Here is a 97,574-nt window from a genome sequence, read left to right as displayed (position 1 = left end):
CCCCGGGGCCCGGGCGGGGCGTCGGCGCGTCAGCGGCGCTTGCGCGGCGGCGTGCGCCGCGGAGCCGGGCGCGGCGTGCGCGGCTCGCGACGCGGCGCGGGTGCCGGGGCCTGCGCGCCGCTGCCGCGCGAGCTGCCCGCGGTGCGGCCCCGCACGATGCCGACGAGCTCCTGCGCGTGCGGGTGCTCGCGGTCCGTGCGCCAGACCAGCACGACCGGTGACCCGGGGGCGTCGGGGACGACGCGCACCGCGGTGCCCTTGCGGTCGTGCAGCCGGGCCAGCGAGTGCGGCACCAGCAGGACGCCCGCGTCGTTGGCGACGAGGTCCACGGCCGTCGGCACGTCGGGGACCTCGAGCAGGTCGACGCCGGGCGGCTGCCACCCGAGGACGTCGTCACCGGGGACGAGCAGCGTCTCGCCCGCGAGGTCGCTGACGTCGACCTCGACGACGACGGTCAGGACGTGGTCCTTGCGGACGACGGCGACCGTCTGCTCGGTCCACAGCGGCACGACGGCCCAGCCGTCCGACGTGCTCGGCAGCGTCGTGGGCAGGCCGGGCGGCGGGGCGTCGACGCCCGCGGGAGGCAGGCGCAGGACGGCCGCGTCCACGTCGCCGCGCAGCACCGCGTCGACCGCGTCGCCCGCTCCGGCGTGCACGACGTGCAGCGGGTCGTCCGGCAGGCGTTCGCGCCACACGCGCGCCCACCGGTCGGGGCTCGTGCCGGGCACCAGGAGCAGCCTCATCGCACGCGCCGCACGATCACGTCGGTGACCTCGTGGCCGAGGTCCAGGCCACGCTGCTCGAAGCGCGTGACGGGCCGGTGCGCGGGCCGCGGCACGACGCCGCCGTCGAGGTCCGGGTCGCCGGTCAGCACGTCCCGCATCTGCTCGGCGTAGTCCGCCCAGTCGGTGGCGACGTGCAGGGTGCCCCCGACGCGCAGCCGCGTGCGCAGCAGCTCGACGTGCTCGGGCTGGACCAGGCGACGCTTGTGGTGCTTGGTCTTGGGCCACGGGTCCGGGAAGAACGCGTGCACGGCGTCGAGGCTGCCCGGGGCGACGTCGGCGCGCAGCAGCCGCAGCGCGTCGCCGTGCGCCACCCGGACGTTCGTCAGGCCGTGGCGCTCGACGAGGAGCAGCAGGGCCGCGAGACCGGGCAGGTGCGCCTCGACGGCCAGCCAGTCGCGGTCGGGGTCGGCCGCGGCCATCGCGGCGGTCGCGTCCCCCATGCCGGAGCCGATCTCGACGACGAGCGGCGCCGCACGGCCGAACAGCGCGACCGTGTCGAGCAGACCCTCGGGCGTGCGCGGCGGCGGTGCGCTCGGGTCGTCGACCGAGAAGCCCCACCGGGGGAACAGGCGCTCGAGCGCGTCGACCCGGTCGACCCCGAGAGGCGACCGGCGGGACTGGAACGTGCGCACCGGCTCGTGCGCGCGCGGCGCGCGGTGGGTGAAGACGTCGATCGGGTACCGCACGGCGCCCACCCTACGCACCCGATCAGGCGACGACGTCGTCCTCGGGCACCTGGAGCAGGGCGAGCACCTCGCCGGCGGGGCCGCGGACCAGGAGCATCCGCCCGTAGGGGGTGTCCTCGGGGCCGCTGACGACCTCCCCGCCGAGCTCGCCGACGCGCGGCGCGATCGCGTCCGCGTCCTCGACCGCGATGTACCAGGTCCACGCCGCCGGGACGTCGCCCGCGCCCGGACCGTAGCCCCCGATGCCGGCCGCGGGCGTCCCGCCGACCGACAGTGACGTGTACGCGAAGTCGGGCGCGCTCATGTCCTGCTGCTCGTAGCCGAACAGCGCGGTGTAGAAGCGGCGCGCCGTGTCGGGGTCGTGCGACATCTGCTCGGCCCAGACGAAGGAGCCGGGTGCGTCGGTCAGCTCCCAGCCGGTGTGCTCGCCCGGCTCCCAGAGCCCCACGAGCGCGCCGGTCGGGTCCGTCAGCAGCGCCATGCGGCCCTGGCGCAGCACCGACAGCGGGCCCGCGACGACGCCCGCCCCCGCCTCGACCGCACGTGCCACGCTCGCGTCGACGTCGTCCGTCGCCAGGTAGACGCACCAGCCCGCGGGCTGCGGCACGTCCGACACGCGCAGGCCGGCGACGACCTTCCCGTCGAGGGTCGCGGTGACGTACCCGCCCGTCTCGGGCCCCCCGATGCTCAGCTGCCAGCCCAGCAGGCCGCCGTAGAACCGCTGCGTCGGCCCGAGGTCCGTGACCGTGATGTCCGCCCAGCTGGGTACGCCGGCGGGCCACGGGTCGGGGGTGAGCGTCATGGGTCCTCCGGAGGTCGCGGTGCGGACGTCGGTCCGCGGCAGGGCGAGCACAGCCAACCACCGCCGCCCGCATCGCGCACAACGAGCCCGCGTGCTACTCCGGTGACATGGCATCCGAGGCGCACGACGTGGTCGACCCGCTGGTCGACGCACCCGAGCAGGGCGCGGGCGGGGAGTCGACGCTCACCGTCGTCCTCGCGCTCACCGCGAACGTGCTGATCGCCGTGGCCAAGACGGTCGCGGCCGTGGTCACGGGTGCCGCGTCCATGCTGGCCGAGGCCGCGCACTCGTGGGCAGACACGGGCAACGAGGTGCTCCTGCTCGTCGCGCAGCGCCGCGGGTCGCGGCCCGCGGACGCCACGCACCCCTTCGGGTACGGGCGTGAGGTCTACGTGTGGTCGATGTTCGCGGCGATCGGGCTGTTCGCGGTCGGTGCGGGCGTGTCGGTCACGCACGGCATCCAGGAGCTCGTGCACCCCGAGCCCGCGTCGGACTTCGTCGTCGCGTACGTCGTGCTGGGCATCGCGCTCGTCCTCGAGGGCGTGTCGTTCCTGCAGGCGTGGCGGCAGAGCCGCGCCGAGGCGCGTCGGCGCGACCGCGGCGTCCTGGAGCAGGTGCTCGAGACGTCGGACCCGACCGTGCGCGCGGTGTTCGCCGAGGACGCGGCGGCGCTCGTCGGCATCGTCATCGCGGCCGCCGGCATCCTGGCGCACGAGGTCACCGGCTCGACGGTGCCCGACGCGGTCGGGTCGATCCTCGTCGGTCTGCTGCTGGGCGTCGTGGCGTTCGTGCTCATCCAGCGCAACCTGCAGCTCATCGTCGGGGAGGCCGTCGACCCCGCGCTGCAGGCGGCGGCCCTGCGCCGCCTGCTGGCGATGCCGCAGGTCGCACGCGTGACGAAGCTGCGTCTGGAGATCGCCGGCGCCCGGCGCGTGTTCCTCACGGGCGCCGTGGACCTGGCCGGCGAGCCGGACGAGGTCGAGGCGTCGCACCAGCTCGCCCTCGTCGAGGACCAGCTGCGGGCCGTCCCCGGTGTCGTGGGGGTGGTGCTGTCGCTCGCCGAGCCCGAGGAGCCGTCCCTCCTGCCGTCGGACGTCAGCCCGGCACGCGCGCGGCGAGGAAGTCGGTGACCTCGCGCAGGTAGCGCTCGCGCACCGGCGCGGCGGACAGCGCGAGGTCGTGCGCGCCGCCCGCGACCTCGACGTAGGTGACGTCGTGGCCCAGCAGCGGGGCGCGGCGTGCGATCTGCGCGGGGTCGAGGACGGAGTCCGTGCTCAGCAGCGCGTCGTGCGGCGTCTTGTGCGGGCCGGCGGCGTCGGACGCGAGCACGAGCACCGGGACGTCGAGGCCCAGGCCACGGGCCACGCGCGCCTGGGCCTGGCGCACGGCGCGGACGAACCCGGCGCGCACGGGGAACCCGGCGTGCGGCTTCCACGCGAGCTCGAAGTCCCACTCGCCGCCCGTGTCGCGGTGCAGCGCGCGGCCGTAGTGCGGCGCGATGGTGCGCACCGGGATCCGCGGCGCGGGCCGGCCGACCGCGTGGACCGCGCGCGCGAGCAGGTTCTGCTCGAACCACGAGCCGCGCACGTCGAGCCACGGCGAGTTCAGGACGAGGGCGTCGACGAGCCCCCGGTCCCGACGCGCGTCCGCCCACAGCGCGGCCGTCAGGCCGCCCGTCGAGTGACCCAGCAGGACGAGGACGTCGTGGTCGGCGCGCAGCAGCCGGACCGCGGCGTCGATCTCCTGCGTGTACGTCGCGAGGTCGGTGGTCTCGTTGGGCGGCCGGCCGGGGCGGATCGAGCGCCCGTGGTCCCGCAGGTCCAGGGCGTACGTGTCGTACCCGGCCGCGGCCAGCGCGTCACCGACGTGCGGGTGGAAGAAATAGTCCACGAACCCGTGCAGGTACAGGACCGCGCGGCGCGTGGGCGGGGCGTCCGGGTCCGGGACCCGCCGCACCAGCGTGGCCTGGGGGTCGACGCCCGTGCGGCGCGTGACCGCGTCGGGCCGCAGGTGCAGGGTGCGGGCCCGCCAGCGCTCGCCGAGCACGTCGGTGCGCTCGTCGTCCCACCGGTCGCGCACGGTGCTGGGAGCGTCGGTGCGGGCGTCGTCGTCGGCCACGCGCCGATCCTCGCACGCCGTCCCCGCCCGCGAAGCGCAGGCGGGTGAGCGGTGTCAGGCGGCGCCGGGCACGCCCGCGCGCGCGAACGCCAGGCTCTCCTCGACCACGGAGAGGACCTGGTCGACCTCGTGCGCGTCGCGCGGGCCGTAGACCATGACCTCGGTGCCGAAGTCGGCGTACTGGTGCGGCTCCGCCCAGCCGAGGCGGACGAGCTCGTCGCACCGCTCCGGCGGGAGCGTCAGGTGGATGCTCGTGTCCTCGACGCCGTGCAGGTGCACGGGCTCGAGGCGCTGCCCCGGTGCGAGCGAGGTCTGCGGGGCGAGCTCGTCGCGCAGGTCGGCGAGGAACACCGCGCGCGACGACGCGGGGGAGACCTGGCTGTGGCCCTCGACGACGCCCGGCAGCGCGAGCACGCGCGCCACGAGCTCGCCCCACACCGCGGCGGGTGCCCGCTGGTCGACCTGACGGTGCGGACCGTCGTCGGAGGTCGTCGGACGGGTCCCGGGGCGGGGTTCGCGCAGCACGGGGGAACCCTAGCGGCGGGTCAGCCGGACGTGTCGGTGCCCGTCGCGTGCCGCTCCCGCCACGCGACGACCTTGCGCGTCAGCTCGGGGCCGACCTCGGCGGTGAGGTCGCGCGCGCGGTACGGCGAGGCGGACCCGGCCGCGAGCGGCGCCGAGTCCTGCACCTGCGCGGCGAGGCGGTGGAGGTACGCGCGCCCCTCGGTGCGGTACGCCGTGCGCTCGGTGTCGTCGAGCGCGATGACGAGCGAGGAGCTGACGGGGCCGTGGCTCACGTGGACGTCGAGCAGGAGCCGGCCGTCGTCGACGAGCAGGGACCAGCCCCACGGCTCGTGGTCGAGGACCTCCATCGCGACCTCCCGCGTCCGACGACCCCGCCCATCCTGCCAGGCCGGGCCGTCGGACGCGGGGTGCCGCCTGCCGCGGGGCAGGCCGTCAGGCGACCGACGCCACCGGGGTCGGCGTGCGCATCGGACGCGCGGCGACGTGGCCCTGACCTGCGACGTCGACCGCGAGGCTCGTGATGCGGGCGGTCCCGTCCGCCCCGACCTCGACGGTCGAGACCGACGCGTTGGGCAGCGGGACGAGCCCGACCTCGTCGACCGTGGCCAGGTACGCGCCGAGCGCGAGCCCGTGGCCGACCACGAGGACGTGCCCGTCGGGGTGGGCCTGCGCGATGCGCGCGAAGACGTCGCGCGTGCGGTCCATGAAGTCGACGCCCGGCTCGCCGCCCGGCAGGCCGGGGTGGGTCCCGGCCAGGACGTCCGTGACGAGGTCCGGCCACGCGACGACCTCGTCGAGGACGCGCTCGGGCCGCTGCTCGTAGATGCCGAAGGCGTACTCGAGCAGCCCGGCGTCGGTGCGCAGCGGGACCTCCGCGTGGTGGCGCAGCAGCTCGACCGCGGTGGCGACGGCCCGCCCCGAGGGCGAGGCCCAGGCGGCGGTGAACGGGGTGCTCGCCAGGTGGCGGGCGGTGACGCGGACGCCGGCGCGCCCGTCCCGCGTCAGCGGTGAGTCGCAGCGTCCCTGCAGGATGCGTCGGGCGTTGAAGTGGGTGCGGCCGTGGCGGACGAGCGTCATGGTGAGGGTCATCGGTGCCCTGCTCTCTCTCGGTGGTCGCACCGACGCTAGGGGCGCCGCGTGTCCTGCAGGTGGCGCCGGTGTGACGGCCACGCGACGGTGCGCGGTCGCGCCGTGCCCGGCCTGCGCGCGCAGCAGACTTGAGCGGAATAGACTCAAGTTCGGAGCGCGTTGAGAACGACAGTCATCGACGCGCCACGCACGCACAGGAGGTCCCTTTTGGACGCGAAGTTCACCACCCGGTCGCAGGAGGCCCTGGGTGACGCCATCCAGTCGGCCACCGCGGCCGGCAACCCGCAGCTCGAGCCGGCGCACATCCTCGACGCCCTGCTCCGGCAGGACGGCGGGGTCGCCAACGGCCTGCTCGACGCGGTCGGTGCCGACCGCGGCACGCTGGGGCGCGCCGTCCGCGGCATCCTCGTGAGCCTGCCGTCGTCGTCCGGCGCGTCCGTCACGCAGCCGTCGGCATCACGCCAGACCGCCGCCGCGCTCGAGGCCGCCGACGCCGAGGCACGGACGCTGGGTGACGACTACGTGTCCACCGAGCACCTGCTCATCGGGCTCGCGTCCGGGCAGTCGGGCGTGGCCGACGCGCTGCGGTCCGCGGGGGCCTCGCGCGAGGCACTGCTCGCCGCGCTGCCCAACGTCCGCGGCAGCGCCCGCGTCACCAGCCCCAACCCCGAGGGCACCTACAAGGCGCTCGAGCAGTACGGCGTCGACCTCACGCAGCAGGCGCGCGACGGCAAGCTCGACCCCGTCATCGGCCGCGACGCCGAGATCCGGCGGGTCGTGCAGGTGCTCTCGCGCCGCACCAAGAACAACCCGGTGCTCATCGGCGAGCCCGGCGTCGGCAAGACGGCGGTCGTCGAGGGACTCGCCCAGCGCATCGTCGCGGGCGACGTCCCCGAGTCGCTGCGCGGCAAGACGCTCGTGTCGCTCGACCTCGCGTCGATGGTCGCGGGCGCGAAGTACCGCGGCGAGTTCGAGGAGCGCCTCAAGGCCGTGCTGGCCGAGATCACCGCGTCCGACGGCCAGGTCGTCACCTTCATCGACGAGCTGCACACGGTCGTCGGCGCCGGTGCGGGCGGCGAGGGCGCGATGGACGCGGGCAACATGCTCAAGCCCATGCTGGCGCGCGGTGAGCTGCGGCTCGTCGGCGCCACCACGCTCGACGAGTACCGCGAGCGCATCGAGAAGGACCCCGCGCTCGAGCGGCGGTTCCAGCAGGTGTTCGTCGGGGAGCCGTCGGTCGAGGACACCATCGCGATCCTGCGCGGCCTGCGCGAGCGGTACGCCGCCCACCACCGCGTCGAGATCTCCGACGGTGCGATCGTCGCGGCCGCGACGCTGTCCGACCGGTACATCAGCGGCCGTCAGCTGCCCGACAAGGCCATCGACCTCATCGACGAGGCGGCGTCGCGCCTGCGCATGGAGCTCGACTCCTCGCCGGTCGAGATCGACGAGCTCCAGCGCGCCGTGACGCGCCTGGAGATGGAGGAGCAGTTCCTCGCCACGGCCGACGACCCCGCGTCGCAGGACCGGCTCGCGCGGCTGCGCGCCGACCTCGCGGACCGCCGCGAGGAGCTCGCCGGGCTCAACGCGCGGTGGGAGAAGGAGAAGGGCGGCCGCAACCGGGTCGGTGACCTGCGCGTGCGCCTGGACCAGCTGCGCGCCGACGCGGACCGCGCCCAGCGCGAGGGCGACCTGGCCACGGCCGGTCGGCTCCTGTACGGCGAGATCCCCGCGGTCGAGAAGGAGATCGCCGCCGCGGAGGCGTCGGAGAGCTCGCAGGACGAGCCGGCCGAGGCGCCGATGATCGCCGAGAAGGTCGGCCCCGACGAGGTCGCCGAGGTCGTCGCCGCGTGGACGGGCATCCCGTCCGGGCGGCTGCTGGAGGGCGAGACCGCCAAGCTCCTGCGCATGGAGGAGGTGCTGGGTCAGCGCCTCATCGGGCAGCGCGCCGCGGTCGCGGCCGTGTCCGACGCCGTGCGTCGTGCCCGCGCCGGCATCTCGGACCCCGACCGGCCCACCGGGTCGTTCCTGTTCCTCGGCCCCACCGGCGTGGGCAAGACCGAGCTGGCCAAGGCGCTCGCCGACTTCCTCTTCGACGACGAGCGCGCGATGGTCCGCATCGACATGTCGGAGTACGCCGAGAAGCACTCGGTCGCGCGGCTCGTCGGTGCGCCCCCGGGGTACGTCGGCTACGAGGAGGGTGGTCAGCTCACCGAGGCGGTGCGCCGCCGCCCGTACTCGGTCGTGCTGCTCGACGAGGTCGAGAAGGCGCACCCCGAGGTCTTCGACGTCCTGCTGCAGGTGCTCGACGACGGCCGGCTCACGGACGGGCAGGGTCGCACGGTCGACTTCCGCAACGTGATCCTCGTGCTCACGTCGAACCTGGGCTCGCAGTTCCTCGTCGACCCGCTGCTCGACGACACCGCGAAGCGCGAGGCCGTCATGGGGGCGGTGCGGTCCGCGTTCAAGCCGGAGTTCCTCAACCGGCTCGACGACATCGTGCTGTTCGACGCGCTCACGCTCACCGAGCTCAGCCGCATCGTCGACCTGCAGATCGAGTCGCTCGGCCGCCGGCTGGCCGACCGCCGCCTCACGCTCGAGGTGTCGGACGGGGCGCGCGAGTGGCTCGCGCTCGAGGGCTACGACCCGGCGTACGGCGCGCGTCCGCTGCGCCGCCTGGTCCAGAAGGAGATCGGCGACCGCCTGGCGCGGTCCCTCCTCGCGGGCGAGATCCACGACGGCGACACCCTCGAGGTCGACCTCGCGGACGGCGGCCTCACGGTCCACCGAGCCGCCTGACCCCCACCCCCACCCCCACCCCCAACACCGCCGAGCGCGGTACTCCACCGCCGAGCGCGGTACCCAGGAGTACCGCGCTCGGCGCGTGAGTACCGCGCTCGGCGGTGGGGGGACGGGTAGGGGGGCGGGGGCTCGGGGGGCGGGGGTGGTGGGGGCGTGGCAGCATCCGAGGTCATGCTCCTGATGAACGTCGTCGTGGCCGCGCCCGGTTCCGGTACCGAGCTCACGGGGCTGGCCGGGTGGGTCGTGTCCGTCATCGAGACCCTCGGGCCGGTGGGTGTGGGGCTCCTCGTCGCGCTGGAGAACCTGTTCCCGCCCATCCCGTCCGAGGTCGTGCTGCCCGTCGCCGGGTACGTCGCGTCGCAGGGCGGCATGTCGCTGGCCTGGGCGATCGTCGCGGCGACGGTGGGTGCGGTCGTCGGCGCGTGGGCGCTCTACGGCCTCGGCGTGACGCTCGGGCGTGCCCGCATCCGTCGCTGGCTCGAGAAGATCCCGCTCATGGAGCCCGAGGACCTCGACCGGGCCGAGCAGTGGTTCGACCGGCACGGCGGCGCCGCCGTGCTCGTCGGCCGCTGCGTGCCCGTCGTCCGCAGCCTCATCTCGGTGCCGGCCGGGGTCGAGCGCATGAACCTCGGCCGCTTCACGCTCTACACGCTCGTCGGGTCGGCCGTGTGGAACGGCGGCCTCGTGTGGGCCGGGCACCTGCTGGGCTCGCAGTGGGACGACATCGGCCGGTACAGCGACTGGCTCAACGCCGTCGTGTACGCCGTCATCGGCGTGGTGCTCGTGCGGTTCGTGTGGACGCGGACGGGGAGCCGCGGCGAGCGACGCCGCGCGGCCCGGTCCGACGCCGGCGTCCGGGACGCCTGACGCAGCACGGCCCGTCCGGCAGCGCCCCGCCGCCGGCGCTCAGCCCGCCGGCGTCGCCGTGCCGTCGACGAACGAGCCGGTCACCGGCGCCGGCGGCACCGCGACGCACAGACCCGTGCGGTCACCGGCGGCCCAGCTGTCCGCCGTGGGTGCCCACGTCACCAGGCGCACCTCCGCCGCGACCTCCTCGTCGCTGAGCACGCAGGCCCGCTCCACCCGGGCGTGCGCACCCTCCTGCCCCGGCCAGACCGCGGCGCGGTCGAACGCGTACTGCGCGACGACCTGCGCGGCGTGCGGGTCCCGGCACGGCACGACCTCCACGCGGTCGACCTCGCCGTCGTCCGGCAGCGCGGCCAGGCAGGACCCGGTGACGAGCTGGACGGCGTACGCGTCGGTCGGCGTCGCCACGTCGGCCGGCAGGGCGCGGCTGCGGGCCGCCGTGACCGCGCGCGTCCCGACCGTCGTCCCCACCGCGAGCACCACGAGCGTCGCCACGGCGACCACGCCGACGACGACCCGCCGCCGGGCCCGCGCGCGCGTCGCGGCCGCCGCCTCCCAGCCCGGTGCGTAGTGGGTCGGCGGGTTGGGGTCCTCGGGGATGTCCACCGGCCCTGGGACGTCGGGACGAGGGACGTCGGGGCGAGGGGCGTCGGCGGCGCTCAGGACGACATCCCCGACGGCGCCGTGAGGGAGTCGCTGCTGCCGGACGTGTCGGTGTGCACGCAGTACCCGACGAGCTCGCCGGCAGCCACCTGGTCGGGGTGCGGGAGCCACACGTCGGTGACGGCCCAGGCGAGCAGACCGGGGTCGATCGCCGCGACGGCCGCGTCGCACGCCTCGTACGCCGCCGCGAGGACCGGGTCGTCGACCGTGAGGTCGGTCGCGGGTGCGCCCGTCGCCGTCAGCACCGCCACCACCTCGGCCTGGTGCTCCTGCGAGCACGGCACGGCGACGCCGTCCGACAGGTCGTACAGCTCCGGCACGCGCTCCCAGCAGGTGCCGACCGCGACGTCCTGCGGCAGCGCGTACGGGGGCAGCACGTCGAGCGTCCCCTCGTCGAGGCGGCCGAGCTGCTCGTCGAGCTCGCGCAGCAGCTCGTCGAGGTCGCCGGGCGTCGACCCGCTACCACTCCCGCTGCCCTCGAGGTCCTCGAGGAGCTGGTCCAGGTCCTGGCCGCCCAGCACGCCCGTCGCCTGCTCCGCCGTGCTGGCACCCCACTGCACGAGCGCGACGACGAGCCACACGAGCAGGCCGAGCACGACGGTCCCGACGGCGCCCACGACGATGCCCGCGATCGCCATGCCGCGCCCGCGCGCACCCGTGCGTCGGATGCGGGCGAGCCCGCCGATGCCCAGCCCGACGCCGATGGGCCCGGTCGCGCCCGCGAGCAGCACGAAGCCGGCGACCGACGTGACGAGCGAGGCCACCGCGAGCCCGTCGGTGGGCGGGAGCGGCGCGGCACCGTACGGCTGCCCGTACGCACCGGGGGCGGCGGGGCCGTAGGGCGGCTGGACGCCGTAGGACGGCTGCGCCCCGTACGAGGGCTGCGCACCGTAGGGCGGCTGCGCGCCGTACGAGGGCGGCGTCCCGTACGAGGGCGGCGTCCCGTGCGCGGGCGCGCCGTACCCCGGCGCCGGTGCGTCGACCGCGGGTGCACCGCCGTACGGGCCGGCTGCCACGGGCAGGGGCGCGGTGCGGCTCAGGGGCTGGGTGTCACCCAGGCCGGTGGTGATCGGCTGGGTGTCACCTGGCTCGGGTGCGCGCTCGTCGGGCGTCGACGTCATGGACGGCAACCTAGCCGAGCGCGGACGTCGCGGTGCCGTGCGGTGCCGATACCACCCGCCGGCCGGCGCACCCCCTCACGGTGCGTCGATCTCGAGGACGACGGGCACGTGGTCCGACGGCTGCTTGCCCTTGCGCTCGTCGCGCTCGATCCGCACGCCGGTGACGCGCGCCGCGAGGGCGGGGCTGGCGTACGTCAGGTCGATGCGCATGCCCTCGTTGCGGGGGAAGCGCAGCTGCTGGTAGTCCCAGTAGGTGTACGTGTGCTCGGCGGGCAGGTGCGTGCGCGACACCTCGGTGTAGCCCGCCCGCGCGATGGCCTCGAACGCGTCGCGCTCGGCGGGCGTCACGTGCGTGCGGCCCGCGAACCGGGCGACGTCCCACACGTCGGTGTCGAGGGGTGCGATGTTCCAGTCGCCGACGAGCGCGACCTGCGCCGCGGGGTCGGCCAGCCAGCCCTGCGCGGCGTCGCGCAGCGCGGCGAGCCAGTCGAGCTTGTAGGTGTAGTGCGGGTCGTCGATCTCGCGCCCGTTCGGCACGTACAGGCTCCACACGCGGACACCGCCGCAGGTCGCGCCCAGCGCACGGGCCTCGGCCACCGCGGGGTCGCCCCACGTCGGCTGGCCGGGGAAGCCGCGCTCGACGTCCGCCAGGCCGACGCGCGAGACGATCGCGACGCCGTTCCACTGCGAGTGCCCGTGCGTCGCGACCTCGTAGCCCAGCGCCTCGAACGGCGCGCGGGGGAACGCCTCGTCCTTCACCTTGGTCTCCTGCAGGGCGAGCACGTCGACGCCGGTGCGCTCCAGGAAGGCCACGGCACGGTCCAGCCGGGCGCGGATCGAGTTGATGTTCCAGGTCGCGAGGCGCATGGCGCCCGAGGCTACCGGCGCGGACCGACAGCGCAGGCCCTCGCCGGAGCGACGGCGCAGCCCCCGCGTGCCCACGTCGCCCGGTCCGGTGACCTCGGCGCAGGTCGCTGGTGGCCCGGGGCGCCACCCGCTACCGTGCCGTGTCCGGACGAATCGGACAGAACGGGCCCCCGCGCCCGTGCGCCGCGACACCTGGGAGGACCGATGACGCCGGACCTCGTCGGCCGTCGTGCCCTGGTCACGGGCGGGGCCGCCGGGATCGGCCGGGCCGTCGCCGTCGCGTTGGCCCGTGCCGGGGTCGACGTGGCCGTCACCCACCTGTCGCACGATGCGCGGCCCGTGGTGGCGGAGATCGAGGGGATGCGGCGCCACGCGTTCGCGGTGCAGCTCGACGCGCGCCGCAGCTGGGACGTGGACGCGGCGGTCACCGCCGCGGCGGACGCGCTCGGCGGGCTCGACATCCTCGTCAACAACGTCGGGGGTCTGGTCGACCGTCGCCCCCTGGCGAGCACGGACGACGCGCACTGGCACCAGGTCATGGACCTCAACCTGTCCTCCGCGTTCTACGCCACGCGGGCGGCGCTGCCGCTGCTCCCCGACGGCGGACGCATCGTCACCGTCGGCTCGCAGGCGGGCGTCGCCGGCGGCGGGACCGGCGGCGTGCCGTACGCGACGGCGAAGGCGGCGCTCGAAGGTTTCACCCGGGCCCTCGCGCGCGAGCTGGGGCCCCGCAGGATCACGGTGAACGCCGTGGCTCCGGGCTTCATCGGCGGTACGCCGTTCCACGCCACGCACACCCCCGAGCCGGCGCAGCGCGCGGCCGTCGCGGCGACGCCGCTGGGACGCGCGGGCACGCCCGAGGACGTGGCCGCGGCCGTGGTGCACCTGGCGTCGGACGGCGCGGCGTTCGTCACGGGGGCCGTCCTCGACGTGAACGGCGGCGCGTGGTTCCGTTGACCGGCGGCGTTCCGGAAGTTTCGTCGGCCCGTGCGCAACCTGGTGCGTCCGGCGGCCGGTAGGGTGCGGTCGCGTCACGTCCGACGGGGGCGTGGCAGCGGTGAGCAGATGGGCGGCACGTGGTGAGCGGAGCGGGGACGGGCGTCGAGGACGTCACGCGCACGGGGGAGGCGGCCGGCACGGCCGCCGCGGGGGCGCTGCTGGACGGCCCGCTCGTCGCGGACGTATGGACGGCGGACCCGTCGGGGCACGTCTGGGACGACGTGCTCTACGTGTTCACCTCGCACGACGAGGACACGGGCGCCTCGGACGACGACGACGGCGGCCACTACGACATGCGCGACTACCACGTCATCGAGCTGCGCGACCTGGGTGGTCCCGCGCTCGACCACGGCCCCGTGCTGCACGTCGACGACGTGCCCTGGGCGTCCCGCCAGATGTGGGCGCCGGACGCCGCGCGGCGCGGCGACACCTACTACCTGGTCTTCCCCGCCCGGGACCACGAGGGCGTCTTCCGCATCGGCGTCGCGACGTCGTCGTCGCCGACCGGCCCGTACGTCGCCGAGCCCGAGCCCCTCGCCGGTGTCGGCAGCATCGACCCCGCGGTCCTCGCGGACCACGACGGCAGCGTGTACCTGTACGTCGGCGGTCTGCAGGGCGGCCAGCTGCAGCGGTGGGACGGCGACACGTACACCGGCGTCGACGCGTACCCGGCGCCCGACGCACCGGCGCTCGGCCCCCGCGTGGCCCGGCTGACGGACGACCTGCTCGCGCTCGCCGAGCCGACGCGCGAGGTGGCCATCACCGACGAGGCCGGCGTCCCGCTGACGCAGGGCGACCCCCGCCGCTTCTTCGAGGGGCCCTGGGTCTCGCGCATCGACGGCGTCTACCACCTGCTCTACTCGACGGGCAGCAGCCACACGCTCGCGAACGCGACGTCGGACTCGCCGTACGGGCCCTTCACGTACCGCGGCACGGTCCTCGAGCCGGTCGCCGGCTGGACCACGCACGGTTCGTTCGCCCAGGTCGACGGCCGCTGGTACCTGCTCTACCACGACGCACAGGTCTCGGGCCGTGACCACCTGCGCAACGTGCGGATCGCACCGCTGGCCGTGCACGCCGACGGTCGCCTGACCGCCGACCCGCGCTGACCGCCTGACCGCCGGCCGGCGCCGACGGAGCGCCCGCGCCGGCCGGTGGTGGCGGTGTCAGCGGCGGCGGAGCGCCCGCACGACGCCCGCGGCCGCGAGCCCGCCGAGGATCCACGGCCCGGCGACGATCAGCGGGTCGAGCACCTGGTGCCGCACGTCCGGCCGTCCCCGGCGCGAGGCGACCGGGTGCCGGCGCACCTCGGACAGGATCCCCGTCTCGGTGATCGGGTTGTCGGGGCGCAGCGTCAGCATGGACCGCAGGTGCGCACCGCCGGCCTCGACGCGGTCCGCCGCGATGAGCAGCAGCCAGTGCGCCGCGCGCCCCTCGCTGAAGCGCTCGTAGGAGTAGCGGCGGATCCGGCCCGACAGCCCGTGCAGCGGCTGGGCCGTGCCGAAGACGGGCGGCAGCATCTCGTGCTCGATCGACCGCTCTCGCGGGTAGGTCTCGGGCTGGCGCTCGGGGAAGTCCCAGTGCGCGCCGTTCGGCAGGTCGGTCCGCTCGCGCGGGACCTGCGGCCGGTCCGCGGGGTCGAGGTCGGCGCCCCAGCCGGGGATGCGTGCGCGCAGCTGCTCGGGCGTCTCGGGCAGCGGGGGCTTGGCGGCGGTGTACGGCATCGTGGGGTCCTCTCAGTCCTGGGAGGGGATGATCAGCGGCTTGATGCAGCCGTCCAGCTTGGACGACATGACGTGGTAGCCCTCGGCGATGTGCTCCAGCGGGATCCGGTGCGTGACCACGTCGCTCGGCTTGAGGTAGCCCGCCTGGATGTGCTCGAGCAGCCGCGGCCACTGGCGCTTGGCCGGCGCCTGGTTCATGCGCAGGGTCAGGCCCTTGTTCATGGCGTCGCCGAACTTCACGGCCGAGAAGATCGGCCCGTACGCGCCCATGACCGACACCGTCCCGCCCTTGCGGACCCCGTCGATCGCCCAGTTCAGCGCGATCGGTGAGCCGCCCTGCAGCTTGAGCTTGGCGGCGGTGACGTGCTGCACCAGGTTGCCGTCGGCCTCCGCGCCGACGGCCTCGATGACGCGGTCCGCGCCCAGCCCGTCGGTCGCCTTCTTCAGCTCGACGACGATGTCGTCGTACTCGGCGTAGTTGCGGGTCTCGGCGTACGCGAACTCGCGGGCCTTCTCGAGCCGGTACTCGAGCTGGTCGACGACGATCACGCGCCCGGCGCCCATGAGCCACGCCGAGCGTGCGGCGAACAGCCCCACGGGCCCGGCGCCGAGCACCACGACGGTGTCGCCCTCGACGATGTCGGCGAGCTGGGCGCCGAAGTAGCCGGTCGCGAGCGCGTCGGTCATGAGCACGGCGTCGTCGTCGTCGAGCCAGTCGGGGATCTTCGAGGGTCCGACGTCCGCGAACGGCACGCGCACGTACTCCGCCTGCCCGCCGTCGTAGCCACCGGTGGTGTGCGAGTAGCCGTAGATGCCGCCCACGGCCGTCGCGTTGGGGTTCACGTTGTGGCAGTTCGAGTACAGGCCGCGCGCGCAGAAGAAGCACGTGCCGCAGTAGACGTTGAACGGGACCATGACGCGGTCGCCGACCTGCAGGTTCTGCACCGACGGTCCGACCTTCTCCACGACGCCGACGAACTCGTGCCCGAACGTGTGGCCGATCCGCGTGTCCGGCATCATGCCGTGGTAAAGGTGCAGGTCGGAGCCGCAGATGGCGGCCCTGACGACCCGGACGACGGCGTCGTTCGGGTGCTCGATGACGGGGACGTCCTTCTCCTCGACGCGGACCTTGTACGGCCCGCGGTAGACCATCGCTCGCATGTGGATCCTCCGGGTCGGGTGCCCTGCGGGGTGCTGTCGAGTGCCCTCCAGGGTGCGCACGGCGCGCGTCTCGCGCATCCGGAACGTCCCGGTCGTCACGACGCCCGACGAGGGGTCGAGGTGCTCGGCGGGCAGCAGGACGAGATCACCGTGGCCATGGAGGACGGGTTGCGACAGCGCCGTGAACCTCGCGTCGCCGGACGCGCTCGCGGCCACGGGCGCGCGCCGTCGGCACGGACTGGTCCGGGTGCACGACGGTCGCGATGCGGAGGACCGAATCCCGGTCGCCGCGCTGGGTCCCGTGAGACAGTGAGGTCGTACGAGGCGTCGGCGTGCGATCTGGTTCTCCGCCCTTGACGTGCACGGCCGTCCCAGCTCCTGGTGCGGCTCGCAGTACTCGCCTTGGGGGCGATCTCGTGCCCGGCTCCACCCCGTTCTCCGACCCCACGTCCGGCAGCATCACGACGCGTGTCACCACGGGTGCCGACGGCCGCACGCTCGTCGTGCGTCTGGTCGGTGAGATCGACGTCGCGCTGCAGCAGCAGGCCGATGCCGCGATGGCCCGCGTCGTCGAGCTCCGGCTGCCGGTCGCCCTCGACCTGGCGGACGTCTCACTGCTCGGTGCCACCGGGCTGACGTTCATCGCGCGCTGCGAGCACTCCTGTGCCGACGCCGGCGTGCGGTGCGTCGTGCAGCACGTCACGCCGAACGTCGCGCGCGTGCTGACGGCGCTCGGGCTCGACGCGGTCCTGCGTCGCGTCGAGCCCGGCCCCGTCGTCGCGTCGTGACCCCGCCGTGCGTCACCGCACGTCGTCGTCCACCCAGTCGAACGACTTGGTGACGGCCTTCTTCCACAACCGGTACTGGCGGTCGCGCTCGTCCCCGTCCATCGCGGGCTCCCAGCGCTTGTCCTCCGCCCAGTTGTCGATGACGTCCTGCTCGCCGGACCAGTAGCCGACGGCGATGCCGGCTGCGTACGCCGCACCGAGCGCGGTGGTCTCCGCGACCTTGGGCCGCACGACCGGCACCCCGAGGATGTCGGCCTGGAACTGCATGAGCGCCTCGTTGGCGACCATGCCACCGTCCACCTTGAGCTCGGTGAGGTCGACCCCCGAGTCGGCGTTCATGGCGTCGAGCACCTCGCGCGTCTGGAAGGCCGTGGCCTCCAGCGCGGCGCGTGCGATGTGCTCCTTCGTCACGTACCGCGTGAGGCCGACGATGGCTCCGCGCGCGTCGGACCGCCAGTACGGCGCGAAGAGCCCCGAGAAGGCGGGGACGAAGTACACGCCGCCGTTGTCCTCGACGGACGCCGCGAGCCGCTCCACCTCCGGCGCGGACGAGATGATCCCCAGGTTGTCGCGCAGCCACTGCACGAGCGAGCCCGTGACGGCGATCGAGCCCTCGAGCGCGTAGACGGTGTCCTGGTCGCCGATCTTGTAGCAGACGGTCGTCAGCAGCCCGTTCTCGGAGGCGACCGGCTCGGTGCCCGTGTTGATGAGCATGAAGTTGCCGGTGCCGTACGTGTTCTTGGCCTGCCCGACCTCGAAGCACGCCTGGCCGAACGTCGCGGCCTGCTGGTCGCCCAGGATGCCCGCGATCGGCACGCCGGGGAGCAGGCCGCCCTTGCGGCCCTCGCCGTACACCTCGGACGACGAGCGGATCTCCGGCAGCATCGACAGCGGGATGCCCATCTCGCCGGCGATCTCCTCGTTCCACGTGAGCGAGTCGATGTTCATCAGCATCGTGCGCGACGCGTTGGTCGGGTCGGTGACGTGCAGGCCGCCCTTGACGCCGCCGGTCATGTTCCACAGCACCCAGGAGTCGGTGTTGCCGAACGCGAGCCTGCCGGCCTCGGCCTTCTCGCGCGCACCCTCGACGTTGTCGAGGATCCAGCGGATCTTGGGGCCGGAGAAGTACGTGGCGAGCGGCAGTCCGACGCGGTCCTTGTACCGCTCGGCCCCGCCGCCGAGCGCCGCGAGCTCGTCGCAGATCTTCTGGGTGCGCGTGTCCTGCCAGACGATCGCGTTGTGCACGGGCTCGCCGGTCTCCCGGTCCCACACGACGGCGGTCTCGCGCTGGTTGGTGATGCCGACGGCGGCGATGTCCTCGTGCGTGAGGCTGGCGCGGCCCAGGGCCATGCCGACGACCTCGCGGGTGTTGACCCAGATCTCCTTCGCGTCGTGCTCGACCCACCCCGCCCTCGGGAAGATCTGCTCGTGCTCCTTCTGCCCCACGGACACGACCTGCCCGCCGTGGTCGAAGATCATGGCGCGGGTGGAGGTGGTGCCCTGGTCGATCGCCAGCACGTAGGTGTCGGTCATGCGTCTGCCTCTCCTCGGGAAGGGTGGGGGTGCGCGGGGGTCAGCCGATGTACACGCTGGCGGCGAGCCCGGCGAGGACGCCACCGAGCAGGGGTCCCACGATGGGGACCCAGGAGTACGCCCAGTCGGACGACCCCTTGCCGCGGATGGGCAGCAGGGCGTGGACGATGCGCGGGCCCAGGTCGCGCGCCGGGTTGATGGCGTAGCCCGTGGGGCCACCGAGGCTTGCGCCGATGCCGACGACGAGGAGGGCCACAGCCAGCGGTCCGACCTCCGCGGGCGTCTCGCCGAAGGCCAGCACGATGAACACCAGCACGAACGTGGCGACGACCTCGGTGAGGAGGTTCCAGCCGTAGGAGCGCAGCTCCGGGCCCGTCGAGAAGACGCCCAGCTTCACCGCCGGCTCGGCGTCCTGGTCGAAGTGCTTCTTGTAGACGAGGAACGCCAGCAGGGCACCGATCACGGCGCCGAGCATCTGCGCCACGACGTACAGGAACCCGTTGCTCGCCGTCACCGGGATGCCGGGGGCGAACTCCTCCGCGCCCGACGCCCAGATGCCGATGGTCACGGCGGGGTTGATGTGGGCGCCGGACTTGTAGGCCGCGTAGACGCCGGCGTAGACGCCGATGCCCCAGCCGAAGTTGATGAGCAGCCACCCGCCGGCGGACCCCTTGGTCCGCGGCAGGATCGCGTTGGCCACCACCCCGGCACCCAGCAGGATGAGGATCGCGGTGCCGATGGTCTCCGACCAGAACGCATCACCGATGGTGTAGTCCACTTCAGGCCTCTCTCGACGTCGTTGTCGCGGTCACCGCCGGGTCGTGCAGCCGCGGTGCGGCGCCCGGGGGTGCGGGTCGGCGGTGACCCGCACCCCGGTGCTCACGTGCCCGCCGGGCCCGAGGCGCCGCGCCCGGCGGGGGAGCCGGGCTTGGTCCCCGGGTCGGCGTCGTCGCCCAGCGGCAGCAGCGGGGCGACGTCGGGGGCCTGCAGGCGCACGCGCTCCGCCGCCGCGTCGTCCGGCTCGGCGGCCGCGGCGTCCTCGGCCGCCGCCCGCGCGCGGTACGCGTCGATCTCCCGGCGCCGCGTCGCGTCGTCCCAGCCGAGGACGGGCGCGACGAGGTCCGCGATCTCCTCGAGCGCGCCGGTGCCCTTGTCCGCCTGCTCGTAGTTGAGGCGCGTGCGGTGCATGAGGACGTCGTCGAGGTGCAGGGCGCCCTCGTGGCTCACGGCGTAGACGATCTCCGCGCCGATGTACGCGGGCGCGTTCGCGAGCGGGCGGGCGAGCTCGGGGCGCTCGTCGCACAGGTCGGTGAGCTCCTGCAGCAGCGAGCCGTAGCGGTGCAGCAGGTGGTCGAGGCGCGGCCGGTCCCAGCCGTAGCGCGCACCGATCGCCCGGGCCTGGCGCTGCACGACCTTGAGCCCCTCGGCACCGACGAGCGGCACCTCGTGCGTGATCGACGGCAGCGTCGTGGCCCGCGCACCGAGCGCGAAGTCGACGGCGTCCTTGGCCATCACCCGGTAGGTCGTGAGCTTGCCGCCGGCGACGACGGTCAGCCCCGGGGCGGGTGACGCCACGGTGTGCTCGCGCGAGACCTTGGCGGACGACGTCCCCTCCTTGGTCCCCGGCTGCAGCAGCGGGCGCAGGCCCGCCCACGTGCCGATGACGTCCTCGCGCGTCAGCGGGCGCGAGAGCACCTGGTTGGCGTGGTCGATGACGTAGTCGATGTCGGCGCTCGTGGCGACGGGGTGCGTCAGCTCCTGCTCCCACGGCGTGTCGGTCGTCCCGATCACCCAGTACCGGGACCACGGGATGATGAAGAGCACCGACTTCTCGGTCTGCAGGATCAGACCGGTGTTGCCCTCGATCCGGGCGCGCGGCACCACGATGTGGATGCCCTTGGACGCCAGGACCCGCAGCCCGCCCTCGCTGCCCGCGAGCGACTCCGTCTGCTCGGTCCACACGCCGGTCGCGTTGATGACGTGGCGCGCGCGGACGTCGATGCGCTCGCCGGACTCGAGGTCGACGACCTCGGCGCCGGTGATCGCCCCGCCCGTCGTCGTCTGCAGGTCGACGACCTGCGTGCGCGACGCCGCGTGCGCGCCGTAGCTCACGGCCGTGCGGACGAGGCTCTCGACGAGCCGCGCGTCGTCGACGCTCGCGTCCCAGTACCGGACGGCGCCGATCGCGGCGTCGTGCCGCAGGTCGGGGAACAGCCGCTCCATGCCCTTGCGGGTGAGGTGGCGGTGGATCGGCATGGCACGCCGCGTGCCGGACACCGACGCGAGCGTGTCGTACAGCGCGACGCCCGCCCCCACGTACGCCCGCTCCCACACGCGGTTCTCGAGCGGGTAGAGGAAGCTCACGGGCTTGACCAGGTGCGGCGCGAGGCGCGTGATGAGCAGGTCGCGCTCGGTCAGCGCCTCGCGCACGAGGTGGAAGTCGAGCATCTGCAGGTAGCGCAGCCCGCCGTGGACGAGCTTGCTCGAGCGGCTCGACGTCCCGGACGCCCAGTCCTGCCCCTCGACGATCGCGGTGGACAGGCCGCGCGTGACGCCGTCGAGCGCGATGCCCGCGCCCGTGACGCCACCCCCCACGACCAGGAGGTCGAGCTCGCGGCCCTGCTCGGAGCTGCGGCGCAGCGACTCCAGTGCGTCCTGTCGTGCCTGCGCCGTCAGCGGTGCGGTCCTCATGTGGCGGTCCCTCCCGTGGCGCCGTCCCTCGTGGTCACGGCCGGTGGCGCGTCAGCCCCTCGCCCGCCCGGCGCGTCGCCGCTATCGTCATCACGTCCAGAACGGACGCGCAACTCCGGTGCACGAACGTGCAACGGGTTGACGGTTCCATGGGGGGCCGAAGGGACGGTGCTGGGTGTTCGTGGAGCGGGAGCAGGACGTGCTGCGCGCGGCGTCCATGTACTACCTGCAGGACCTCAAGATGGAGGTCATCGCCCGGCACCTCGGGACGTCCCGGTCGACCGTCTCGCGCCTGCTGAGGCGCGCGCGGGACACCGGGCTCGTCGAGATCACGCTGCGACCCTCGAGCACCCGCGCGCCGGGCCTCGGCCGGTCGATCTCGTCGACGTTCGGCATCGACACGTACGTCGTCCCCGTGCCGGACTCCGCGGGGTCGGTCGAGCGACTTGACCAGGTCGCGATGACGGCTGCACGCCTGCTCGGCTCGTGGTTCGACTCCGACATGGTGATGGGCGTGGCCTGGGGCACCACGATCGCGGCCGTCTCCCGGTACCTGGCGCCCAAGCCGACGCGTGGCTCGGCGGTCGTCCAGCTCAACGGCGCGGCGAACATGCGCACGTCGGGCGTCGAGTACGCGTCCGACCTCATCTCGTCGTTCGGGTCGGCGTTCGGCGCCGCCGTCCACCACTTCTCCGTGCCCGCGTTCTTCGACTTCCCCGACACCAAGGACGCCATGTGGCGCGAGCGGTCCGTGCGCCGCGTGCTGGACATGCAGCGCCGCGCCGACATCGCCGTGTTCTCGGCCGGCGCCGTCGCCGGGGCGGTCCCGTCGCACGTGTACTCCGCGGGCTACCTCGACGAGTCGGACGTGCGCCGCCTGCACGACGAGTCGGTCGTCGGCGACGTGTGCACGGTGTTCCTGCGCGGCGACGGGTCCTGGGCGGACGTGTCGCTCAACAGCCGCGCCACCGGCCCGACGCCCGAGGAGCTGCAGCGCGTCCCGCGACGCGTGTGCGTCGTCGCCGGTGACAACAAGGTCGCGCCGCTGCTCGCGGCCCTGCGCGCCGAGGTGGTCACCGACCTCGTCGTCGACGAGGTGACCGCCACGGCGCTCGTCGAGGCGGTCGGCACCCGCACCACGTCGCGTCGTGCGTAGGTTGTGCGCGTGAGCTCTCCCGCCCAGGTCGCCGTCCGACCTGCCCGCCCCGCGGACGTCCGCGCCATCCGCCGCCTCGTGGAGCCCTACGCGCAGGAGCGGATCCTGCTGGCCAAGGAGTGGGTCGGCTACTACGAGGCCGTGCAGGAGTTCCTCGTCGCGCGCGCCGACGACGACGAGGTCGTCGGGTGCGGGGCGCTGCACGTGATGTGGGAGGACCTCGCCGAGATCCGCACGCTCGCGGTGGACCCCTCCTACCGCGGGCGGGCCGTCGGGCACGCGCTCGTCGACGCGCTGCTCGACCGCGCGCGCGACCTGGGGCTGCGGCGCGTGTTCTGCCTGACGTTCGAGGTGGACTTCTTCGCCCGCCACGGGTTCCGCGAGATCGAGGGGACGCCCGTGCCGTCGGCCGTCTACGCCGAGCTGCTGCGGTCGCACGACGACGGCGTCGCCGAGTTCCTCGACCTGGCCCGCGTGAAGCCCAACACGCTGGGCAACACGCGCATGCTCCTCGAGCTCTGACCCGGCCACGCACCTCGCGAGCGCGGTACACGTCGGCCGAGCGCGGCACACGTCGGTGCCGCGCTGGGCGGTCGTGTGCCGCGCTCGGCGTCAGTGGGGGAGGCGGTAGGTGGCCGCGTCGGGGTCGGGGGCGTCGCCCGGGGCGTCCTCGTGGACGACCAGGCCGTCGGCGACCAGGGCGTCCAGGCAGCGCGCGAGCTGGGCGGCGTCCGGCCAGACGGCCGCGACCGCCGCGTGGGGGACCGGGCCGAGCGCCTCGCGCAGCAGGGCCATGACGCGTCCCCGTGCCTGCCGGTCGGTGCCGGCCCACGCCTGCGTGCGACGGCGGTGCGCGTGCGCGTCGGCCGGTCGCCCGGCAGCCAGCCACCGGCAGCGGTCGGCCACCGGGCAGGCGTCGCACCGGGGCGAGCGTGCCGTGCACACCAGCGCCCCGAGCTCCATCGACGCCGCCGCCCAGCGCGCCGCCGACGCGTCGTCGGCCGGCACCCACGCGGCCGCACGCGCCGTCTCACCGACCGTCAGCGCCGGCGCCGGCAGGGCCTCACCCGCCGCGACCCGCGCCAGGACCCGCCGCACGTTGGTGTCGAGCACGACCGAGCGCCGCCCGAACGCGAACGCCCGTACGGCCGCCGCGGTGTAGGGGCCCACGCCCGGCAGCGCGAGCAGCGCGTCCTCGTCGTCCGGCAGCACGCCGCCGTGGCGCTCGACGACGGCCCGCGCGCACTCCTGCAGGCGCAGCGCACGCCGCGGGTACCCGAGCCGGTCCCACGCGCGCAGGACGTCCGCGGTGGGCGCGACCGCGAGGTCCGCGGGCGTCGGCCACCGGTCCAGCCACGCGCGCCACGCCGGCTCGACCCGCACGACCGGCGTCTGCTGCAGCATCACCTCGCTGACCAGCACGCCCCACGGGGTCCGGTCCGGCGCCCGCCACGGCAGGTCGCGCGCGTGCGCGTCGAACCACGCGACGACGTCGTCCCGGATGCCCGAGGTGTCGACGCCCCCGGGGCCCGCGACCGCTGCGCCCCCGGTCGGGGGTGGGGTCGCGGCGCGGACGACGGGCTGGGCGGCGGGCACGCCTCATCGTGCCGTCGCGGGGCGCCGGGACGAAACCGGGCGCGTCGGCGCCGGGTGTGGCGCGTCCTGCACGACGCTCCGGCATCGGCCGAATACCGTGGGACGCGCGGCCGCACACCGACCACGCCCACCCCGGAGGTCCCTGCATGAACGACCGGACGCCCCCGACCGGCCGGGGACCCCGACCGGCGCGTCCGGCCCCGGCGCCGCGACCGCCGGCCCGCGTCTACTGGATCCGCCGGTTCGTGGTCCTCGGGCTGCCGCTGCTGGTCGTCGTCGTGCTCGTCGTGTGGTGGACGGGCCGGGGCAGCGAGGCCGCCGCGGAGAGCGACCCCACCACGGCCCCCGCGACGACGCCCACGCCGACGACGGCCGCGGAGCCCGGCGTGCCCGAGTGCGCACCGGAGCAGCTGGCTCTCGCCGTGACACCCGGTGCCGAGGCGTTCGCCGCCGGGGTCGACCCGACGTTCGAGGTCACCGTCACCAACTCCGGCTCCGAGCCGTGCCTCGTCGACGTGGGCGACGGTCGGCGCGAGGTCGTCATCACGTCCGGCGAGGACCGCGTCTGGTCGAGCCTCGACTGCGTGCCGGCGGACCCGGACGCGCGCACGCTCCTGCTCGCCGGCGGGCAGTCGGACGTCACGCAGCTCGGGTGGCCGCGCGAGCGCTCCGCGGCCGGGTGCGCCGGGGGGCTGCCCACGCCCGGCGCGGGCACCTACTCGGTCGCGGTGACCGTCGGCGGCGCGACCTCGCCCGCCGCGGTGTTCGGGCTCGGCTGAGGCCACGGCCGGCCGCGGTCCGCACGGCGGGGCGCGCGTCAGGCGTCAGAGGTCAGACGTACCGCGTCAGACGTACCGCTCGAGGATGCTCGACTCCGCGAGCCGCGACAGCCCCTCGCGCACCGAGCGGGCCCGCTGCTCGCCGACCCCGTCGACGGCCATGAGGTCGTCGATCGTCGCGGCCAGCAGCTTCTGCAGGCCGCCGAAGTGCCCGACCAGGCGGTCGACGACCGGGCCGGGCAGCCGCGGCACCTTCGACAGCAGGCGGTAGCCCCGCGGGCCGACGGCCGCGTCCAGGGCCTCGCCGCCGCCGGGCAGCCCGAGCACACGGGCGATGTGCGAGATGTCGAGCAGCTGGGTCGAGTCCAGCTCGCCCAGGGCGTCCGGGACCGCCTCGATCGTGCGGCGCGAGGTGTCGACGTAGTCCCGGATGACGAGCTCGCGCTCGGTGCCGACCCCGCCGACGAGCTCGTCGAGCTGCAGCGTGAGCAGGCGGCCGTCGGTCCCGAGCTCGACGACGTAGCCCGCGATCTCGTCCGAGATCCGGCGGACCATCTCGAGGCGCTGCACGACGGCGGACACGTCGCGCACCGTGACCAGGTCCTCGATCTCCAGGGCGGACAGGGTGCCGCTGACCTCGTCGAGGCGTGCCTTGTACCGCTCGAGCGTCGCGAGCGCCTGGTTGGCGCGCGACAGGATCGTCGTGGAGTCCTCGAGCACGTACCGCTGCTCGCCGACGTACAGCGCCACGATCCGCATCGACGCGGACACCGAGATCACGGGCAGGCCGGTCTGCTTGGCGACGCGCTCGGCCGTGCGGTGCCGGGTGCCGGACTCCGACGTCTGGATCGACGGGTCCGGGAGCAGCTGCACGGCGGCCCGCACGATCCGGTCGCGGATCGGGTCGATGACGACCGCACCGTCCATCTTCGCGAGCTCGCGCAGGCGCGTGGCGGAGAACTCGACGTCGAGGACGAACCCGCCGGAGCACAGCGACTCGACCGTGGCGTCCATGCCGAGCACGATGAGCGCGCCCGTGCGGCCGCGCAGGATCCGCTCCAGACCGTCGCGCAGCTCGGTTCCGGGCGCGACGGCGAAGAGCGTGGACCTCAGCAGGTCGTCGGGATGGTGCGGGTGGGGCACCCCTGGATCGTATCGGTGGCGTGTCGAGTTGTCCGAGCCGCCACTCACGCGTCGCCCGACGGGGCGAGGCCCGCCAGGACGGCCGCCGCCAGGTCCGGGGCCTCGACGACCCGCAGGCCGTCGGGCACGGTGACCTCCTCGAGCGTCCCCGAGGGGACGACCGCCCGCGTGCAGCCGAGCCGGGCCGCCTCGGCCAGGCGCCGGCCCACGCCCGGGACCGGCCGGATCTCCCCGGCCAGGCCGACCTCGCCGATGGCCACGAGCCCGGCGTGCACGGCGACGTTCTCGCGGCCGCTGACGGCAGCCAGCGCGAGCGCCAGGTCCGCGGCGGGCTCGACGACGCGCGCCCCGCCGACCGTCGAGACGTAGACGTCCTGGTCGGCGAGGCGGGCGCCGAGGCGGCGCTGCAGGACCGCGAGGACCATCGCGAGCCGGCTGCCGTCGACGCCGCTCGTCGTGCGCCGCGGGTTCGGCACGACGCTCGGCGCCACGAGCGCCTGCACCTCCGCCGCGAGCGGGCGCCGGCCCTCAAGGGTCACGGTCAGGCACGTCCCCGGCACGTCGCTGACCAGGCGCGACGTGAACAGCCCCGAGGGGTCCGCCAGGCCGACGATGCCGTGCTCCGACAGGTCGAAGCAGCCGACCTCGTCGGTCGGGCCGTAGCGGTTCTTGGTGGCGCGCAGCAGCCGCAGCCGCGAGTGGCGCTCGCCCTCGAACTGGCAGACCACGTCGACGAGGTGCTCGAGCGTGCGCGGCCCCGCGACGGACCCGTCCTTGGTGACGTGCCCGACGAGCACGACGGGCAGCGCGCGCGACTTCGCGGCGGTGATGAGCGCGGCCGTGACCTCCCGGACCTGCGAGACCCCGCCGGGCGATCCCTCCACCTGCGCGGACGTGAACGTCTGCACCGAGTCGAGGACCAGCAGGTCGGGGTCGACGCTCTCGACGTGCCCGAGGACGGTCCCGAGGTCCGTCTCCGCGGCCAGCAGCAGCGAGGGCGCGAGCGCGTGGATGCGGCCCGCACGCAGCCGCACCTGCGCGGCCGACTCCTCGCCGGTGACGTACAGGACGCGCCGCCCGGTGCGGGCTGCGCGTGCGGCCACGTCGAGCAGCAGGGTCGACTTGCCCACGCCCGGCTCGCCCGCGAGCAGCACGACCGCGCCGGGCACCAGGCCGCCGCCGAGCACACGGTCCAGCTCGTCCACGCCCGTGGGGCGGGCCGCGGCCGCGTCGACGTCGATCTCCTCGATGGGGCGCGCGGGGTTGCGCGTCGGCGCGACGGCGATCGTCCGGGGGCCGCCGGAGCCGGGGCCCGCGTCCTCGACGACGCAGCCCCACTCCTGGCACTCGCCGCACCGGCCGACCCACTTGGTCGCGGTCCAGCCGCACTCGGTGCAGCGGAACGCCGGGCGCTCGGTGGGGCGCTCGCCCCCGGAACGGGCACGGCGCGTGGTCGTCTGGCTCACGTCCCGCACGGTACGGCCCGCCACCGACAACCCCGACCCGCCGCACCCGGCACCGCGCGCTCGGTAGGCTGCCCCGTGGTCCGGCAGCAGCCGGTCCGCGCGACACGAGGGGATTGCCCGCCATGAGCGACACGGGACGACCCGGCGAGCCCGAGCAGCGGCCCGGCGCCACCGGACCGACGCACCGACCCGCCGTCACCCCGCAGGGCGACCCCGGTGCCGCGAGCGGCTGGACCGGCTGGGGCGCCGACCCCGCCACCCCCGCCGCGTCCGACCCTGCCGGACCCGCACCCGAGCGCGAGCCCGGCGAGCGCCCGGGTCGCCCCGCGTGGCTCCTGCCCGTGGCCGCCGGCGTGGGTGCGGTCGTCGTCATCGGCGTCGTGGTCGGCGTCCTGGTCAACCGCAGCGGTGGTGACGCGTCCCCGACGCCCGCCGCGTCCACGGTCACCGCTCCCGTGCCGACGCCCGCCGCCCAGCCCGCGGCGCGCACCGCCACCACGGCGTTCGCGTCCGCGCTGCCCACCACGGTCCTGCAGTACGCGCTCGAGTCCTCGCAGGAGGACGCCGAGCGGATCGGTGCGGGCGCGCTCGAGGCCTACACCGAGACGTTCACCGACGGCGACGGCGGCACCCTGACCGTGCGCGCCGCCCAGCTCGAGACGCCCGAGGACGCGACCGCGCTGCTGCAGCAGATCTCCGCGGGGCTGCCCACGGCACCCGCGGCCGACGCGCCCACGGCGAGCGCGTCCGCGGCTCCCGAGGCCGACCTGCCGCAGAGCGGTGACGTCACCGTCGGCGGTGCGCCGGTCGGGACGTTCACGGTCGTCGACGCCGGTGACGGCACGGGCGTCGCGGTGTGGCAGAACGGCACGGCCGTGTTCCAGGTGACGGCCCCGCTGGCGGACGTGCTCGACGTCTACCGGGCGTACGCGCTGTAGGACCGCGCGTCAGCCCGCGGGCCGCAGCACGTAGCCCACGCCGCGCAGCGTGTGCAGCATGGGCTCGCGGCCCTTGTCGATCTTGCGGCGCAGGTAGGACACGTACAGCTCGACGATGTTCGCCTGCCCGCCGAAGTCGTACTGCCACACGCGGTCGAGGATCTGCGCCTTGCTCAGCGCCCGCCGCGGGTTGCGCATGAAGTAGCGCAGCAGCTCGAACTCCGTGGCGGTGAGGCGGATGGGGTCGTCGCCGCGCCACACCTCGTGGCTGTCCTCGTCCATCCGCAGGTCGCCGACGACGAGCAGCGCGTCCGGCCGCTGGCCCACGGCTCCCGCGCGCCGCAGCATGCCGCGCAGCCGCGCGACGACCTCCTCGAGGCCGAACGGCTTGGTGACGTAGTCGTCGCCGCCGGCCGTGAGCCCGGGGACGCGGTCCTCGACGCCGTCGTGCGCCGTCAGGAACAGGACGGGCGCCTGCGGGCGGGCCGCGCGGATGCGCCGCAGCACCTCCGGGCCCGACATGTCCGGCAGGGAGAGGTCGAGCAGGACGACGTCCGGCTCCAGCGTGCCGACCAGCTCGACCGCGTCGTGGCCCGACAGCGCGTGCCGGACCTCCCAGCCCTCGTAGCGCAGCGCGGTGCACATCAGCTCACCGAGGTTCACCTCGTCGTCGACGACGAGGACCCGCAGCGGGCTCCCGTCGGCGCGCGTGAGCGAGTCGGGACGGCGTGACGTGGGACGGGCGGGTGCTGTCGTCGTCATGCGACCAGGCTGAGCAGCGGTCCTGTGGTGCGCCTGGAGCGGACCTGTGAGTTGGCTGGGCGGCGAGGACGTGCGGCGCGGAGCCGCTCGACGTCCGGGTGGTGGACGCCGGACCCGGGCCGCGGTCACGCACGCCGCCCGGGTTGCCCTACCGTGTGACGGTGCACGAGGGCCTCCACGTCCCGGTCGACCCGGAACCGACCGCGCCGCGTCGAGCGCGTGCGCGGGGCTGGGTCGTCGTCGCGTGCGGTGTCGTGGCCGTCGCCTCGCTCGCGGGGGTCCTGCTCCTGTGGCGCGTGTTCGTCGACACGTGGGCGGGGCAGCGGGTCGAGGACGCCGCGCTCGACGGCGCGGAGATCGGCCAGGGCCAGCTGTGGCGCGTCGCCGCGCCGCTGCTCGACGTCGTCTCCGTGGGCTTCGTCGCGGGCGGCCTGCTCGTCGCCGCGGGCGTCGCCCTGGTGCGGCGCCGGCTCTCCCTCGCGATCCAGGTGGCCGTGCTGGTCGGGGGCGCGAACCTCACCACCCGGATCCTCAAGGAGTGGGTGCTGGACCGGCCCGTGCTGGGTGTCGGCGCCGACTACGGCAACACCCTGCCCAGCGGCCACACGACCGCCGCCGGGTCCGTGGCGGCCGGCCTCCTGCTCGTCGCCCCGCCGCGCGCGCGTCCGCTGGTCGCGGTGCTCGGCGGCGGGTACACCGCGCTGACGGGCATCTCGACGCTCGTCGGGCAGTGGCACCGGCCGTCGGACGTCGTCGCCGGCGCCCTCGTCGTGCTCTGCTGGACGGCGCTGGTGTGCGGCGCCATGGCGGCGCGGCCCGGTCCGACCGGGACCGCGACCGCGATGCTGCGCAGGGTCGACCGCGGGGACCCGGGGTGGGTCCGCACGCGGCGGACGGCGCTCACGCTCGTCGTGCTCGGCGTGGCAGCGGGGGTCACGGCCGTCGTGCTGCTGACGCGCACCTGGGCCAACCGGGCCGCCGCCGCGGGTCGCGCGGGTGAGCTCCTGGCCTACGGTGGGGGTGTCGCGGGCGTCGTCGCGGCGTGCGCCCTGACGTTCGCGGTCATGCTGCTGCTGCGGCACGCGGCCGGGTCGCGGGACGAGGCGCCGTCCTCGTCGGCTTGACGCCAGGACGTAGAGTCCCCTCGGAAGTGGGGTCCACGCGTCGTGGGGCGCCGCGCTCGCCACGACACCGTCGTCACACACATCCCACAGCCCACGGCACGGAAGGCCGGTCAGATGTCTGCAGGTCGCAAGCTCGTCATCGTGGAGTCCCCCGCGAAGGCGCGCACGATCGCCGGTTACCTCGGCGAGGGCTACGACGTGGAGGCGTCCGTCGGGCACATCCGCGACCTCCCACAGCCCTCCGAGCTGCCCGCGGACATGAAGAAGGGCCCGTACGGCAAGTTCGCCGTCGACGTCGACAACGGGTTCGTCCCGTACTACGTCGTGGACGCGGACAAGAAGAAGAAGGTCGCCGAGCTCAAGAAGCTCCTCAAGGAGTCCGACGAGCTCTACCTCGCCACCGATGAGGACCGCGAGGGCGAGGCCATCGCGTGGCACCTCCTGGCGGAGCTCAAGCCGAAGATCCCGGTCAAGCGCATGGTGTTCCACGAGATCACCCGTGAGGCGATCGCGCGGGCGCTGGAGAACACGCGCGAGCTGGACGAGCGGCTCGTCGACGCGCAGGAGACCCGCCGCATCCTCGACCGGCTCTACGGCTACGAGGTCAGCCCCGTGCTGTGGCGCAAGGTCCGCCAGGGCCTGTCGGCCGGGCGCGTGCAGTCCGTGGCGACGCGGCTCGTCGTCGAGCGTGAGCGCGAGCGCATGGCGTTCGTCCCCGCCGACTACTGGGACGTCACCGGCACCTTCGCGGTCGCGGACGACGGAGAGCCGACGTTCTCGGCGCGCCTGACGGGCGTCGGGGGAGCGCGCGTGGCCAGCGGCCGCGACTTCGACGACCGCGGGACGCTCAAGAGCCGCGACACCGTGACGCTCGACGAGGACCGGGCCAACGCACTGGTCGCCGGGCTCGACGGTGCCGCGTTCGTGGTGCAGTCGCTCGAGACCAAGCCGTACACGCGGCGCCCCGCCGCGCCGTTCACCACCTCGACGCTCCAGCAGGAGGCGTCGCGCAAGCTGCGCATGAGCTCGCGGCAGGCCATGCGCACGGCGCAGTCGCTGTACGAGAACGGCTACATCACCTACATGCGGACCGACTCGCCCGCGCTGTCGACGCAGGCGATCGACGCCGCGCGCCGCCAGGTCGCCGAGCTCTACGGCTCCGAGTACGTGCCGGACAAGCCGCGCCTGTACACGTCGAAGGCGAAGGGTGCGCAGGAGGCCCACGAGGCCATCCGCCCCGCCGGTGACCACTTCCGTACCCCCGCGCAGGTCGCGCGCGAGCTGTCGGGCGACCAGTTCAAGCTGTACGAGCTCGTCTGGAAGCGCACGGTCGCCTCCCAGATGGCGGACGCGCGCGGGCAGACCGCGTCCGTGCGCCTCGCGGCGACGGCGACGACCCCGGACGGCCCGGTCGAGACCGTGTTCTCCGCGTCCGGCACGGTCATCACGTTCCGCGGGTTCCTCGCCGCGTACGAGGAGGGCCGCGACCGCGGGCGCTACGACGAGGCCGAGGCCGCCGCCGCGGCGGGCTCGGACGACGCGCGCCTGCCGCAGATGGCCCAGGGCGACCCGGTGACGGGCTCCGACCTGACGGCCGACGGCCACCGCACGTCCCCGCCGCCGCGCTTCACCGAGGCGTCGCTCGTCAAGGCGCTCGAGGAGCGCGGCATCGGCCGCCCCTCGACGTACGCCGCGACGATCGGCGTCATCCAGGACCGCGGCTACGTCACCAACCGCGGCCAGGCGCTGGTGCCGACGTGGCTGGCGTTCGCGGTGACGCGCCTGCTCGAGGAGAACTTCGACCGGCTCGTCGACTACGGCTTCACGGCCGGCATGGAGGAGGGCCTCGACGCCATCGCCGCAGGTCAGCGCGGTCGCGTCGACTGGCTGACGGAGTTCTACTTCGGCGACGGGTCGCAGTCCCTGGAGACCGGCGGCCTGCGCGGGCTCGTCGAGAACCTCGGCGAGATCGACGCGCGCGAGGTCAACTCGATCGACATCGGCGACGGCATCACGCTGCGCGTCGGGCGCTACGGCCCGTACCTCGAGGCGCCGGGCGAGGGCCCGGACGACGACCCGCGCCGCTCGTCGGTGCCCGAGGACATGGCCCCGGACGAGCTGACGGTGGAGAAGGCGCGCGAGCTCCTCGACACCATGCCCGACGGCGACAAGGTGCTCGGGACGGACCCCGCCACGGGCACGCAGATCGTCGCGCGCAACGGCCGGTACGGGCCGTACGTCACCGAGGTGCTCCCGGAGCCCGAGCTCGACCCGGGCCTGTCGGCCGCCGCGCGCAAGAAGGCGCTGGCCGCGGCCCCCAAGCCGCGGACGGGGTCGCTCTTCAAGTCGATGACGCTGGCCACGGTCACCCTCGACGACGCGCTGAAGCTCCTCTCGCTGCCGCGGGTCGTCGGCGTCGACCCGGAGTCCGGTGCCGAGATCACGGCGCAGAACGGCCGCTACGGGCCGTACCTGAAGAAGGGCACCGACTCGCGGACGCTCGCGTCCGAGGAGCAGCTCCTCGACATCACGCTCGAGGAGGCGCTGGCGATCTACGCGCAGCCCAAGCGGGGCCGCGGCCAGACCGCCACGCCGCCGCTGCGCGAGCTCGGCGACGACCCGACGAGCGGCAAGCCGATCGTCGTCAAGGACGGCCGCTTCGGGGCCTACGTCACCGACGGCGAGACGAACCGCACGCTGCCGCGCGACGTGACCCCGGAGTCGATCACGCCGGAGCAGGCCGTCGAGCTGCTGGCGGAGAAGCGCGCCGCCGGGCCGGCCAAGAAGCGCCCGGCCGCCCGCAAGCCGGCGACGACCCGCAAGAAGGCCCCCGCGAAGCGCTGACGGGCTCGGCACCGTCCCGCGGCCCCGCAGAATCCAGCGCCGAGACCGGCCTGGGTCGTCGACACGGCCCCGGAAGACGACCAGGACCGGTCTCGCCGGGCTCCCGTCCCGGAGGGTGGGTGTCGGGGTGGAGCGAGGGTCGGTCGGGCCAGGTGACCGGCCGTGAGCCGACCACAGGGCCCGCCGGTGGGGGTCGCGTCCACCGGTCCGCGGGTGCGCTCACGGGCGCGTTCCGCGTCGTGGTGGTCTGACGACGTGCGAACGCCCGGCCCTCCGCCCCCGTCGCTGCTGCGGGTCGCGGTCCGCCAGGAGGGGCTCCTCGGCTCCCGGCAGTGTGATGCCGCCGGGGTGACGGCCCAGCGCCGCGAGACGCTGCGGTGCGCGGGCGTGCTGGTGCCCGTCGTCCGCGGCGTCCACGACGCCGCCGCGCTGCTGCCGGAGCTGGACCGGGGTCCGGACCACGTCCGTCGCCGTGCCGCCTGGCTCGCGCTGCTGGCGCTCGGACCCGACCGGGCCGTCGCGACGGGCCTCTGCGCTCTCGCGCTGCACGGCGTCCACGGGCTGCCCCGCCGGATCCGCCCGGAGGCGGCCCTGCCGGACGGGAGCCACCGGCGCCCCGGTGGCGGCATCCTGGTCCGTGGGGTCGATCCCCAGCCTGTGGTGCGCGTCGGCGGGGCGCGCGCCTGCACCGTGGCGCAGGCCCTCGCCGACGCGGTCGGCGGCCTCCCGCGGGACTCCGCCGTGGCCGTCCTGGACTCGGCCGTGCACCTCGGGCTGCTGCCGTGCGCCGACCTCGCGCTCGTCCGGTCGCTGCTGGCCGGGCGCCGCGGGTGCCGCCGCGCCGCCGGCTGGTGGGACCTCGTCGACGGCCGCGCGGAGTCACCCCTGGAGACGCGGGCACGGCTGCAGTGCGTCGACGCCGGCGTGCCGCCGCACGACGTGCAGGTGCCGGTCCGGGACAGGTCGGGCCGCGTCGTCGCACGCGGCGACCTCGGCTGGTGGCTCGCGACGCGCCGGCTGCTGGTCGTCGAGATCGACGGCGCGGGACCCCACGGCACCCCGCAGGCGCTGTACCGCGACCGCACGCGGCAGAACGCGGTGCTCGCCACGGGAGCCCTCCTGCTGCGGTTCACGGCCGCGGACGTGGACCGCGGACTCGTCCCGGTCGAGGTCCGTCGCCACCTCACGGCGTCCGCCCCGTGAGACGCGCGGTCGTCGAGACCGGGCCGGGTCGTGCAACGAGCGTCGGAGAACGAACCAGGCCGGTCTCGACGAGGGGCTGGGGTGGGACGGCCGTCGGGGGGTGCGGGCGCGGCGGACGGCGCCGTGCGGACCGGGTCCGGCACCATGGGTGCGTGCGACGTGATGCGGTCACCGGAGTGTTCCCCGCAGGCTGCCTGCTCGCCGTGGCGGCCCTGCTGCTGGGCGGGTGCACGGGCGGCCCTGCTCCCGTCGCGCCGTCCCCGACCGCCGCACCGACGCCCACGGCCGTCCCGGCGCTCGCGTTCGAGGACGCGGTCGCCGCCCTGACGCGCGACCTCGTGCCCGCTGCGGACGTGCAGCCCTGCGAGGTGCCGGCCCCCGGCTCGCCGGACGAGGGAGCGCTCGCCGGCCCGACGGGGGAGCCGTCGGTCACCGGTGACGAAGCGATGACCACGTCCCCCTCGGCCGCCTGCGGCACCAAGATCGCGGAGGCGCTGCGCGCTGCGAGTCTCACGGGCTTCGCGCACGGACCGGGCGACGAGGTGGTCCTGCCCGTCGCCGGCGGCGCCGCGCGCGTCGTCGAGGTGTACGAGCTCGCCGACGCCGGCGCCGCGGCCGCGGTCTACGCGGCACGGGTCGCCGAGGAGGAGGGCTGGGCGACGGACCAGGAGATCCCGGCCGAGGACCTCGAGGGCGGCACGTACACGCCGCGCCGCGTCATCAGCGGTGCGGGTGTCACGGGGCTCGACCTACCGGGGTGGACCGCCACCGTCGTGAGCCGCGACGAGGCCGCCTTCACGCGGACCGGTGAGCCGGCGTCCGACCCCGTCTCGTACGCCTACGTGTGGGCGGTGCGCGACGCGCTCCTCGTCCAGGTGCAGGTCGCAGGCGACGTGCCCGGGGGTGCGGCCACGACCGCCACGACGACGGCGCTCGCGTTCACGGCCGCGGCCGAGGGCCCGGCGGCCGGCGGCTGACGCACCGAGGGGACCGTCGGTGGGCGACGTGCGCGCCACGGTCTGCACGCTCTCCCCGGCGGACGCTAGGTTGGCGCCATGGCTCGCACCGAGGACCCCCGTACCGCCCCGCCGATCCGCTGGGGCATCATCGGCGCCGGCGGGATCGCCAGCCAGTTCGCGAACTCCGTGCGCGAGTTCACGCGCGCCCAGCTCGTGGCCGTGGGCTCGCGCAACCGGGACCGTGCCGAGCGGTTCGCGACGGCGCACGGCATCCCGACGACGCACGTCGGCTACCGCGACCTCGTCGAGGACGCGCAGGTCGACGCGGTGTACGTCGCGACCCCGCACTCGGAGCATCGCGAGCACGCGCTGCTCGCGATCGCCGCGGGCAAGCACGTCCTGGTCGAGAAGGCGTTCACGCGCAACACCGCCGAGGCCCGCGAGGTGTTCGACGCCGCCCGCGCCGCGGGCGTGTTCGTCATGGAGGCGATGTGGACGCGGTTCCTGCCGCACGTCGCCGCGCTGCACCAGGTGATCGACTCGGGCGAGATCGGCGACATCGTCAACGTCCGGGCCGACCACGGCCACTACTTCGCCTTCGACCCGACGAGCCGGCTGTACGACCCCGAGCTCGCGGGCGGTGCGCTGCTGGACCTGGGCGTCTACCCGGTGTCGTGGGCGCACGACTTCCTCGGCGTCCCGCAGGGCGTGCACGCGTTCGGGCAGCTCACCGAGACGGGCGTCGACGGGCAGGTCTCGATGATCCTCGACTACGGCAACGGGACGCAGGCGACGCTGAACACGACGCTGTGGTCGCGGACGCCGACGACGTCGTCCATCTCCGGCACCGAGGGCTACATCCGCGTCGCCGGCCCGTTCTACGCGCCGACGTCGTTCCGCCTCGCACGGCGCGACGGCCGGCAGTGGACGTTCGAGCTGCCCGCCGCGCGCGGGCTGCAGTACGAGGCCGCCGAGGTCGCGCGCCGCGTCGCGGCCGGGGAGACCGAGAGCCCGCTGATGACGTGGCAGGGCACGCTCGACGTCATGACGACCCTCGACGAGATCCGGCGCCAGGTCGGCGTGGTGTACCCGGGCGAGCAGCCGGCCTGACGTGCGACGGTGCGGACGTGTCGGCGGTGGCGGCTAGCCTGACGCGGTGAGCACCGCCCCCGCCGCCGACGTCCTGCCCGTCGCCGAGGTCCCCGGACCGGACGCGCCGGGCGGCGTGTTCGTCTCCTTCGAGGGCGGCGACGGCGTCGGCAAGTCGACGCAGGTCTCGCTGCTCGGGCACCACCTCGCGTCCCTGGGGCGCGAGGTCGTCGTGACGCGCGAGCCCGGCGGCACGCCGCTGGGGCTCGAGCTGCGGCGCGCGATCCTGCACGGCGAGGACCTCGACCCCCGCACCGAGGCGCTCCTGTACGCGGCGGACCGCGCGCACCACGTCGCGTCGCTCGTGCGGCCGGCGCTGGCCCGCGGCGCGGTCGTGCTCACCGACCGCTACCTCGACTCCTCCGTCGCCTACCAGGGCACGGGTCGCGGCCTGGGTGCCGCCGAGGTCGAGCGGCTCTCGCTGTGGGCCGTGCAGGGCCTCCTGCCCCACGTCACGGTCCTGCTGGACCTCGACCCTGCGGTCGGTCTGGCGCGGCTCACGGGTGACCCGGACCGGCTCGAGTCGGCCGGTGACGAGTTCCACCGGCGCACGCGTCAAGCGTTCCTGGAGCGCGCCGCGGCCGACCCGGCCCGGTGGCTGGTGGTCGACGCGTCGCAGCCGGCGGAGGTCGTCGCCGCGCAGGTACGGGAGCGTCTCGCCCCGCTGCTCGGGCCGCGTGCCGACGCGGGCGCGGCGGCGTCCGCCGTGCCCGCGGGGGGCGCGGCGTGACCGTCTGGGACGACCTGGTCGGGCAGGAGCCCGCGGTCGCGGTGCTGCGCCGGGCCGTCGAGGACCCGTCGGCGATGACCCACGCGTGGCTGCTCACCGGGCCGCCCGGGTCGGGCCGCTCCAACGCGGCGCGCGCCTTCGCGGCCGCGCTGCAGTGCGAGGCCGGCGGCTGCGGGACCTGCCACGCGTGCACGACCGTGCTGTCGGGCGCGCACCCGGACGTCACGCTCGTCGCGACCGAGGGCGTCTTCATCCGCGTCGACGCGACGCGTCCCCTCGTGGAGCTCGCGCAGCGCTCGCCCTCGCAGGGCCGGTGGCGCGTCATCGTCGTCGAGGACGCCGACCGGTTCAACGACCAGAGCGCCAACGTGCTGCTCAAGGCGGTCGAGGAGCCGCCGCCGCGCACCGTGTGGCTGCTGTGCGCCCCCAGCCCCGAGGACGTCCTGGTGACGATCCGCTCGCGCAGCAGGTCCGTCGCGCTGCGCGTGCCGCCCGTCGACGCGGTGGTCGAGCTGCTCGTGCGGCGCGACGGCGTCGACGCGCGGACCGCGCACGTCGCGGCCCGGGCGGCACAGAGCCACATCGGCATCGCGCGGCGGCTCGCGCGCGACCCGCAGGCGCGTGAGCGCCGGTCGGCGGTGCTGTCGCTGGCGTCGCGCGTGCGCGGCGTCGGGGACGCGGTGCTGGCGGCGGGGGAGCTGGTCGAGACGGCGCAGGCCGACGCGAAGGCGGCGACGGAGGAGCGCGACGCCGCCGAGCGCAACGAGCTGCTGCGCGGCATGGGTGCCGAGGGCGCCCACACGCTGCCGCCGTCGCTGCGGGCGCAGGTGCGCCAGCTCGAGGAGGAGCAGAAGCGCCGCGCGACGCGCGCGCAGCGCGACGTGCTCGACCGGGCCATGGTCGACCTGCTGTCGCTGTACCGCGACGTGCTCGTCGTGCAGCTCGGTGCCGGCGTCGACCTCGTCAACGTCGAGCAGGAGGACGAGGTCCGTGCGCTCGCCGCCGGCAGCACGCCGGAGCAGACGCTGCGCCGGATGGACGCCGTCGGTCAGGCGCGCACGCGGCTGGCCGGCAACGTCGCGCCGCTGCTGGCGGTCGAGGCGATGGCGATCGCGCTGCGGCCGCAGGGCTGACGCCGAACCCGTCCCGCGATGCCGGTCGCGGGCGGTCGTGCCGCGATCCGTCCGCCCGTGCGGGCCGGGACTGCCCGGATCCGGCCGCCGGGGCGGATACCGTAGACGCATGCCGACGCGTCCTGCCCTGCGCCGGTGCGCCCTCGTCGCCCTCGTCGTGCTCGGTCTGACCGGATGCGTCGCGCCGAAGCACCAGGCCTCGTCCCCGACCGCGGGCGCGTCGTCGTCCGCGACCTCAGACCCCGCGCTCGCCCGTTACTACGACCAGGTCCTGGAGTGGACCACCTGCGGCGACGAGCAGTGCGCCGACGCCACGGTGCCGCTCGACTGGGAGGACCCCGGTGGCGACACGATCACGATCGCGCTGCGCCGCGCTCCCGCGTCGGGTGGGTCGCCGGTCGGCTCGCTGCTGGTCAACCCCGGGGGCCCGGGTCGCTCCGCGATCGACACGATCGGGTTCTTCCGCCAGATCGTGTCGCGCGACGTGCTCGCGACCTACGACCTGGTCGCGTTCGACCCGCGCGGTGTGCAGCACTCGTCGCCCGTGACGTGCGTGGACCCCGCCGGGCTCGACGAGCTCACGGCGTGGGTGCCGGACTGGTCGACCGACGAGGGCATCGCCGAGGCGATCGAGCGCAACGGCGAGTTCGGCCGCGCGTGCCTGGACCGCACGGGCCCGCTGCTGGGGCACGTCGACACGGCCAGCGCGGCGCGCGACATGGACGTGCTGCGCGCGGCCCTCGGGGACGAGGCGCTGACGTTCCTCGGCTTCTCGTACGGCACCGAGCTCGGCGCGACGTACGCGGCGCTGTTCCCCGAGCGCGTCGGCCGGTTCGTCCTCGACGGTGCGCTGGACCCGACGCTGGACTCGGGGCAGGTCGCGGCGGGGCAGGCGGCCGGGTTCGAGAGCGCGCTGCGGGCCTACGTGACGGACTGCCAGGCGGGCGCGTCGTGCCCCCTGGACGGTGACGTGGACGCGGGTCTCTCGCAGATCGCGCGCATGTTCGATCGGGTGCGGGCCAACCCGCTGCCGACGGGGACGGACCGCGAGCTCACGTCGTCCCTCGCGTTCAGCGGAGTCGCCGCAGCCCTGTACACGCAGTCCAGCTGGCCGCTGCTGACCCAGGCGCTGACCAAGGCGATCGACGCCGGCGACGGCTCGGTCCTGCTGCAGCTCGCCGACAGCTACTACGGGCGCGCGCCCGACGGCACGTACGCGACGAACCAGAACGAGGCGTTCTCCGCGATCCTGTGCCTCGACGACCGGCCCTCGGCGGACCCCGCCGACATGCGGGCGGACGCCGCCGAGGTGGCGGCCGTCGCGCCGACGGTCGGGCAGTTCTTCTCCTACGGCGGGGTGTCGTGCGCGCAGTGGCCGGTGCCGGCCGCCGGCTCGCTGGAGTCCTACGAGGCGCCGGGCGCCGCGCCGATCCTGGTGGTGGGCACGACCAACGACCCGGCGACGCCGTACGCGTGGGCGCAGTCGCTCTCGAAGCTGCTGTCCTCGGCCGTGCTGCTCACCTACGAGGGTGAGGGGCACACCGCGTACGGGCGGTCGAACGCGTGCGTCAAGGACGCGGTGGACACCTACCTCCTGACGGGCGAGGCCCCGGCGGACGGCACGACCTGCTGACTTTGGAGTCGGGGCGTGCGCCGGGTACAGTGGGCGCGCTCGCCGATCCACCGCGGTCCTCCGCGCCCGGACGGCGATGCCGCCTTAGCTCAGTCGGCAGAGCGTCTCACTCGTAATGAGAAGGTCTGGGGTTCGATTCCCCAAGGCGGCTCAGCATGTGGCCTGCGGCTTCACCCCTCGGGGTGGGGCCGCAGAGTCGTCTCGGGGCACGGGTGTCGCCCGCCGACCCCCGGACCTCGGTCCCTGGTCCACGGTCGGCGTCCTCCATAGCCTGCGTAGACGGCCCCCCAGGCGGGGCATGGCGTCTCGGCAAGGAGGCCGACATGCGAGTTCGTCCGTACCACTCCGCGCGCAGCACGGCGGTGCACGTCTACCACGAGGACGACGACTGCCCGGCAGGTCGCGCGGTCCCGTGGTTCGACAAGGTCGAGGGCCGGCAGGACTGCGAGCCGTGCCCGCAGTGCGTGCGGACGGCGACGACCTGCGTCGACCACCCCGCGGTCGAGCACCCCGCGTCCGCCGGGGTGTCCTGACGCGGGACCGTCGACCCGCGACGGCGCGACGGCGCGCCCGCTAGGTTGACGGCATGGAGGCTCGCCGCTCGCTCGGTCAGGTGCTCGTCGGGGTGCTCGTGGTCCTCGTCGGGGTGGTGCTGCTGCTCGAGCGCAGCGGCGTGGTCGACGTGGACCTCGGGACCCTCGCCAGCACCCTGTGGCCGCTGCTCGTCGTGCTCGTCGGTGTGACGTCGCTGCTGCTGGTGCCGCGGGCGTGGTTCGGGCCCGCGGTCATCACGGCCGCGGGCGTGGTGCTGCTGCTCGACCGGCTCGACGTGCTGGACGTGAGCGTCTGGGACTACTTGTGGCCGGTCGCGATCATCCTCATCGGGCTGGGCATCACGTTCGGCGCGGCCGCGCGCAGCGACCAGGAGGACCGCATCACGGCGATCGCCTTCTGGTGGGGTGCGGAGCGACGCAGCCGCTCGCGCCGGTTCCGCTCCGCGAGCCTCACCGCGATCATGGGCGGGGTCGACCTCGACCTGCGGGACGCGGACATCGAGGGGAGCGCCCGCATCGACGTCTTCACGTTCTGGGGCGGCGTCGACATCAAGGTGCCGCGCACGTGGGAGGTCCGCACGACCGGGCTGCCGCTGCTCGGCGGCTGGGAGAACAAGACGGAGCCGCCCGTGGGCGGCGGCCCGGTGCTCGACGTGCGGATCGTCTGCATCATGGCGGGCGCCGAGGTCCGGTACGGCAAGCAGAAGGCCGACGCGAGCGCCGAGCCGAGGATCGAGGACGCGCCCGTCTGAGCCCGGTCTGACCCCGTGGGCGGCGCGTCAGCCGCCGACGTACGCGAGCGACTCCGCGAGCCGGTCGTGCCACACGCGTGCGTCGTCCGACACGATCGCGACCCACTCGCGCATCGGCGGGCGGTCCTCCGGGAACGCGAGGCCCTCACCGGACGCGAGCAGTGCCGCGACGCGCGCGGCGGGCAGCTTGACCACCAGACGGTCCTGCGGCGTGAAGGCGGCGATCCGGCCGTGCACGCGCAGCGTCGCGGTGCCGAAGTGCCGCCGGCCGGCAGCCGGCAGGACGACGCCGGGCAGGTCCGCGAACGCCGCGGACACCGCGTGCAGGCGCGCCTCGGCGGCTGCGTGCTCCGGCGTGCTCCGCTCGGTCATGCCACGAGCGTAGGACCGGCCGCCGACACCGCTGCAGGACGGGCGCCGACCGCTACAGGACGGGCGCCGACTGCCCGACGACCTGCGGTCCGCCGACCTCGTGACCACCGAGCTCGTCGTGCACGAACGAGTGCGCGACGCGGATGCCCGGGCGACCGGCGGAGGACGCGTCGACCACGACGCGCGGGTAGGGGCGCGACGCGTCGGCGGGGCTCGTCCAGGCGACGGCAGCGGCGGTGTAGCCGCCGCCGCGTGCGGCGTCGCGCGCCTGCGCGACCCCGGCGTCGGTGTGGACGAAGTCGATGACCTCGACGTCGTTGCCCTCACGCACCAGCACGAACGGCGCGCAGCCGGAGGCGTCGCGGACGGCACGGTCGAGCGCCAGCTCCAGGGCCCGCAGCGCCAGGTCCTGGACGCGCTCCGACGGGCGGTGCGGCAGGTCCTCCGGGGTGAGCGCCTGCTGCGACGACACGGGCATGCCGCGTCCCGGCGTGGGGTAGGCGGTGGTCGCGGGCGTCGGCTCCCACGGCGCGGGTGCGGCGGTCTCGGGCTCTGGGTCCGGGGTGGTGTTCTCGACGAAGGTGGGGGTCCATGCGGCGGTCTCGGGCTCGGGGTCCGGGGTGGTGTCCGCGACGAAGGTGGGGGTCCATGCGGCGGTCTCGGGCGCGGGCTCCGGGGTGGTGTCCGCGACGAAGGTGGGGGTCCACGCTGCGCTCTCGGGCGCGGGCTCCGGGGTGGCGTTCTCGACGAACGTCGGCGTCCACGCGGCGGGCTCGGGCTCGGGGTCCGGGCCGGTGTTCTCGACGAGGGTCGGGGTCCACGCGGCGGCTTCCGGCTCGGGCTCCGGGGTCGGGTCCGCGACGAACGTCGGGACCCACACGGCCCCCGACGTCGGCGCGACGGGGGACTCGGGCTGCTCGGTCTCGTCCGCGGCGGACGCCGGTCCGGCGGCGACGGGCGCGTCCGCGTCGGCGTGCCCGGTCGGGGCCTCCGCCTCGGGGGAGGCGTGCGGCGTCGGGACCTCGGGGCGTCCCGACCGGAGGTGGGCGGCCGCGCGCTGGACGTAGTCGACGGTCCACCCGGAGGAGCGCACCCGCCAGCGCGCGTGCGCGTCGAGCACCGGCAGGACGGGCATGTGCGGGCGGTCGAGCAGCAGGACGCCGGGGGTGGCACCCTCCGGTCCGGGGCACATCCGCCAGACGGCGTCGGCGACGGACGCCACGAGCAGGTCGCCCACGGCGATGCCGATCGCGGCGGCGACACCGGCCGGCGCGGGCACCTGCGGCGGGTGCGTCTGGAGCAGGCGCTCCCACCGGGCGTCGAGGGCTGCGGCGTCGCTCGCGTCGGTGCCGTCGCCGCGCAGCCAGTCCCGCAGCCGGTCGAGGTGGGCGGACTCACCGGGCGTCAGCGGGCGGGCGATCGCGAAGTCGGCGGACCTCGCCGCGAGCGCGGGCGAGAGGCTGTCCATGCCGGGATCATCGGCGTGCACCGCCGCCTGCTTGAGCCCCCGGACGTGTGACGTCAGCGGGTGCGGGTTAGCGTGGTCGTCCATCCCGGGGGAGGTCGTCATCCGTCGCGTCGCCGTCGCCGTCGTCGCCGCCGTCTCGATCGCCGTCGGCGTGGCAGGCGGGGCCACCGCGTGGACCGCGGCCGAGCGCCGCGAGGCCCTGGGGCTGCGGGAGGCGGCGCAGGCACGGGTCGAGCGCGCGCTCGTGGCGGTGCACGAGGACTCCGCGGCCCGGATCGCCGCGACGACGACCTCGCACGTGGCGGGTGCGCAGGGGCTGCAGACAGGCGCTCGTGCCGCCCTGGCCGCGGCGGTCGCCCAGGGGCGTCTCACCGTCGAGGAGTCGGCGGGCCGGGTCGGTGAGGACGAGACGCCCCGTGTGACCCTCGCCGCCCGGCTCGACGCCGCGGAGGCGGCGGCCGCCAGCGCCTCGCCCACGGTCGCGCGCCGGCTCACGGCCGAGGTCGGCGAGGCGGAGCAGGCCGTCCACGCGGCCGTGGCCGCCGAGCAGGAGCGCGTCGCCGCAGCCGAGCAGGCGGCCGCACGCCAGGCCGCGCGCGCTGCGGCGCCCGCGGCGCGGCCACGGGCTGCGGCGTCGGCCGCGAGCGGCTCGTCGACGGGCACGGACAGGTGCGCGACGACGTACGGCGGCCCGGCGTTCTACACGTCCGCGCCGACCGAGGGCGGCGACGGGTCGAACGGACGCCTCCCCGCGTCGGCGCTGTCCGCGGTGTCGTGGGCGCGGGACTCGCGCGGCACACCGTTCTACCTGCGCTCCGACGCCACCGCGGCGCTCGAGCGGCTGAACGTGGCGTTCCGCGCCGCCCTGGGCCACGACCTCGCGCTCGACCTCACGTACCGGGACTACGACACCCAGGTCGCGATGCGCGCGGCCCTCGGCTCGGTCGCGGCGGTGCCGGGCACGTCGTCGCACGGGACCGGGCTGGCGCTCGACGTCCCGGAGCTGCCGTGCGCCTACGGCTGGGACTCGCCCGCGCGGGCGTGGCTCGTGGCGAACGGCCCCGCCTACGGCTGGGTGTCGCCGACCTGGGCGCGGCAGAACGGCTCGAACCCCGAGTACTGGCACTACGAGTACCGCGGCTGACGAGCACCGCGCGTCCCAATCGCCGGTGTCAGCGCGGGCGGTCGCGGTCCTTGCTGGGCTGCACGCGCTTGGGCTCGCCGGGCATCTTGGGGTACTCGGGCGGGTACGGCAGGTCGCCGTGGCCCTCGTCGCGCTCCTGCCGGTCGGCCAGCTCGAGCAGCGAGTCGAGGCGGTAGCGGGGCGCGGCGTGCGCGACGAGCCGCGCGTGCAGGTCGCCGACGTCGGCGAACCGCCCGGGCATCGTCAGGACGTCGAAGTCGTCGGGGTGGACGTCCGGCACCTCGTCCCACGTCAGCGGCGCGGAGACCGTCGCCCGCGGGTTGGAGCGGATCGAGTAGGCCGAGGCGATCGTGCGGTCGCGCGCCATCTGGTTGTAGTCGACGAAGATCTTGGCGCCGCGCTCCTCCTTCCACCACTTCATCGTGACGTCGTCCGGCAGCCGCCGCTCGAGCTCGCGACCGAACGCGATGGTCGCCCGCCGCGCGTCGGTGAACGACCACGCCGGCTCGATGGGCACGAAGACGTGCAGGCCCCGGCCCCCGGACGTCTTGGGGAACCCCTCGAGGCCGTGCTCGGCGAGCAGCTCGCGCACGTGCGGGGCGACGCGCGCGGCGTCGTCGAAGTCGGTGCCCGGCTGCGGGTCGAGGTCGATGCGGACCTGGTCGGGGTTCTCGACGTCGTCGCGGACGACCGGCCACGGGTGGAACGTGAGCGTGCCCAGGTTGGCCGCCCACGCGACGACCGCGAGCTCGGTCGGCGCGACCTCGTCCGCGGTCCGGCCCGACGGGAAGGCGATGCGCGACGTCTCGACGTACTCCGGCGCGCCCTGCGGCACGCGCTTCTGGTAGAACGCGTCGCCCGAGGAGTCCTGCCGCGTGGCCATCCGCGCACCCTCGAACACGCCCTTGGGCCAGCGCTCGAGCGTCGTCGGCCGGTGCAGCAGGGCACCGAGCACGCCGTCGCCCACGGCGAGGAAGTACTGCACGACGTCGAGCTTGGTGAGCCCACGCTCCGGGAACACGACGCGGTCGGGGCTGCTCACGCGGACCGTCCGGCCGCGCACGTCGAGCTCCACCGCGGGGGTCTGTGCCATGGCTCACACCGTAGGGCCGGGCGCCGACACCCGCTTCCCCGTGCCGGGATCTCAGGGGCAGGTTCAGGGGCGGATGGGGGGCCACCCCGGAGGCGCGGGGCCCGCGCGGACGCCAGACTCGACCCACCGACGCAGGAGGAGGACGCATGGACGGCGTACGAGAGGCATTCGCACGAGCAGGGCTGTCGCGGCCGTACACGGGGCGCTGGCTGGCCGGCGTGTGCGCGGGGGTGGCGGTCCGGCTAGGGATCGAGGCCTGGGTCGTCCGGCTCGTGCTGCTCGCGCTGCTCGTGCTGCCGGGCAGCCCGTTCCTCATCTACGCGATCCTGTGGGTCTGCATGCCGCCGCAGGGCTGGGTCGCCCCGGTCCGCACGCCCTGAGCCACCCGGTCAGGTGTCCACCTCGTGGGTCCCGAGCGGCGCGACGGCCTCCCGTCGGGCACCCTGGTGACCGTGGGAGAAGTCCGGGACCTTCGCAGCCGCCGTGGCACACCCCCGCCGCTGCTCGACGACGAGGTGGTCCTGACCGCCGAGCGCAGCGCCCCGCGCCAGGCCCGTCACTGGGTCATGCGCGCGGTGGCGGGCGCGGGGGTCGGGGGCGCGTCCAACCAGGTCATCGAGCTGCTCGCGGGTGAGCTGGTGTCCAACGCCGTCGTGCACGGGCCCGCCGGCGAGCCGGTGCGGGTGGCCGTGCGCGTCGACGGGTACGTCGTCCGCGTCGCCGTGACCGACCGTGGCGGCGGCCTCCCGCAGGTGCGCCACCCCGAGCCGACCGAGCCCAGCGGGCGCGGCATGGCCCTCGTCGAGGCGCTGTCGACGGCATGGGGGTCGGCGCGGACGCCCGACGGCGGGACGACCGTGTGGTTCGAGGTGGACACCGACGCCTGAGAGGCGCTCGGACGTCCGCCGGCGCCCCCACCTCCCGCCCGGGGCGCCCCCGCGTGCGAGCGCCGGAGCGCGTGACGAAACGCGTGGTGCACGGCCTGGCGCCGCTCCGTTGTGCGTACTTCGAGGTGTGGCGATACGTTCGTCCAGGATGTGGCGTGCTCGCGCCTGCGGGGTGCCGGTGACGGTGGTCGCGCGCCGGGCAGGACGTAGGGAGCAGACATGACGCGCAAGGGCGGCAACGTGGCCATGGAACCGAGCACTGCGACGGGGGCGGTCGAGGCGACGCCGGACACGGCGCCGGCACCGTCGACGGGTGCCGTCGCGGCGGTGGCGCCGACACCGGACGCGCCCGTGCACCTGCCGCAGATCTCCGCGGAGGTCCGCGAGGACGGCACCGGCGAGATCAGCGTCGACGGTGTCCGCGAGATGATCGCGATGGCCGACCTCGCGGAGGCGGGTGCGGCCATCACGGGACGCATCGCCGCCATCGCGGCGGAGGCCGGGCGTGCGCTGCCCGTCGAGGTGCGGGACCCGGACGGGCTGTGGGCGCTGCTCATCCACCCTGACGGCCGTGTCGACGAGGCCGACGAGACGGACCTCGCGGCGCTGAGCGCGCCCGTGCCCGTCGTGGAGCCGGCGTGGTCGCAGGCCGACCCGCTGTCCACGCCGACCCCGGTCGTGGCCACCGGTGTCCCGTCCGGTGCGACGGCCGTGGTCCCCGCGGTGGCGCCCGAGGCACCCGTGCCGTCGGGCGAGGTCCCCGTCGCCCCCGAGCCCGCCGCCGCGGCGCCCGCCGCGGCCCGCGCGGAGGGACGTGGCGAGGCCCGCGGCGAGGCACGCGGCGAGACCCGTGCCGAGCGGCGCGCGTCGGACCCCGCGGTCCTGCCGACGCTCGACGACCTGCTGGCTGCCCGCCACCCGGCCCACGAGGGCCCGGCGGAGCGCGGCTGGCAGCGCACCGTGCGGCGCCTGACGTTCGGGGCGGTCGCGCCGCGGCCGGGCGCCGCCGAGCGCGCGCGCCGCTCGCAGATCGAGGCGATCCGCCGCACGTTCGACGGCCCGCGCACGGTCGTCGTCGTCAACCCCAAGGGCGGCGCGCACAAGACGACCGCGACGATGCTGCTCGCGTCGACGTTCGGCCTGGTCCGGGGCGGGTACACGCTCGCGTGGGACAACAACGAGACGCGCGGCACGCTCGGCTGGCGCTCGTCGCACGCGGACCACCAGCGCACCGCGGTGGACCTGCTGCACGCGCTGCCCGACCTCACGCAGCGCGGCACGCTGCGCATCGGCGACCTGGACTCCTACGTCCGCACGCAGCAGGACGAGCAGTTCGACGTGCTCGCGTCCGACGAGAACGCGGCGTCGATCGAGAGCGTGGACGCGGCGTCCTACCGGGCGCTGCACGACGTGCTCACGCAGTTCTACCGCGTGCTCGTCGTCGACACGGGCAACAACATGCGGGCCTCGAACTGGCAGGCCGCCGTGCAGTCGGCCGACCAGCTGGTCGTCGTCTCGACGCTGCGCGAGGACACGGCGCAGTCCGCCGCGTGGGCGCTCGACGCGCTGCGCGCGACGGGCCAGGAGGAGCTCGTGCGCCAGGCGGTGACGATCCTGTCGTTCCCCGAGCCGAAGGTCGACAAGGACCTGCGGCAGCGGCTGCGTTCGCACTTCGGTGCCCTGACGCGCGCGGTCGTCGAGGTCCCGCACGACAAGGCCCTGGTGTCGGGCGGGCCCATCGACCACGCGAACCTGCGCCCCGCCACGCGTGACGCGTGGCTGCGCGCGACGGCGATCGTCGCCGACGGTCTCTGACGCACGCGCTCGGTCGGCCGGCGGTGCAGCGCGCCGCCGGCCGCGGCGTTCGCTCGGCGACGGGGCGACACCCGGGCGCGGCGGCGTGCAAGATCCGGGTGGTCCACGACACCGTGGGGTGAGGGGCGTGACCGCCCCCGCCCGCACGCCCGTCCGCCCGACCCGGGAGCCGCAGTGCCCGCGCAGCCTGAGCACGACACCGATGACCGAGCCGCCGCCCAGCGTGGGGAGGCCCGCACGGTCGGGGACGACCGGGCGGCCGCGGACGACCGCGCGGGCGGGACCGACCGCGCGGTGCGCGGCGACGGACGCGTCGAGGACGACGCCGCACCGGACGGGCCCCGCGACGCGGCGTGGTTCGAGCGGCTCGTCCACGCCCACGCGACCGCGGTGCACCGGTACGTCGTGCGGCGCGTGGGCGCGTCGGACGTCGAGGACCTCACGGCCGACGTCCTGACGGTCGCGTGGCGCCGCCGCGAGGACGTCCCCGCCGGCGCCGAGCTGCCCTGGCTGTACCGCACCGTGTCGTACGTCGTCGCGAACCACCGCCGCAAGAGCCGGCCCGTGCTCGTCGCCGACGTGCCCGACGAGGCCGACGCCGACGACCCCGCGCTGCGGGCCGTGCGCGACGAGACGGTGCGGACCGTGCTCGCCGCGCTGTCGGCGCGCGACCGCGAGGTGCTCCTGCTGCACGCGTGGGAGGGCCTGACGGGCGAGGGCCTCGCGGCCGCGCTCGGCATCGGGCGCGGCGGGGCGGACGCCGCGCTGTCGCGCGCGCGCTCACGCCTGCGGGCGGCGTTCGCGGACGCCGCGCCCTGATCTCCTGACAACGCCCATCCCGCTGCGGGCGCCGCCCGCGTGCAAGACGGGGGCCCGCCCGCACACATACGGGGCAGAGACCGATCGGGCTCCGACCGCCCCAGGAGGACGACATGGACGACACCCGCGACCCGCGCGACGGCACGCCGGACGAGCCGGTGCCGCACGGCCCGGCCGACGGCCCGACCGACGGCGCGACCGACGGCCCGACCGACGGCCCGACCGACACCGCCGGGACGGCCGCCGCCGTGGCGCGCGTCCGCGCCGCGGACCCGGCCGCCGAGGCCGCACCCGACGCCGCCCGCCTGCACGCGCGCCTCGCCGACACCACGGGCCTCACGCTCGACGCGGGGGACGCGGGGGACGCGGGGGACGCGGGCGGCTCGGGCCAGACGGACGAGCTCGCGGCGGCACGTGCGCGGCGCCGCCCGGCGGCCCGGTGGCTGCAGGTGGCCGCCGTCGCGGCGGGCGTCGCGCTCGTCGGCGGCGGGGGCTACGCGGTGGGCGCCGCGGGCGCCGACGAGCCGTCGGCGCCGCCGATCGCGCTGCAGGGCGCGGGCGGGGCCCCCGAGACGGCAGCTGCAGCGGACATGTCCGGTGCGGACGTCCGGAGCAGGATGGTGGGCCCCGGCTGGTTCGGGGGACGCACCGTGTTCAGCGGCAGCGGGCTCGCGGGTGCGGCGGGGTCCGCCCGGGCCTGGGCGTTCGACGCGACGTCGGCGGCGACCGCCGCCACCGCCGCGCGCGTCGCGGGCGTCCTCGGCGTCGCGGGTGAGCCGCGCCAGGAGTGGGGCCAGTGGGTCGTCGGGGCGAACGACGGCCGGTCCGCGACCGTGCAGGTGGGCGTGGACGGGCAGGCGAGCATGTGGTTCTACGACCGCGCCTGGGACCCGTCGGTGTGCACGAGCGGCGTCCCGGAGACGCTCGACGGCGCGACGTCGTCGGGGGCGGCCGAGGGGAGCGCCGTCGAGCCCGACGTCGCCCCGCGGGACGGCGCCGAGCCGGGCGTCGCGGTCGAGCCGCTGCCCGCGCCCGACGCACCCGGGGAGCCTGCCCCCGCCGACCCGAGCGTGTGCGACCCGACCAGCACCCCGACGGGGGACGCCGCGGCGGCCGCCGCGCGCGACCTCATGACCCGGCTCGGCGTGGACCCGGGAGGGTACGAGCTCACGGTCTCCGACGAGACGGGTGTGCCGGGCCTCGTGAGCGTCACGGCCGCGCAGGTCGTCGACGGCACGCAGACGGGCCTGGGCTGGTCCGTGCAGCTGGTCGGCACGGGCGTGCAGTCGGTGTCGGGCCCGCTCGCGACGCTCGTCGAGCTCGGCACGTACGACCACATCAGCGCCGACGAGGCCGTCGAGCGGCTCAACGACCCGCGGTTCGGGGCCTCCTTCGGCGGCATGGTGCCGCTGGCGGCACGCGCCGAGGGTGCGGCCGCCGACGACAGCGTGTCGATGCAGGCCGAGCCTGCCGACGAGCCGACGGTGCCGGCCGTGCCCGCTCCGGGCGACCCGGTCGCGTGGCCGGTCCAGCACGTCACGATCACGGGCGCACGGCTCGGCGTCACGCTGCTGACCACGCCGACGGGCGCGACGCTGCTGGTGCCCGCGTGGGAGCTGACGGACGCCGACGGCGGCACGTGGAGCGTCGTCGCGGTCGTCGAGGACCAGCTCGACCTGAGCGCCGCCTGACGGGCGCGCGAGGGGGGAGCGTGGCGAGCCGGAGGGGACTCGCACGGGCGGGGCCGGGCGCCTGCTGCTGCTCGACTCCGCGTCGCTGTACTTCCGCGCGTTCTTCGGCGTGCCCGACTCGGTGCGCGCACCGGACGGCACGCCCGTCAACGCCGTGCGCGGGCTCGTCGAGATGATCGCCCGGCTCGTCGCCGACCGGCACCCCACGCGCCTCGTGGCGTGCTGGGACGAGGACTGGCGCCCCGCGTTCCGGGTCGAGGCCGTGCCGTCCTACAAGGCGCACCGCGTCGCGCGCGAGGTCTCGGGCACGACGGGCGAGGAGGAGGTGCCCGCCGCCCTGACGGCGCAGGTGCCTGTCATCGTCGAGGTGCTCGCGGCCCTGGGCATCCCGCGCCTCGGCGCACCGGGGTACGAGGCCGACGACGTCATCGGCACGCTCGTCGCGCGCGAGGCCGCGCGTCCCGCCGGCGAGCGCGCCGCGGTGGACGTCGTGACGGGGGACCGGGACCTGTTCCAGCTGGTCGACGACGACGTGCCGGTGCGCGTGCTGTACCCCGTCAAGGGCGTCAAGGAGATGCTGGAGGTCGACCAGGGCGTCCTGCGCGAGCGCTACGGCGTGCCGACCGGGCGGGCGTACGCCGACATGGCCGTGCTGCGCGGGGACCCGAGCGACGGCCTGCCGGGCGTGCCCGGCATCGGTGAGAAGACCGCCGCGGCGATGCTGAGCCGCTACGGCACGCTCGAGGGCGTGCTGGCCGCGCGCGACGCGGGTGACAAGGGTCTGACGGCCACCCAGCGCACGCGGCTGACGGCGGCGGCGGACTACCTGGCGGTCGCGCCGCGCGTGGTGACCGTCGCGCCCGACGCACCCGTCGCCGAGGTCGACGACCGCCTGCCGACGGTCCCCGCGGACCCCGACGCGCTCGTCGCGCTGGCGGAACGGTGGGGGCTGACGTCGAGCGTGCGGCGGATCGTCGACGTGCTGACGGACGCTGCCGACACGCGCGGCTGACGCGCCGCAGGACTGGCCGGGGCGGGACTCAGCCGGCGGCGGGCCCGGGCGCGTCGAGCACCCAGACGTTGGTCCCGGCGGCCCGCCAGCCCTCGGCGGTGTCCGGCGCCGGTGCGTCGTCGGTGCCCAGGCGCACGCGCGACCCGTCCTCGCCGGAGATCGTGACGGTCGCGCGCGGCGACGGTGCGACGCACACCACGCGGGCCGCGTCACCGACGGGCACGGCCACGAGGCACAGGTCGCCCCCCCAGCGCAGGGCCGCGTAGTGCTGGCCGGCCGTCGTGCGGACGGCGAAGCGCGCGGTCGAGGGGTCGATGCCTGTCTCGTCGACGACCGGTGCGGCCACCTCGTCCGTGGGCTCCGCGGGCCGGTCGAGGAGCGAGACGGTCATCTGCTCGGCCGCCGCGTCGTCGTCCCCGCTGACCGCGAGCAGCCACACGACTCCCGCCACGACGAGGGCCGCGGCGACCACGAGCACGACGACCACGCGGGCCCGCTGCGGGGGCTCGGGCTCGCCCCGGGTGTCGTCGACCAGCTCGAACATGCCGGTGTCGTCGAAGGTCGTCACGACACCAGTATCGGCACGCCCGGGCCGTGGTGTGAGCCGACGCGCGGCGTGCGCGCCACGCAGGTGGCCGCAGGCGCGGGCCCCGGCGGCCTCCGGGGGACGGTGAGGCGGCCGGGGCCCGCGGGTCACGGGGGCGTCAGTCGTCCGTCGGGGCCCGGTCCTCCAGGACGCCCTGCACGACGGTCGCCAGGTGCCGCAGCAACCACCCCGGGGCCGCCTGCGACCAGTGCTGCGCGACGGCCGCGACGGGGTACACGAGGATCTCGGGGTCCTCACGTGCCAGGACGATCTCGGTGCCGTAGCGGTCGCTGCAGGTGGCCCAGCCCAGGTCCTCGGCCTGCGCGCACACGAGGTCGCCGAGCGCGACGCCGAACGCGTCGGCCAGCGGGCGCGGGTCGGGGCGGTCGTCCGCCTGCTGCCACTGCTCGCGCACCCGGTCGAACAGGGCGCTGACGAGCGCGGCGTCGGACGGGTCCGCGCACAGGCCTGCCACCAGCGCGCGCTGCTGCGCCAGGAACAGCCGTTCGGGCGCGTTGAGCTCGTCGATGCGGTGGCGCGTGTCCGACAGCGCGGCAGCCACCGGGCCGACCGCGTGCGCGGCGGGGGCCGGGGGAGCGGCCGCGACGGCGTCGAAAGTCTCGGCGTCCTCGGGCTCTCCGGCGTCCTCGGGCTCGTCGTCGTCGTCCGGCTCCCCGGGGTCGGGCTCGCCGGCAGCAGGCTCGGCGTCCTCGTCCGCGACCTCGTCGCTCACGTGCTCACCGTCCGTCGCCTCGCCGTCCGGGACGTCCGCGAGGTGCTCGACGACGCGCAGGAGCGCGACCTCGTCCGGCGCGCGGCCCTTGTCCACGGTGGCGTCCCCCGCACCCGCGGGCAGGGGTACGTCGGTCGGTCCGTGGGGTGTGGGCAGCACGGATCCGCTCCCTTGCGGCGTCCGTCGGTCCAGTCCCATGCCGGGACCATCGGCTCTGCCGCACCACGTCTTGACACGCAGGAGCGGGTGTCGCCCGGACGGATGCCCGGACGACACCCGCTCGACGCGGGCGGCGAGGTCAGCCGACGCGCATGGTGTGCGCCGTCGCCGTGGGCAGGTACCCCGCGTCACCGACGTAGAGCGCCGTGACGACGCTCGACGTCCGCACGGCCGGCAGGGTCACGGTCGCGGCCCCGTCGACCAGGCGGAACGTGCCGACGGGCCGCAGCCCGAGCAGCACCGTGACGCGGCCGGTCGCGGCCGGAGCCCCGTCCCCGCCGCCCACGCGCACCGTGATCGTGGGCGTGCTGCCCGCGGGCACGGTCCACGTCGCGGTCTCGAGCGTCGCCTTCGAGGACCCGGGGACGACCCGGACCTGCTGCGTGGCGCCCTGGGAGCCCGCGACGTCGTCGTTGCCCTCGTACACCGCGACGAGCGCGTGCGTGCCCGTCGCCAGGGTGCGCGGCAGCGCGACCGTCGCCGTGCCCGTGAGCCCGTCCACCGTGACGTCCGCGGTCGCGAGCACCTTGCCGCGCTCGCGGATCGTCACCTTGCCGGACGGCGCCCAGCTCTGGCCGGTCACCGTGACGGTGGCGGTGGCCTGCTGGCCGTACCGGACGACGGCCGGGGCGACGCGCAGCGTCGTGGTGGAGGCCGACGGTGCGAGCACCGCCTCCACGACGTTCGACGTCGACGGCGCGTAGACCGGGGTGTCGGGCCGGTACTCCGCCCGCAGCTGGTGCGTCCCCGCGTTCAGGGACTCGGTGCCCCAGACGCCCGCCCCGTCGACGACCTCGGTCGTGCCGAGCTCGGTGTCGCCGTCGTACAGCGTGAAGGTGCCCGTGGCCTCGCGCGGGGTGACCGTCATCTGGAACAGGGTCCCCTCGCCCGCGGTCCACGCGGACTCGACGTCGAGCGTCGTGGTCGTCTCGACGACGTCGGGCACGGTCACGTCGACGACCTGCGCGCGGTCGCCCGTGCCGTTGAGGTGGTGCAGCACCAGGATGTCCGCCTCGGCGGCGCCCGGGCCGCCGTGGACGTCGACGGTGGCACCGTCGAACGCCTGCGACACGAAGTCGGCACCCACGTTGGACTCGAACCACAGCGGCGGGTCGTACGGGTCGACCGTGAACTGGACCTCGTCGACGACGCCGTCGGCCGGGAAGGCGTACGAGCTGCGCATCTGCGCCGTGACGCCGACCTTCGTGCCCGGCTCCACGCCGAGCGCCTCGAGCGGGACGGGCACGACGACCGTGCTGTTGTCGAACGCGCCCGCCTCGACGTCCCCGGCGAAGGGGTAGAGCAGCTCGGGCCCGAAGAGCGCCTCCTCCGGGTCGGCCGGGTCGTACACCTCGACGACGGTGTAGTCCGTGTCGGCCAGCTTGCCCACGCGCGCCGCGACGTCGGTCTCGCCGTCACCGTCGGTGTCGAAGAGGATGCGCGGCGCCAGCGCGTGGCCGAGGACCGCCCAGTCGGCGTCGGTGGCGATGCCGATGCCGAGGTAGCCCTCGAGCGTCGGGTCACCGCCGGCGGCCGTCACCGCGGGTGCGGTGGACGCCCAGCCCGCGTGGCGGATGTCGCCGGCCGCGACCGTGGAGCGCGACGTCTCCGCGCCGGCGGGCAGCGCCTCCAGGCGCGGCGAGTCGGCGGCGTGGACCAGCGGGGTCGCCAGGCCGTACCAGCCCTCGGACTCGACGTCGCGACCGCTGAACGTGAGCTCGCCCGTCCCGGCCGACGGGTCGGGGAACGTGACGTCCGCGGCCTCGAGGTCGGTCGTGGGACGCGGCGTGCCCTGCACGGGCAGGCGCCACCGGGTGTCACCGGACGTCAGGACGAGCCGGCCGGAGACCTGCGAGACGTACTCGCGGGCGATGCCCTCGATCTGCTCGGCCTGCTGGGTCGGGTCGATGTCACGCGCGACGGTGGCCGGGTCGGCCGTGAACGTCAGCGTGACGATGCCCGTGCCGCCCGCGGGGACCCGCAGGCTCGCCGGCGCGGCGGTGATGGTCGCCCCGCCGGAGGTCGTGCTCGACGTGACCTGCGTGCTGTAGGTGCGGGCCGTCGAGCCCAGGTTCTGCACCGTGACGGCCTTGCGGATGGTCACGGGCTCGTCGGCGAGCGGCACGACGCCGAAGCTCACCGACGTCTGCTGCGGCCGCTCGGCGTTGTACAGCAGGGTGTCGCTCGTGACCGCGGCGAGCGCGTCGACGCGGCCCGAGCCGACGCGCGCCGGCCCGTAGAACACGTCGCCGCCGGCCTCGGTCGCGAGGTCGTGCGTGGCCGTGTTGACGATGGCGGCCTTGACCTGCGCGGCCGACCAGCCCGGGTGGGCCTCGCGGACCAGCGCGGCGATGCCCGCGACGTGCGGCGACGCCATCGACGTGCCGTTGCTCGACGAGGCGCCGGTGCCGGAGCCGACGTTCGCGGACACGATCTGCTGCCCGGGGGCCGCGACGTCGGGCTTGCCCCAGCCGAGCGAGCCGTGCACGCCGCGCGAGGAGGACGGGCTCAGGGTGTCGGCCCCGACGTCCTGCCGCGTGCTGAGCGCGAGCCCGGGGCCGATGGTGGCGACGAGCGTGCCGGCCTCGATCTCCGGCAGCAGCGCGTCGGTGGTGGCCGCGGTCATCTGGAACCCGGGGATCTGCTCGTTGCCGGAGATGCCGGCGGAGAACACCGCGAGCTCGGTCGGGAGGATCACGCCGACCGCACCGGCGGCCGTCGCGTTGTTGAACCGCGCGACCGAGCCGCACCGGCGGCTCGCGTCGTCGTCGTCCCACCAGAGGTACGCGATCTTGCCCGCGACGGTCGCGGCCTGCTCACCCGTGAAGGCCTCGCAGCCGTCGAACCGCTCGCCGACGTAGGCGACGGTCGCGGTGACGTCCTCGCCCGCGTAGGCGACGGAGTTCTGACCCGCGTGCCGGCCGACGAGCTCGGTGTCGGACGCCTCGACGACCTCGACGGCGTCGAACGCGAGGTCCTTGCCGACGGACCACGCGACGGTCAGACCGGCGAAGCCGTTGCCGGGCGAGCCACCGATGTCCTCGACGTCGCCCTCGTTGCCGGCGGACAGCACGACGGTCGTGCCCAGCGCGGTCAGCTCGGCCACCTGCGCGGACTCCGGGTCGTCCGCCGGGGCGCCGGCGCCGCCGAGCGAGAGGTTGAGGACGTCGAGGCGGTCGTCGAACGAACCGTCGCCGTCGGGGTCGGCGGCCCAGTCGAGCGCGAGCGCCGTGAGGTTGGTCGAGCCCGCGACGTCGCCGAAGACCTTGAGCGCGTAGAGCCCGGCCATGGGCGCGGTGCCGGGCCCGACGGGCCAGTCCAGCACCGACTCGAGCTCGGAGTAGTCGCCGTCGAACGTCTCGCCGTCGGGCGTGATGCCGTAGCCCGCCGCCGTGCCCGCGACGTGCGTGCCGTGCCCGTGCACGTCGATGGGGTTCTCGTCGGGCGCCGGGACGAGCTGCTCGCCCTCGCCGTCGGCGTCGTAGTCGACGCCCGCGAAGTCGTAGCCACCGAGGAACTTGGCGGGGTCGTACGAGCCCGCCGGGACCGGACCGGTGCCGTCGGCGCCGTACGCGGCCTCGTAGGCCTCGACGGTCCCGGGACCACCGAAGTCGGCGTGCGTGTAGTCGATGCCGGTGTCGATGATGCCGACGGTGACGTCGGTGCCCAGGACGCCCGTGCTCTGCCAGGTGGCCAGGGCCTTCGTGAACTCGACCTGCGCGGCGTTGTCGAGCGTGCGGCTGGCGACCAGGCGCACGGAGCGGACGTCGGGGTCGTCGGCGAGCGCGCGCAGCTGCGCGGCGTCGCCGAGCACCAGGGCGCCGGACACGAGGTTGGTCACCGTCGCGAGCCGCTGCGGCTGCGCGGCGGCGGTGCGCGCACCGGACTGCGACGCCTCGGCGGGGACGACGTCCTCGGCGGCGGCCTGCGTGGCGTCGGCGGCGGCGCGGACCTGCGCGGGGCTGCCGCCGTCGGCGGCGACCTCGACACCGGACGGGGTGGTCAGCTCGACGAAGGCGGTGACGGTGCCGCTGGCGTCGGCGAGCGCGTCACCGACACCCTCGACGCGGTCGACCGGGACGTCACGGTCGACGAGGAGGTCGGACAGGTCGGCGGTCGGTGGTGCGGCCGAGGCGGCGGGGGCGCCCAGCAGGGCGCCGGCGAGGACGACGGAGACGGCGGTCAGACCAGCGATCGGGCGACGTGGCATGTGTCTCATCCCGGGGTGTCGGACGAAGCGGAACGGGAAGGCGTCACGACGGGAGAGCCCCCGGCGACGTCACACCTGGGTGTGGCTGCTGTCACAGCGCCCCGGGTACGAGTGCACGCTACTGACCGGTAGGCGTTTCGTCACCCCATCCTCACAATTTCCCCTCGGTCGGCTTCGTCGCCTTCGTCGGGGTCCGGCGACGGCGCGTCGCCGGGGGGTCAGCGTGCCGCGAACGACTCCAGGCCGTGCGGGGGCGTGGGCACGCCGACGGGGGAGGGGGCCGAGGCTGCGGGGGTCTGCGCACGCTCCGCGAGGACCCGGGCGGTCACGATCGGGATCGAGCCGGTGCGCGGCACGTCAGCGGCTGCGGGGGCCGCGGTGAAGCGCGGCTTGCGGCCGGGGCGGCGCCGGAAGCGGCGGTCCTCGATGCCCTCCAGGGTCGTCGCCCGCCACACGGCGCCGCCGTTGAGGCGGCCGTCGGGCTGCGGCAGCCACGGCACCTTGCGGGACAGCCAGACGCGGATCGTGGCGTGCTCGACGTCGAGACGGCGCGCGAGGCGCGCGATGTCGTAGAGGTCGTCGAGGTTGTCGCGGGGGGCGGGCTCGGGGGTCGAGGGGACGGTGTCGACCGTTGCGGGTCGCACGTCGTCTGCAGGCACGGGCCCAGCGTATCGGCCGCCACCGTCGTAACGTGTGACGGCTTGGTAACAGGATGTGCACAACATCTTCGCCTGCTCCGGAGCCTCAAGTGGGCTGGACGATCGTCCGAGACACCTAACGTGTTTCGCGTGAGTGACAGAAAGTGGATCCGGCGTCGGTCGTCGGGCGGCAGGCACGCCGCTCCGGGCCCCGCGTCGACAGACCTCCCCCGCGCCCTGACCCCGGGCCGCGTGCCCACCCGCATCGCCCAGGCCGGTGTCGCGCTCGGCCTGGTCCTGAGCATGGGCGCCGTCGTGGTGACCGCCGAGGCCGAGGAGCCGAGCACCGCGTCCGTCGCCGGCGAGCCGACGCTCGCGCTGGCCCCCGACGCTGGTACCGCGTCGCCGCAGCTGCGCGCGCAGGCCGTCGACGCGGCGATCGCCGCCGTCGACCAGGTCGGGCGCGTGCGGGCCGACGCGGCACAGGTCGCCGTCCCGGAGGACGTCCTCGCCGAGCTGGACGCCGCGACCGCAGAGCTCCAGGAGGCGATCGCGGACGTCGACGCCCAGCCGGTGGTCCGGCGCGACAGGAGCGCCTCGCGCAGCGCCGAGCGCGGCGAGGCCGACGCGACGCCCGCGACGACCCCCGACGCCGCCACGATGGGGCCGACCGCCGAGCCGACGACGGACGCGGCGCCCGCGACCGACGACGCGGCGCCCGCGGACGACGCGGCGGAGCCCGCGACGCCCGCCGAGACCGACGCGCTCGTCGACACGACGCTCCCCGACACGACCGACCCCCTGACCGCACCGCTGCGCGAGGCGCTCGACCGCGTCCGCCAGGCGGCCCAGGTCGTCCTGAGCACGACGGAGCAGAAGCGGGCCGAGGCCGAGGCGGCCCAGCTCGCCGCGCAGGTCGCCGAGCAGCAGGCCGCCGAGCAGGCCGAGCGCGCCGCCGCCGAGCAGGCGGCCCAGCGGGCCGCGTGGAAGGCGTCGCTGGGCGGCTACGCGAACGGCAAGGTGCCCGCGTCCGCCCTGTGCAGCCCCTCGTTCGCCCCCTCCGCGCAGCTGCGCTGCGACGCGGCCGAGGCCCTCGAGGGTCTCAACGCGGCGTACGCCGCACGGTTCGGCACGCCCCTGACGATCTCCGACTCCTACCGCTCCTACGCCGGGCAGGTCGCCTGCCGGGCCGCCAAGGGCAGGATGTGCGCCGCGCCGGGCACGTCCAACCACGGCATGGGCGTGGCCGTCGACCTGGGCGGCGGCGTGCAGACGTTCGGCACCGCGCAGCACCAGTGGATGCGTGACAACGCCCCCTCGTTCCAGTGGATCCTGCCCGAGTGGGCCCGTGCCGGTGGCAGCAAGCCGGAGGCGTGGCACTGGGAGTACGTCGGCTGAGTCATACGATCGGCTGCATGACCGAGCCGACGTCGCCGACGCGCCCCCTCGTCGGGCGCGGGGCGGAGCTCGACGACATCGACGAGCTGCTCTCGTCCGTCGCCACGGGCGGGGGAGCCACCGTGCTGCTCGAGGGCGAGGCGGGTGTGGGACGCACCCGCCTCGTCGAGGCGCTGCAGCGGGCCGCCGAGCTGCTCGGGATCGAGGTGTGCCTCGGCCGGGCGGTCGGCCCGACGGCGGCGCCGTACGCGATGCTGACCGACGCCCTGCTGGGACCCGCGCGCGGCCGCGACGACGCGGGTCCGGTCGTCGCGGAGCTCACGGCGCTCCTGGAGGTGCTGCCACGGGAGCGCTCCGACGCGCCCGCCCGGTTCGCGCGCGCCGACGAGCTGTTCGCGGCCCTCGTGCGGCGCCGCGGGGAGCCGGGTCCCTGGGTCCTCGTGCTCGAGGACGTGCACCTGGCCGACCCGTGCACGCTCCACCTGCTCGCCGGCCTCGCCGGTGAGGGAGCGCTGCCGCGAGCGCTGACCGTGATGACGATGCGCGGCGTGCCGCACCGCGCCGACCTGGACGTCGTCGTCGCGGGCTGGACGCGCGCGGGCGCGCGGTACCTCGAGCTGCGGCCCCTGAGCCCCGCGGCGACCGCCGAGCTCGCGCAGCACCTGCTGCACGCCGGCAGCATCGGTCCCGCGCTGCGGGGCGTGCTCGGGACCACGGGCGGCAACCCCCGCCTCGTCGTCGACGTGCTGCGCACCGCCGAGGCGTGCGGCGTGCTCGAGCGCAGCGGCGGCGTCGTGGAGGCCGTCGGCACGGGGTGGCTCGACGAGCTCGACGAGGTCGGGCGCGCCCACGTGCAGCACCTGGGCCCGCAGGTCCTGACGATGCTCGGGCAGGCGTCGGTGCTCGGGGGGTCGTTCGTGGTCGGTGACCTGGCCGCGCTGGCGGGCGAGCCGGTGACCGAGTGCTGGCGGACGCTGCGCCACGGGCTCGCGGCGGGCGTCGTCCACGCGCGCGGCGACCGCCTGGTGTTCCGCCACGACCTGGTGCGCACGTCGTTGTACGCCGCCCTCGACGAGGGGCAGCGCCGCGCGCTGCACGCCCGCGCGGCGTGGGCGCTGCGGGCCGCGGGGGCCCCGCCGCACGTCGTCGCGGCCCACCTGGAGCGCGCACGCTGACACCGTGCGGCCTAGGGTCGGACGTGGGCGCGGGCCGCGCCCACCCACCGACGTACGAGGAGTGGACATGCCCACGCGCACCGCACGGACCGCCTGGAACGGCACGCTGCAGGACGGCAGCGGCCAGGTCGAGCTCAGCAGCTCGAAGGTCGGCACGTACGACGTCTCGTTCCCCCAGCGCGCGGCCGAGGACGCCGGCGGAACGACCAGCCCCGAGGAGCTCATCGCCGCGGCGCACTCGTCCTGCTACGCGATGCAGCTCTCGGCGGACATCGCCGAGGCCGGCGGGACGCCCGTCGCGCTCGAGGTGACCGCCGACGTGAGCCTCGGCCCGGACCCGGCCGGCGGCTTCCGCATCACGGGCATCGCGCTGAAGGTCCGCGGCGAGGTCGAGGGCCTGGATGAGGCGGGCTTCCGTGCCGCCGCCGAGTCGGCCAAGAAGGGCTGCCCGGTCAGCAAGGCGCTGACCGGCACCGAGATCACGCTGGACGCCGCGCTGGAGTCCTGAAGGTGCGGCCGGCGGCGCGTTCACGCGCCGCCGGCGCGCCTACCCCCTGGACGGCCGGTGCAGGTCCCGGCGGCGCGGTGGGAGACTGCCGACCGTGGCTGTGACGACCGACGCGACCGGGACCGCCGTCCGGGACGTCGTGCACGCGCTGCGCGCCGTCGTGCGCGGGAGCGTCGACGACTCCTCCCGCCGCCGTGCGGAGTACTCCACCGACGCCTCGAACTACCGCGTGGTACCGCAGGTCGTGGTGTTCCCGCAGGACGTCGACGACGTGCTCGCTGCGCTGTCGGTCGCGCGCGAGACCGGGACGCCCCTGACCTCGCGCGGCGGCGGGACGTCGGTGGCGGGCAACGCGGTGGGGACCGGCATCGTCCTGGACTTCTCGCGGCACGTGAACCGCGTGCTGTCGATCGACCCCGAGGCCCGCACGGCACGCGTCGAACCCGGCGTGATCATGTCCCACCTGCAGCGGGCCGCCGCGCCGCACGGCCTGCGGTTCGGCCCCGACCCGTCGACGCAGGCGCGCGCGACCCTCGGCGGCATGATCGGCAACAACGCGTGCGGGCCGCGCGCCGTGGCGTTCGGGCGCACGGCGGACAACGTGGTCGAGCTCGACGTGGTCGACGGCACGGGACGCCGGTTCACCGCCGGCGCCGGAGCGGGTGCGCTGGACGTCGTCCCGGGGCTGGACGCGCTGGTCCGCAGCCACCTCGACGTGGTCCGCACCGAGCTGGGCCGGTTCCGCCGCCAGGTGTCGGGGTACTCCCTGGAGCACCTGGCGCCCGAGCACGGCACCGACCTGGCCAAGATGCTCGTCGGCACCGAGGGCACGCTCGTGACGCTCCTGGGCGCGACCGTGGACCTCGTGCCCGTGCCGTCCGCGCCTGTGCTCGTCGTGCTCGGCTACCCCGACATGGCGACGGCCGCCGACGACGTCCCCGCGCTGCTCGCGCACGCGCCGCTGGCGATCGAGGGCATGGACGCGCGGCTCGTCGACGTGGTGCGTCGCGTCAAGGGCGCGTCCGCGGTGCCGGACCTGCCGCCCGGGGCGGGGTGGATGATGTGCGAGGTCGGCGGCGCGACGCTCGACGAGGCGATGGCCACCGCGCGGGCGCTCGCGGCCGCAGCGAGCACCGACGCGGTCGGGATCTTCCCGCCCGGCCCCGACGCCGCGGCCATGTGGCGGATCCGCGAGGACGGTGCGGGCCTGGGCGGGCGCACGCCGTCGGGCGAGCAGGCGTGGCCGGGGTTCGAGGACTCCGCGGTCCCGCCCGAGCGCCTCGGCGCCTACCTGCGCCAGCTCGAGGCGCTGATGGCGGACCACGGCGTCGACGGCCTGGCGTACGGGCACTTCGGCGACGGCTGCGTGCACCTGCGCCTCGACGTCCCGATGACGCGGTCGGGCGACCCGCTGCGGGCGTTCATGGAGGACGCCGGCGCCCTCGTCGCGCGCCACGGCGGCTCGCTGTCCGGCGAGCACGGCGACGGGCGCGCGCGCTCGGAGCTGCTGCCGCTCATGTACTCGCCGCGCGCGATCGACCTGTTCGGTGCCGTCAAGGACCTGTTCGACCCGCGCGACCTGCTCAACCCCGGGGTGCTCGTGCGGCCGCGCCCGCTCGACGCGGACCTGCGCCGTCCCGCGGCGCGCCCGCTGCTCGCGGGGTCCGGCGGGTTCGCGTTCGCGCACGACGGCGGCGACATGACGACCGCGGTGCACCGGTGCGTCGGTGTGGGCAAGTGCCGCGCCGACAACAGCGCCGCGGGCGGGTTCATGTGCCCGTCGTACCTGGCGACGAAGGACGAGAAGGACTCGACGCGGGGCCGCGCGCGCGTGCTGCAGGAGATGGCGAACGGCTCGCTGGTCTCCCGGGGCTGGTCCTCGCCCGAGGTGCACGAGGCCCTCGACCTGTGCCTGAGCTGCAAGGCGTGCTCGTCGGACTGCCCCGCGGGCGTCGACATGGCGCAGTACAAGGCCGAGGTGCTGCACCGCACGTACAAGGGCCGGCTACGGCCCGTGAACCACTATGCCCTGGGCTGGTTGCCGCGCTGGGCGCGGCTCGTCACGGCCGTGCCGGGGCTCGCGTCGCTCGCGAACGCCGTGCTCGGCGTGCGCCCGGTCGCCAAGGCCGTCCTCGCGCTCGGCGGCATGGACACGCGCCGCCGCATGGTGAGCTTCGCGCCCGTACCGTTCCGGGCGTGGGCGCGCGGCACGGGCCGGCGGTCGGGCGACGTGCGCGTCGTGGGACGTCGCGACGCCGCGACCGTCACGCTGCCGGTCGACACGGTCGACGAGGCCGGGATCCCCGAGGCCGCCGGGATCCCCGACGCCGCCGGGACCCCCGCGCCGCGCCCGCCCGTGCTGCTGTGGACCGACTCCTTCAGCGACACCCTCGCGCCGTCCGTCGCGCACGCGGCCGTCGCGGTGCTGCGGGACGCGGGCTACGACGTGCTCGTCCCGGACCACGACGCGTGCTGCGGCCTGACGTGGATCAGCACCGGACAGCTCGACGGCGCCCGCCACCAGCTCGAGCACCTGCTCGAGGTCCTCGGGCCGTTCGCCGTCAACGGCATCCCGATCGTCGGGCTCGAGCCCTCGTGCACCGCGGTGCTGCGCAGCGACCTCGTCGACCTGCTGCCCGACGACCCCCGGGCCGTGGCCGTGCAGCGCGAGACGCGCACGCTCGCCGAGCTGCTGACCGCGCCAGCGCCCGTCGGCCCCGGCGACCGCTGGCAGGTGCCCGACCTGTCCGACGTCACGGCCGTCGTCCAGCCCCACTGCCACCACTACTCGGTCATGACGTGGACGGCCGACCGGCGCCTGCTCACCGACGCGGGTGCGACGTTCTCCGCGCTCGCGGGCTGCTGCGGCCTGGCCGGCAACTTCGGCATGGAGAAGGGCCACTACGACGTGTCGGTCGCCGTCGCCGAGAACGCGCTGCTGCCCGCCCTGCGGGCCGCCGCCCCGGGCGACGTGTACCTGGCGGACGGCTACTCGTGCCGCACGCAGGCCGAGCAGCTCGCGGACGTGCAGGGCGTGCACCTGGCCGAGCTGCTGGCCTCGCGGCTGCCCGGGCGCGGAGCGCCGACAGACGGGGCAGGCGGCGCCGTCAGTCCGTGAGCAGGGCCTCCACGCGCTGCACCTTGCCGTCGAGCTCGCCGGTGTGACCCGGGCGGATGTCGGCCTTGAGCACCAGGCTCACGCGGTGACCGTGCGCGCCGACCGCCTCGGTCGCGCGCCGCACCACGTCCATCACCTCGTCCCACTCGCCCTCGAGGGTCGTGAACATGGCGTCCGTGCGGTTCGGGAGCCCCGACTCGCGGACGATGCGGACGGCGTCGGCGACGGCCTGGGACACGGACTCGCCGGCACCCAGCGGCGCGACGGAGAAGGCGATGAGCATGCCTCCACCCTGCCCCCGCGGACCGCGCGCGTCCACCGGCCGGAGGTTCACCTGAACGGCTGACCAGGACGTGGGACGCAGGCTCGTCCTGCCTCCGACGGGCTGACTGGGCCGCCCGAGATGTGGGACAGTGTCCGGGCGACGCCGCACGCCGCGCCCGCGACGTGCCGACGTCACGACCGCCCCGCTGTGCAAGGAAGGCCCGGACGCGACATGCCGATCTTCGAGCTCGACGACGGGCGCCCACGCCTCGTCCAGCCGATGCAGCCGCTCGCCGGGTCGTTCGCGCAGGAGGTCACCGCCCTGGTCACGCACCACCTCGCCGCCATCGCCGGTGAGCCCCTGTTCGTCGTGCGTGCGCGCGGCACGTCGGACCGCGCCGACCTGCCCGAGCTGCTGGCCCTCGACGCGTCCGGGCGCCCCGTCGTGGTCGCCGTCGCCCAGGTGCTCGACGACGACGCGATCGTCGCGGCGCTGCGTCACGGGGGTGCGGCGGCCCGCATGACCACGGCCGACCTCGCGCGGGCCTACCACGTGGACCCCAGCCGGTTCGCCGTCGACTTCGCGGCGTTCCGCGAGCACGTGCCGTTCGGCGCCGCGGCGAGCCGCCGGCACGGTGGCGTGCGCCTGCTGCTGCTGTGCTCCGAGGTGGCCGCCGAGGCCACGGACACCCTCGGGTTCCTGCGCGGCGGCGAGCACCAGGTCGACGTGCTGCAGGTCGGTGTCGTCCGGGGCGACGAGCGCCGTCTCCTCGAGGTCTCGCCGCTGGCCCTGCACGAGGGTGTGCGTCGGACGGTCGAGCCCACCGCGCTGCGCCTCGTACGCTCGAGCGAGGCGTTCGCGACGGCGATGGCCTACGAGGCCGACCGTGCGCCGGGCCTGCCGGCCGGCCGGTCCAAGTCGCTGCCGACGGGTGAGCTGCGCGCCGTCACCCCGCCCGAGCGCACCGAGCCGCCCGCGCCGACCCCCATCGGGCGGCGGGGGACCGTCACGGAGCCCACGCCCCTGCCCTTCCGCACCGCGGGTCCCACCGCGCAGCCGCCGGAGCCGCCCGCCGAGTCGCCGCGCCACGGCGGACCCGGACGGCCCGACGTCACCGAGTGGCCGCGGGACGCGTCCGTCCCGCCGACCGCGTCGATGCTCGAGGGCCCGCCCACGCTCACGCCCGTCGCCGGGCTGCGCGCGGCCGTCGTCGACGGCGCAGGGGCGCGTCCCGCCGACGCCGACGCCCCGACGCCGCCGCGCGGGCAGCCCGCCGCGGAGGTCGTCGACGACGCCCGGCGGCAGCAGCGCCCGGACTGGCCGTTCCCCGAGCTCGCGATGCTCGCCAAGCGGCGCCGCGCCGTGACGACGCTGGTGTGGGTGCGCGAGCGGCGCGGTCAGCGCTTCTCCGCGCTCCTGCGCTCCGACGGCATGATCGAGCTGCCCGACGGCCGCGTCGTGGCCGACCCCGACGTGGCCGCCGCGACGCTGTCCGGCGTCGAGGGCGTCGACGGCTGGCGCGCGTGGCGCCTGGGCGACGGCGGCCCGACGCTCTCGGAGGCCACGGGCGCGCTGTGACGCCCGGGCTCAGCCCCAGCCGTAGGCCACGAGCCACCGCGTGAGCTCGGCGTAGAACCGCTCGCGCGCGGGGTGGGCCGACAGCGTCAGGTCGTGCATGGCCCCGGCGACGCGCACGGTCGTGACCACGGACCCGAGCTGCACGGCCCGCCGGGCGATCGCCTCGGTGTCGAGCACGATGTCGGCCGTGCGCATCTCCTCGCTCCAGCGGGGGCTGATGAGGGAGCGGGCGGACATCGCGGCGAACACCGGCACGTCGATCGCCAGGCCGCGCGCGACCGTGGCGTGCCCCGCGAGCACCGCGCTCAGCCAGCCTGCGCGCACGGGGAACGACGGCGTGGGCCGCCACCGTTCGTCGACGGTCCAGTCCCCGCCCGTGACCGCGGCGATCGTGCGCGCGTAGTAGCCGGGGTCGATGTTGGGCAGCGCCGCCTTGGGGTTGAAGCGCGCGAGCCGGGCGATCGCGGGGCTCGACAGGTGCCGGACGAGCGACGAGCCCTGGAGCTCGAGCCACGGGGAGTTGAGCACCAGGCCCTGCACGGCGCCCGGGTGCCGCGCGACCCACAGGCTGAGGACGAGCCCGCCCGTCGAGTGGCCCATGAGCATGATGCGCACCAGCGAGCCGAGCTCGGCGCGCATCACCTCGAGCGCCGCGCCGACCTCCTCGTCGTACGTGCGCAGGTCCTCGATGTAGCCCGGGGTCTGGTGCGGGCGCAGGGAGCGGCCGTACTTGCGCAGGTCGAGCGCGTAGAACGCGACCCCCTGCGCCTGCCAGTACCGTGCGAGCGGCCGCTGGAAGAAGTAGTCGGACCAGCCGTGGACGTAGAGGACGGCGCGTGCGGGGCGCAGCGTGGGGTCGGGCAGGTGACGCACGAGCGTCGCGGTGACCTCGCCCTCGTCGTCGTCGGGGAGGTCCAGGCGACGGGCCTCGAAGCCCTTACCGAGGGCGTCGGGCGCCCAGTCGTGCGTCAGGGCGGCGCCGTCCCACAGGGCGGTGCCGGACGGCGCGGCCACGACGCCTCAGACCTCGAGGACGATCTTGCCGACGTGCGCGCCGGACGCGAGGCGCGCGAGCCCGTCCGCGGCACGGGCCAGCGGGTACGTGGAGTCGACGAGCGGGCGGATGCCCGTACGCGCGAGGAACGCCAGGACGTGGCCCAGCTCGTCGCGCGTCCCCATGGTGGCGCCCACGATGCTGATCTCCTGGAAGAACACCTTGGTCAGCGACGCGGGCTCCGGGTCGCCCGACGTGAGGCCGGCGACGACGATCCGCCCGCCGGGTCGCACCGAGCGCACCGAGTGCTCCCACGTCGCCCGCCCGACGGTCTCCAGGACGACGTCGACGCGACCGATGCGGGCGCCCGGCTCGACCGCCTGCGCCGCGCCGAGCCCCAGCGCGCGGAACCGCTTGGCCGGGTCCCGGCTGGTGACGACCATCTCGAGCCCCGCAGCGGACCCGAGCTGCACGGCGGCGACCGCGACGCCACCGCCCGCGCCCTGCACGAGCACGCGCTGCCCGGGCTGCGCGGCGCCGGAGCGGAACAGCATCCGGTACGCCGTGAGGTACGCGGTAGGGACGCACGCGGCCTCGACGAACGTGAGGTCCGCGGGCTTGTCGACGAGGTTCCAGGCGGGCACGGCGACGCGTTCGGCGAGGGTCCCCGGGTAGCGCTCCGAGAGCAGGGTGCGCGGCTCGTCGGCCGGCACGCCGCGCCCGTCCGGCCCGCCCACCACGGCGTGGACGACGACCTCACGCCCGTCCGCCGTGACGCCCGCGGCATCGGTGCCCAGCACCATGGGCAGCTGCTGGTCGCGCAGGCCGACGCCGCGCAGCGACCACAGGTCGTGGTGGTTGAGCGACGCGGCGCGCACGTCGACGCTCGTCCAGCCCTCGGGGGCCTCGGGCGCGGGCGCGTCCCCGACCTCGAGGCCCGCCAACGGGTCGTCGGGCGAGAAGGACACCACGCGGGCAGACAGCATGCCCCCACGCTAACCGCCCACCCCCCGAACGCCCGCCCACACCACCCCCCTTCCCCCGCGAGAGAGCAATCCGGTCAACCAGGTACTCGCGAGAGAGCGATCCGGTGTCGGTGTCCGGTGCCGGACTGCTCTCTCGCGGCGGGAGGGGTGGGGGTGATGGGTGCTGGATTGCTCTCTCGCGGCGGGAGGGGTGGGGGTGGGTTACAGGAGGGGGAGCATGCGGCCCAGGTCGGGGACGGCGTCGGAGGTGTAGCGCGCCTGCAGCGCGAGGGCGAGCTCGTCGACGTCGTACGGGGTGCGGCCCGCGGCCAGACGGACCCACCGGCGCGCGTCGACGACCTCGAGGTCCCAGCCGCCGCGGGCGCGGACGATCGCGAGCAGCTCGTCGGCGGCGAGCGCGAGCGCGGTCGGGTCGACGGGGTCGGGGACGGCGTCGGCGCTGCGCACCCGGCGCACCGAGCGGTACAGGTCGTCGCCGTGCACGACGAGCTCGACGACGCGGGACACCGTCATCGTCGACAGCCGCACCGGGCCGCGGCGGGCCTGCACCACCGGGTCGCCGGGGCCCAGCGTGTCCAGCGCCGCGAGCGCGGCGCGCGCCGACGCCGTCACGTACCCCACGGGGTCGGCGGCGTGCTCGGCGGCCAGGCGCCGCGTCGTCTCCGCGATGTCGTCCGCGCGGTCGGGGTACGACCCGAGGTACTCGCCGAGGGTGAGGGGCAGCGTGCCCTCGGGGGCCGGCGTGCAGACCGCGAGGGCGTCCATCGCGCGGCCCAGGTGGGCCCACAGCTCGACGACGTTCCAGCCCTCGAGCACCGACGGCTCGCGTCCCAGGCGGGGGTCCGCCATGAGGTCGACCCAGTCGTGCAGGCGGTCCCACTGGGCGCGCAGGGCGGTGGCGGCGGTCGTGACGTCGACGGACATGCGCCCATGGTGCCGTGTCCGCGCGGTCAGCGCGGGCGGGCCACCTCGCGCAGGAAGTCCGCGACGTGCCGCCCCACCTGGTCCTCCTCGATGAGGAAGCCGTCGTGGCCGAAGTCGGAGTGCACGTACCGGACCGGCCCCGCGCCCGGGACGGCGGCGGCCACGCGCTCGGACTGCGCGGGCGTGAACAGGCGGTCGCTGTCCACCGCGATGACCAGGGCGCGTGCCGTGACCTGCGCGAGCGCGGCCTCGACGCCGCCGCGGTCACGGCCCAGGTCGTGCGTGATCATCGTCCGCGTGAGCGTGACGTAGCTGTTGGCGTCGAAGCGCCGGGCGAGCTTGTCGCCGTGGTGGTCGAGGTACGACTGCACCGCGAACCGCCCGCCCTCCAGCGGGTCCTCGGCGCCCTGCGGGATGCGCCCGAACCGGGTGTCGAGCTCGACCGCCGAGCGGTACGTCTGGTGCGCGATCTGCCGGGCGATGCCCAGGCCCACGTGCGGGCCCTCGCCGTCGGGGACGCCGTAGTAGTCGCCGTCGCGGTAGCGCGGGTCGGCGAGGATCGCGGCGAGCTGCGTGTGGAACCCGGCGATCTGGTCGCCCGACGTCTGCGCGCAGGTCGCGATGGCGGCGATCGCGTCGACGCGGTCGGGTGCCGTGGCCGCCCACTCCAGGACGCGGTGCCCGCCCATGGACGCGCCGATGACGAGCGCCCACGAGTCGATGCCGAGCAGGTCGGCGAGCCGCACCTCGGCAGCCACCTGGTCGCGCACGGTCAGCAGCGGGAACCGGCTGCCCCACGGCTGCCCGTCCGGTGCGGTCGACGCCGGGCCGGTCGAGCCCTGGCACCCGCCGAGCACGTTGGGCGCGACGACGAACCAGCGGTCCGTGTCGATCGGCGCACCGGGGCCGACCATCGACTGCCACCAGCCGGGCGTCGGGTGGCCCGGTCCGGCCTCGCCCGTGACGTGCGAGTCGCCCGTCAGGGCGTGCAGGACCAGGACGGCGTTGCTGCCGTCCTCGTCGAGCTCGCCCCACGTCTCGTAGGCGAGCCGCACGGTGGGCAGGCGCCCGCCCGACTCGAGCTTGAGCGGCCCGAGGTCGGCGAACTGCCGCCGACCGGGGTCGGCGCCGTCGCGCCAGGCGGCCGTGACGGGCACCGGCGGACGCTCGGGCAGCGGGCGACGGCTGCCGAGCGTCGCGCCGCGCCGCGCACGACGCCCGACGAGCGGGTCCGGGACCTCGACCGCGCCCGACCCCGCACCGGGCTGGGCACCGGGCATCGCACGCCGGGGCGTGCGGTCCGGGGCCTGCGTGCGGGGGTCGGGCTGCGTCATCGTGCGGGGGCCTTCCGTCGGTGCTCCGGGAGCAGGTTCTCAGGCGTCCTTGGCGGCGCGGAAGCCGGCGTCCAGGTCGGCCAGGATGTCATCGATGTGCTCGATGCCGACAGCCAGACGCACGAGGCCCGGCGTGACGCCCGACTGCAGCTGCTGCTCGGGCGTGAGCTGGCTGTGCGTCGTCGACGCGGGGTGGATCACCAGCGAGCGCACGTCGCCGATGTTCGCGACGTTCGAGTGCAGCTCGAGCGCGGACACGAACGCCTGACCCGCCGCGGCACCCCCGTCGAGCTCGAAGGCCAGCACCGCGCCCGCGCCGCGGGGCGCGTACTTGAGCTGGTTGGCGTGCCACGGGCTGGACTCCAGGCCCGCGTAGTGGACCTTGCGCACCTCGTCGCGGGCCTCGAGCCACTGCGCGACCTTCTGCGCGTTCTCGACGTGCCGCTCGACCCGCAGCGACAGCGTCTCGATGCCCTGCGCGATGAGGAACGCGTTGAACGGGCTGATGGCCGCGCCGAGGTCGCGCAGCAGCTGCACGCGCGCCTTGAGGATGTACGACATGTTCACGCCGAACGCGCCGCCGACCCCGAGGTCCCGCGCGAAGACGAGGCCGTTGTACGACGGGTCGGGCGTGTTGTAGTTGGGGAACCGCTCGGGGTGCTGCGCGTAGTCGAACGTGCCGCCGTCGACGACGACGCCGCCGATCGCCGAGCCGTGCCCGCCGAGGTACTTGGTCGCCGAGTGCACGACGACGTCGGCGCCCCACTGCAGCGGGTTGATGAGGTACGGGGTCGCCACGGTGTTGTCGACGACGAGCGGCACCCCGTGCTCGTGGGCGACGCCCGCGACCAGCTCGATGTCGAGCACGTCGGCCTGCGGGTTGGGGATCGTCTCGGCGAAGAAGAGCTTGGTGTTCGGGCGGATCGCGTCGCGCCACGCCTGCGCGTCGTGCGGGTCCTCGACGAACGTCGTCTCGACGCCCAGCTTGGGCAGCGAGTGCTTGAGCAGGTTGTACGTGCCGCCGTACAGGCTGGGGGAGGCGACCACGTGGTCACCGGCCTCGGCCACGTTGAGGATCGCGAAGGTCGAGGCCGCCTGGCCGGACGCGAGCAGCAGCGCGCCGACGCCGCCCTCGAGGCTCGCGATGCGGTTCTCCACGACCTCCTGGGTGGGGTTGCCGATGCGCGTGTAGATCGGCCCGAGCTCCTTGAGCGCGAAGCGGTCGGCGGCCTGCTCGGCGGAGTCGAAGACGAACGAGGTCGTCTGGTAGATCGGCAGCGCCCGCGCGCCGGTGGTGGCGTCGGCGGACTGGCCGGCGTGAATCTGGCGGGTCTCGAAGCTCCAGCTCTCGTTGCTCATGGTGTGCTCCTCGCCGGCGCTGGCCGGTGGTCGGTGGGTCGGGGGACTGTCACCGAGGAGCGCGCCGTCGACGCCCGCCCCGCGGGGGGTCAGGGGATGCGCACGTACCGGGCCCGGGCCTGACCGCGGTACCGACACCTCGACGTGGGGCGGGCCTGCTCGCGGGCAGGGGAGAACGTGCGCTGGTCAGCGACACATTCGACGGGGCATGCGACGAGAGTACGACGCGCGTCCCATTCCTCGACACGCCCGTCTTGCGATGCGAGACGCGTGTGCTCGCGCGTCGAGCTCTCGGGACACCGGCGCCCCGGGTGTCCCGAGGCCCCGGCGGCCGGCCTGCCCTCGGTTCACCCGATCGGCCCAGGAGGTCTGTCCGGGTTGATCCCGAACGACAACGGTGTGACTTCTGGGACGTGTGTGACAGGTGTTCTCTTGTGGGAAACCCACAGGTAGCGTGCCTGACGTGCGTGACGCAGGCGTGACACCCGACCCCCGGCCGGCCCCCTCCGCAGGGGCGGCGACGTCGTGCGCCCGGGCCGCCCGCCGACCCGTCGGGTGGCGCGGCCTCGCGGTGCTCCCGGTCGGCCTGCTGACCCTGGGGCTCGTGGTGGCGCCCGCCGCGGCCGCCCCGTCCGGCGACGACGTGCGTGACGCGCGCGCCGCGGTCGGCCGCGCGCAGCAGTCGGTCGCCCAGATGGAGGTCCGGCTCGCCGAGCTGGCCGCCGCCGCCGAGTCCGCCGAGGTCGCGGTCCAGACCGCCGCCGAGTCCTACACGCAGGCCGTCGCCGACGCCGAGACCGCCCGCACCCGGGCCCAGGACGCCGCCGGCCGCTCCACGCAGGCCGCCGAGCAGGCCGAGGTCGCCCGACGCAAGCTCGTGACGTTCGCCCGCCAGCTCGCCCGCACCGGCGGGTCGAGCGACCTGCTGCAGGCCGCGCTGTCGGCCGACGGGTTCCAGGACGTCGCCCGGCGGACGACGTCCCTCAACCAGGCCACCGGCAAGGCCGACGAGGCCGTGCAGGAGTACCAGGCGACGCTGCTGGTCGCGGCGACGATGGAACGGCGCTCCGCCGCCGCCGCGCAGGCCGCCGGCGACGCCGCCGCCGCCGCGCAGACCGCGCTCGACGAGGCGCGCAGCACGCAGACGCAGACCGACGCCTCGCTCGCGGCCGGGCAGGCCGAGCGCGACGGGCTGATCTCGGCCCTCGCCGCCGCCCGCCAGACCAGCGCCGAGGTCGAGCGCGCCCGCCAGGACGCCGTCGACGCCGAGCGTCGCGCCCGCACGGAGGCCGCGGCGCAGACGCAGCGCACGCAGCCGCCCACGCCCGGCGCGTCGTCGGGCGGCACGGGCTCCGCGGGCGGCGGCGCGGCGCCCGCGCCCGGCAACGGGTCCGGCAACGGGTCCGGCTCCGGCTCGTCCGGGGGAGCGGTGCCGGCCAACCCCGCGCCCGCCCCGAACCCGGCGCCCGCGCCGAACCCCGCACCCGCGCCCAACCCGGCACCCGCCCCGGCCCCCGCGCCCGCCCCCGCACCGGCTCCCGCGCCGTCGAACCCGTACGGCCTGGGCACGGGCACCTCGCGCGGCTCGGCCGGCGCCGGCGCCGCGGCGGCCGCCTGGGCGCAGAGCAAGGTGGGGATCCCCTACGTGTACGGCGGCTCGGGACCCGACGGCTACGACTGCTCCGGGCTGACCAGCCAGGCGTGGCGCGCCGCGGGCGTCAGCATCAACCGCACGTCGCGGGACCAGTACAAGCAGGTCCTCAAGATCGGCTACGACCAGCTGCGCCCGGGCGACCTGGTGTTCTGGGGCGACAACCCCAACGACCCGAACAGCATCTACCACGTGGCGATGTGGGTCGGGAACGGCCAGATCATGGAGGCGTCGAAGCCGGGCGTCCCGCTGCGCGTCACGTCGATGCGCTGGTCCAAGACGATGCCGTTCGCGGGTCGTCCCTGACCGTCACGTCCCTGACCGTCACGTCCCTGACCGTCACGTCCCTGACCGTCACCCCCTGACCGTCACCGCACGCAGCGACGCCCTCCCACCCTGACGGGGGGAGGGCGTCGCTGCGTGCGGGTCAGTGGTTGTAGTACCCCGAGTCGATGGCGCGCTGGCGCGACCGCTCGATCTCGGCCTCCGCCTCGGCGCGGCCCGTCCAGTGCGCGCCCTCGACGGACTTGCCCGGCTCGAGGTCCTTGTAGACCTCGAAGAAGTGCTGGATCTCCAGGCGGTGGAAGTCCGAGACGTCGTCGATGTCCTGACGCCACGCGGCGCGCTGGTCGCCCGTCGGGACGCACAGCACCTTGTCGTCACCGCCGGCCTCGTCGCGCATGCGGAACATCCCGAGCGCGCGGCAGCGGATCAGGCAGCCGGGGAAGGTCGGCTCCTCCAGCAGGACGAGCGCGTCCAGGGGGTCACCGTCCTCGCCGAGCGTGCCCTCGATGAACCCGTAGTCGTCCGGGTAGCGCGTCGAGGTGAAGAGCATGCGGTCGAGGCGGATGCGCCCCGTGGCGTGGTCCACCTCGTACTTGTTCCGCTGCCCCTTGGGGATCTCGATCGTGACGTCGAACTCCACTGTGCTTTCCTCCACGCGTCCCCGCCCGTCGGCGGTGGGGGTCGATCGGCCTGTGGGCGCGTCGTCGTCCCTGGGCGCCGCTGTCTCGGACAGTAGTCTGACGCACCGAGGCGGCGGTACCGGGACCGCGCTCCGACGAGACGGGTGACGATGACCACAGCGGCACGGGTAGCGGGGGTGGGCACTCTCGTGGTGGTCCTCGCTGCCGGTGGCTACGCGACGGCCGACGCGTACGACGTCGTGCCGGGCATCGTCACCCTCGAACCGCCCGTCCCCGACCCGCTGCCCTTCCCGACGGCCCCGGGTGCGGTCGAGCCCACGGCGGTGCCGCGCGCGGTCGGCGACCTCGACCCGCAGGTCCCGCTGCCCGCGTCGGACCAGGTCCAGGCGCTGGTCGACGCGCTCGTCGCGGACCCGCGGCTCGGGCCGAGCGTGGGCGTCACGGTCGTCGACCAGCTGACCGGCGAGGTCCTGGCGGGGAGCACGCCGCAGGTCGGGCGCGTGCCGGCGTCGACCGCGAAGGTCCTCACGGGCGTCGCGGCGCTGACCGCCCTGGACCCGGACGCGACGCTGGCGACCCGCGTCGTGCGCGTCGACGACGGCACGATCGCGCTCGTCGGGGGCGGGGACATGATGCTCGCGGCCGGTGCGGGTGACCCCACCGCGACCCACGGCCGGGCCGGCCTGGCCGACCTGGCCGCGCGCACGGCGGCGGCGCTGGCGCTGCAGGGCGTCACCAGCGTGCGCCTGGTGGTCGACGACTCGCTGTTCACCGGGCCCGCGGTCAGCCCCGCCTGGGACCCCGCCAACGTGGGCGAGGGGTTCGTCGCACCGGTCACGGCGCTCGCGGTCGACGTCGGCCGCCTGCGCGACGGCGAGTACGCGCCACGCTCCGCCGACCCGTCCCTCCAGGCCGCGAAGGTCTTCGCCGAGCGGCTGGCCGAGGTGGGCGTGACCGTCGACGGCACCCCGGTGCGGGGTGCGGCGGGCGACGGCACCGAGCTCGCGCGCGTCGAGTCCGCGCCCGTCGTCGACGTCGTGCACTACTTCCTCGAGACGTCCGACAACTCGATCACCGAGGTCGTCTCGCGGCTCGTCGCGCTCGACGCCGGCCTGCCGCCCAGCTTCGACGGCGGCACGCAGGCGGTCCTGCGGCAGGTCGGGACGCTCGGGGTGGACGTGTCGGGCGCACGGCTCGCCGACGCCTCGGGCCTCGGGGACGGCTCGTCGCTGTCGCCGGCGCTGCTGGCCGACGTCGTGCGGCTGACGACGGACCCCGCGCACCCGACCCTGCGCGACGTCGCCGTCGGCATGCCGGTCGGGGGCCTGACGGGCACGCTCGCGGACCGCTTCACGACGTCCGGCGCCCGCGGCCTCGTGCGCGCCAAGACCGGGTCGCTGCCGCACGTCACGTCGCTGGCCGGCACGGTGCTGGACTCCCAGCGCCGTCAGCTCGTGTTCGCCGTCATGGCCGACCAGACACCCGACGGCGGGCAGTGGGCGCCCCGGCAGGCGATCGACGGTTTCGTCGCGTCGCTGGCCGGCTGCGGCTGCCGCTGACGGCCGCCGCCCCGCCCCGGCGCCGCGGCGTCGCGCGGGTTACCGTGAGCCGGTGCAGCCCACCGCCCCCGGCCCCGTCGACTGGCGCGCGGCCGCGCGCCTGGCCGGTCGGGTCGCCGCCCCCGGCCCGGTCGCGGACCGGGCGACCCTCGTCGACCTCGTCACGGACCTGCGGCTGGCCGCCGCGGTCGCGGCACGCCACGTCGTCGGCGCGACCGGGATGACGCCCGCCGACGGCCGCGACCCCGCCGACATCTCGCGCGTCCTCGTCGTCGACCGGCCCCGCTGGGCGACCGCGAACGCCGAGATGTTCGCCGTCATGGCCGCGCCCCTGGCGACGCGCCGCGACGGGACCCCCGTCGACGTGCCCGACGCGGCCCGGCTGGCCGCCGCCGCGCAGGTCGGCGGCGTCCTGGCCCTGCTGTCCGGCAAGGTCATCGGGCAGTACGACCCGTTCACGGCCGAGCCCGGGCAGCCCGGGCGGCTGCTGCTGGTCGCGCCCAACGTGCTGGCCACGGAGCGTCAGCTCGGCGTCGACGGGCGCGACTTCCGCCTCTGGGTGGCGCTGCACGAGCAGACCCACGCGCTGCAGTTCGCCGCCGCGCCCTGGCTCGCCGCCCACCTGCGCGCGCGCTCGGCGGAGCTGCTGTCCGACCTGGCGGACCTCGCGCCCGGCGCCGACCACGAGCGCCTCGGGCTGCCCCGGCTCGACGACCTCCTCGGCGCGCTCGTGCGGGCCGTCACGGAGGGTGACGGCGGCGTGCTGGCGCTGCTCACGCCACGGCAGCGCGAGGTGTTCGACGAGGTCGGCGCCGTCATGGCCCTGCTCGAGGGGCACGCCGACGTGATGATGGACGAGGTCGGCCCGGCCGTCGTGCCGACCGTGCGGGCCATCCGGCGCGCGTTCGAGCGGCGCCGCGACGCCGCGGCGAGCGCCAAGGGCCTGGACCGCGTGCTGCGACGCATGCTGGGCATGGACCTCAAGCTCGCGCAGTACCGCGACGGTGCGGCGTTCGTCCGGGCCGTGCGGGGACGCGTCGGCCTCGACGGGTTCAACGCGGTGTGGAGCGGCCCGCAGGCGCTGCCCAGCGCCGCCGAGATCGGCGACCCGGCGGCGTGGGTCCGCCGGGTCCACGGCTGACCGCGCACGGATGACGGCCCACCACCCGTGACCGGCCCGGCACCGGCGGTCGCAGCCGTGCGCGTGGCCGTGCGGCGCGCGCTCGCCGACGTCGGCCCGGGCCGGACGGTCCTCGTGGCGTGCTCGGGCGGCGCGGACTCCCTGGCGCTCGCGGCCGGGCTCGCGTGGGAGGCCCGCGGGGGCGGCACGTGGCGCGCGGGCGCGGTCGTCGTCGACCACGGGCTCCAGCACGGCTCGCACGACGTCGCACGCGACGCCGCCGCCACGTGCCGCGCGCTCGGCCTCGACCCCGTGCGGGTCGTGCGTGTCGACGTGGGCACCGCCGGCGGGCCCGAGGCCGCCGCGCGCACGGCCCGCTACCGCGCGCTCGAGAACGTCGCGGACGAGCTGGACGCCGCCGCCGTGCTCCTGGGCCACACGCTCGACGACCAGGCCGAGACCGTCCTGCTGGCGCTCGCCCGCGGGTCGGGGGAGCGCTCGCTCGCCGGCATGCGGCCCGTGCGCGGACGCCTGCGCCGGCCCCTGCTGGGCCTGCGTCGCGCGGACACCGAGGCCGCCTGCGCGGCGCAGGGCCTGGCGGCCTGGCACGACCCCACCAACGGTCGTCCGCTCGACGGCACCGGCACCGGCACCCTGCCCGCCGCGGACCTGCCGCTGCGCAGCCGCGTGCGCACCGAGGTGCTGCCGGTGCTCGAGGCGGTCCTCGGGCCCGGTGTCGCGCAGGCGCTGGCGCGCACGGCCGACGCGCTCGCGGACGCGACCGACGCGGTCGACGCCGCGGCCGCCGTGGTCCTCGCGGCGGCCCTCGACGAGCACGCGCCCGACGCGCGCCCCGGGGACGTCGTGCTCGACGTCGCACCGCTCGCGGACGCCCCCGCGGCCGTCCGACGACGTGCGCTGCACGACGCCGCGGTGCGCGCCGGATGCCCGCCCGGCGCGCTCGCACGCGTCCAGGTGCTGGCCGTCGAGGCGCTCGTCACCGCGTGGCGCGGGCAGGGGCCCGTCCACCTGCCCGGCGGCCGGGTGGCGTCACGCGCGTGTGGCAGGCTCTACCTCGTCCTGCCGAACGCGGGCGGCGACGGGGCGGGTGACGCCCGCCCACGTACGGGGACCGGCGGGCCACGGCCCGACGATCACGACGACCAGCACGACGACCGGGAGTGAGCGGTGGACGCGGCGGACATGGGTGACGACCTCGAGCGGGTGCTCCTCACCGAGGAGCAGCTGCACGCGCGCCTCGACGAGATGGCGGCGCAGATCGACGCGGACTACGCGGGTGAGCCGCTGCTGCTCGTCGGCGTGCTCAAGGGTGCCGTGATGGTCATGGCGGACCTCGCGCGCCGCCTGCGCGGCAACGTGTCGATGGACTGGATGGCGGTGTCGTCCTACGGGTCGGGCACCAAGTCCTCGGGCGTCGTGCGGATCCTCAAGGACCTGGACTCCGACCTCACGGGCCGGCACGTCCTGATCGTCGAGGACATCATCGACTCGGGCCTGACGCTGTCGTGGCTGCTGTCGAACCTGCGCTCGCGCGGGCCCGCCACGGTCGAGATCGCGACGATGCTCCGCAAGCCGGAGGCCGCGAAGGTCGAGGTGCCCGTGCGGTACGTCGGGTTCGACATCCCGACGGAGTTCGTCGTCGGCTACGGCCTGGACTACGACGAGCGGTACCGCAACCTGCCGTTCGTCGGGACGCTGGCGCCGCACGTCTACCAGTCCTGACGGACCGCCGACCCCTGCCTCGCGCGCGGCCTGTGCCCTGGGCGAACAGCGCCGGGGTGGCGCAGGTCCACCGTGTACTTTCAAGGGCAGTGTCCCGTCGAGCGGAGGATGAGGGGCCACGCCCCGATCGCCCATGAACTTCAAGCGTCTCTTCCGCGGCCCCTTCATCTGGGTCGCCCTGGCCGTCGCCCTGTCGCTGGCGGCCTTCGGCATGCTCCAGATGCCGTCCGTGCAGCAGGTCGACACGTCCGTCGGCCTCGAGCTGCTCCAGGACGGCAAGGTCGAGCAGGCCCTCGTCACCGAGGGGACGCAGCGCGTCGACCTCACGCTGAGCGAGGCCTACGACCCCGACCCGGACGAGGAGGGCGACCTCGGCAAGCAGGTCTACTTCTTCTACGTGACGCCCCAGGGCCCGCAGGTGATCGACGCGATCACCGCCGCGAACCCCGCGGACGGCTTCACGTCCAAGGTCCCGCAGCCGACGTGGTGGGGCAGCCTGCTGACCCTGGTGCTGCCGTTCGTCATCATCCTGGGCCTGTTCTGGTTCCTCATGTCGAACATGCAGGGCGGCGGCTCGAAGGTCATGAGCTTCGGCAAGTCCAAGGCGAAGCTGGTGAGCAAGGAGTCGCCCAAGGTCACGTTCGCCGACGTCGCGGGCGTCGACGAGGCGGTCGAGGAGCTGCAGGAGATCAAGGAGTTCCTCGCCGAGCCGGCCAAGTTCCAGGCCGTCGGCGCCAAGATCCCCAAGGGCGTGCTGCTGTACGGCCCCCCGGGGACGGGCAAGACCCTGCTGGCGCGCGCCGTGGCGGGCGAGGCGGGCGTGCCGTTCTACTCGATCTCCGGGTCGGACTTCGTCGAGATGTTCGTCGGCGTCGGTGCGAGCCGCGTGCGCGACCTGTTCCAGCAGGCCAAGGAGAACAGCCCCGCGATCATCTTCGTCGACGAGATCGACGCGGTCGGCCGCCACCGCGGCGCCGGCCTGGGCGGCGGGCACGACGAGCGCGAGCAGACGCTCAACCAGATGCTCGTCGAGATGGACGGCTTCGACGTCAAGACGAACGTCATCCTCATCGCCGCGACCAACCGCCCCGACATCCTCGACCCCGCGCTGCTGCGCCCGGGCCGCTTCGACCGTCAGGTCGCGGTCGACCCGCCGGACCTCAAGGGCCGCGAGCGCATCCTGGCGGTGCACGCGCAGGGCAAGCCGATGGCGCCGGGCGTCGACCTCGCCGTCGTCGCGCGCCGGACCCCCGGGTTCAGCGGTGCGGACCTGGCCAACGTGCTCAACGAGGCCGCGCTGCTCACGGCTCGCACCGGCGGGCAGGTCATCGACGACCGCGCGCTCGACGAGGCGATCGACCGCGTCATCGCGGGCCCGCAGAAGCGCACGCGCGTCATGAACGTCAAGGAGCTGAAGATCACGGCGTACCACGAGGGCGGGCACGCCCTGGTGGCGGCGGCGCTGCGGTACACGGACCCCGTGACGAAGGTGACGATCCTGCCGCGCGGGCGGGCGCTGGGCTACACGATGGTCATGCCGATGGAGGACAAGTACTCCACGACGCGCAACGAGCTGCTCGACACGCTCGCGTACGCCATGGGCGGCCGCGTCGCCGAGGAGCTCGTGTTCCACGACCCGACGACGGGTGCGAGCAACGACATCGAGAAGGCCACCTCGACGGCCCGCAAGATGGTCACGCAGTACGGCATGAGCGCGCGGCTCGGCGCGATCAAGCTGGGCGGCGAGTCCTCCGAGATGTTCCTCGGCCGCGACGTGGGCCACCAGCGGGACTACTCCGAGGAGATCGCGGGCGCGATCGACGTCGAGGTGCGGGCGCTCATCGAGCGCGCGCACGACGAGGCGCGCGACATCCTCGTCGAGTACCGCGACGTGCTGGACGCCCTCGTGCTCGAGCTGCTGGAGAAGGAGACCCTGAACCAGGAGCAGCTGGCGACGATCTTCCAGCCCATCACCAAGCGCCCGCCGCGCGAGGTCTGGGTCTCGGGCGACGACCGCACGATCGACCGCGGCCCCGTCATGACCCCGGCGGAGCAGGCCGCGCTCAACGGGCACCCGGTCATCCCGCAGGACGAGGCGGCCGCGGCCCACACCGAGCGTCCCCCGACCGCCGTGGTGGAGCTGCCGCCGAGCGGCACGCCCGACGCGGACGGGCCGCGCTGACGTGACGGACGCGACGACCCCCGCCGCCGACGGCGTGCCGTCGGTCATCTCGCCGACGCGTCCCGACGGCGGGCGCGCCGTCGGGCCGTACGACGAGGAGCGCGCGGCGCGCGCCGGGCGCGAGCTGCTGCTGGCCGTCGGCGAGGACCCGGACCGCGAGGGTCTGCGCGAGACGCCGGCGCGGGTCGCCCGTGCGTACCGCGAGATCTTCGCGGGGCTCACGATGGATGCGCGCGACGTCCTGACGACGACCTTCGACCTCGGGCACGAGGAGATGGTCCTCGTGCGGGACATCGAGGTGTACTCGACGTGCGAGCACCACCTCGTGCCGTTCCACGGCGTCGCGCACGTCGGCTACATCCCGGGCGCGAACGGCCGCATCACGGGCCTGTCGAAGCTGGCTCGGCTGGTCGACGTGTACGCGCGTCGCCCGCAGGTGCAGGAGCGGCTGACGTCGCAGATCGCCGACGCGCTCGTCGACGTGCTCGGCCCCCGGGGCGTCCTGGTCGTCGTCGAGTGCGAGCACCTGTGCATGTCGATGCGCGGCGTCCGCAAGCCGGGTTCGCGGACCGTGACCTCGGCCGTCCGTGGGCAGATGCGCGACGTCGCGACCCGGGCCGAGGCCATGAGCCTGGTCACGGGGCGCTGACGGGGCCGACGTGGAGACGCGGGTGAGCACGCAGGGTGCCGGCGGGGACGGTGCCGACCGGGACGGGCCGCGGCTGACCGCGCTGCCGGCCGCCCTGCGGAACCCGGCGCGCACGCTCGTCATGGGCGTCGTCAACGTCACGCCGGACTCGTTCTCCGACGGCGGACGCTGGTTCGACGTCGCCGCGGCCGTCGAGCGCGGGGCGTCGCTGCTCGACGAGGGCGCCGACCTGCTCGACGTGGGCGGCGAGTCCACGCGGCCGGGCGCCGCGCGCGTGCCGGTCGAGGAGGAGCTGGCCCGCGTGCTGCCGGTCGTCGAGCAGCTGGTCGCACGCGGTGCGGTCGTCAGCGTCGACACCACGCGCGCGGTCGTCGCGGCGCAGGCCGTCGAGCGCGGCGCCGTCCTGGTCAACGATGTCTCGGGCGGCATGGCGGACCCCGCCATGGCGTCCGTCGTGGCGGGCACGGGCGCCGCCTACGTCGCCATGCACTGGCGCGGGCACGCCGACGTCATGGACGCGCACGACGCGTACGACGACGTGGTGGCCGACGTGCGCCGGGAGCTGGCGGAGCGCGTCGCGACGCTGCGCGCCGCGGGGGTGCGCGACGAGCAGGTGGTGCTCGACCCGGGCCTGGGGTTCGCCAAGACCGGCGAGAGCAACTGGCCGCTGCTGGCGCACCTGCCGGAGCTGGTCGCCGACGGGTACCCGGTGCTCGTGGGTGCGAGCCGCAAGCGGTTCCTCGGCCACCTCATGGCGGGACCGGACGGGACCCCCGCGCCCCCGGCCGCGCGCGACGACGCGACCGCGGCCGTGACGGCCCTGGCGGCCGCCGCCGGCGCCTGGGCGGTGCGGGTGCACGAGGTGGCCGCGTCGGCGGCGGCCGTGCGGGTCGCCGCCCGCTGGCGCGCCGCGCAGGTCGCCGCGGCCGGAACGACGGCCGGGGACGTCACGACAGAGCACGTCACGACAGAGCACGCCACGACTCGGCACGCGACGACGGGTGCCGCACGGGAAGGAGCACGGTGAACGTGCAGGACGACGTGCACGACGACGGCGGACGCCGGCTGGACCAGATCCGGCTCACGGGCGTCACCGCGACCGGGTACCACGGGGTGTTCGAGCACGAGCGGCGCGAGGGGCAGACCTTCGTCGCCGACGTCGTGGTGCACGTGGACACGCGGCGCGCCGCCGCGGGGGACGACCTGGCGCACACGGTCGACTACGGCCAGGCGGCGCAGCTGGTCGCGGCCGTGCTGTCGGGCGACCCGGTGGACCTGATCGAGACCGTCGCGGAGCGGATCGCGGCCACCGTGCTCGCGCTGCCCGGCGTGCAGGCGGTCGACGTCGCGGTGCACAAGCCGCAGGCGCCCATCCCGGTGCCGTTCGGCGACGTGGTGGTGTCGATCCGCCGCGACCGCACCAAGCTGCCCGCCGCCGAGCCGTACCGCCCCGCGACGGGTCAGGTCCGCCGGTCGGCCGACACCGGGCTGCGCCCGCGGACCGCCGCGCTGCCGCTCGGCCCCGGGTCGTCACCGTCGCCCGTGCCGTCGTCCCCGCCCGGGCCGCAGCCCACGCCGCCGTCGGGGTCCGCACCCGTCGCGCCGGCCCCCGCGCCCTACCCGGTGGCAGGCCCGCCGTCGCCGCCGCTCGGCGCGCCCGCGGCCCCCGCGGCTGCGCTCTCCGCCCCCGCGCCGGACGCGTCGCGGCTCGGCCACGACGCCGGGCCCGACGGGGTCGGCGCCGTCGTGGTCGGACCGGCCCCCACGGGTGCCGTCCCGACCGGCGTGGTGCCCGCGGTCACCGCGCTGCCGGAGGCCGCGCCGGACGGCGCCCGCACCGAGCTCATGGCGCCGGTGCCCGACGTCGTCGACGGCGAGCTCGTGCTCGACGCGCTCGACGAGCCGCCCGCGCAGCCCGTCCGGGCCGTGCTCGCCCTCGGGTCGAACGTGGGTCCCGCGCAGGAGACGCTGCGCCAGGCGGTCGCCGACCTCGCCGCGACCCCGGGCATCGAGGTCGTGGCGGTCTCGCCGCTCGCGCGCACGGCCGCTGTCGGCCCCGAGCAGCCCGACTTCCTCAACGCCGTCGTGCTGACGCGCACCACGCTCGCGGCGCGCGACCTGCTGCGGGCGGCGCACGCCGTCGAGCAGCGCCACGGGCGCGAGCGCCTCCAGCACTGGGGGCCGCGCACGCTCGACGTCGACATCGTCGTGTACGGCGACACGCTCGCGGTCACGGACGACCTCGAGCTGCCGCACCCCCGGGCGCACGAGCGTGCCTTCGTGCTGCAGCCGTGGGCGCAGGTCGACCCCGACGCTCAGCTCCCCGGCCTGGGCGGTGGGCCGGTCGCGCAGCTCGCGGCGACCGCGCCCGACCGTGACGGCGTGCGCTGGATGGCCCTGGACTGGCTCACCGCTCCCGTGCCGGCCGCGAACCCCGAGCCGGAGGGTGCGAGCGCGGGCGAGGCGCACCTGCCGTGAGCGCCACCCGCGTCCGCACGCTCGTCCTGCTGGCGGTCGGCGTCGCCGCCGTCACGTGGTGGGCGATGCGGATGATCGTGGGGCGGGGGGCCGCCACGCCGCCCGACGTCCCGTGGCTCGTCGTCGTGGTCGAGCTGGTCATCGCCGGCGTCGTGCTGTCGATGGGGTGGGCGGTGCGGCAGTACCAGCGCGGCAAGCGGCCGCTGCTGGACCCGGTCCGGGCCGCACGCACCGCCGTGCTGGCGAAGGCGTCGTGCTACACGGGTGCGCTGCTCACCGGGTGGTACGGCGGGCAGGCGCTGTCGCTGCTGACCGACGCCGACGTGCCGGGCAGCACGACGCGTGCGGCGGCCGCCGGTCTCGCGGTGCTGGGTGCGGTCGCGCTGGCGGTCGTGGGCCTCGTCGTCGAGCACTGGTGCCGCATCCCGCCGCCCGACGCCGAGGAGCCCGCGGTCTCGCGCGGAGCCGACCTGGACCCGTCGGTCGGCTGACGCGCAGGAGCGCCCGTGCCGTCCGCTCGTCCGCGGGACCGATCCGCGGGGCCTGCGCCGTGCGGGAGGATGAGCACATGACCACCACCCCCGGGACGCAGGGCTCCGCGTCCGGAGCCGACCCGTTCGACCTGCACGACGTCCCGTGGACCGCGGTGTCCCCGCGCCTGGCCACGGCCCGGCTCCTCGTGCTCGGGGTGTGGGCCGTCGTCCTCCTCGTGCCGACGGTCGCGCTCGCGGCCGCGCTCGACGTGGCGTGGCTGTGGGCCGTGCCCGCGGTGCTCGCGGCGGCGCTGCTGTGGGGCGCGCTGCTGGTGCACCGGCAGGTCCGCGCGCTGCGCTACGCCGAGCGCGACGACGACCTGCTGATCCGCCGGGGCATCATGTTCCGCTCGCTCGTCGTGGTCCCGTACGGCCGCATGCAGTTCGTCGACGTCAGCTCCGGGCCCCTCGCGCGCCGCCTGGGCATCGCGACCGTGCAGCTGCACACCGCGGCGCCGGGCACCGACGCGACGATCCCGGGCCTGCCGCCGACCGAGGCGGCGCGCCTGCGCGACCGGCTCGCGTCGCGCGGTGAGGCCCGGCTGGCGGGGCTGTGAGCACCGCGCTGCGTCCCGTGCCGGAGTCGGCGGGCGAGGAGGGCTACGACTGGCGCCGCCTGCACCCGGTGACGCCCGCGCTGCGGGGCTGGAAGGCCCTGGTCGCGTTCGTCGCGATCATCGGGTTCCAGATGTCCGACGTGCTGCGCGACGTCGCGGACACGCTCGGCCCGGGCCGGGCGTGGCTCGTCATCCTGGGCGTCGTGCTGCTGGTGGGCGTCGTCGGCTTCGTGTACTCCGCCCTGGCGTGGCGGGTCATGCGCTTCGCCGTCACCGACGGTGCGGTCCACCTGCGCACGGGTCTGCTGTTCCGGCAGCAGCGCCAGGCGCGCCTCGACCGGCTGCAGGCCGTGGACGTCGTCCAGCCGCTGCTCGCGCGGCTGCTGGGGCTCGCGCAGCTCAACCTCGAGGTCGCCGGTGGCGCAGGGTCCGCCGTGCAGCTGGCGTTCCTGCGGGAGTCCGAGGCGACGGCGCTGCGCGCGCAGATCCTCGCGCTCGCCGCGGGGGTCGGTCCGCAGGCCGCGGTGGCGGTGCCGTCCGGTCCGGTGACCGACGGCGACGCCGCGTCGCCCGCTGCGGCCCAGGACCACCCCGGCGCGGTGGCCGCCGCACCCGTCTACGCGGCCGCCCCCGAGCGGCAGGTGTACGAGCTGCCCATGCCGCGGCTCATCCGGTCCATCCTGTGGTCGGTCCCGCCGTGGTTCGTGCTGGTCGCCGTGGTCGTCGCGGTCGTGGTCAGCATCGCCGCCGGTGACATCGGCGGCATGTTCGTGCTGATCCCGGCAGTCCTCGGTGCCGGCGGGTACGTGTGGGGCCGCATCAACACCGGCGCGACCTTCCGCGCGGCGGCGTCCCCGGACGGCATCCGGCTGCGCCACGGCCTGACCGAGACCCGCACCCAGACCGTCCCGCCGGGACGCGTCCAGGCCGTGCGCCTCAGCCAGGGACCGCTGTGGCGCCGCAACGACTGGTGGAAGGTCGAGATCAACGTCGCCGGCTACGGCGCGGACGCCGAGGCCCAGAAGGGGTCGGTCCTGCACCCGGTGGCGACCCGCGCCGAGGCCGGTGTCGCCCTGTGGCTCGTCCTGCCGGACCTGGGTGTGGACGACCCGGCGTGCATGCTCGACGCCGCGCTCACGGGGCTCGACGGGGACGGCGGCTTCACGCCCGCGCCCCGCAGCGCCCGGTGGGTCGACCCGCTGAGCCGCCGCCGGCACGGCGTGCTCGTCACCCGGACCGCGCTCGTCATGCGGTCGGGACGGTGGTGGCGCAGCGTCGTCGTCGTGCCGCACGAGCGCACGCAGAGCATCGCGCTCGAGCAGGGACCCCTGCAGCGGCGCCTGCACCTCGCGTCCTTCGTGACGCACTCGACCCCCGGTCCCGTCTCGCCGCGCGTCGACCACCTCGACCAGCACGTCGCGGCCGAGCTGCTCGAGCTGCAGTCCCGCCGCGCCCGGCAGGCGCGCGCCGTCGCCGGCCCGGAGCTGTGGATGCGTGCCGCGGCGGCCCCGATCGGCGACGCGGGTCAGGTCGCGGGCGCCCAGCCGCCGCAGGCCGTGGCGCCCGTGCCCGGCGAGCCCCGGACGTGAGCGCGGACCCCGCGTCCCGGCCCGGGCGTCTGGGCGTCGGCGTCATCGGCGCCGGACGCGTCGGCGCCGTCCTGGGCAGCGCCCTGCGCGGTGCCGGCCACCCCGTCGTGGGCGTGTCCGCGGTGTCCCAGGAGTCGCGCGAGCGCGCGGCGATGCTGCTGCCCGGCGTCCCCGTGCTCGAGGTGCCGGAGGTCGTGCGGCGCGCCGAGCTCGTGCTCCTCGCCGTCCCCGACGACGCGCTGGAACCCCTCGTGCGCGGGCTCGCGGAGACCGGTGCGTGGCAGGCGGGGCAGATCGTCGCGCACACGTCGGGCCGGTTCGGCACGGCGGTCCTCGCGCCGGCGCGCGCCGCGGGCGTCATCCCGCTCGCGCTGCACCCCGCGATGACGTTCACGGGGACGTCGCTCGACCTGTCGCGGCTCGTCGGCTGCGCGTTCGCCGTCACCGCGCCGGGCCCGGTGCTGCCGATCGGCCAGGCGCTCGTCGTGGAGATCGGGGGCGAGCCCGTCGTCGTCGGCGAGGAGCAGCGCCCGCTCTACCACGCGGGTCTCGCGCACGGTGCGAACCACCTGGTCGTGCTCGTCGCGCAGGCCGCGCAGGCGCTGCGCGCGGCCGGCGTCGAGGAGCCGGGCCACGTGCTGCGGCCCCTCCTGGAGGCCGCCCTCGACGGTGCGCTGCGTGCCGAGGACGCGGCCGGCGACGGCGGGCCGGGTGCCATCTCCGCGCTGACCGGGCCCGTGCGGCGCGGGGACGCGGGGACGGTCGCCGACCACGTCGCGGTGCTGACGGCGCTGGGCGCGACCACCGGTGCGGTCGACGTGGTGGCGGGTTACGGTGCCCTGTCGCGCGCGGCGACGGCACGCGCGCTCGGTGCCGGGCTCGTGCGGCCGGAGGCTGCCCGGGACGCGCTCGACGCGCTCGCGGGCATCAAGTCGGCCCCCACGGCGTTGCACGGTGAGGACCACGGATCGCCGCCCCCCGGGGACCCCGGGCGGGACGGCCCGGGACAGGACGGCGGAACCCCGCCGCAGGAGGACGCATGACCACCACCCACCCCGCGCTCGTGCGCGACCGCGACGCGCTGGCCGCGGCGCTGGCCGCGCAGGACGCCTCGTCGCTGCCGCGCGCCGAGGCGGACACCGGCAGGCGCCCGTACCGGCGCGCCGTGGTGATGACGATGGGCGCGCTGCACGCCGGCCACCTCGCGCTCGTCGAGCACGCGCGCTCGCTCGCCGACCTCGTGGTGGTGACGATCTTCGTCAACCCGCTGCAGTTCGGGCCCACCGAGGACCTCGCGCGCTACCCGCGCGACCTCGAGGGCGACCTCGCGCTGCTGTCCGGTCCGGGCCTGCTGCGGCCCCAGGACGTGGTGTTCGCGCCGACGGTCGACGTCGTGTACCCCGACGGCGACCCCGTGGTGCGCGTGACGGCGGGACGCATCGGCGAGGTGCTCGAGGGCGAGTCGCGGCCGGGCCACCTCGACGGTGTCCTGACGGTCGTGCTCAAGCTCCTGCACCTGACGCGGCCGGACGTGGCGGTCTTCGGCCAGAAGGACGCCCAGCAGGTCGCCGCGGTGCGTCGCCTGGTGCGCGACCTCGACGTGCCCGTCGACGTCGCGGTCCACGCGACCGTGCGGGAGGACGACGGGCTCGCGCGCTCGAGCCGCAACGCCTACCTGTCGCCCGAGGAGCGTGAGCGCGCGCTGGCCCTGTCGGCCGCGCTGGACGCCGGTCGCCGCGTCGCCGACGCGGGCCGGGGCCCCGACGCGGTCGTCGCCGCCGCGCGGGCGGTGCTCGACGAGCGGCTGTCCGACCAGGACGCCGTGGACTACGTCGCGCTGGTCGACCCGGCGACGTTCGAGCCCGCCGGTGCCGGGACGTCGCAGGCCGTCCTGCTGCTCGCGGCGCGTGTCGGGGCGACGCGCCTCATCGACAACGCACCGCTGACGCTGCACGGCGCGTCCGCCGGCCGGGGCGGCGCACCCGACCGCGGCGGGCGCGCGGCGGACCTGACGGACGGAGGTGCCGCGTGACCACGCTGCAGCGCACGATGATGACCGGCAAGGTGCACCGCGCGACCGTCACGGCCGCCGACCTGCACTACGTCGGCTCGATCACGATCGACGCGGACCTGCTCGCGGCGGCGGACATCCTGCCGGGGCAGCAGGTCGACGTCGTCGACGTCACCAACGGCGCGCGCCTGACGACGTACGCGATCGCCGGCGAGCCCGGTGAGGGGCAGGTCTGCGTCAACGGCGCGGCGGCCCACCTGGTGCACCCGGGGGACGTCGTCATCGTCATCACCTACGGGACGATGTCCGACGCCGAGGCGCGCACGTACACGCCGCACGTCGTGCTCGTCGACGCCGACAACCGGGTCGTCGACACGGGCGACGACCCGGGCCAGGTCCCCGACGCGTGGACCGAGCGGACGGGTCTGGTCGCCTCGGGCATCCCGATGGCGAGCGCCCGCGCGGCGCTCGACCCGACGCCCTGACGCCACCGCGGGACCGCCGCCGCCGTGCGGCGGCCGCCCCGCGGGACCGGCGGCGCGTCCGCGTCCCGGCGCCGCGGCGGTGGTGGTGAGGACGCGCGCTAGGGTCCCCCTCGTGCTCGTGACGCCCGACCTGCCGTCCGTCCGCCTCGCCACCCGCCTCGCGGCGCCCGAGCCGGGCTGGACGGTCCACGCCGACGCGGTCGTCGTCGGCTCGGGGATCGCGGGCCTGACCGCGGCGCTCGAGCTGCGCACGCGTGTGCGGCGCGTCCTGCTCGTCACCAAGGGCGTGCTGTCCTCCGGGTCCACGGTCTGGGCGCAGGGCGGCATCGCGGCCGCGCTCGACCCGACGGACTCGCCCGCGGCGCACCTGCACGACACGCTCGTCGCCGGCGGCGGCCTGTGCGACCCCCGGGCCGTGGAGACGCTGGTCACCGAGGGTCCGCGCCGTGTGCGCCAGCTCGTCGCGCGCGGGGCCGTGTTCGACACCACCGCGGACGGCGAGATCAGCCTGACGCGTGAGGGCGGGCACCTGACGGACCGCATCGCGCACGCGGGCGGCGACGCGACGGGTGCCGAGATCTCCCGGGCGCTCGTCGCGCAGATCGAGGCGGTGCGCGACGACCCGGGCATCGAGGTCATCGAGCACGCGCTCGTGCTCGACGTCCTGACGGGGGCACCGGGGCCGGACGGCACGCCGGGCGCCGTGGCGGGCGTGACCCTGCACGTCATCGGCGAGGGGTCGCGCGACGGCGTCGGCGCCGCGCTCGCACCCGTCGTGCTGCTGGCGACCGGTGGCATCGGGCAGGTCTACCGCTCGTCGACCAACCCGGCGCAGGCCACGGGCGACGGGATCGCGGCGGCGCTGCGCGCGGGTGCGCTGCTGGGCGACCTCGAGTTCGTGCAGTTCCACCCCACGGTGCTGTGGCTGGGGACGGGCGTGAAGGGCCAGCTGACGCTCGTGAGCGAGGCGGTGCGCGGTGAGGGCGCGCTGCTGCTCGACACCGACGGCGTGCGGTTCATGCCCGACGAGCACCCGCTGGCGGAGCTCGCGCCGCGGGACGTCGTGGCGCACGCCATCGTGCGGCGGACCGCGGCGACCGGCTCGGACCACGTCTGGCTGGACGCGCGGCACCTGGGTGCCGACTTCTTCGCGCGGCGCTTCCCGACGATCCACGAGCGCCTCGCCGAGCACGGCATCGACCCCGCCACCGACCTGGTCCCGGTCGCGCCGGCGCAGCACTACCACTCGGGCGGCGTCGTGACGGACCTCGACGGCCGGTCGTCGCTCAGGGGCCTGTACGCCGTGGGGGAGGTCGCGTGCACGGGCGTGCACGGCGCCAACCGCCTGGCGTCGAACTCGCTGCTCGAGGGGCTCGTGTTCGCCCACCGCGCGGCGCGCGACGTCGCCGCGCGCATCGAGGGCGGGTTCCTGCCGCGCGTCGATCCCAGCCCGCGGCCGGGGCCCGAGGCGCTGGTGGCCGCGGCGTCGCGTGCGCGCGTGCAGCGCGTGGCGACGGACGGGCCCGGGGTCCTGCGCTCGGGCGACGGGCTGCGCCGGGCGCTGACGGCGCTCGCGGCGATCCCGACCGACGCGCAGCAGCGGCGCGACGACGGCCGGCCGCTGGGCGTGCCGCAGCTCGCGGAGTGGGAGACGACCAACGTGCACCAGGTGGCCACGGTGCTCACGCTGGCGGCGCTGGTGCGCGAGGAGTCGCGCGGCGGGCACGCGCGGAGCGACTTCCCGCTCACCAAGGAGGAGTGGCGCGTGCGCGTCGGGGTGAAATCGGGACCGGACGGATCGGTCGAGATCGGGCCCCGCCCGGTCGGATAGTCCGATGAGCACGTTCCCAGGGCCGAAACTTTCTCCAGACGTCGGACGACTTGCCTGCATCTGAACGGGTGACCAGGTCTGCCGCTTTCCCGCAGGGATCCCTAGGTTCAGGGGTCCGGCCCCGTACGCGCGGGGTGCTGTGCTGCGCAAGGGAGCGACGATGCACGTCAAGAGGCGCCGTAAGGTGCACGAAAGTATCGGTGTGACGGCCGCTGTCGTGGCCCTGGTCGCAGCACCGATGGTCGGGACGACGCTGTCGTCCGCGACGGCTGCGGGCCCGGTCACGGTCCTGTCCCTCGACTTCGAGGACGGGACGTCGAGCGGCTGGGCGCAGAACGGCAACCCGACCCTCAGCTACCCGACCGACACCGTCCTCCAGGTCGCGAACCGTGTCGAGGACTGGGACGGGCTGACGTCGCCGGCCATCGCCGTCGAGGAGGGTGTGACCTACACCTTCAGCGCCCGCGCGAAGCTCGCCGACGGGACCGTCGGCACGACGTCCGCGCGGTTCCAGACCGGCGCGCCGGCCTACGACTGGATCGGCAACACCGGCGGCATCACGGCCGTGGGCTGGACGTTGATCAGCGGCACCTGGACCGCCCCCGCGACCCGGAACGAGACCATCACGTTCAGCGCGTCCGACCTCGACGGGTCCTCGGCCGCGTACACGTACCTCGTCGACGACCTGCTCGTCACGCGACCCGGCACCGACCCGGCGACGCCCGTCACGGTCGCCGCCGCCGACTTCCAGACCGAGGGCCGCGGTGGCTGGACGCAGAGCGGCAACGCGACGCTGAGCGACGTCACCCTCGGCCGCCACCTGCGGGTGGCCGACCGCGCCAACGACTACGACGGCATCAAGTCGCCCGTCACGAACTTCGAGGCCGGTGTCGAGTACACCGTCTCGGCCCGCGCGCGGCTCGCGGCCGGCACGCCCGGCACGGCCGACCTGCGGTTCGTCACCGACCCGGGCTACACGTGGATCGGCAACACGACCGTCGACGCGACGGGGTGGAAGACCGTCACCGGCACCTTCACGCCCACCGAGGACACCTCGCGTGCGCTGTTCATCGGCACCGGTGCCCTGAGCACCGGTGGCCTGTACGCCTACGAGGTCGACGACATCCGCGTCACGCGCCCGGCCCCCGTGGGCACGCCGACGCCGACGCCGACGCCGACCGCGACCACGGTCGCCGCCGCGAGCTTCGACGACGGCACCCTGGGCGACCTGCGGCAGAGCGGCACGCCGTCGCTCGCGTACGTCACCGAGGGCGAGGGCAAGGCCCTGAGCGTGACCGGCCGCGACCAGACCTGGTTCACCGCCGAGTCCGCGACCGGCATCTTCGAGGCGGGCGTCGAGTACACCTTCAGCGCGCGCATGCGGCTGCTCGAGGAGCACGCCGGCGCGATGGGGCGCTTCACGATGTACGACGGCGCCTACACGCCCGTCGGCCCCGTGGCCCTGAGCAGCACCGCGTGGGCGACCGTCACCGGGACCTACACCCTCCCGGCCGGCGTCGACGCGAGCACCGTCAAGTTCGTCCTCGAGGCGGGCACGTGGGAGGGCTCGACCCCCGGCTTCCTCGTCGACGACGTCCTGGTCACCCGCGCCACGAGCGGCACGGGCCCGGTCGACCCGGGGACGCCCCCCGCCCCCGTCACGGTCCTGAGCTCGGACTTCGAGTCCGGTGTGACGCCGTGGGTGGCCCGCAACGCCACCGTCGCGCGCACCACGACGGACGCGCACACCGGCACGGGCGCCATGCTCGTGTCGGGCCGGACGCAGAACTGGCACGGCGCGCAGACGCCGGTCAACCCGATCTTCGCCCCCGGCGGCACCTACACCATCTCGGCGTGGGTCCGGCTGGCCCCGGGCGAGGCGGACACGACCGTGAAGATGACGGTCGCCGAGCTGCCCGAGGCGTGGAACGAGGCCGCCCCGGCGGTCCCCGTGACCGACGACGCCTGGGTCCAGCTCACCGGCACGTACACGCGTGCCGCGGGCGTCACCGGCGGTGACCTGTACTTCGAGGCCGCCGGCCTGACGACGAGCTTCCTCGTCGACGACGTCACCATCGTCGGTCCGCCGGTCGCCACCGGCCCCGGCGACGGCTGGGTCCCGGACCTCGAGGGCTTCGTCCCCGGAGGTGCGGTCAACCCGACCGCCACGCCCGTCACCACCGCCCGCACGGTCGAGGGCGCGACGAACACCGCCGCGCTGACGTTCGACGACGGCCCCAACGGTGCCGACACCGCCGAGCTGCTCGACTTCCTGGCGGCGAACGACCTGGTCGCGACCTTCTGCGTCATCGGCCAGAACGTCACGGCACCGGGTGGTGCCGCGACGCTGCGGCGGATCGTGTCCGAGGGGCACACGCTGTGCAACCACGGCACGTCGTATGCGGACATGGGCGCCATGACCAAGGCACAGGTCGAGGTCGACCTCAAGGCGAACCTCACGATCATCCGCAACGCGCTGGGTGACCCGAACGCCCCGGTCCCGTACTTCCGTGCCCCCAACGGCAGCTGGGGCCAGACGGCCGCCGTGGCCGTCGCGCTCGGCATGCAGCCGCTCGGCGTGACCAACACGATCTCCGACTGGGAGCCCCTGGACGAGGCGACGCTGACCACGAACCTGCGGGCAGCCATGAAGAACGGCGAGATCGTCCTCGTGCACGACGGCGGCGGCAACCGTGCCGCGTCCGTCGCCGCGACGCGGACCGTCGTCACCGAGCGGCTCGCCGCCGGCTGGGCGTTCACGCTGCCCACGGGTGGCGCGGACGGCTCGTACGTCCCGTCGGGGAGCATCGACGCGGACTTCGAGGACAACACCCTGCAGGGGTGGACGGGGCGCGACGTCGGCAACGGCCCACCCACGGTCGACGTCGTCGAGCCCGGTCACGCGTCGAGGTACGCGGCCCGCATCTCGGACCGCGCCGGTCACGGCGAGGGTCTGATCGCGGACGTCACCGGCATCTTCGAGTCCGGTGCGACGTACGACTTCTCGGCGTGGATCAAGTTCGAGGGCGCCCCGGGCGACGTCTCCCTGACGGCCGACGTGGACAACTCGTACCCGAACCTGGTGCAGCTGACCGGCATGAAGAACGACTGGGTGCCGGTCTCCGGGACGTTCGCGATGCCGCCGTACACGACCAGTGCGCGGCTGTACTTCGAGACGCACTACGCCGGTGGCAACACGTCGACCTTCCTGGTCGACGACATCACCTTCACCCAGCGGCCCGACCCGGTGATCCAGAACGACCTGCCGGCGCTGTTCGAGTCGGTCGACGTGCCGCTCGGTGTGGCGATCGACGCCCGTGAGACCCAGCGGTCGGCCGCGGAGCTGCTCAACCAGCACTTCGAGCAGGTCACGGCCGAGAACTCGATGAAGCCGGAGAACTGGTACAACGGCCGCACGTTCGCGCCGAACGCGCAGACCAAGGCGGTCATGGACCACGCCGTCGCCAACGACCTGCGGGTGTACGGGCACGTGCTCGTGTGGCACGCGCAGACGCCGGCCTGGTTCTTCCAGGACGACGCGGGCGTGGCCCTGCCGGTCAACGACGCGAGCGCGGTGATCGTCCGTCAGCGGATGGAGGACCACATCGAGAACGTCGCCCGCTGGATCGCCGAGGAGTACGGCGACTTCGGCTCGCCGACCAACCCGGTCGTCGGCTGGGACGTCGTCAACGAGGTCATCTCCGACCAGGACCCGGACGACGGCATGCGTCGCAGCGACTGGTACAAGTACCTCGGCGAGGAGTTCGTCGACAGCGCGTTCGAGTACGCCGACCAGTACGTCAACGGCGTGTACCTCGCGCCCGGTGCGGACCGGATCCCGCTCTTCATCAACGACTACAACTCCGAGCTGAAGAGCAAGCAGGACCGGTACTACGCGCTGGTCCAGCGGCTCCTCGAGCGTGACGTCCCGATCGACGGCGTGGGCCACCAGTTCCACGTCTCGCTGTCGGTGCCGGTCTCGTTCCTCGAGGGCGCCCTGGAGCGGTTCTCCGGCCTGGGGCTGCTGCAGGCGGTCACGGAGTTCGACGTCACCACGGGCTCCCCGGCGACGGAGGCCCTGTTCATCGAGCAGGGCTACTACTACCGGGACGCGTTCGAGGCCTTCCACCGGTACGAGGACCAGATGTTCTCGATCACCGTGTGGGGCCTGTACGACACCCGGTCGTGGCGGAACTCCAGCGGTGGGCCGCTCGTCTTCGACGAGGGCATGCAGGCGAAGCCGGCCTACTACGGCATCGTCGGCAGCGACCTGCCGGCGCGGATCCGCACGGCCGCCTCGTTCGCCGGGGACGTGGCGCTCGACGCCGACGCCGCCGCCGACGTCGCGTGGCAGCAGCTCCCGCTGCACGACGTGGACGGGCAGGTCGGCTTCCAGACCCGCTGGGCGCCGGACCACCTGACGGTGTACGCCGCCGTGAAGGACGCCTACGACACCCTCGAGGTGCAGGTCGGTGACGAGACCTACGCGTTCTCGCGCACCGGCTCGGGTGACGTCGAGGGCGTCGTGTCCGACACCGCCGACGGGTGGGCCGCCGTGGTCCACGTGCCGGTGGCTGCCGAGCTGGGCGACGTCCTGCAGGTCGACGTCCGGGTCGTCGACGGCGACACGGTGGTCGGCTGGAACACGCCCGGTCACCTGGGCGAGCTCTCGCTGGTCGATCCGCTGTCCACGGTCGAGGTCGTGAAGACCGCGACCGAGCCGACGGTCGACGGCGAGGTGGACCCGCAGTGGCAGGACGCGGCCACGGTCTCCACGGGCAAGCAGGTCGACGGCGCACCCGGTGCGACCGCCACCGTCCGGACCCTGTGGAGGGGCAGGACGCTGTTCGTCCTGGCCGACGTCGTGGACGCCACACCGGACACCTCCGCCACGGCGGCCCACGAGAAGGACTCGTTCGAGATCTTCCTCGACGCGGGGAACTTCAAGAACCCGACCTTCCGGTACGACGACCTGCACGTGCGGGTCGACGCAGCGGGCGGGGTCACCATCGGTCAGGGTGACCAGGGGTTCCACATGGCCCGGGTCCAGGCCGAGGTCGTCACGACGGCCACCGGCTACCGTGTGGAGGCGGCCGTCGACATGCTCGACCAGTACGTCGGCCTCGGCACGTTCCACGGCCTGGACTTCCAGGTCAACGACGCGACCGACGGCGCGCGCACCTCGGTGCGCACGTGGGCGGACCCGACCGGTCTGGGCTTCCAGTCGCCGCAGCGCTGGGGCGTGGCACAGCTCGTGTCGTCGCTCACGCCGCCGGTCGACGGCGTCGAGCCGTCGCTGTCCCTCTCGCTCCCGGCCGTGAAGGCCGGCGGCGCTGTGACGGTGGACCTCGCCGGGTTCACGCCCGGTGACACGGTGACGATCGCGCTCGGCGCGGGCGTCACGGCCACGGGTGGCGCCGGTGGTGTCGGTGCCGCGGTCGCGGCACCGGCGGGCACCACGGTGCTGGGCTCGGTCGTCGTGGCCGGCAACGGCGCGGCGTCGCTCACGGTCACCATCCCGGCGACGCTCGCGGCGGGCACGTACCGCATCGTGGCGGCCGTCGGCGGCGACGTCCTCGCGGAGGGCGCGCTGACCGTCCTCGCGGCGGACGCGGCGGCAGGCCCGGGTGGTGCGGCGACGCCGCCGGCCCGTGGCGGCAGCCTCGCCACCACGGGTGCGGGCCTGGGACTGGGCCTGCTGGGTCTCCTGGTGCTGCTGACGGGCGCGTTCCTGCTCGTCGTGCGTCGCCGGGGCCACCTCGCCTCCGAGGTGGGCCGCACGCTGCGTCGCTGACGCAGCGCGTCCCGGGGGCCCTCCCACCCCCGGGACGCACCCGACGGAGCCCCACCGGCAGGTACCCCCCTGCTCGCCGGTGGGGCTTCGTCGTGCGCGCCGGCACCGCGCCCCCGACCCCGCTGAAACTTTCGGCCTCGATCCGACATCCATCTACGTGCTGGGACCGCTTCCCCCTGGTCGGATGACCAACTCGGCGCGTACGGTGGGTCCGAACCGGACTTTCCGTGCGCAAGGGAGCGTCAATGAGTCGGACCAGGCACCGTCGCGTGCTCGAAACTATCGGATTCGGTGCGGTTGCGGCGGCCCTCGTCGCCGCACCCCTCGTGGCGGTCGGCTCCGCCGCGGGTGCCGCCGAGCCCGGGGTCGTCCTCGGCGTCGACTTCGACGACGAGACGACCGGCGACTGGACCCGCAGCGGCGAGCCCGTCCTCGGGTACGTCGACGCCGGCGACGGCAAGGCCCTCGAGGTCGCCGACCGCACGACGGACTACGACGGCATCTCCTCGCCCGAGGTCGCCTACGAGGCCGGCGTGGCCTACTCCTTCACGATGCGTGCCCGGCTGCCCGAGGGCACCGAGGGCACGGCGGGCATCCGCTTCGTCGTCGCCACGGACTACACCTGGGTCGGCAGCACCACGATCAGCGACGACGCGTGGACCACGGTCTCCGGGACGTACACGCCCGCCGAGGACGTGACGCGCGCGGTCTACCTGGGCACCGGTGACCTCTCCGGTACCGAGGCAGGCACGCCCTACACCTACCTCGTCGACGACATCGAGATCACGCGCGAGGGTGCCGGCTCGGAGCCCGAGGTCGTCCTGAGCAGCGACTTCGAGGCGGAGGTCGCGCCGTGGGTCGGCCGCGGCGCCGCCACGGTCGCGCGCACGACCGACGACGCACACGCCGGTGACGCGAGCATGCTCGTGTCCGGCCGGACGGCCGGCTGGCACGGCGCGGCGACGCCGATCGCGTCGCTGTTCGCCGCGGGGGCGACG

At 75.4% G+C, this 97,574-nt stretch carries 83 protein-coding genes and 1 tRNA gene (1 of these 84 cut by a window edge); 51 read left to right on the top strand and 33 right to left on the bottom strand.

Annotation, left to right across the window (positions count from 1 at the left end):
* Positions 1–29: 29 nt before the first annotated feature.
* The 3 genes from H9657_RS03880 to H9657_RS03870 are packed head-to-tail and all read right to left on the bottom strand — an operon-like array spanning position 30 to position 2,273.
* The gene (locus H9657_RS03880) at positions 30–743 is read right to left on the bottom strand and encodes a LysR family transcriptional regulator substrate-binding protein (protein WP_191780498.1); all 714 of its coding nucleotides are present in this window, start codon (positions 741–743) and stop codon (positions 30–32) included.
* On the bottom strand, positions 740–1,471 hold the full coding sequence (gene trmB / locus H9657_RS03875) for a tRNA (guanosine(46)-N7)-methyltransferase TrmB (protein ID WP_191780496.1): 732 nt from the start codon (positions 1,469–1,471) through the stop codon (positions 740–742). Before trmB ends, H9657_RS03880 begins: the two co-directional genes overlap by 4 nt.
* A 22-nt stretch (positions 1,472–1,493) precedes the next feature.
* Positions 1,494–2,273 carry a VOC family protein gene (locus tag H9657_RS03870; protein ID WP_191780494.1) on the bottom strand — a complete coding sequence of 260 codons (780 nt, stop codon included), beginning with the start codon at positions 2,271–2,273 and terminating at the stop codon, positions 1,494–1,496.
* Positions 2,274–2,380: 107 nt separating this feature from the next.
* Between H9657_RS03870 and H9657_RS03865 the strand changes: the two genes are divergently transcribed.
* Positions 2,381–3,403 carry a cation diffusion facilitator family transporter gene (locus H9657_RS03865; RefSeq protein ID WP_191780492.1) on the top strand — a complete coding sequence of 341 codons (1,023 nt, stop codon included), beginning with the start codon at positions 2,381–2,383 and terminating at the stop codon, positions 3,401–3,403.
* On the opposite strand, the gene H9657_RS03860 is transcribed toward H9657_RS03865, so the two are convergent.
* The 4 genes from H9657_RS03860 to H9657_RS03845 all read right to left on the bottom strand — a co-directional run bounded on the left by H9657_RS03860 (position 3,369) and on the right by H9657_RS03845 (position 6,005).
* Positions 3,369–4,391, bottom strand: a complete 1,023-nt coding sequence (locus H9657_RS03860; protein WP_318241265.1) for an alpha/beta hydrolase — start codon at positions 4,389–4,391, stop codon at positions 3,369–3,371. The genes H9657_RS03865 and H9657_RS03860 overlap by 35 nt on opposite strands.
* Positions 4,392–4,445: 54 nt before the next feature.
* Positions 4,446–4,916, bottom strand: a complete 471-nt coding sequence (locus tag H9657_RS03855; RefSeq protein WP_318241264.1) for a luciferase domain-containing protein — start codon at positions 4,914–4,916, stop codon at positions 4,446–4,448.
* A gap of 20 nt (positions 4,917–4,936) precedes the next feature.
* Complete coding sequence (locus H9657_RS03850; protein ID WP_191780490.1) at positions 4,937–5,263, bottom strand: hypothetical protein; 327 nt, start codon at positions 5,261–5,263, stop codon at positions 4,937–4,939.
* 85 nt (positions 5,264–5,348) lie between these two features.
* A complete protein-coding gene (locus tag H9657_RS03845) occupies positions 5,349–6,005 on the bottom strand; it encodes a histidine phosphatase family protein (protein ID WP_191780488.1) in 657 nt (218 codons plus the stop codon).
* A 207-nt stretch (positions 6,006–6,212) separates the two neighbouring features.
* On the opposite strand from H9657_RS03845, the gene clpB reads away from it, so the two are divergent.
* Both clpB and H9657_RS03835 read left to right on the top strand, forming a co-directional pair.
* Positions 6,213–8,804, top strand: a complete 2,592-nt coding sequence (gene clpB / locus H9657_RS03840; protein WP_191780486.1) for an ATP-dependent chaperone ClpB — start codon at positions 6,213–6,215, stop codon at positions 8,802–8,804.
* 156 nt (positions 8,805–8,960) lie between these two features.
* Positions 8,961–9,674, top strand: a complete 714-nt coding sequence (locus H9657_RS03835) for a DedA family protein (RefSeq protein ID WP_318241263.1) — start codon at positions 8,961–8,963, stop codon at positions 9,672–9,674.
* 39 nt (positions 9,675–9,713) lie between these two features.
* Here the strand turns inward: H9657_RS03835 and H9657_RS03830 are convergent, their stop codons facing one another.
* From H9657_RS03830 to H9657_RS03820, 3 genes are all read right to left on the bottom strand, one after another.
* Positions 9,714–10,280 carry a septum formation family protein gene (locus H9657_RS03830; RefSeq protein ID WP_225214536.1) on the bottom strand — a complete coding sequence of 189 codons (567 nt, stop codon included), beginning with the start codon at positions 10,278–10,280 and terminating at the stop codon, positions 9,714–9,716.
* A gap of 53 nt (positions 10,281–10,333) precedes the next feature.
* The gene (locus tag H9657_RS03825) at positions 10,334–11,458 is read right to left on the bottom strand and encodes a DUF4190 domain-containing protein (RefSeq protein ID WP_191780484.1); all 1,125 of its coding nucleotides are present in this window, start codon (positions 11,456–11,458) and stop codon (positions 10,334–10,336) included.
* A 75-nt stretch (positions 11,459–11,533) separates the two neighbouring features.
* On the bottom strand, positions 11,534–12,325 hold the full coding sequence (locus H9657_RS03820; RefSeq protein WP_191780482.1) for an exodeoxyribonuclease III: 792 nt from the start codon (positions 12,323–12,325) through the stop codon (positions 11,534–11,536).
* 204 nt (positions 12,326–12,529) lie between these two features.
* Here H9657_RS03820 and H9657_RS03815 point away from each other — a divergent pair, with 204 nt between their 5' ends.
* Positions 12,530–13,282 carry an SDR family NAD(P)-dependent oxidoreductase gene (locus H9657_RS03815; protein ID WP_191780480.1) on the top strand — a complete coding sequence of 251 codons (753 nt, stop codon included), beginning with the start codon at positions 12,530–12,532 and terminating at the stop codon, positions 13,280–13,282.
* A gap of 122 nt (positions 13,283–13,404) precedes the next feature.
* Positions 13,405–14,433, top strand: a complete 1,029-nt coding sequence (locus H9657_RS03810; protein ID WP_318241262.1) for a family 43 glycosylhydrolase — start codon at positions 13,405–13,407, stop codon at positions 14,431–14,433.
* Between the two features lie 57 nt (positions 14,434–14,490).
* Here H9657_RS03810 and H9657_RS03805 read toward each other — a convergent pair whose 3' ends face one another.
* Positions 14,491–15,048, bottom strand: a complete 558-nt coding sequence (locus H9657_RS03805; RefSeq protein ID WP_191780478.1) for a hypothetical protein — start codon at positions 15,046–15,048, stop codon at positions 14,491–14,493.
* A 12-nt stretch (positions 15,049–15,060) separates the two neighbouring features.
* Positions 15,061–16,209: a zinc-dependent alcohol dehydrogenase gene (locus H9657_RS03800; RefSeq protein WP_191780476.1), complete on the bottom strand. Its 1,149-nt coding sequence runs from the start codon at positions 16,207–16,209 to the stop codon at positions 15,061–15,063.
* A gap of 416 nt (positions 16,210–16,625) precedes the next feature.
* On the opposite strand from H9657_RS03800, the gene H9657_RS03795 reads away from it, so the two are divergent.
* On the top strand, positions 16,626–16,997 hold the full coding sequence (locus tag H9657_RS03795; protein ID WP_191780474.1) for an STAS domain-containing protein: 372 nt from the start codon (positions 16,626–16,628) through the stop codon (positions 16,995–16,997).
* Between the two features lie 12 nt (positions 16,998–17,009).
* On the opposite strand, the gene glpK is transcribed toward H9657_RS03795, so the two are convergent.
* The 3 genes from glpK to H9657_RS03780 form a co-directional block, all read right to left on the bottom strand.
* Positions 17,010–18,530, bottom strand: coding sequence for a glycerol kinase GlpK (gene glpK, locus H9657_RS03790; RefSeq protein ID WP_191780472.1), 1,521 nt, complete (start codon positions 18,528–18,530; stop codon positions 17,010–17,012).
* 40 nt (positions 18,531–18,570) lie between these two features.
* Entirely contained in the window at positions 18,571–19,308 is a 738-nt protein-coding gene (locus tag H9657_RS03785; RefSeq protein WP_191780470.1) for an MIP/aquaporin family protein, read from the bottom strand.
* A gap of 101 nt (positions 19,309–19,409) precedes the next feature.
* On the bottom strand, positions 19,410–21,221 hold the full coding sequence (locus H9657_RS03780) for a glycerol-3-phosphate dehydrogenase/oxidase (protein WP_191780468.1): 1,812 nt from the start codon (positions 21,219–21,221) through the stop codon (positions 19,410–19,412).
* Between the two features lie 175 nt (positions 21,222–21,396).
* Here H9657_RS03780 and H9657_RS03775 point away from each other — a divergent pair, with 175 nt between their 5' ends.
* Complete coding sequence (locus H9657_RS03775) at positions 21,397–22,377, top strand: sugar-binding transcriptional regulator (protein WP_191780466.1); 981 nt, start codon at positions 21,397–21,399, stop codon at positions 22,375–22,377.
* Positions 22,378–22,386: 9 nt separating this feature from the next.
* A complete protein-coding gene (locus tag H9657_RS03770) occupies positions 22,387–22,899 on the top strand; it encodes an amino-acid N-acetyltransferase (protein ID WP_191780464.1) in 513 nt (170 codons plus the stop codon).
* A gap of 90 nt (positions 22,900–22,989) precedes the next feature.
* Here the strand turns inward: H9657_RS03770 and H9657_RS03765 are convergent, their stop codons facing one another.
* The gene (locus H9657_RS03765; protein ID WP_191780767.1) at positions 22,990–23,880 is read right to left on the bottom strand and encodes an A/G-specific adenine glycosylase; all 891 of its coding nucleotides are present in this window, start codon (positions 23,878–23,880) and stop codon (positions 22,990–22,992) included.
* A 239-nt stretch (positions 23,881–24,119) separates the two neighbouring features.
* On the opposite strand from H9657_RS03765, the gene H9657_RS03760 reads away from it, so the two are divergent.
* Complete coding sequence (locus H9657_RS03760) at positions 24,120–24,752, top strand: hypothetical protein (protein WP_191780462.1); 633 nt, start codon at positions 24,120–24,122, stop codon at positions 24,750–24,752.
* Between the two features lie 66 nt (positions 24,753–24,818).
* Here H9657_RS03760 and disA read toward each other — a convergent pair whose 3' ends face one another.
* Both disA and radA read right to left on the bottom strand, forming a co-directional pair.
* Positions 24,819–25,895, bottom strand: a complete 1,077-nt coding sequence (gene disA, locus H9657_RS03755) for a DNA integrity scanning diadenylate cyclase DisA (protein ID WP_191780460.1) — start codon at positions 25,893–25,895, stop codon at positions 24,819–24,821.
* Positions 25,896–25,939: 44 nt separating this feature from the next.
* Complete coding sequence (radA, locus tag H9657_RS03750) at positions 25,940–27,361, bottom strand: DNA repair protein RadA (protein ID WP_191780458.1); 1,422 nt, start codon at positions 27,359–27,361, stop codon at positions 25,940–25,942.
* 122 nt (positions 27,362–27,483) lie between these two features.
* On the opposite strand from radA, the gene H9657_RS03745 reads away from it, so the two are divergent.
* On the top strand, positions 27,484–28,299 hold the full coding sequence (locus H9657_RS03745) for a hypothetical protein (protein ID WP_191780456.1): 816 nt from the start codon (positions 27,484–27,486) through the stop codon (positions 28,297–28,299).
* A gap of 9 nt (positions 28,300–28,308) precedes the next feature.
* On the opposite strand, the gene H9657_RS03740 is transcribed toward H9657_RS03745, so the two are convergent.
* A complete protein-coding gene (locus H9657_RS03740; RefSeq protein ID WP_191780454.1) occupies positions 28,309–29,061 on the bottom strand; it encodes a response regulator transcription factor in 753 nt (250 codons plus the stop codon).
* A 161-nt stretch (positions 29,062–29,222) separates the two neighbouring features.
* Between H9657_RS03740 and H9657_RS03735 the strand changes: the two genes are divergently transcribed.
* The 11 genes from H9657_RS03735 to H9657_RS03685 all read left to right on the top strand — a co-directional run bounded on the left by H9657_RS03735 (position 29,223) and on the right by H9657_RS03685 (position 41,142).
* A complete protein-coding gene (locus tag H9657_RS03735; RefSeq protein WP_318241260.1) occupies positions 29,223–30,185 on the top strand; it encodes a phosphatase PAP2 family protein in 963 nt (320 codons plus the stop codon).
* Positions 30,186–30,299: 114 nt separating this feature from the next.
* On the top strand, positions 30,300–33,029 hold the full coding sequence (topA, locus tag H9657_RS03730; protein WP_191780450.1) for a type I DNA topoisomerase: 2,730 nt from the start codon (positions 30,300–30,302) through the stop codon (positions 33,027–33,029).
* 255 nt (positions 33,030–33,284) lie between these two features.
* Positions 33,285–34,232: a hypothetical protein gene (locus H9657_RS03725; protein ID WP_318241259.1), complete on the top strand. Its 948-nt coding sequence runs from the start codon at positions 33,285–33,287 to the stop codon at positions 34,230–34,232.
* A gap of 152 nt (positions 34,233–34,384) precedes the next feature.
* Positions 34,385–35,209, top strand: a complete 825-nt coding sequence (locus H9657_RS03720; RefSeq protein ID WP_191780449.1) for a hypothetical protein — start codon at positions 34,385–34,387, stop codon at positions 35,207–35,209.
* 78 nt (positions 35,210–35,287) lie between these two features.
* Positions 35,288–36,301 carry a Gfo/Idh/MocA family protein gene (locus H9657_RS03715; RefSeq protein ID WP_191780446.1) on the top strand — a complete coding sequence of 338 codons (1,014 nt, stop codon included), beginning with the start codon at positions 35,288–35,290 and terminating at the stop codon, positions 36,299–36,301.
* A 73-nt stretch (positions 36,302–36,374) separates the two neighbouring features.
* Positions 36,375–37,070: a dTMP kinase gene (gene tmk, locus H9657_RS03710; RefSeq protein WP_191780763.1), complete on the top strand. Its 696-nt coding sequence runs from the start codon at positions 36,375–36,377 to the stop codon at positions 37,068–37,070.
* Positions 37,067–38,203: a DNA polymerase III subunit delta' gene (locus tag H9657_RS03705; protein WP_191780444.1), complete on the top strand. Its 1,137-nt coding sequence runs from the start codon at positions 37,067–37,069 to the stop codon at positions 38,201–38,203. Before tmk ends, H9657_RS03705 begins: the two co-directional genes overlap by 4 nt.
* Positions 38,204–38,312: 109 nt before the next feature.
* Positions 38,313–39,836, top strand: coding sequence for an alpha/beta hydrolase (locus H9657_RS03700; protein WP_191780442.1), 1,524 nt, complete (start codon positions 38,313–38,315; stop codon positions 39,834–39,836).
* 78 nt (positions 39,837–39,914) lie between these two features.
* Positions 39,915–39,987: transfer RNA gene (locus H9657_RS03695), tRNA-Thr, on the top strand.
* Positions 39,988–40,159: 172 nt separating this feature from the next.
* Positions 40,160–40,369 carry a hypothetical protein gene (locus H9657_RS03690; RefSeq protein WP_191780440.1) on the top strand — a complete coding sequence of 70 codons (210 nt, stop codon included), beginning with the start codon at positions 40,160–40,162 and terminating at the stop codon, positions 40,367–40,369.
* 53 nt (positions 40,370–40,422) lie between these two features.
* Entirely contained in the window at positions 40,423–41,142 is a 720-nt protein-coding gene (locus H9657_RS03685) for a LiaI-LiaF-like domain-containing protein (RefSeq protein WP_191780438.1), read from the top strand.
* 27 nt (positions 41,143–41,169) lie between these two features.
* Here H9657_RS03685 and H9657_RS03680 read toward each other — a convergent pair whose 3' ends face one another.
* Both H9657_RS03680 and H9657_RS03675 read right to left on the bottom strand, forming a co-directional pair.
* Positions 41,170–41,514, bottom strand: a complete 345-nt coding sequence (locus H9657_RS03680) for a hypothetical protein (protein WP_191780436.1) — start codon at positions 41,512–41,514, stop codon at positions 41,170–41,172.
* Between the two features lie 52 nt (positions 41,515–41,566).
* Positions 41,567–42,982 carry a hypothetical protein gene (locus H9657_RS03675; RefSeq protein ID WP_191780434.1) on the bottom strand — a complete coding sequence of 472 codons (1,416 nt, stop codon included), beginning with the start codon at positions 42,980–42,982 and terminating at the stop codon, positions 41,567–41,569.
* 31 nt (positions 42,983–43,013) lie between these two features.
* On the opposite strand from H9657_RS03675, the gene H9657_RS03670 reads away from it, so the two are divergent.
* A complete protein-coding gene (locus H9657_RS03670) occupies positions 43,014–44,126 on the top strand; it encodes a M15 family metallopeptidase (RefSeq protein ID WP_225214533.1) in 1,113 nt (370 codons plus the stop codon).
* Between the two features lie 28 nt (positions 44,127–44,154).
* Here the strand turns inward: H9657_RS03670 and ligD are convergent, their stop codons facing one another.
* Entirely contained in the window at positions 44,155–45,219 is a 1,065-nt protein-coding gene (ligD, locus tag H9657_RS03665; protein WP_191780430.1) for a non-homologous end-joining DNA ligase, read from the bottom strand.
* A gap of 146 nt (positions 45,220–45,365) precedes the next feature.
* Here ligD and H9657_RS03660 point away from each other — a divergent pair, with 146 nt between their 5' ends.
* The 6 genes from H9657_RS03660 (at position 45,366) to H9657_RS03635 (ending at position 51,443) form a co-directional block, all read left to right on the top strand.
* A complete protein-coding gene (locus H9657_RS03660; protein ID WP_191780428.1) occupies positions 45,366–45,599 on the top strand; it encodes a PspC domain-containing protein in 234 nt (77 codons plus the stop codon).
* Between the two features lie 72 nt (positions 45,600–45,671).
* A complete protein-coding gene (locus H9657_RS03655) occupies positions 45,672–46,106 on the top strand; it encodes an ATP-binding protein (RefSeq protein ID WP_318241258.1) in 435 nt (144 codons plus the stop codon).
* Between the two features lie 219 nt (positions 46,107–46,325).
* The gene (locus H9657_RS03650; RefSeq protein WP_191780426.1) at positions 46,326–47,921 is read left to right on the top strand and encodes a MinD/ParA family ATP-binding protein; all 1,596 of its coding nucleotides are present in this window, start codon (positions 46,326–46,328) and stop codon (positions 47,919–47,921) included.
* 174 nt (positions 47,922–48,095) lie between these two features.
* Positions 48,096–48,740, top strand: a complete 645-nt coding sequence (locus H9657_RS19535) for an RNA polymerase sigma factor (protein WP_318241256.1) — start codon at positions 48,096–48,098, stop codon at positions 48,738–48,740.
* Positions 48,741–48,853: 113 nt separating this feature from the next.
* The gene (locus H9657_RS19350; protein ID WP_191780423.1) at positions 48,854–50,431 is read left to right on the top strand and encodes a hypothetical protein; all 1,578 of its coding nucleotides are present in this window, start codon (positions 48,854–48,856) and stop codon (positions 50,429–50,431) included.
* A 64-nt stretch (positions 50,432–50,495) separates the two neighbouring features.
* The gene (locus H9657_RS03635) at positions 50,496–51,443 is read left to right on the top strand and encodes a 5'-3' exonuclease (RefSeq protein WP_191780757.1); all 948 of its coding nucleotides are present in this window, start codon (positions 50,496–50,498) and stop codon (positions 51,441–51,443) included.
* Positions 51,444–51,471: 28 nt separating this feature from the next.
* Here the strand turns inward: H9657_RS03635 and H9657_RS03630 are convergent, their stop codons facing one another.
* The 4 genes from H9657_RS03630 to H9657_RS03615 form a co-directional block, all read right to left on the bottom strand.
* Positions 51,472–52,011, bottom strand: coding sequence for a hypothetical protein (locus H9657_RS03630; RefSeq protein WP_191780421.1), 540 nt, complete (start codon positions 52,009–52,011; stop codon positions 51,472–51,474).
* A gap of 136 nt (positions 52,012–52,147) precedes the next feature.
* The gene (locus H9657_RS03625) at positions 52,148–52,921 is read right to left on the bottom strand and encodes a DUF3806 domain-containing protein (RefSeq protein ID WP_191780419.1); all 774 of its coding nucleotides are present in this window, start codon (positions 52,919–52,921) and stop codon (positions 52,148–52,150) included.
* A 139-nt stretch (positions 52,922–53,060) separates the two neighbouring features.
* Positions 53,061–57,191 carry a S8 family serine peptidase gene (locus tag H9657_RS03620; protein WP_191780417.1) on the bottom strand — a complete coding sequence of 1,377 codons (4,131 nt, stop codon included), beginning with the start codon at positions 57,189–57,191 and terminating at the stop codon, positions 53,061–53,063.
* Between the two features lie 218 nt (positions 57,192–57,409).
* Positions 57,410–57,850 carry a hypothetical protein gene (locus H9657_RS03615; protein ID WP_191780415.1) on the bottom strand — a complete coding sequence of 147 codons (441 nt, stop codon included), beginning with the start codon at positions 57,848–57,850 and terminating at the stop codon, positions 57,410–57,412.
* A gap of 231 nt (positions 57,851–58,081) precedes the next feature.
* Between H9657_RS03615 and H9657_RS19530 the strand changes: the two genes are divergently transcribed.
* The 4 genes from H9657_RS19530 to H9657_RS03595 all read left to right on the top strand — a co-directional run bounded on the left by H9657_RS19530 (position 58,082) and on the right by H9657_RS03595 (position 64,028).
* On the top strand, positions 58,082–59,227 hold the full coding sequence (locus H9657_RS19530; RefSeq protein WP_191780413.1) for a M15 family metallopeptidase: 1,146 nt from the start codon (positions 58,082–58,084) through the stop codon (positions 59,225–59,227).
* A gap of 17 nt (positions 59,228–59,244) precedes the next feature.
* A complete protein-coding gene (locus tag H9657_RS03605; protein WP_191780411.1) occupies positions 59,245–60,402 on the top strand; it encodes an AAA family ATPase in 1,158 nt (385 codons plus the stop codon).
* A 67-nt stretch (positions 60,403–60,469) separates the two neighbouring features.
* Positions 60,470–60,910 carry an OsmC family peroxiredoxin gene (locus H9657_RS03600; RefSeq protein ID WP_191780409.1) on the top strand — a complete coding sequence of 147 codons (441 nt, stop codon included), beginning with the start codon at positions 60,470–60,472 and terminating at the stop codon, positions 60,908–60,910.
* A 94-nt stretch (positions 60,911–61,004) separates the two neighbouring features.
* A complete protein-coding gene (locus H9657_RS03595) occupies positions 61,005–64,028 on the top strand; it encodes an FAD-binding and (Fe-S)-binding domain-containing protein (RefSeq protein WP_191780408.1) in 3,024 nt (1,007 codons plus the stop codon).
* Here the strand turns inward: H9657_RS03595 and H9657_RS03590 are convergent.
* Positions 64,018–64,311 carry an MTH1187 family thiamine-binding protein gene (locus H9657_RS03590; protein ID WP_191780406.1) on the bottom strand — a complete coding sequence of 98 codons (294 nt, stop codon included), beginning with the start codon at positions 64,309–64,311 and terminating at the stop codon, positions 64,018–64,020. The genes H9657_RS03595 and H9657_RS03590 overlap by 11 nt on opposite strands.
* A 213-nt stretch (positions 64,312–64,524) precedes the next feature.
* Here H9657_RS03590 and H9657_RS03585 point away from each other — a divergent pair, with 213 nt between their 5' ends.
* Positions 64,525–65,871, top strand: a complete 1,347-nt coding sequence (locus H9657_RS03585) for a restriction system modified-DNA reader domain-containing protein (RefSeq protein WP_191780404.1) — start codon at positions 64,525–64,527, stop codon at positions 65,869–65,871.
* A gap of 9 nt (positions 65,872–65,880) precedes the next feature.
* On the opposite strand, the gene H9657_RS03580 is transcribed toward H9657_RS03585, so the two are convergent.
* The 5 genes from H9657_RS03580 to H9657_RS03560 form a co-directional block, all read right to left on the bottom strand.
* Entirely contained in the window at positions 65,881–66,885 is a 1,005-nt protein-coding gene (locus H9657_RS03580; protein WP_318241254.1) for an alpha/beta hydrolase, read from the bottom strand.
* A 6-nt stretch (positions 66,886–66,891) separates the two neighbouring features.
* The gene (locus H9657_RS03575; protein WP_191780402.1) at positions 66,892–67,851 is read right to left on the bottom strand and encodes a zinc-binding dehydrogenase; all 960 of its coding nucleotides are present in this window, start codon (positions 67,849–67,851) and stop codon (positions 66,892–66,894) included.
* 201 nt (positions 67,852–68,052) lie between these two features.
* Complete coding sequence (locus H9657_RS03570; RefSeq protein ID WP_191780400.1) at positions 68,053–68,775, bottom strand: maleylpyruvate isomerase N-terminal domain-containing protein; 723 nt, start codon at positions 68,773–68,775, stop codon at positions 68,053–68,055.
* Between the two features lie 26 nt (positions 68,776–68,801).
* Positions 68,802–70,109, bottom strand: a complete 1,308-nt coding sequence (gene metX, locus H9657_RS03565; RefSeq protein WP_191780398.1) for a homoserine O-acetyltransferase MetX — start codon at positions 70,107–70,109, stop codon at positions 68,802–68,804.
* Positions 70,110–70,148: 39 nt separating this feature from the next.
* Positions 70,149–71,468, bottom strand: coding sequence for a bifunctional o-acetylhomoserine/o-acetylserine sulfhydrylase (locus H9657_RS03560; RefSeq protein WP_191780396.1), 1,320 nt, complete (start codon positions 71,466–71,468; stop codon positions 70,149–70,151).
* Positions 71,469–71,931: 463 nt separating this feature from the next.
* Between H9657_RS03560 and H9657_RS19525 the strand changes: the two genes are divergently transcribed.
* Positions 71,932–73,425, top strand: coding sequence for a C40 family peptidase (locus H9657_RS19525; protein WP_318241253.1), 1,494 nt, complete (start codon positions 71,932–71,934; stop codon positions 73,423–73,425).
* A 121-nt stretch (positions 73,426–73,546) separates the two neighbouring features.
* Here the strand turns inward: H9657_RS19525 and H9657_RS03550 are convergent, their stop codons facing one another.
* Positions 73,547–74,044: an inorganic diphosphatase gene (locus tag H9657_RS03550; RefSeq protein WP_191780394.1), complete on the bottom strand. Its 498-nt coding sequence runs from the start codon at positions 74,042–74,044 to the stop codon at positions 73,547–73,549.
* Positions 74,045–74,221: 177 nt separating this feature from the next.
* Here H9657_RS03550 and dacB point away from each other — a divergent pair, with 177 nt between their 5' ends.
* The 17 genes from dacB to H9657_RS03465 form a co-directional block, all read left to right on the top strand.
* Positions 74,222–75,604, top strand: a complete 1,383-nt coding sequence (dacB, locus tag H9657_RS03545) for a D-alanyl-D-alanine carboxypeptidase/D-alanyl-D-alanine endopeptidase (protein WP_318241252.1) — start codon at positions 74,222–74,224, stop codon at positions 75,602–75,604.
* A 52-nt stretch (positions 75,605–75,656) separates the two neighbouring features.
* Complete coding sequence (locus H9657_RS03540) at positions 75,657–76,745, top strand: zinc-dependent metalloprotease (RefSeq protein ID WP_191780392.1); 1,089 nt, start codon at positions 75,657–75,659, stop codon at positions 76,743–76,745.
* Positions 76,746–76,772: 27 nt separating this feature from the next.
* A complete protein-coding gene (tilS, locus tag H9657_RS03535) occupies positions 76,773–77,909 on the top strand; it encodes a tRNA lysidine(34) synthetase TilS (RefSeq protein WP_191780390.1) in 1,137 nt (378 codons plus the stop codon).
* A gap of 3 nt (positions 77,910–77,912) precedes the next feature.
* Positions 77,913–78,467 (top strand): hypoxanthine phosphoribosyltransferase, encoded by a 555-nt coding sequence (hpt, locus tag H9657_RS03530; RefSeq protein ID WP_191780388.1) that lies wholly within the window; start codon positions 77,913–77,915, stop codon positions 78,465–78,467.
* 133 nt (positions 78,468–78,600) lie between these two features.
* On the top strand, positions 78,601–80,649 hold the full coding sequence (gene ftsH / locus H9657_RS03525) for an ATP-dependent zinc metalloprotease FtsH (protein WP_191780386.1): 2,049 nt from the start codon (positions 78,601–78,603) through the stop codon (positions 80,647–80,649).
* Positions 80,650–80,683: 34 nt separating this feature from the next.
* Positions 80,684–81,298 (top strand): GTP cyclohydrolase I FolE, encoded by a 615-nt coding sequence (gene folE / locus H9657_RS03520; RefSeq protein ID WP_404813137.1) that lies wholly within the window; start codon positions 80,684–80,686, stop codon positions 81,296–81,298.
* A 121-nt stretch (positions 81,299–81,419) separates the two neighbouring features.
* Positions 81,420–82,325 (top strand): dihydropteroate synthase, encoded by a 906-nt coding sequence (gene folP, locus H9657_RS03515; RefSeq protein ID WP_191780747.1) that lies wholly within the window; start codon positions 81,420–81,422, stop codon positions 82,323–82,325.
* Entirely contained in the window at positions 82,322–83,776 is a 1,455-nt protein-coding gene (folK, locus tag H9657_RS03510; protein ID WP_191780384.1) for a 2-amino-4-hydroxy-6-hydroxymethyldihydropteridine diphosphokinase, read from the top strand. Before folP ends, folK begins: the two co-directional genes overlap by 4 nt.
* Positions 83,773–84,267, top strand: a complete 495-nt coding sequence (locus tag H9657_RS03505; protein ID WP_191780382.1) for a DUF3180 domain-containing protein — start codon at positions 83,773–83,775, stop codon at positions 84,265–84,267. Before folK ends, H9657_RS03505 begins: the two co-directional genes overlap by 4 nt.
* A gap of 77 nt (positions 84,268–84,344) precedes the next feature.
* Complete coding sequence (locus H9657_RS03500) at positions 84,345–84,866, top strand: PH domain-containing protein (RefSeq protein WP_191780380.1); 522 nt, start codon at positions 84,345–84,347, stop codon at positions 84,864–84,866.
* Positions 84,863–86,455, top strand: coding sequence for a PH domain-containing protein (locus tag H9657_RS03495; RefSeq protein WP_191780378.1), 1,593 nt, complete (start codon positions 84,863–84,865; stop codon positions 86,453–86,455). Before H9657_RS03500 ends, H9657_RS03495 begins: the two co-directional genes overlap by 4 nt.
* Positions 86,452–87,498, top strand: a complete 1,047-nt coding sequence (locus tag H9657_RS03490) for a Rossmann-like and DUF2520 domain-containing protein (RefSeq protein ID WP_191780376.1) — start codon at positions 86,452–86,454, stop codon at positions 87,496–87,498. The genes H9657_RS03495 and H9657_RS03490 overlap by 4 nt, the downstream gene beginning before the upstream one ends.
* Positions 87,495–88,487, top strand: a complete 993-nt coding sequence (panC, locus tag H9657_RS03485) for a pantoate--beta-alanine ligase (protein WP_191780374.1) — start codon at positions 87,495–87,497, stop codon at positions 88,485–88,487. Before H9657_RS03490 ends, panC begins: the two co-directional genes overlap by 4 nt.
* Positions 88,484–88,951 carry an aspartate 1-decarboxylase gene (panD, locus tag H9657_RS03480; protein ID WP_318241251.1) on the top strand — a complete coding sequence of 156 codons (468 nt, stop codon included), beginning with the start codon at positions 88,484–88,486 and terminating at the stop codon, positions 88,949–88,951. Before panC ends, panD begins: the two co-directional genes overlap by 4 nt.
* A gap of 112 nt (positions 88,952–89,063) precedes the next feature.
* A complete protein-coding gene (locus tag H9657_RS03475; RefSeq protein WP_191780372.1) occupies positions 89,064–90,782 on the top strand; it encodes an L-aspartate oxidase in 1,719 nt (572 codons plus the stop codon).
* Positions 90,783–90,984: 202 nt separating this feature from the next.
* Positions 90,985–96,576, top strand: coding sequence for an endo-1,4-beta-xylanase (locus tag H9657_RS03470; RefSeq protein WP_191780370.1), 5,592 nt, complete (start codon positions 90,985–90,987; stop codon positions 96,574–96,576).
* Between the two features lie 245 nt (positions 96,577–96,821).
* Positions 96,822–97,574 carry the beginning of an endo-1,4-beta-xylanase gene (locus tag H9657_RS03465; protein WP_191780368.1) on the top strand. Its footprint extends 4,020 nt past the window's final position, so the window shows 753 of its 4,773 coding nt (coding positions 1–753); it begins with the start codon at positions 96,822–96,824; its stop codon lies off the right edge, out of view.

This window comes from Cellulomonas avistercoris (assembly GCF_014836445.1).
Taxonomy (GTDB): Bacteria; Actinomycetota; Actinomycetes; order Actinomycetales; family Cellulomonadaceae; genus Cellulomonas; species Cellulomonas avistercoris.
Note: the sequence above shows the minus strand (reverse complement) of the source record. Positions and strands in the feature narration are given on the sequence as shown.

Bases quoted from the DNA above. Each gene is read 5' to 3' on its own strand.
- H9657_RS03800 (WP_191780476.1), bottom strand. From the start codon at position 16,209: ATGCGAGCGATGGTCTACCGCGGGCCGTACAAGGTCCGCGTCGAGGAG.
- H9657_RS03560 (WP_191780396.1), bottom strand. From the start codon at position 71,468: ATGAGCAACGAGAGCTGGAGCTTCGAGACCCGCCAGATTCACGCCGGC.
- H9657_RS03715 (WP_191780446.1), top strand. From the start codon at position 35,288: ATGGCTCGCACCGAGGACCCCCGTACCGCCCCGCCGATCCGCTGGGGC.
- H9657_RS03500 (WP_191780380.1), top strand. From the start codon at position 84,345: ATGACCACCACCCCCGGGACGCAGGGCTCCGCGTCCGGAGCCGACCCG.
- H9657_RS03605 (WP_191780411.1), top strand. From the start codon at position 59,245: ATGACCGAGCCGACGTCGCCGACGCGCCCCCTCGTCGGGCGCGGGGCG.
- H9657_RS03865 (WP_191780492.1), top strand. From the start codon at position 2,381: ATGGCATCCGAGGCGCACGACGTGGTCGACCCGCTGGTCGACGCACCC.
- ligD (WP_191780430.1), bottom strand. From the start codon at position 45,219: ATGGCACAGACCCCCGCGGTGGAGCTCGACGTGCGCGGCCGGACGGTC.
- panC (WP_191780374.1), top strand. From the start codon at position 87,495: ATGACCACCACCCACCCCGCGCTCGTGCGCGACCGCGACGCGCTGGCC.
- ftsH (WP_191780386.1), top strand. From the start codon at position 78,601: ATGAACTTCAAGCGTCTCTTCCGCGGCCCCTTCATCTGGGTCGCCCTG.
- H9657_RS03700 (WP_191780442.1), top strand. From the start codon at position 38,313: ATGCCGACGCGTCCTGCCCTGCGCCGGTGCGCCCTCGTCGCCCTCGTC.
- topA (WP_191780450.1), top strand. From the start codon at position 30,300: ATGTCTGCAGGTCGCAAGCTCGTCATCGTGGAGTCCCCCGCGAAGGCG.
- H9657_RS03680 (WP_191780436.1), bottom strand. From the start codon at position 41,514: ATGACCGAGCGGAGCACGCCGGAGCACGCAGCCGCCGAGGCGCGCCTG.
- H9657_RS03575 (WP_191780402.1), bottom strand. From the start codon at position 67,851: ATGCTGTCTGCCCGCGTGGTGTCCTTCTCGCCCGACGACCCGTTGGCG.
- H9657_RS03805 (WP_191780478.1), bottom strand. From the start codon at position 15,048: ATGCCGTACACCGCCGCCAAGCCCCCGCTGCCCGAGACGCCCGAGCAG.
- H9657_RS03620 (WP_191780417.1), bottom strand. From the start codon at position 57,191: ATGCCACGTCGCCCGATCGCTGGTCTGACCGCCGTCTCCGTCGTCCTC.
- H9657_RS03880 (WP_191780498.1), bottom strand. From the start codon at position 743: ATGAGGCTGCTCCTGGTGCCCGGCACGAGCCCCGACCGGTGGGCGCGC.
- H9657_RS03825 (WP_191780484.1), bottom strand. From the start codon at position 11,458: ATGACGTCGACGCCCGACGAGCGCGCACCCGAGCCAGGTGACACCCAG.
- H9657_RS03590 (WP_191780406.1), bottom strand. From the start codon at position 64,311: ATGCTCATCGCCTTCTCCGTCGCGCCGCTGGGTGCCGGCGAGTCCGTG.
- folP (WP_191780747.1), top strand. From the start codon at position 81,420: ATGGGCGTCGTCAACGTCACGCCGGACTCGTTCTCCGACGGCGGACGC.
- H9657_RS03585 (WP_191780404.1), top strand. From the start codon at position 64,525: ATGCCGATCTTCGAGCTCGACGACGGGCGCCCACGCCTCGTCCAGCCG.
- H9657_RS03845 (WP_191780488.1), bottom strand. From the start codon at position 6,005: ATGACCCTCACCATGACGCTCGTCCGCCACGGCCGCACCCACTTCAAC.
- H9657_RS03780 (WP_191780468.1), bottom strand. From the start codon at position 21,221: ATGAGGACCGCACCGCTGACGGCGCAGGCACGACAGGACGCACTGGAG.
- H9657_RS19350 (WP_191780423.1), top strand. From the start codon at position 48,854: ATGGACGACACCCGCGACCCGCGCGACGGCACGCCGGACGAGCCGGTG.
- glpK (WP_191780472.1), bottom strand. From the start codon at position 18,530: ATGACCGACACCTACGTGCTGGCGATCGACCAGGGCACCACCTCCACC.
- H9657_RS03570 (WP_191780400.1), bottom strand. From the start codon at position 68,775: ATGTCCGTCGACGTCACGACCGCCGCCACCGCCCTGCGCGCCCAGTGG.
- H9657_RS03815 (WP_191780480.1), top strand. From the start codon at position 12,530: ATGACGCCGGACCTCGTCGGCCGTCGTGCCCTGGTCACGGGCGGGGCC.
- H9657_RS03760 (WP_191780462.1), top strand. From the start codon at position 24,120: ATGAACGACCGGACGCCCCCGACCGGCCGGGGACCCCGACCGGCGCGT.
- H9657_RS03675 (WP_191780434.1), bottom strand. From the start codon at position 42,982: ATGGACAGCCTCTCGCCCGCGCTCGCGGCGAGGTCCGCCGACTTCGCG.
- H9657_RS03850 (WP_191780490.1), bottom strand. From the start codon at position 5,263: ATGGAGGTCCTCGACCACGAGCCGTGGGGCTGGTCCCTGCTCGTCGAC.
- H9657_RS03660 (WP_191780428.1), top strand. From the start codon at position 45,366: ATGGACGGCGTACGAGAGGCATTCGCACGAGCAGGGCTGTCGCGGCCG.
- H9657_RS03600 (WP_191780409.1), top strand. From the start codon at position 60,470: ATGCCCACGCGCACCGCACGGACCGCCTGGAACGGCACGCTGCAGGAC.
- H9657_RS03745 (WP_191780456.1), top strand. From the start codon at position 27,484: ATGAGCGACACGGGACGACCCGGCGAGCCCGAGCAGCGGCCCGGCGCC.
- H9657_RS03740 (WP_191780454.1), bottom strand. From the start codon at position 29,061: ATGACGACGACAGCACCCGCCCGTCCCACGTCACGCCGTCCCGACTCG.
- H9657_RS03870 (WP_191780494.1), bottom strand. From the start codon at position 2,273: ATGACGCTCACCCCCGACCCGTGGCCCGCCGGCGTACCCAGCTGGGCG.
- H9657_RS03685 (WP_191780438.1), top strand. From the start codon at position 40,423: ATGGAGGCTCGCCGCTCGCTCGGTCAGGTGCTCGTCGGGGTGCTCGTG.
- metX (WP_191780398.1), bottom strand. From the start codon at position 70,109: ATGACGCAGCCCGACCCCCGCACGCAGGCCCCGGACCGCACGCCCCGG.
- H9657_RS03690 (WP_191780440.1), top strand. From the start codon at position 40,160: ATGCGAGTTCGTCCGTACCACTCCGCGCGCAGCACGGCGGTGCACGTC.
- H9657_RS03820 (WP_191780482.1), bottom strand. From the start codon at position 12,325: ATGCGCCTCGCGACCTGGAACATCAACTCGATCCGCGCCCGGCTGGAC.
- H9657_RS03650 (WP_191780426.1), top strand. From the start codon at position 46,326: ATGACGCGCAAGGGCGGCAACGTGGCCATGGAACCGAGCACTGCGACG.